This window comes from Micromonospora trifolii, from assembly GCF_022229005.1.
Taxonomy (GTDB): Bacteria; Actinomycetota; Actinomycetes; order Mycobacteriales; family Micromonosporaceae; genus Micromonospora; species Micromonospora trifolii.
Genome location: NZ_JAKKFD010000044.1, coordinates 114576 through 226560 on the forward strand (window position 1 = coordinate 114576; position 111985 = coordinate 226560).

Sequence of the window (111985 nt, forward strand, 5' to 3'; positions counted from 1 at the left end):
CCCGTTCAGGGCTGATACTGACCGCGGGTGCGGGGCAACCACTGCGGATGATGGTCGCGAAGGTAGCTGACCAGCCCTTCGCGCAGATCGCAGCGCAGGTCCCAGGCGCTGGCGCCGTCGGCGGCCGAGGCCTGCACCTGGATGACCGCTGTCTGTGGAGTGGAGTCGACCATCTGGAGCACCCACTGGTCGCGATCCCAGAGCGGTGAGGACTCGACCAGCCGGCGCGCCTCCCGGCGCAGGTCGTCCAGGTCGGCGGTGTGGTCGACATGAATCTGGATCTTGCCGACAACCCGGGACTCGTTCCGGGTCCAGTTCTGGAACGGCCGCTCGGTGAAGTACGTGGTCGGCAGGATGAGCATCCGCTCGTCCCAGAGCCGGATCACCACGTTGGTCAGCTTCACCTCCTCAACTCGGCCCCATTCGCCGTCCACCACCAGCACGTCGCCGACGTGCAGGCCGTCGGCGAAGGCGACTTGGACACCGGCGAACGCGTTGCCGAGCGCGGTACGGGCCGAGAGGCCGATCAACGCGCCGACCACGCCCGCCGACGTCAGCACGGAGACGCCGAAGAGGCGTACCGGCCGGAAGGTGATGAGGATCAGGCCGATCGCGACGATCGTGACCACGGCGACCGTGAGCCGCCGCATGGGCCGAATCTGCGTCCGGGCCCGCCGGACCCGCCGGCTGGCGACCGCGTCACCAGGCAGTCGACTGAACGCGACCGCCTCGGCCACGTGCAACGCCTTGTTCACCAACCATGCCCCGGATATCACCAACGCCACCCGGGCGACGTGCCGCAGATGGGGCTGCCATTCGGCCGGACCCAACGGCAGCGCGTAGTACAGCGCCCCGACCAGCAGCAGCGCCGCCGCCGGGCGGCGGCAGGCATGCCGCAGGGGCTCCAGCAGCCACCGGTAACGGCCGCGGGCTACCCGGCGGACGACCATGCCAGAGACCAGGTCCACGACCACCGCCGTCGCCAGCGCGGCCACTACGATCAACGCGGTACGCATCAGAGGCCGCTCACCGTAGTCCCGATGCCAGCTTCCCCCGGCTCACTGCCCAGTCCACGTGCTCAGGGTGCCACCCCGTCCAGGGGCAGGCGGCCAACATCGGCGAACACCCGCCGACCACACCTGCGTCAGGCGGGCGGTGTGGTGGGCGACCGATCGGCGGCCCCCGTACGAGACGACCAGGGCATCAGCACCGTCGCGGCGCGGGGCGACGCCCGTGACGAATCCCTAGGAGCGAGTGCGGATGATCGTCTTTCCGGTGATGCGCTTGGTCGGGTTGAGGGCGGCGACGGCGTCGTCGAGGTCTGCGACGTTGCCGATGTTTGTCCGCAGTCGTCCGTCCCGTACGCGCTGGACGATTTCAACCAGTTGGGTGCGGTCAGGCATCACGACGAAATCTATCGCCAGGCCGTCGGCGGGCCGCACCTCGGACGGCCCGACAACGGAAACCAGTGTTCCTCCGGCTCGAATCAGGCCTGCCGACCGCTTCCCGATGTCACCGCCGATGACGTCGAAAACCAGATCGACACCGCCGACGTCTTCCAGGGCGTCGCTGCCGAGGTCGACGAAATCGTGCGCGCCGAAGTCGAGCGCGGACTGACGGTCGGCAGCGCGTCCGGTGCCGATGACGTAGCCGCCGAACTCACGGGCGAGCTGCGTCACCATGGAACCGACTGCGCCGGCCGCGCCGTGCACGAGGACGCTCTGTCCCGTCCGAAGGCGGCCGTGCTCGAACAGTCCCTGCCAGGCGGTCAGGCCAGAGATCGGCAGGCTCGCGCCCACCGCGAAGTCGACGTCGCCGGGCAGCGGCGCGAGGTTGCGCGCCTCGACGGCCACATACTCCGCCAGGGTGCCGTCGCGGGTCCAGTCCGTGAGGCCGAACACCCGCTGTCCCACCGACAGCCCCGTCGTGCCATACCCGAGGGCACTGACCACTCCGGCCAACTCGTGCCCGGGGATCGACGGTGTCCGGTCACGGCCGAGGCGATCGGTCCAGGTCGAGGGCCACGCCATCTCGGTCGGGACGAACCCCGACGCATGAACCTGAACGACGACGTCGTTGAGGGCAGGTTCCGGCTCAGGCCGCTCCACCAGCGTCATCCCGGCCGTTCCCGCAGCCTCGTCCGTCACCACGATCGCCTTCATCAGATACCTCCTCGTATCCAGCCCTCGTCTGCACTGGCACGAGGAGCGCATTTCCGTTTCCCGTCATTGGCGATGCCACGCCTCGGCGCCGTGCCGCACCACGCTGACCGGTGGCCCTCGAACCTAGCTACGGTAAAACTGGTCCGTCAAGTCCACTATTGGGCCACGCGGGCGCTGCCGTGGCCAGTGGTAAGTACCAGCTCAGCCTCATCAGCGACGTCATGGCCAGGCATCGCTCAGACAAGCTCTGCCTGGACTATATAGTCCAGGAGCGGTAGAGACTGCGGGAATATCGCCGGCCCGAAGAGTGTCTTCACTTGCGTGTCCAGGTGAGCTGGCACGACGACAGGCAGGGAGACGATGTGAACACCGAAAAGGCAATCCTCGCCGGCGGCTGCTTCTGGGGCATGGAGGAGTTGTTCCGCCGCCAGCCCGGCGTCGTGTCCACGCGCGTCGGCTACAGCGGCGGCGACGTCCCGAACGCCACCTACCGCAACCACGGCACCCACGCGGAGTCCATCGAGGTCGTCTACGACACCGACAAGACCGACTTCCGCGCGCTGCTCGAGTTCTTCTTCCAGGTCCACGACCCGTCGACGAAGAACCGCCAGGGTAACGACATCGGCATCAGCTACCGCTCGGCGATCTTCTACACCACTGACGAGCAGAAGCGGGTCGCCGAGGACACCATCGCCGACGTCGACGCCTCGGGCCTGTGGCCCGGCACTGTCGTCACCGAGGTCACCGCGGCAGGCGACTTCTGGGAAGCCGAGCCTGAGCACCAGAACTACCTGCAGACCTACCCCAACGGATACACCTGCCACTTCCCCCGCCCCGGGTGGAAGCTTCCGAAGCGGGCGACGGCCTGACACCCCCGGCGCGCGGGCCCCGGTCCGCGCGCCGATTCGGGCCGACGGTGGTCCGCCCGAACAATTTTCGGCGTTTGAGGACCAGATAGTCCAGGTATTTGAACGGAACATACGTTTGCCCCTCGTAAATACGTCATCACGCCGGATGGACTCCGAGGTCCCATTTCCCCTAGATCATCTGGCCCGCTGGATAGGCTTGACAGATGAGCGACGAGCAGGTGGCTGCGCCGACGAACAGGCGGAGGATCAGTCAACGGGGCATCGCGACGCGAGACCGGATCCTCGAGGCAGCGAACCGCCTGATGCTCGTGCGCGGAGTGAACGCGACCACTCTTGACGACATCCGCGAGGCAAGCCAGACGAGCAAGTCTCAGCTCTACCACCACTTCGCTGACAAGCAGGAGCTCGTGCGCGCCTTGGTCAAATACCGAGGTGCGCTCGTGCTTCAGCGTGAACGCGCAGGGCTCGAACGACTGAGGTCATTCTCCGGACTGGTCCGGTGGCGCAACGCGCTGGTCCAGGCCAACTCGCTGAACGACGGCAAATACGGGTGCGGCCTCGGGTCGATGGCTCTCGAACTGTCTGATCAGGACGAGCAGGCCCGATCGTCGCTGTCGGAGACGTTCGCGGCATGGGAGAGGCTGATCAGTGATGGCCTGCACCGAATGCGCGACAGCGGCCTGCTGCGCCAGGATGCCGACCCGGAGAAGTTGGCCACGGGGCTGATGGCCGCATTGCAGGGCGGCTACCTGCTGGCGAACGCGGCGCACAACGTCGCACCCATGGAAGTCGCATTGGACATGGCGCTGGAGCACATCAGATCGTTCCTCGTGCAGCCGTCCGGCGAGCCGGTCCGTTAGATGTCCCCCGCCGCGTGCCGGAGGGGCCGGCGACTGATTCACGCCGGCCCCTCCGGGCACTGTCACTTCCCGTACAGCTCGAATTCGTAGAGCGAGAACCCGTACGAGGTGGCCCGTTTGACCCCGTACACCCGCACGTAGCGGGCGGTGACCGGGGCGAAGGTGGCGTTGTCGACGCCGCCGTTGCCGGTGGTGGTGGCGAACACCGGCGTCCAGGAGGTGCCGTCGCCGGAGACCTCGATCCGGTACGAGGTGCCGTGCGCGGCTTCCCAGCGCAGCACTGCCCGGCTGACGCTGCGGGCAGCGCCGAGGTCGACCCGCAGCCACTGGTTGTCGTTGTAACTGCTGGCCCACCGGCTGCCGAGGCTGCCGTCGACCGCCTTGTCCGGCGTGTGGCCGGTCAGGAACTGGGTGCTCGACGCGGTGGTCGGGCGGCCCTGCGCCAGGTTGGTGACGTCGTCGCCCCGGCGCGCCGGGAACGAGACGACCTGCTGGTAGGTGGGGCGGTTCTGCCAGGCGATCACCGGGTGGGTGATGCCGCCGAGCCCGGAGTGGGCGATCGAGTCGGCACACCACTGGTCGCCGGCCCCGCAGGACTTGTCTCCGGGGTAGACGGTGGTGGCCGGCACGGCGGCAGCCTGGCCGAGCGCGTCGAGCACTGCCTGCCGGCACGTGCCGAGGTTGCCGTTGCCGCAGTACGCGCGGCCCAGCCCACCGGCCACCGGGTCGCCGAGGACGGTCCGCAGGTCCTTGTCGACGTAGCCCCACCAGCCGTGCTGGAACGACGAGCCCTTGTGCGCCTGCCCCTGCAACGCCCAGCTCGCGGCGCCGTCGCGCCCGCCGTTCTGGCCGCCGGACGGCGCCTCGTTTACCTCGATGGCGTCGACCAGCGCGGCGTAGAGATCCGGCCCGAGGCCGGGGCGGAACTGCGCCGAGGCCAACAGCGGCCACCAGGCGTCGAAGATCCGGATGGCGTCGGCGTGCTGATAGACCTTGGAGCCGGGGGACGTCTCCACCCGACGGGTCCCGGCCTGCTGCCAGGCGCGCAGCTTGCCCACCGCGTCGGCCAGCGCCGGATCGGTGACCGGCGTGCTGTCCAGTACCCGCAGCAGGTCGCCGAGGACCTGCTGACCGCGCAGGTCGGTCACCGCCGCATCCGCCATGATCTTGACGACGTCGGCGCGGCCGAGCTTGCGCTGGGCGATCGCGGCGCGCACCGGGCCGTCGAGCAGCTGAGCCCGGTGTACGGAGCCGAAGCTGAAGTTGCCGTCGGCGGCCCCGAAGTCCCGCGCCTGCTTGTTGTTCCAGCTGACGTAGTAGTCCTGGTTGACCGACTGCGGATGTGCCGACGCCGGGGTGTAGGTGGCGTCGTTGGTGTCCGGGTTCCAGCCGGCCCACTCGTACGCCGGTTCGGTCTTTGTGGGCAGGTTCGGGTCGGCGGTGGCCGGACGGACCGGGTTCGCGCCGGAGTTGTAGTACGCCGCCTCGGTCGAGTTGACGTAGAACCAGTTGAACGCGTACCCGACGTCGGCCGCGGACGCCTGGAAGGCCGACGCGCTGCCCATTGCGGACGGGTCGTTGAACGCCTGGAAGCCGATCGCCGAGTCGGCCTCGTGTCGGTAGGTCGAGCGCAGTTTGGTGAACGCGGTCGGCTGCCCGTTCACGAGGCCCCGGTGGGCCACCAGCCCGTACCTGGTGCGCAGCGCGCGCAGTGTGTACGAGCCGGCCGGGGTGGAGTCGGCCAGCGTCGGTGACCAGGAGTTGCGTTGTTCCAGCGCCTCCATGGCGAGGCACTGCCCGTGGTAGAGGTAGCGGTTGGTGCGCAGCGTCGGGGCGCTGCCGTCGGTGGTGCACAGTGGCACCGCGTACGTGTCGGTGAGGTCCTGGGAGGCGGAGGTCGCACTCCACGCGTAGTCCTGGCCCCGGCCGAGCAGCACGTAGAGGTTGAGCCCGGCGAACGCGGCGCCGCGAGCGCTGATGCCGGGTCCCTGCAACTCCTGCAGCATCAGCAACTGCGGCGCGAAGTAGCCGGTCTGCGGCCCGAACACGGCCACCGGGTTGCCGGTGGTGGTGTGCCGCCCGGAGACCACTACCGCGTTGGACATGCCGTGCGCGCGCAGGTTGGTCAGGCCGCCGAGCAGCTCCTTGGTGGCGGTGCTGGCGCCGGTGCGGGTGGCAGCCCCGCCGGTGGCGTCGTAGGCGAGGGGCTCGGCGACCACCGAGCCGGCGTCGGGGAGCACCGCGCTGGTCGCGCCGGGCGGCGTCGCCCCGTACGGGAAGCTCTGCCCGTCGTGCAGGGTGAGCACGGTCTCCGGGTCGTTCTGGGAGCGGAACGCCGCCCACACCCGGTCGCCCTCGGTCGCGCCGTACTTGGCGCGGGCGGCCACCCGGACCAGCGCGGACTGGATCTCGCTGCCGCCGCCTCCGCCGAAGAGCCCGCCGATCACGCCGGCGGTGGCGATCAGGTCGGTCATGGTGAAGTGCTTCGGCTTGCCGGCGCCGGCGAGCACGTACTCACCCGGGTAGTTGTCCTCGGCGATCGACTTGTCGATGTAGGCGTTGATGCCGGCGATGTAGTCGACCACGTCGGTGTGGAGCTGCTGGCCGCGGGCGCCCTTGGTGCGCAGCGCGTCCACCTGGGCCTGGAGGTCCGCCTCCGAGTAGGGCGAGTTGGCCCAGACGCTCTGCTCCAGCTCACGGTTGCCGGGGGCGCCGCCGGCGAACGAGGTGACGTTGCCGCGGCCGACGTGCCGCAGCAGGTCCATCACCCAGAGCCGGTCCTGGGCCCCGGCGTAGCCGGCGCCGAACATGGTGCCGGCGCGGGTGGTGCCGGTGACGTGCGGGACGCCGGTGGCCTTGTCCCGCACGATGGTGACGTCCGATCGCGGCGAGACGGTGCTCTCCACCTGCGCGGCCGGGACGCCGAACGAGGCGTCGTTGTAGAAGTGGGCGATCTGCTCGTCGGTCAGCCCGGCGTAGTTGTAGACCAGGTTCGCGTACTCGTCGAGCTGGTCGCTGGAGTGCGCCGGGCGGGTGCCGAGCGCCTGGTGCGCCAGGATGGCGACCAGCGTGGCATTGCCGTTCTGCCCAGGGGGCAGGATGTCGGCGCACTGGCCGAGGCAGTAGTCGTTGGCGGCGAACGTCGTGGCGGCCAGCGCCGGTGACGGCGGGGTCACCGTCAGGACGCTCGCGGTCAGGACGGCGGCGGTGAACGCCGCGAGCCGGTTACGGACAGCGGGACGGGGCATGGCGATCCTCCGGGGACGCGGAGTCGGGCCGTTCGGTCACGCCCGGCTTCCGGTGCCGATGTCTCGCCCTCCGCGCCCGGGCGTTCCGCCAGGAGGTGAGAGTGACTCATATCTATCCTCGGGCAATGATCGACGTAGGACCCCCGCCCGGGATACCCGTCGTTCACCAGGCGCCAATGCCGACGTTTCGCCGCCTTTCGCCATCGGCAACACTGTCACCCCTGCCGGTTCCCGGCGCGATCGCGATGCGGAGGCGTCCAGCGTCGGCGACGACGCGCGAGGCGCGACGCCCCTCAGGCGGACCGCTGCGTGGTGTCGCCGCTGCCGAGGCTGTCCAACTCGGCGAGGTACATCGCCTGCATGCGGTCATAGTGCCGGACCAACAGCGCGACCTCCTCAACGCTGTAGTCCTCGATGAGCCGCTCCGCCCGCTCGGCGAACCGCTCGTACGGTCGCTCCAACTCGGCCATCCGCTCAGGCCGCAGGGCGACGATCACCCGCCGCCGGTCCGCCGGATCGCGCTCGGCCGTCGCGTAGCCCGCCTGCTGGAGTCGGCGGAGCATGCTGGTCACCGCCCCGGTGGTGAGGTTGGTCCGCTCGGCGACCTGCCCCGCGGTGGCGGAACCGACGTCCGCCAGGTAGTCCAGGCACTCCAGGTCGCTCACGGTGAGGCCCAGCCGCTCCGCGATGGCGTACCGGAACACCATGGACAGCCGCGACGTCTCCCGCCCGGCGCGCATGAGGTCGGCGATCGCGGACGCACGGGCCGGCTGGTGGGACATGCCCGCAATCATGCCTCCGGTACGGTGACCCGGTGCAGCCGAGGTAACACGCGGGTCAGCACCCAGTGCGGTGCGGCCGCTCCCCCGGTGAGTCGGCGCATCAGCCCGGCCGCGGTGTCCACGGCGCGGAAGGCGTAGGGCACCATCTCGTCCTGGTAGCGGGCGATCGCCTCCTCCACCGGCGCGCCGCTGGCCCGGGCCTCGACCAGTTTGTGGCCGAGCAGGGCGGCGTCGCGGAGCGCCGTGTTACCACCGTGAGCGCCGAACGGCGGCATGACGTGCACGGCGTCGCCCATCATCGTCGCCCGCGGAACCGCCCACCGGCGCGGGCGTCGGCCGGTGGCGAAGAGGTTGAGCACCGTGGCGTCCAACTCGGCCGTGCCGACCAGCCGCCGGATGACCGGGTGGAAGTCCGCACTCATCCGGGAGGCCAGTCGCCACAGCGCCAGCAGGTCTCCGCGGACGCCGATGGGCACCTCCTCCTGCCGGAGCAACAGCCCCCACATGACGTAGTCGTAGCCGGTGGGCGCATAGCTGCCCGGGGCCAGGCGCGCGAACGCCTCCGGCGGGTTCTCGCCGAACCGCATGGAGGTGAAGAAGAAGGCGCGGCCCGGCTGGTCGGCGATGGCCAGGACCCCGCTGGTACGCAGCGCGTCCGGGATGACGCTCTCGCCGTTGCGCCGCAGGGGCGACCTGCCGTAGATGCCCGCCATCGGGGTGTTCGCCGGGTGCGCGTCCGGCATGATCTGCGCGCGCAGCGCCGAGCCGACGCCGTCCGCGCCCACGACGACGGTTGCCGCGGCGGCCCCACCGTCGGCGAACCGCAGCTGCGGCCGTGCCGGGTCGCCGCTGTCCACCGCGACGGCCGCCTTGCCGTAGTGGATGCGCCCGTCCAGCCCGGACTGCAGGATCGACCGCAGGGTCAGTCGGTCGACCTGGCGGGTCGCGTGCGGCTCGTCCTTGAAGGTGATGGTGAACGCGTCCCGCAGCCGACTGTCGGTGAAGCGTAGGTGCCCGCCGGGCTCGTCGCCGGTGGTCAGCGCCAGGTTGTACAGCGAGCGGGGCAAACTCTCGCGCAACGCCGACAGCCCGTACCGGTCGAGAATGATCCGGTAGCCCTGCCGCCGGACGAAGGGGCCCGGGTCGCGCTCGTAGACGTGCACGTCGATGCCGGCGCGCATCAGGTACTGGGCGAGGCAGAGGCCGGAGAGGCCGGCACCGGCGATCGCCACCGAGAAGTCCGTCGATGTCACCATGCAGTTATCTTAATGACTAAGATGATTTGGGCAAGGCCGCCGGCAGGCCACGGTCCGTCAAGCCTTCCGGCCGAACACTTCGAACCGGTCCTGAGCGCACAACCGCGCTAGACGACAGGATCCGGCTTGCGCTCTACGGCCGAATGTCGACGGCCGGGCACCCGAATCGGGGTGACGTCCCGGCACTGGCAGCTTGACTGGGCGGCAATGTCGTCGCCGGCCACAGGATGGGTCGTGGCAAGTATTTCGACGCCGGCTGCTCCCCGCCGAGAGTTGGAGACGGCGTCCGAAGGCCGCAGCACTGCTGGGCACCGCCGACGACCCGGATCGCGGGTTCGACGCGATCGTGGTCGCCGAGCATGAACGGGCGTTCTCCGCCAACCACCTCCAGCACTTCGGCCCGCGCCGAGCCCGCGCCGATCACCGGTCCCGGCGCCCATCCCCAGCCCGCCTCCAGCCGCTCCAACACCACCTGCCCCCGCGCTGACCCGGTGGCGTCGGGGACCACGGTGCGTTTGCCCGAGGCGCAGGTGGCACAGCAGCTAGGGCTCGTCGGCCCATCCGAGCACAACTGCGGCGATCACGACGGCGATGGTCCAGGTGAGCACAGCCGGCACAATGCGGTCGTGCCAGTCAGCGCTCAGGCCGCCCAGGTAATTGAGCCAGTCGTACAACCAGCCCAGACTCAGCTTGTCGGCAGCCCACCGCGCCAGCACGGACCCCCAGAAAAGGAACGAGACCATTCTGAAGACCGCGAGCGGATTGGGTACGAGCATCTTCCCGCTCAGGGTGCTGAAGATCGCACCAGCGGTAACAGCCACCGCGCCACAGATCCAGAGCCAGTGATACGTGAACGTCAGCCACATTGCCGCGCCGACCGGCAGTATCACGAACACGATGAATGCAAGGTAGCGCAGGACCAACTCGACGCTTAGGCGCTTGCGGATCCTGGTGCCCGATTTGGGCGGGCCGCTCCACGTCAGGAGCGAGACCTTCGCCAAATAGCCGTTCATCTCCCATGCCGTCAGACTTCTCTCCGCCGCTCTTGCCCGGTCGACCACCGTGACGGTGACTCTTCCCCCGCGGCAGGCGAACAGCGCAGTCGGCGGCACCTTGGCAAGGGCAGCCCCGACGCTGCGGACGAAGGCAATTCCCTTTGGGTTGCCGTAAGCAACCCCCGCGAAGACCAGGATCGCGAGCGGCCACACCGCAGCGGTGAAAGCCAGCACCAGCAGGTAGTGAGTCAGGAGCGTAAGCATCGCGGCACCTCCTCTGGCCCGGCGGCCGATCGGTCATCGAAACAGCTGGTCGATGATGTCGTCCACGACGCCCGTGCGGCCGGGCGTCGTGTCGACGGCACCGGAGGGGCGCTTGGGTACGCCACCTTCTGATCCGACCCCTCCGCCGGAGGTGCCGATGTCAGTTGCGTCGTCATTGCCCGACAGAGTCTTTCCTCCGACACCGCTCAGCATGTCGATGATCCACTTGGTACCCGTCTCGGCGGTCGCCGCGCCGGCCACGCCGCCGGCCGTGGCGGCCACCAGCCACGTGAGCAGCGACCTGGCTCCCGGATTGCTGGGGACGGGCAGGCGCGCCGCCATGGCCACGGCCGCCACGACCCCGTATCCCCGCGCGGGATCGCCGAAGTCCTCCAACAGGTTCGACGCTGCACCGGTCAGCTGGAAGGTTGCCAGGGCGCGAGTCAACAGCAGCGGATCATTCGGCCGCCGTTTCGTGGCGGCCTCCCGCGCTTCGATCACCACCTGCGCGATGAGCGGTGAGGTGAGTTCGGCCAGATGCCCATGCCAGCCCTTCGGCAGGCGTGGCGCCTGGATCACCGGCGAGAGCGTGAACACGAACAGATCCAGGAGCATCCGCTCCGACGGCGTCTGCGGCGCCCGGTTCACACTGACGTGGTACTGCACCATCCCGGTGGTCAGCAGGCGGCGGATGCAGTCCTTGCCCTTGGTCTGCCGGCCGGACTCCGCCAGATCACGTCGGATGTCTTCGATCATGGCGGCCCGAACCCGGGCCGAACGCTTGACCGTGCTGTCGGCTGACGCGTCCACTGCGACAGCGCACGCCTGCGCGAGTCGGTCCATCCACGCGCGAAGGCCCGCGAGGTCGAGGGGTTCCCTAGCGGAAAAATTGTTGACGGTGATGTGCTGCGAGCCGGACCCCACCTGGTAGATCGACGAATCGCCAGTCGCTGTCGCGGACATCTGGACCGGTGTCCAGGGATAGATCGGCGAGCTCATCGCTCATTGACGTTGATAGTGCCAGTGCCCACTTGGAAGACACGTGCATCGTCGTAAGCGTGCGCGGTCTGCTGGACGGGACCGACGGATTCTGCGCCCGCCACGACGCCGTGTCGGCCGGTGCGGTGCCGGTCAGGGTCTAGGAGTAGAAGGAACCGTTCCGCCGCTGCGGCAAGGACGAGGACCGTTTCTGGGTCGGCCTCCCGGAGCAATTCTGCCAGTTGCTGCCGGGACTCGTCCGAATCATTCAGGTCGGTCATGTCGTTGCGGTTCGTGCGACGATTCGTCAGCCAGGCCCCTAGCTGAGCGCGTAGATGGGAATACGCATCGCCGACCGCCGAAGCTGTGGCGCCGGTGATGCCCGAAGCGGCCCCCGCCGTCAGAGCTGACACAATTAGTTCCGCTTGATCCATTGAGCTCGCCTGCCTCCGCGTTGGCAACGGGAACCGAGGCTACCCACGGTTGCCGATGACATCGATGGATGTGTCCGATTTTCGATTCGCAGGTGCGCCGACTTTGGATGATCGGCTCGGCCGCCACGCTATCCGGCCAGGTCAGAGTGACTGAGCCTTTCCGCGTAACAGACTGTCGCGTTGGGTGATCAGGTGGTGCGGTCGTGTTCGATGTGTAGGAGTACGACAGCGGCTGCGGCGATCTTGCCGATCTTCCAGGGGCAGAGGCTGATGTTGCGGAGGGCCTTGAACGTGGTCTTGAGCAGGGAGTTCCCACGTTCGCCGATGGCGCGGACACCGTTGTGGGCCTTGTTGAAGGTCCTCTCGGTGTCGGTGAGCTGGCCGCCCTTGGGCTTCTTGAACGCCACCGTGATGGTGTCTGCCTCGCCCTCGTAGCCCAGGTCGCCCAGCGCCCGCAGGTCCTCGCTGGTCCAGGCGGCTAGCAACGGCAGGACCTCGACGTGTTCGCGCAGGGCGGTGGTGTCGTGCTCGCGGCCGGGACGCACGTCTGAGGTCCACAGCGGCCAGCCGTCCGGGGCGGTGATTACCTGGATGTTCCCGCCGTGGTTGTCGCATTTGGCCGACCACCACAGATCCACGCCCACCGTGGGTCCGGGAGTGCGGCACCGGTCGGTCTCAATCACGGTCCCATCGATGTTGACGTGGCTGTAGCCGGCCATCTTCGCAGCTAGCAGCGCTGATTCCAGGTTCGGTGCGTGGGCGGCGAGTACGACGATGCCTTCGTGAAGGTAGTCGTAGGCAGTGGAGCGGCTGATCGCGTTGTCGGTGGCCAACTGCGTGACCGGGTGCCGTCGCAGAACCAGCGGATGACCAGAACCGCCTGCTTGAAGCAGCCCAGAGCGCGGCTACCGGTGCGGGTACCACGGCGCAGCCGTTCGGCGTGAAGCAGGCCGGAGACGAACAGCACGGTCTGCTCACGCACGGACAGGGCGGCGGTGTATGTAACGCTCATGGCGACGCAGAACCCCGGTATGAAGTTGATCTGTGGAAGGACCACTTTCATACCGGGGTTCTGCGTCTTTACGTTGCACCGCAACAGCTTCGGCACGCTCGTCTCAACCACAACCAAGCTGGCAACGTCGTGCGCCATCTGTCACCGTGCAAGGGGTAGTAGCCAGCGCGTGGGGAGGGCCCGTTCCCCTCAGCTGATAGTCCCGTCGTTGTCCACCTCGACACCGCGGCGCAGCAGTCCGACGAGCCGCTGGGCGTGTGCCACGTTGGTGCCGGTGAGAGCGGCACCGCTGCCGATGGCCAGCAGATCAGTCACGGTGAGCTCGGGCCGCACGGCGCCGGCGTCCCGCGCCCGGCGCAGCAGTTTGGTCGCGGTGGAACGCATCGACTCATGCCACTGGTCGAACATCCGGGTCCGGCGGGCGCCGGGGCCTTCAGTGGCGGCAAGGGCGAGCGCGCGTTTCGTCGCGACATGGACGACGAATGCATCCAGCCAGGTGAACAGTGCGTCTACCGGCGACGGGTCGCCGAGCAGGTCGGCGCCCTGGCGGCACAGCGCCGCTACTTCGTCGGCATAGACGGCGACGAGCAAGTCGCCCCGGGTTGGGAAGTGCCGGTAGAGGGTTGCGTTGGCGACGCCGGCCTGTCGCGCCACCTCATCGAGGGCGACCTCAGACCCGGATCTGTCGACTAGTTCCCGCGCCGCAGCGAGCAGCCGCTCTGCGTTGCGTGAGGCGTCCGCCCTGCGCCCACGCCTGGGAATCGTCGGGTTGTCCGCATTCAACGCCATCCAGCACTCCAGGTCTTGCCAAGTGGGGAGTTCCCCGCTTAATGTACCAAGCTTAACCGGGGAACTCCCCGATTAGAGCCAGGGGAGGATGCGATGACACTCACTGCCGAGGACCGCGCGGCTGTCACGGACCTGATCAACCGGCACGGCCACCTGACCGACAGCGGGGAGTTCGACCGGATGCAGGAGCTATTCACCGCCGACGCCGCCTATGACGTCACGGACCTTGGCGGCGGCGTGCTCACCGGGCTCGCAATGCTGAGGGACGCCGCGCTTGCCCTGGGTGAGCGAAACCCCGTCGCTCACCACGTCACTAACATCGTGCTCACCGAAGTAGCCGACGACCGCGTGCACACACTGTCGAAAGGCATCGGCATCAACGCGGACGGCACCATCGGCAGCGTGACCTATGAGGACACCATCGTGCGCGGCGACAGCGGGTGGCGCATCAGCCACCGCACCGTCCGCGCCCGGCGGGCCCCCCTGACCCGCTGATTACCGCCGGACCGGTTCGGGCCTGGTTGGACTGGCGGAGGCCGGTGGCGTTTGTCCAAGCCGGTGGGAACCTCACCCAAATGCGGTCGCGTGCGCTGTGAACGGCGCCCATCCGGTGGATGGTCCTGCCCGCAAACAGCGCAGACGATGATCCACCGCCGGCGGCGCCACTTCCAACGGACAGACACCCGGTTCTACCGGGAGGACGGGACGCACTAACCGGCGGCGGCCTCACGCTGGATCTGCTCGAATTGAGCGGCCATCGCGGCCGCCAGGGCCTGCGCGGCGGACAGCGGACGAACCATGACAGTGAACTCGTCGATCAGGCCGCTTTCGTCGAGGTGCAGGAAGTCGCAGCCCTCGACGGCGACGTCGCCCATCCGCGCCTCGAACACCAGCGCGTGGTCGCGTCCGTCGTCGCCGCTCAGCTCACGGACGTACCGGAAATCCTCGAACACCCGCAGCACGCCGCGCAGGATCGCCGCCGTGATTGCCTTGCCCGGATAGGGCTTGAACGCCACCGGGCTGTGAAACACCACGTTCTCGGCCAGGGCCGCCGCGATGGCATCAGGATCGCGTGCTTCAACCGCCGTGCGAAAGTCGATCACCGCACCAGCGTATGGGATTCTCCCCCGCTGCCGGAGACGTCCATCGCCGATTCGGCGGACCGGAGGTCCGTGCTCCGGCTGCGCGAGGACCGGAAAGTCGTCAGGCCCACTGGGGCGTTTGAGCGCTAGTTTCTTACCGTGGATCCATCGCAGTCGCTGGAAGGGCTTCGGGCCGGCTCTGTCGAAGGAGAGCCGACCGAGGGTGAAGGTGGCACTCCGCCACCTCCACCGACGGTTCCACTGTGGCGCACCCGACCGTTCCGGCTGACCATGAGTCTCATGGCTGGCTCTGTCATCTCGATGAACGTGTCGGCCCCCGTTGGCAGGCAGTCTTTCAAGAGCATGTTGGCTCGATGTTGGCCGAAGGTCAGCGCCAGTTGTGGTCCCGAATTCTTGACCTGGGGCAGCTTGGCTCGCTGAGCTGGGGCCGTCGTGCCACGACCGGGAACCCCGCCGGGTACGTCCGAGGAGGGAATCCATGCGGTTCGAAGTCCTGGGACCCCTGCGAGCCGTCGACGCATCTGGGTCGGGGGTGCCGGCCGGCGGGCGTCAACATCAGGTGGTGCTGGCGTGCCTCCTTGCCGCCGACGGTCGAACGGTTACCGATGGCACGTTGATGGAGACCCTGTGGGGTCACGGCCCGAACGACAGTAAGCGCGTGGCACTGCGGGTACTCGTCCATCACCTGCGTCGCAACCTGGGCACCGAATCGATCGTTCGTGCGACAGGTGGCTACCGAATGGTGCTGGACGGCCACGAGCTCGACGCGAGCGAGTTCGTGGCGCTCGTCGGCAGCGCCGCCCACGACGAGGCGCGGGGCGGGCTCGCTGAGGCACGCCGGAGCTACCGGAAGGCGCTCCGGCTGTGGCGCGCGTCGGAGGCGTACCAGGGCACTGCCGACAACGAGCTTGTACGGGCAGCCGCCGACCACCTGGACGAGCAGCGCATGATCGCTTTTGAAAGCTGCGTGGACATCGAGCTCAGCTTTGGACTGCACCGGGAGTTGTGCGCCGAGCTTTCGGCTCTGGCGACGGAGAACCTGCTGCGCGAGCGTCTCCAGGCACAGCTGATGCTCGCGCTTGTGCGCAGTGACCGCCGGGCGGAGGCGTTGACCACCTACGAACGGACCCGGCGCCTGCTCGCCGACGAGCTTGGTGCGGACCCGGGAGCTCGCCTGCAACAGCTGTACACCGCGATCCTGCGCGGTCCTGCGCCAGCAGGTGCACCGTCCGCCGTTCCCGATGCCGTCCGGCCGATGCAGCTACCCGCCCCACCCAGCAACTTCGTCGCACGCGAGGATGAGCTTTCGGTCCTGGACAGCTTGCACAAGAGGGTCGGTCCCGGCCAACGGCTCCGCGGGTCGATGGTCGTCACCGGCGCCGGTGGGATGGGCAAGACAGCTCTGGTCACCCACTGGGCCCATCAACACCAGCAAGGCTTCCCCGGCGGGCAGGTCTACCTCGACCTCGACGACGACGCTCCGGCGGCGACGGCACTGGCCAGGACCCTCATCGATCTCGGCGTCGCCCCGGACGATGTGCCGAAGCAGGCGGAGGCGCGGGCGGCGAAGCTGCGCTCACTGCTGTCCCGCCGAACGGTTCTGATGGTCTTGGACAACGTGAGCACCGCGGAGCAGGCCCGGCCGTTCCTGCCCGGTAGCGGTGACAGCCTCCTGGTGATCGTCAGTCGGAATCGGCTGGACGGGCTCGTCGCCCGCGAGGGCCTTGATCTGCTGGTCCTCACCCCACTGCCCGTCGAGCCGGCTACCCGTCTGCTTCTGGAGACCGCCGGGATGTCCGAGCCCGCGAGTGGCGACGCCCGTACGTTGGTGGAGCTGTGCCACGGGATGCCGCTGGCCCTGCGGATCGTGGGAGCTCACCTGCGGCTGGGAGCCCAGCCGGACATCCTCGTGGCGGACCTGGAGGATGAGCGGACACGCATCGCCCGGCTCACCACCACCGACGGCGACGTCAGTGTGCACGCGGTCATCGCGGTGTCGTACCGGCGGCTGGCGGCCCCGGACCGTCGGCTCCTGCGCGGCCTCGGACTTTCCAGTGCCGGTGCGACCCCGCTGGGTGCCGTCGCCGCACTGGCCGGTGCCACGTCCGGCACCGTGCTGACCGGGCTGATCGACAGGCTCACCGCGGTCAACCTCGTCGCCCTCGAATCGGGTCGAGTCAGCATCCATCAGCTGACCCGCATCTTCGCCCGCGAACAGGGCCAACGTGAGGACACGTCGGCCGATCGCGCCGACGCGGAACGGCGACTGCTGTCCTGGTACGGGCAGGCGACTGGCGAAGCGCAGCAACTCATCCGGCCGACCGCGGGCGGGACCGACGGTAAGGGCGCCCCCGACCCACTTCACCTTTTCCACCCTGAACTGCCCGATACGGCCGCAGCCGTCCGCTGGGTCGACGCCGAGTCGGACACGATCATCAAGATGATCACCGAGCACGCTCAGAGCCACCCTGATCTCGTCTGGCCCCTCGCCGCCCACATTCGCGGCTGGTTACAACGCCGGGCCAACCGCGACACCTGGATCGCCGTCACCGAGCGGGGGATCCGGGCCGCGGCCATGGCCGGCAGCAGCACCGGCGAGGCCACGCTGCAGGGGAGCCTGGGCGTGGCACACAGCCTCCTGCTGCACCGCGTCGAGGCCCGCGCCGCCTACCAGCGCGCCAGCGCACTGTGTCAACGCAACGGCGACCACGCCGGCCTGGCCGACGTCGAGGCGAGCCTCGGTGGGATGCTGGTCGAAAGCGGGGAACTCGACGAAGCACTCCCCCCACTGCTGCGGGCCCGGCACTCCGCGAACCTGCTGAACGACCCCGATCTCATCTTCAAGGTGGAACACAACCTCGGACTCCTGCATCGCCGGGCTGGCCGCCAGCAGGAGGCGCTGGACTCTTACACGTCCGCGCTGGCCGCCGCCGACCGATCCGGCAACCGGGACTGGCTGTCAGCGAGCGTCCACACCAATCTCGGCCGGCTGCACTTCCTGCGCGACGACGTCGACCTGGCCGAGACCCACTACGACACCGCCGTCCGACTCGCAAGGAGCACCGGCGACCGGATGCGGGAAGCCTGGGCGCTGCACGGCTGCTCCGACGTCGCAGCAGCGCGACGAGACGCTGCCGCCGCCGTCGCGGCCATGCAGGAAGCCGTCACCATCCTCGAAACACTGGGTGATCGTCGCCTCGACGAGATGCGTGCCCGGCTGGCCGAGTTGCTTTCGGGCAGCACCGTGGGACAGACGCCGCCTGATCAGTAGACCCGCGTAGGTGAGACCCGTTCGCCGTTTGATTCAGCCCGGTTTCAATGAGCTCGATCGAGACGACCCAACCAGAATCCAACATCGATTCAGCACGATCGTCCTCAACAGATGCCGCCCGCCCTGGGCTGGCACGGAATCGTCGGCGTCGAGACGGTGCCGCGAAGAGGGAGGACCGAGCCTTGTCTCTGCAGAGGAAGGCCGTCGCTGTAGGCGCCGCTCTGGGCATGACCGCAGCCACACTTGCCGTGGCTGCCCCGGCCAGCGCGGCGTCCAACTACATCTTCAACAGCAGCAAGATCGGCGTGGGGGTGATCCACGTTCGGGACGGCAACTACACGCGCGGAAACTACGACACGGTCCTCGCCGCAGGCCACCGTACGAGCGAGTTCTGGGCGAACGCCGCCGGCTACTACATCGGCCCCGGCTACTGCGGTTACGAATGGACCCTCACCGGCGGCAGCTGGCTCCTGACCGACGACAGCCTGGACCCGGGCCAGCACTACATTCCCACCACGCAAACCATCCAGGTGTCCGCCGCGCGTTGCTGACCGGCCGGTGACCACGGAGAGCGCTCGAACCGCGGTGGGGTGTACTTGAAGGCCCCACCGCGGTGGGCGCCGAACCGACCTGAAGACCAACCGCGTCAGCCAGGCCGGCTCAGCACACCGCTGCGCCTACAGGGCCGCCGTGGTCTTGCCCAGGAAACCGGCGAGTGTGCCGTAGTCGACGTCCTGCCCTTCCGTGATGTCGACGGTCTTGCGCTCACCGTTTCCCATCGACCGCAGGAATCCCTTGACCTCCGGGATGTCCGTCGCGTTGAAGACCATGAACGAGACCTTGGACTTGGCTACCGCGATGACGGCGGCGTAATGGCCGTTCTTCAAGTAGTGCGGCTTGCCGTACAGAAGCCGCTCCTCGACACCTGGAACCGTCTCGTCGATCATCGCACGCAGCTTCTCGCACACGTCGATCTGCCACGGCTGCGTCTTGTTGATGTACTGGGTGACGTCGTCGTTCACAATTGTCCCCTTCATGGTTCGGCAAAAGGCAGGTGCCTAGCGTGCGTGTGGTGGACGAGGGTGGAGTGCCTGCGCTCTCACCCTTCACCGCCTGGGACCCCGGGCTCCTGACCCCACCCGACGAGCTTCTCCCCGGCCGGAGCGTAGGTCAGCACGACCACTCCCGAGTCAAACGCCTGCGTGCCGACCAGTCGGAGGACCGCTGGCTCGTCCGAATCCTCGAAGAGCCGCACGCCACCGCCCATCACGACGGGGTAGGTGACCAGGCGCAGTTCGTCGACGAGCTCGTTGCGCAGCAACCACCTGACCAGTGAGACGCTGCCGTAGATCAGGATGTCGCCGTTCACCTCCGCCTTCAGCTTGGTGATCGTTTCGGCGACGTTGTCGCTGATGACTGTGGTGTTGTTCCACTCGCCCCGGTCCAGCGTCGTGGACACGACGTACTTGGGCATGCTGTTCATCTTGTCAGCGAAGCCCGCCTCGTCGGTCATGCTCGGCCAGGACGCGGCGAACCCTTCGTAGGTCACCCGGCCGAGCAGCAGCGCGTCGGCGGCGTGCAGTTGCGCCAGCCCGGTCCGCATGGAGTCCTCGCTCACGAACTGGAAGGTGAACCGCTGCGGGTCGTCGACGACCCCATCGGCGCTGGTAAAGATGGACAGAACGACACGTCCCATGATGTCTCCCACGTGGCCTCGGTGAACTCGGGTAGAGCCTGTTGCACCGGGGACGGGGCGGGCATCGGTGGCGACCACGCATTGCACCACTCACTGGACCACGCAGCATTGATCAGCGTCGGCCATGATGGGGCGATGGCCGCCCCGCATCCCGCCCGAGCGTCGAAGCGAGAAATCGAGGTGCTCGTCATGCTCGGCGCGCGCCAGTCGAACGCCGACATCGCCGGCAGGTTGCACATCTCCGTACGAACCGTGGAGAACCACGTCTCGTCGCTGCTGCGAAAGTACGGCGTCGCCGACCGGAGGGCGCTCGGCGAGCTCGCCGTACAGGTGCAGGCGGGGGCGCCGGTACCTGGGAGGCTGGCCGGTCTGCCACTGGCGCTCACCACCTTCGTCGGCAGGAGCGCCGAGCGTGCGCACCTGACGGAGACGCTGCGCGACGCCCGGCTCGTGACCCTCGTCGGAACCGGCGGGATGGGGAAGACTCGGCTTGCGGGCCAGATCGCCGAGGCGGCGGGACCATTCTTTCCCTCTGGCGGCGCCTTCGTGGACCTCACCGCGGCCCGTGACGGGTACGTCGCACAGGCAGTGGCCGCCGCGCTCGGCGTCAGCGAGCGACCCCAACAGTCACTAGAGGACGCCGTGGTTGAGCGGCTCGGGGAGAGCCGATCGCTGCTGGTGCTCGACAACTGCGAGCACGTGATCGACGCCGTGGCACCGTTCGCCGAGCGGGTGCTGGCCGACTGTCCAGGCACTCGCATCCTGGTCACCAGCCGGGAACGCCTCGGCATCCGAGGGGAACGTGCGGTGCTGCTGGGCCCGCTGCCGCTGGAGTCCGACGCCGAGCGACTCTTCATCGACCGCGCCACCACCGCGGATCCCAGGTTCGCGGCGGACCCTGCCGTGGTCGCCAAGCTCTGCGCGCGACTGGACGGCATGCCCCTGGCGATCGAGTTGGCGGCCGCGCGCAGTGCCAGCCTGGGCGAGACCGGGTTGCTGGCCGCGCTCGATGACCACCTGCGGCTGGTGGCCGGCGGCAGGGGCAGGAACGAGCGGCACCGCTCGCTGCGCGCGGTCATCGGCTGGAGCCACGACCTGCTCGATGACGAGGAACAGACACTGTTCAGACGGCTCGCCGTCTTCGCCGGCGCGTTCGACCTCGACGCCGTCGCCGCGGTGAGCTCCGCCGGGAGCCCTCGCGGCGCCATCGCCGACGTGCTCGGCAGGCTGGCGGACAAAAGCCTGGTCACTGTGCACCACCGAGGCGCCGCGGCGCTGTGGCGACTGTTGCAGACGGTGCGGGCGTTCGCCATCGAGCGGCTGGACGCGTCGGGAGAGCTGCCGGAGGTCCAGGCCCGGCACCTGCGCTGGGCGGCGAACGTCGCCACCGAGCTCGAGACAAAGCTGGACGGCGACGAGTGGTACGAGGAGTTCGACCGCCTCGCCGACGATCTGAGGGAGGCCCTCGCCGTCGCCCCCGAAGGCCCGGGTGAGCTGCCCCACCGACTGGCCCGGGCACTGGCACATCTCGCCTACACACGGCGGTTTCTGATGGAATCGCTCGGCCACTACCGGACCGCCGCCGAACGGGCACCCGCCCCGGGCGAAGCCGCAGCGGACCTGCACGCGGCCGCCGCCGTCGCCCATGCCATCGGCGACGACGGTCAGCGGCCCTTCGACCTGCTGATCGCCGCCGCGAACCTGGCCCAGTCGGCCGGAGATCGTGCCGCCACGGCCACCGCGCTGGCGCAGGCGGTCACCACTGCGAAGCGGCACCCGGCAGGGTTCGACGGCGAGATTCCGTACGAACGACTGCGTGAACTCCTCGACGCGGCGACGTCGGCGGCCGACGGGTCGAGCAACGCCGTGGTGGCAGCCCGCCTCGCCGAGGCAGCGGCCTGGGCCGCGACCTCCGACCGGCACCAGGCCGACCTGGCACTCCCCGAGGCGGCCGTGGCGGCCGCCCGGGCCACCGATGATCCGGTACTGATCAGCGCGGCTCTGGATGCGGTGGCCACCGCCGACCTCGTGGCCGGGCGGGCCGCGGACCTTCGCCGGATCATGGACGAACGGTTGGCTCTGCTGTCTGCGATGCCCCGGCACGAGCCGAGCGCCGCCCCGGAGATCATCGACACCTACCGGATGGCCCACCTGGCCGCCCTCGGCGTCGGCGACCTGCCGGGCGCTCTGTCGATCGGCCAGCGGACCATGGACGACGACCTCGTCGGCAGCTCCTATCATTCGGCCGCACTCCTGCTGACGCCGCTGGTGCTCAGCGGACGCTTCGACGAGGCACTGCGGATGGCGGGCACCGCATGGGAGGGCTGGCGGCGGGCCGGCCGGCCACGCACCGGCACGATGTCGCCGCCGATGGCCGCTGTCGCCCTCGTCCACGGGCTGCGCGGCGACGACGAGGGGTACGCGCTGTGGCGCTCCCGAGCAATCGACGTCATCGGCGAGCTACCCCCGCACCCCACGTTCTTGACGATGGTCGACGCGCGGCTCGCCCTTCACGCCGGCCGGCTGGAGGACGCCCTCGTGCTCGTTCGCCTGGCCTTCAACGGCACCCGCAGCTGGTCTCCGCCCTACGCACAGGCGGTTGGCGCCGAACTGGCCGTCGTCGCCGGGCTCTCGGACGCTCGGGACCTGCTGTCGGCCGCCGAGCGGCACGAGAGCGCGTGGGTCTCCGCCTGCACCGCCCGCGCCCGAGGCCGCCTTGACGGCGACACCACAGCTCTCACCGACGCCGTAGCGGGGTGGGAACGCATCGGTGCCCGGTTCGAACGAGCCTGCACGCTCCTGCTGTTGCCCGATCGTGTCGCCGAGGGCCAGCGAGACCTCGCCGCCCTGGGTGTCGGGGGCCCTGCTCACTGAAGGCGAGGCTGGCTCGCGACCCTCGACACTCCGGTTGGTGTTGTTCGCGAGGAACCAGATCCTGACCCCGGCGCACCGTCTACGCCGGCGGCCAACCCGCGAGGCACGACAAGAGCAAGGATGGCGACCGCCGTCGCCACCATCAGTGGCCGGTCTGCGCACGGACCTCTGCGACCGCGTCGGCAAGGGTTGCCACTCCGTCGGTGATGGAGCGTTCGGTGAGGGTGGCGTAGCCGAAGATCAGCCCACCCGGTCCGGCGGGGCTCAGTCGGTACCGGGAGACGCCTTGCACGACCAGTCCGCGCCGGGCGGCGGCGGCCACGACCGAGGCCTCGTCGAGGTCGTGCGGGAGCCAGGTCACGACGTGTTGGCCCGCCGCGACACCGACCGGTTCCAGTTCGGGCAGCCGTGCGCGCAGCGCGGCCAGGAGGGCGTCGCGACGACGGCGGTAGACCGGGCGCATGCGCCGTAGGTGACGGTCGAACTCGCCGCGGGTGAGGAAGTCGGCGAAGGTGAGTTGGTCGATGACCGGAGAGCCCCGGTCTGCCCGTAGCTTCGCCGCCGTGATGTCGTCGACCAGGCGTGGCGGCGCAAGCAGCCACCCGAGGCGCAGCCCTGGCGCCAGGGTCTTGCTCGCGGTGCCGCAGTAGACGACGGTGTCGGGCGCCAGCCCCTGCATGGCGCCGAGGGGCGAGCGGTCGTAGCGGTACTCCGCGTCGTAGTCGTCCTCGATCACCACGGCGCCGCGACGCTGCGCCCAGCCGATGACCCGGGCCCGCGCGGTGGCCGACAGGACGCCGCCGGTGGGCCACTGGTGCGAGGGCGTCAGCACGACGGCGTCCGCGTCGGCCTGTTCGAGCTCCTCGACGAGAATGCCGTCTGGGCCGACCGGAACCCCGATCACGTCCAGGCCGACGGCGGCCGCGACGAGGCGGGCGTCGTCGTCCGCGGACGGGTCCTCGACGGCCACCCTGCGGGCGCCGCGCGCCGCGAGCACCTGGAGCAGCAGCGCGACGCCTTGACCGTAGCCACTGCAGATCACGACGTTCTCCGGGCGGGCCGATGTGCCGCGGACCCGGCTGAGGTAGTCGATCAGGGCTGCGTGCAGTTCGGGTACGCCACGCCCGTCGAGGTAGGCGAAGCGTTCGTTCGGCGTGGTGGTGAGGACCGTTCGCACTGAGCGCAGCCAGGCGGCCCGGGGGAATGACGACACGTCGGTGCGGCCGTACCCGAAATCGATCCGGGCCGCCGGCCGGTCCCCGCCGCGCCGACCAGTCAACGGCGGAACCGGCTCGACCGCGACCTGGGTGTAACCGCCCGCCCGACTGGTGAGGTAGCCCTCGGCGACGAGTTGCTGGTAGGCCTCGACCACCACGCCGCGGGAGACTCCCAGATCGGCTGCGATGGTGCGGGTGGGCGGCAGGGACGTCCCCAGACGCCACCGGCCGGCCCGGATGCTGTCCCGGATCGAGGCGGCAATCTGCCGGTGCAGCGGTTCGGCAGCGGACCGGTCGACCTGGATGAGCAGGTCCTCCGCAGTGCTCGAATTGGTCCTGATTCGGCCCATGGAATCGGACCTTACCGGGTGTACCGATTTCCGTCAGGCTCCGAGGTATGACAACTACCAGTCCCCACTTCGACGGCCGCCTCCTCACCCCGGGTAGTCCGGGTTACGACGCGGCCCGCACCGTCTGGAACGCCATGATCGACCGGCGCCCGCGGATGATCGTCCAGGCCGCGAGCGTCACCGACGTGGCGGTCGCGGTGCGCCTGGCCCGCGAACTCGACCTGGAGATCGGGGTGCGCAGCGGCGGGCACAACGTGGCCGGCCTCGCCGTCCCCGCGGACGGCCTGATGATCGACCTGACCCCGTTGAACGGCGTTCGGGTCGACCCGGTCCGGCGACGCGCCCGGGTCCAGGGCGGCGCGCTGCTCGGCGCACTCGACCGGGCGTCGCAGCCGTACGGCCTCGCCACGACCGCGGGCAACGTCTCGCACACCGGCGTCGGCGGCCTGACCCTCGGCGGCGGCATGGGCTGGCTCGCCCGCCAACACGGGTTGGCCTGCGACAACGTCATCTCCTACACGATGGTCACCGCGGACGGGCAGGTGGTGACCGCGAGCCGAAGCGAGAACCCCGACCTCCACTGGGGCCTGCGCGGCGGGGGCGGCAACTTCGGCATCGTCACCGACTTCGAATTCCACCTGCACCACACCGGGACGCAGACCCTGGTCGCCGAGTTCGACTTCCGCGCCGAGGACGCCGTACCGGTGCTCGAAGGCTGGCGGGACCTCAACGCCGTCGCGCCGCGGCAGGCGACCTTCACCGCCGATGTCCAGAGCACGGCCAGGGGCCCTGTCGCCACAGTCGGCTTCGTATGGGTCGGCGAGCCGGCGCAGGGTCACCGGTTGCTGCCGGCGATGCGCGCGCTCGGGCGCCCGGTCGCTGAACGGGTCACCACCCCGTCATACCTGGAACTGCAGCAACGCGACGACACCGTCGGCGGCCACGCTTACCGCCGGTACTCCAGCGCGCACTACCTACGGCGGTTCCCCACCGCCGCGATCGAGGCGTTCCTGCTGCGCGGCGCGTCGGACCTGCACACCGGCGCTCACCTGGCCAACGTCGGCCTGCAGGCGCACGGCGGCGCCATCGCCGACGTCGCGGACGCCGACGCGGCGTTCAGCTACCGCGGCACCATGTTCGAGTTCGGCGCCGGCTCCCGCTGGACCGAGCCATCCGAAGACGACGTGCGGATGGCGGCGGCTCGCAGTGCGGGAGCTGCGCTCGACCCGTACGCCGACGGTGTCTACGTCAACTCGCTCGCCGCCGACGAGGGGCAACACGGGGTACGCCGCGCATACCCGGCCGCCAAGCTCGCCAGGCTCACCGCACTCAAGACGATCTGGGACCCGCACAACGTGTTCCACCTCAACCACAACATCCGACCCCACAGTCAGTAGTCGCAGCGATCCCGGTCGGCACTGGCGTCCGGAGGCCCGATCGTGTGTCAGGGTTCGCGGTGGAATTCTTCGCGTACCCGATCAGATCCGTCATCGGCGCACCCGATAGCGCAGGTGAAGCACCCGGCTGCCCTGAATCACCACGTCCGGGTCCTCCAGCAGGTGTTGCGCGTGGACCGATCCGAAGTAGCGCTTGCCGGACCCGAACACGACGGGTACGACGTCCATGCGCACCTCGTCGACCAGGCCCGCGGCAAGCACCTGGCCACCGACGTCGCCAGCGGCGACCTCCACGATGCGGTCACCCGCGAGCTCCTGCGCCTTGGCCACGGCTGCCTCGACGCCGTCGACGAAGTGAAACGGCGCCTCGCTGTCCCACCCCTCGGGCTGCGGCCGGTGCGTCACGACGACCGCGTGGTCGACCCCGCCCGGAGGCTTCCCGTCCCAGCCGTCCGTCATGTCGAAGACGTGGCGGCCGGCGATCGTGACGCCGATCTGGTCCCAGTAGGCCCGGGTGTAGTCGTAGGACGTCTGCGACACCGTCAACTCGCCGCTCTCGTCCAACGGCACGTCCCCGCTGAGCAACCAGTCGAACAGCGGTCCGGGTTGGTCATTCTCGTCCGCGATGAAGCCGTCCACCGACACCGAGCCGTACATGACCACCTTGCCCACGGGGCTCTCCTCTGCTTGGGGGAGCCCCCAAATTAGCGTGTCGGGTGCTGTCGCTCTTGTACGAAATCAATCGGCCGGCAGCGGCCAACTGTCCAGCACGTGGCCGGGATGTTCGCGCAGGAACCGCCGGCGGACTTCGAGGTACCGGGTTGGCGTGAGCCCGGTGAACGCCCGGAACTCGTGGCCGAAGTGGGCCTGGTCGAAGTAGCCTGCGCCAGCGGCGAGGTCGCCCCAGTCGATCGGTCCGGCGGGGTCGATCGAGAGCACGGTGGCCGCGAAGCGGTAGGTGCGAGCCAGCCGCTTCGGCGTGACGCCGATGAGCTCCTTGAACCGCTGTGCCAGGTGAGTGCTGCTGACACCGGCTGAAGCCCTCAAGTCGCCGATCGCGAGCGCTCCGCTGGTCGCCGCGATGACGCTGCCCGCATGGCGGACCAGGCCCAGACCCGCGGTCTCGCGCAGCCGTCGCGTCAGCTCCTCCTCGAGCAGCGTCAGCATCTCGTACGGCCCGGCCGCCGTCGCCAGCCGGTCCCGCAGCTCAGCGATCGCGGGCCGACCCCAAACCTGCTCCACCGTCACCGGCCGGTCACACAGCTCCGCCGCGGGCATCGGCAGGAACGGCGCCAGCCCCCACGGCTTGAAGTGCACGCCGACGGACCGGGTCCAGAGTGGGTAGCCGAACTCCCACGCGCGGGTGGGCATGGTGACCACGCAGCCGTCGGCGTACTCGGCCGCCTCGATGTCGGTGCCGGCGCGGATGCGGAACGGCGCACCGAGGTTGACGATGAGCAACGCCGACGGCGGCGGCAGCGTCAACCGGGCGTACGGCGGCGCACCCTCCAGGTAGTAGAGGTCGTCGATCAGCCCGTCCAGCGGCGGTCGCGGCACTCTGGACACGTACTCCACGGCCACAGTATCGCCGGCTCCACGACCGGGATGGTCCAGCCACGCTGCTCCGCCCGCACCGGGGAATTGAGCCGCACTCCTGTCGTCCCGGCAGACATGGTCAAGCTCAGGGCAGCGCGGTGACGAGTGCTGCTGGCGGAGTGCGGAGTTGGGTGTCCTTGCTGGGTGGTGTGCCGAACATGCGGCGGTATTCACGGCTGAACTGGGAGGGACTGTCGTAGCCGACGCTGAGGCCAACACCGGTGATGTCGGAGGGGCGGCTGGCGAGCAGGAGCCGGGCTTCTTGCAGACGGATGCGTTTCTGGAACTGGATGGGGCTCATCCCTGTGACGGTCTGGAAGTTGCGGTGGAACGCGGAAACGCTCATGCCGGCGATTTCCGCCAGGTCCTCCACGCGGAAGGCGGTGGCGTAGTTCTGCCGGATCTGACGCACGGCACGGTTGATATGGGCCAGTCCGCTGTCGGCGAGACCGAGCTGGCGGACGGCGACTCCCTGCTCGCCGCGAAGGAGATGCCAGAGGATCTCTCGCTTGACCATGGGAGCGAGGATCTTGCGGTCCGCAGGCTGCTCCAGCAGCCGCAGCAGCCGCACGATGGCGTCCAGCAGTGACGGCGAGGCCGTGGAGACGGCAATGCCGGGTGATGCGGCGCGTGGGGTGGCCGGCAGGTCTCGAGGGTCGGCTTCCAGGAGGAGCTCGGCAAGGGCTGAGGGAGCGAGAGTCATGCCGAAGCCGAGGGTGGGCTGCCCGGTGTCCAGGACATGGCCGGTGACGGGGAGGTCGGCGGAGGCGATCAGGTATTCGCCGGGCCCATACTCGTAGAGGCGCTCGCCCAGGGCGAGGCGTTTGCCGCCCTGGGCGATGACTGCGAGCACCGTCCCGGACATCCCGGCCGCCGAAGCATTCGGATGGTTGAACTTGCATACCCGGATGCCCTCGATCGCCGTGCTCATGTCGGGCCGCGCGTGCCGGTTGAGGAGCTCACGCATTTCGTCCAGGGCAGACATGGATTAATTCTTGCACAAACCTCCACGCGGGGCCGCTGGCCCAGCAGGATTGGGCACACATTCAGAGGTTCTGACCTCCGGAGACTTCGATGTCCTGCGCGGTGATCCACCGGCCTTCCTCGGACACCAACATGGCGATGACCATGCCGATGTCGTCGGGCTCACCGACGCGGCCGAGAGTGAAGGTCTTCGCCAGTTCCGGAATGATCTCCGGGTTCTTGCTGAACGCGTCGTCGGCGAAGCGGGTGACGGTGGCTCCCGGCGCGACCGAGTTCACGCGGATGCCGCGGGGACCGAACTCCTTGGCCATGTAGCGGGTGAGCACCGCCACGGCGCCCTTGAGAGCCGCGTAGACGGAGTATCCCGGTGCGGTCACCTGGGGCAGCGTGGAGTTGCTGGTCAGGTTGACGATGGCCCCGTTGTCGGCGAGGAGCGGCAGCAGGGACTGGGTGAGGAAGAAGGGCCCCTTGAACAGGCCGTCCGTGAGCCGGTCGAATTCCTCCTCTCGGGTGTCCTCGATCATCGCCATGCCGGCGAATCCGGCGTTGTTGACCAGGTGGTCGAAGGAGTCCCGCTGGAAGGTCTCGCGCAGCACCTGGGCAACGGCCTCCCGGAAGATGGTGAATCCCGACGTATCGCCGAGATCCAGGTGCAGCGCCACGGCAGTGCCACCCTGCTGCTCGATCCGCGCGACGGTGTCCTTGGCGCCCTGTTCGTTGGAGCTGTAGGTCAGGATGACGCCGGTTCCGCGCCGGGCGATCTGCAGGGCGGCGCTCTGGCCGATGCCGGAACTCGCACCGGTGACGACGGCTACCTTCATGGTGTGCCTCCTAGGGCGTGAGGATTCGTCGGAATCCGTGGGGAATGTGTCCCTTCCAGGAGACCGCTGCGCCGGGCCCGCGAAAAGAACGATCCTCTTCGCCTCTTGCCCAATCCTCTTGGGCAGACGGGGCATGGGCCGTGTCCGCCGCGCCCCCGCCGCTGCGCGCCCGCGCAGGGGTGCGTTGGCCCTTGCGTGGCTGCCTGGCTCGTCGCCGTGCTGCGCCTGCGCGTGCGCAGGATCGTGCAAGGATCCGCCAGGATGCCCCTAGCAGCCCTCCCAACGCGACGGTTGACTTGCACCAAAAGCCACTTCCGCCAGTTACGAGTGAGGCAGCCGACCATGACCGACATCGCGGACAGAAGCCACGACGTGGGCGCGGTCAGGCGCGCTCTGGCCATCGGCCCGGGCTCGCCGCGCGAGGCACGCACCATCGACATCACCACTCTGGGCCGGCGTACCGGCCGCCCGAGGCGCATCGAGATCTGGTTCCACCATGTCGACGGCCGCTGGTACCTCAGCGGAATGCCAGTGCCCCGAAGCTGGCACGCCAACCTGTCGGCGCACCCGCACTTCATCTTCCACCTCAAGAACGGCGTCCGGGCGGACCTGCCGGCCACCGCAGTGCCGGTCAAGGATCCCTCGGTGCGCCATCGCGTACTGTCCGCGGTCGTCGCCCTGCAGGACGACCCCGGTTTGCGCATTCGCGTCACCCAACGCCAGCGCCTGGAGGACTGGCTCAAGCACAGCCCGCTGATCGAGATCGTCTTCGACGACGAACGGCTGCGCCCTCCGCTGAGCTGACCACCTGGGCCGGCTCTGGCAGAGCCGGCGCGCCCGACGGCAGACCCAGGCAGATCAAGCAGGGTGAATCGGTGATTCCGCCCTGCGGATAGCTTCGCGACCGATACATTGCCGGCGTGGACACACCGCTGAGGGAACCCACCTTCCTGATCCTGACCGCGCTGGCCGGCGAGCCGCTGCACGGCTACGCCATCATCGGCGAGGTCACCACCCTCTCCCAAGGCCGGCTGTCACTGCGCCCGGGCACCCTCTACGGCGCGCTGGACCGCCTCGTCGACGCCGGCATGGTCGAGGTCCACCGGGTGGAGGTCGTGGACGGCCGGCTGCGCCGCTACTACCGCCTCTCCCCCGCCGGCGACACCACGCTCAGCGAGGAAACCGACCGACTGCGCCGCAACGTCGAAGCCGCCACGGCCCGACTCCGCGACCGCTCCCGCTCCCCTCGGGCTGTGCCCCGGACTGTCGGTGGGGTGGCATGAGGGACCTCGAACGCCGCTATCGACGGCTACTCCACGCGTACCCCCTGGGCTACCGACGGGCCCGCGGCGCAGAAATCGTCGGGACGTACCTCGACCTGGCCGAACCTGGTCGCCGCTGGCCGTCACCGGCCGACGCCATTGACGTCGTGACCGGAGGCGTCCGCGAGCGGCTGCGGGCCGCCGGCGCGGCCGACCTCATCCCCGGGGTACGCCTCGCCGCCACCCTCGCGTTCACCACCGCGACCGCCCTCGCCGGCATCTGGACGGCAGCCGAGACCACCGCCGGCCAGGTGCCCTGGGTGGTGCCGACCTTCGGACCATTCGCCACCACCGGGATCATCGTCTGGACAGTCTGGCTGCTGGCCGCCGTCGTCCGCTGCCTTGCTCCAATCCGGTGGACTCGGATGACCATCGGCTTGGCGCTGCTGCTAAGTGCCGCCGCGCTGCCGGTCGGCGCCCTGGCCGGCCTACCGCGACCGCCGTTGTTCGTCCTGGTGCCCCAGGCCACGCTCGGCCTTCTGGCACTGGCCATGCCCGCCGACCCGCCACGGTGGCACCGGCTCGTGCCGCTGGTTGTCGCCCCGCTGGCAACATTGGCCGCAGCTCACGGGATGGTCGAGCGAAATACCCCCTACCGGTCCGGCGAGTGGGGCAACTTCCTGCCCAGGGCCGGCGTCGCGCTGCTGCTGACCGCCATGCTCACCGCCGCGATCCTCGCCCTGCGCCACGACACCCGAGGACTGTGGGCCCTGTTGACACTGCTCCCCCCGATCGGGCTGCTCGGCCTCTACCCGTTGAGCGAGATCACCGCCGACCTCGTCGGCGCCAGCTACCCCGACTTCCAGGTCGCCACCGCAACCGCCGGCATAGTCGTCATCCTCAGCGCGGTGACGTTGACAGCGGCGGTCGCCGCCCGCCGCGGAGCGCGACCAGCCAGGGCAGGCACCGTCACCGCCGCGCCGACGGCGGGAGCCTGTCCCACCTGCGGACGGTGACAGCAGCAGGCGCGTACCGTCGGACATCTTCCGACCTGCGGCGCACACGGTCGGGATGGCAGACGGGGCGGCAGCACGAAAGGGTCACCTGATGGCAACCGGGGACGAGGCGCCGGATTCGCGTCGAGGCAGCGGTGGGTTCCTGCGCTGGGTCGAGTTGACCGATGACGACACGGACGAGTCCGGCTATCCGTTCACGCTGCCCGTCGTCGCCGGCCTACGGGCAGCCGGCCGGTTGGATCTGGACCCAGCGGTGACGTTCCTGGCCGGAGACAACGGCACCGGCAAGTCGACCCTGATCGAGGCGATCGCGGTAGCGGCCGGCTTCAACCCCGAGGGCGGATCCACCAACTTCCGATTCAGCACGAGGGCCACCGAATCGTCTCTCGGCGAACACCTCCGACTGGTACGCGGCACCAGGAAACCGCGCACCGGCTTCTTCCTGCGGGCCGAGTCGTTCTACAACGTGGCCACCGAGATCGACCGCCTTGGTGTCAGCGACGGCTACGGCGGCACCAGCCTGCACGAACGATCCCACGGTGAGTCGTTCCTCGACCTGGCCACCCACCGGTTCAAGCCCCAAGGCCTCTACCTGCTCGACGAGCCCGAAGCCGCCCTGTCCGTGCACGGCTGCCTGGCGCTGCTCACCCACATCCACGACCTCACTCAGGCCGGCGCACAGTTCGTCATCGCCACCCACTCCCCCATCCTGCTGGCCTCCCCCCACGCCCGGATCCTGCAGATCGAAACCGACGGCACCATCGGCCACGTCGACTACAACGACGCACAGCCGGTACTGCTGACCCGATCCTTCCTGGCCAACCCGCAGCGTTACCTGCACCACCTCTTTCACGGCGACAACTGACCCCGGCTCAGCGGCCGCCCAGCACCAGGCGGCGGGACGTGGACTCAACAGGTGATTTCCCGTGGGTCGCGTTCGGCCACCACGTTCGACAGGGTGACCAGACCGGTGGATCCGCGATCGTCGGGGACCGCCACTGCGTCATCTCCGGCCGGCCCGCCGGCAGCACCGGCGCGAGAAGCTCGAAGAGCCGGTTCGCCTGCTCCGGCCCGTACTCGTCCCAGGTTTCCGTCGCCAGGAGCCACCAGCCACCCGCAGCGAGCGGCTCCACATCAACGAACGTCCCGGACGCGCGGAGGCGATCAGCACCGCCGACCCGCTCGGCCATCTCGTCGCTGAGCACGGTCAGCCAACCATAGTTGCGCAGCACCTCACCGGGACGCTCACGGTAGTCAGCCGAGGATTGGCTGAGCGCCGCCTCCAGCGGCGTATCCGTCAGCGAACCCTGCGCCGCGACGGCAACCGCCACCGGAGCCATGCACCGTGCCAGGTGGGGACACTGGCGGATCAAGGTCACCCGTCGGCAGCGCGCGCACAGCAGCGCCGAACGCACCGTGCAGTCGTTGCGGGCACAGCTCGAACCAGCGCCGCATCGCCCGGACCACACGCTCCCGCTCCGGGCCCACCGGCACCGTCAACATCGCCGTGCAACGCTCTCGTCGCCCACCGGCCATGCCGCTCCCGTCCTCCCGCCGCCCGTCAGCGGGCAGGCCCGAAGTCCGCCGCAGCCGACGGCGCCCCTGCCGGAGCGCGGCAGCAGAGCCGCACCCCGGCAGGGACGCCAATCGGGACTCACATCACGACGACAGGTGTCGAGAGCCTCCGAGGCACCCCGCGGCTCCAGATCAGCAACCGAGCCGCTTACTCGAAAGGGCGATGTCGTCAATCCAGAGGTCGAACTCGCCCGGCGTCGTGCCGCCCTGGTAGAGCTGCCAGCCAATCTTCACGGTGTCGACCGTCGGCAGGACGAAGGGAACATCGTTGCCACCGTGGTCGCTCGTGGACGCGGTCAGCTCCGGATTCGCCACGCCATTGATCCACACGGAGACCCGGTTGTCCGCCGCGTCCATCTTCCACTCGAAGCACTGCCAGGTGTCCTCAGCGACCGGGGCGGACTCCCGCCAGTTGGTCCAGTCGCCGGTCGGACCGCCGTCGGCACCGACCCCCCAGAAGGTTCCGGGGACCGTGGGCGCGTACTGGCCACCGACCGGACGGACGACCTCCGCACTGCCGGTGCCGGTCGCTTCCACCAGCGTGAAGTGCGCCCAGTCCGGGGCAGTGGGGAAGGCATCGACGCGCAGACGCATCCGGCCGTAGAAACGGTTGCCCGGCGCGGCGAAGTCGTCGACGCGCAGGAAGGCCCGTCCGTTGTCAACAGTGTGGACGTGCAGCACCTGGTTGCCACGGCGGGCACGTTCGACAGTGAGCGTGCCGTGGCGGGTGTCGACGCCCCAGTTCAACGTGCTGGGCCCCCCGGGAGGCAGTCGCTCGAAGTCCTCGCAGAAAAGCAGGCCACGGGGGCACGAGGGCGGGGAGGCCCCCGACGCACCGGCCGGAGCGCTGCCGGCTGTGGCGCCCAGGATCAGGGCGGCGCTGAACACCGCGAGAAAACTGCGCATTGTCATCCTCCAAGACGGCTGGCTCCCCACCACAGGGGCCGGGCCAGCAGGAACGTTCGGGCCATGCGACGCTGAGATGCTTCCGCGCACGACCGCATCAGCCGTATCCATCGATGCTCGTCACTATATGCGAAGAGGTTGGCTTCGGTCGGCCCGCAGCCGGCCGACAGTCGAGTCCGACCTGACGTTGCCCGGGTGCAACCACGAGCAGCGGCGCGACTCGCTGCACCGACTCCCTGCACAGGTCCAATCGAACCGACGCGATCGACAAGAGTCTTCGGCGTTGACTCAGAGCCAGGAAAGCGCAACGCTGTGGAAGCGCTCCCATCGTCGAGCTCCTATTCGAAAGGAATGCTCGTGCGACCCACAACAGCTCTACTCCCGGTCGTGCTCGCCACGGCCCTCGGCGGTCTGGCCCTGCCGGAACCCGCCCTGGCCGCGGCCGGCCCGGCACTGGCCGTGGACACCACCGCAGCCCGGCACCAGATCAGCCCGTACATCTACGGCATGAACTTCGCCGACGAGGCCCTCGCCCGCGACCTGCGGCTGCCGGTGCACCGCTACGGCGGCAACGCCACCACCCGCTACAACTTCCGAGCCGACACCACCAACCGCGCGGCGGACTGGTACTTCGAGAACATCCCCAACGACAACCCCAGCCCCGATGACCTCCCGGAGGGCTCGGAGACCGACCGGTTCGTGCAGCAGAACAAGGCCACCGGCGCCGCCACTGTCATGACAATGCCGATGCTCGGCTGGATCGCCAAGGACCGGTCGCGGGCGTGCGGCTTCAGCGTCGCCAAGTACGGCCCCCAGCAGTCCACCGACCCCTGGGCACCGGACTGCGGCAACGGCACGAAGCCGGACGGATCACCGGTCACCGGCAACGATCCGGAGGACACCAGCGTCGCCGTCGGTCCGGAGTACGCCACCGACTTCGTCAACCACCTCAAGGGGCAGTTCGGCGGCGCCGCCGACGGCGGGGTCCAGTTCTACAACCTGGACAACGAGCCGGACCTGTGGCACTCCACCCACCGCGACGTCCGCCCGACCGGACTGGGCTACGACGAGCTCCGCGACCGCACCTACGAGTACGCCGCCGCGATCAAGGCCGCCGACCCCGGCGCGAAGACACTCGGTCCCGTCGGCTGGGGCCTGAACTCGATCCTCTACTCGGGCCTCGACCAGGACACCTGCTCGCGCACCGGCTGCTGGTCGAACCCACCGGACAAGGCCGCGCACGGCGGCCAGGACCTCGGCCCGTGGTACCTGGACCGGATGCGCGAGTACGAGCAGCAGCACGGCACACGCATCCTCGACTACTTCGACGTACACCTCTACCCACAGCAGTCCGGCGTGTTGGGCGACGCGGCCGGCGACGCCGACACCCAGGCGCTACGACTGCGCTCGACCCGCCAACTCTGGGACCCGACCTACGTGGACGAGAGCTGGATCAACAGTCCGGTCCGGTACATCCCGCGCCTGCGCGAGCTGGTCGACCAGCACTACCCGGGCACGAAGATCGCGATGACCGAGTACAACTGGGGCGCCCACGGGTCGCTCAACGGCGCGCTCGCCCAGGCTGACGTACTCGGCATCTTCGGCCGCGAAGGACTCGACCTGGCCACCCTCTGGACCGCACCCACGGCCGAGCAGCCAGTGGCCAACGCGTTCCGCGTCTACCGCAACTACGACGGCAAAGGCGGCGCGTTCGGCGAAACCTCCGTCCAGGCAACCAGCGCCGACCAGGGCAAGCTGGCCGTGTACGCCGCCGAACGGAACGCCGACAAGGCACTCACAGTGGTCGTCGTCAACAAGACCGGCGACGACCTGACCAGCCCTGTCGCCCTCACCGGCGCCTCCGCCAGCACCGCCCAGGTCTACCGTTACAGCGAGGCGAACCTCACCGGCGTCGTCCGAGAGGCCGACCAGCCGGTCACCGCCAGCGGCCTCACAGCCACCTTCCCGGCCAACTCGATCACCCACCTGGTGCTGCCGCGCGACACCACACCAGGCGACACCCAGGCACCGACCACCCCGGGCAAGCCCACCGCCGGCACGATCACCGGCGACAGCGTCGCGCTGACCTGGACGCCGTCCACCGACGACACCGCCGTCACCGGCTACGACGTGCACCGGGTCGACACCACCGGCACCGTGAAGGTGGGCAGCGCCACCGGCACCACGTACACCGTCACCGGGCTGACGCCGGACACCCCGTACACCTTCGTGGTCACCGCCCGCGACGCGGCGGGCAACGTCTCGGCGGCCTCACCTGGCCTGACCGTGCGGACCGCGCCCACCGCCCCGACCGTCGGCTGCACTGTCGGCTACACGGCGAACAGTTGGCCGGGCGGCTTCACCGCGACCGTGACGATCAAGAACACCGGCACCACCGCGATCGACGGCTGGAAACTCGGCTTCGACTTCCCCACCACCGGCCAGAAGGTCGGCCAGGGCTGGTCGGCCACCTGGAAACAGACCGGAACGAAGGTCACCGCAGACAGCATGAGCTGGAATGGCAAACTCGCCCCCGGCGCATCCACCAGCACCGGCTTCAACGGCACGTGGAGCGGCACCAACCCGTCGCCAACCGCCTTCAACCTCAACGGTCAACGCTGCGGATGACCTGAGAGACACCACTCCCCTACGGACAGGGCGGAGGGGTCCGGGGCGCAGCAGCGCCCCGGACCCCTCGCTCTCGAGCGACGGCCCGGGCCAATCCCGCGACAGGAGAACAACCGTGAGTACGCCGACTCATGCTCGGCCGAGTTGAGCCATCCACGCTGAACCGCATGACGTCTGAAGCGGTCGGCGCAGGTCGACGGGGTGTCCCGATCGTTGGCCTCCTGGCCCTGCTCTGGCTCTGCGGACTGATCGCGGCCGCCATGTGGTGGCTAGGCGTCGGCCTGAAGCAGTGGAGCGTCAGCTACGGCGACCAACCCGGCGAGTTCGAGGACCTCAAACGTCAGGCGAGCGTTGCCCTACTGGTCGCCGCGGTGGTGGCGGGCGCCGGGCCGGTCCTCATCGCGCTCGTCGCGTACCAACTGCGACAGGTACGCACCGCAGTCGTCTTCCTGGTGCTGGCCGCCGTGATCGCCGTGCCCGCCGTACCGTTCGCTGTCCTCGCCGGCCGGGACCTGAATCCGGCGCCGGCAGCGACGACGCCCGGCCCGCCGGGGCACTGCGTGGAACACAGCGGCGGCGACACCCGCTGCCCGGGCGGCTGACCGAACCGCTCGGCCTCCACAGTAAATGGCATGCATTCGAGATCGTGACCGGAATCGAACCGGCGTGCGCGGCTTTGCAGACCGCTCCCTGACCACTCGGGCACACGACCAGGCAGAAACGCCCGCGGAGGGAATCGAACCCCCGACACCCAGCTCCGGAAGCTGCTCTGTCCCCTGAGCTACGCGGGCATGCGTGGGAGTGGAGAGATTCGAACTCCCTGAGCGCGAACGCACCGGGGCTACAACCCGGCCCACCTCACCATCGGTGGCGCACTCCCTTGGGGTGACTGGAGGGTGCTGACCCCTCGTCCTCCGGTGCCACAAACCGGCGCTCTACCGCTGAGCTACAGCCACAACTACGGCCCGAAGGCCAGTGCCCGTGCCTGGACTCGAACCAGGGCGACCCGGTGTGTGGGACCGGCGCTCTGCCGCTGAGCTACACGGGCGTTACCAGGGTCGATCACTGCCAGCTCTCCCGGAAGGATTCGAACCTTCACCTGTACGCATTAACAGTGCGCTGCCCTACCGATTGGGCGACGGGAGAATGAGTAGAGCCGACGGGGTTCGAACCCGCACACACCGGATTGAAAGCCCGGGGACCTGGCCATTTAGTCGACGGCTCCATGCGTGCCCCGAGAGGGTGTCGAACCCCCGACCTCCGTCGCGTCAGGACGGCGCTCTCCCGCTGAGCTACCAGGGCGCGAGTTAGGGGGCTGGTCGCGGAGTGTATGCCGCGCTTACGCCTGGCACTCCCTGTGCCAGGGCCAACCCGAACGGACAGGACCGTTGGGAGCGGGACCGGGATTCGAACCCGGACCCGCGTTGAGGTCCATCCTGGACTCATAAGTAGGATGAACTTATGAGCCCGTTGAAGGACCCGGAAGCGCGGCGCGCGTACCACCGCGATTACATGCGCAAGCGCCACGCCAGCAATCCAGAGGCGCGTCAGAAGCAGCTCGACCGGGTTCGGCGCAACGACGCGCGATACAAGCTTGAAAAGCACGCCTGGGTGGACGCGTACCTGGCGGAGCATCCGTGCGTCGACTGCGGCGAGGCGGACCCTGACGTTCTCGACTTCGACCACGTACGTGGGGAGAAGAACGCGAACGTCTCGGACCTGCTCTGGGAGAAGTCCTCACTCAAGCGGCTTCAGGCCGAAGTCGCCCTTTGCGAGGTCCGCTGCGCGAACTGCCATCGCCGGATCACCCGCCGGAGGCAGCGCGAGTTGGTGACGAGGTTGGTGGCGGGATCGGGAGTTGAACCCGAGACCTCTGGGTTATGAGCCCAGCGCGCTTCCATGACTGCGCCATCCCGCAAGTGGGCCGCCGGGGACTCGAACCCCGAACCTACTGATTAAAAGTCAGCAGCTCTACGCCATTGAGCTAGCGGCCCGTGTGGTGCCCCGAGCTGGAATCGAACCAGCGACACGCAGTTTAGGAAACTGCTGCTCTATCCCCTGAGCTATCGGGGCGAAGTGCGCCGGGAGGGAATCGAACCCCCGTCTTCGGATTAAGAGTCCGTAGCTAAGCCACTCAGCTACCGGCGCATGGCGGTGAGGGCCGGGATCGAACCGACACGGGCTTTCACCCCAACTGTTTTCGAGACAGCGGCCGTCGCCTGCCCTCGGCTGGCCTCACCATGCGTCGGGTAGACAGGATTTGAACCTGCGGCCTCTCGCTCCCGAAGCGAGCGCGCTACCAAACTGCGCCACAACCCGTTGAGTCGGGACGGCCGGATTCGAACCGACGGCCCTCCGGCCCCCAGCCGGATGCGCTACCAAACTGCGCCACGTCCCGAAAGAGCCCTCGGCGCGAATCGAACGTGCGACACCGAGATCCGTAATCTCGTGCTCTATCCACTGAGCTACGGGGGCAGGACTTGCTGCGTGCCGACGCCCGGGATTTGAACCGGGGGCCCCCGACTTATCAGGTCGGTGCTCTAACCAGGCTGAGCTACGACGGCTTGGCGAAGGGTGAGAGATTCGAACTCCCGGCGGTGTGACCCGCTCCGCGCTAGCAACGCGGCGCCATCGACCAGACTCGGCCAACCCTTCATGCGCGCTGACGACGGGACTCGAACCCGCGATCCCCTCGCTGACAACGAGGTGCCTTAGCCGCTTGGCCACGCCAGCATGGTCCCGGCCGAGGCCGAGGGAGTGGAGACGAGGGGAGTCGAACCCCTGACCTTCTGAGTGCGAAACAGATGCCCTACCACCTGGGCCACGTCCCCAAGATGTTGCTGCGTGCGCTCGGGGAGAGTCGAACTCCCATGCCTTTCGGCACACGGGCCTGAGCCGTGCGTGTCTACCAAGTTCCACCACGAGCGCGTGATGTGCGTGCCGACGGCGGGAGTCGAGCCCGCGGCCTTCCCGTTATGAGCGGGACGCTCTGACCACCTGAGCTACGTCGGCGAGAGAGCCACCGGTCGGTCTCGAACCGACTGCCTTCCGCTTACGAGACGGACGCTCTACCAGGTGAGCTACGGCGGCAAGGTGTGGAGCCGGCGGCCGGGATCGAACCGGCGCGCGTCGCCTTACAAGGGCGGTGCTCTGGCCTCTGAGCTACGCCGGCTTGGTGCCCTCGGTGCGATTCGAACGCACACTGTGCGGTCCCTCGAACCGCTGCCTCCTGCCGTTGGGCTACGAGGGCATCGAGCTGGGAGCGGAGGATTCGAACCTCCAACCTTCCGATCCAGAATCGGACGTGCTGCCAGATTGCACCAGCTCCCATCGCGCCCGGCGGGGTGATGGCCCGCCGGCCGGTGTCAGCGCTGCGCCAGCGATCCCCACGCGGGCACGACCGGGTTGATGCGGAGCACCATGCCGGCCTCGGCCGGGGTCCGGTCGCCCTTCGCCTGGTTGCAGGGCGCGCCCGCGCTGACGGTGTTCCGCCAGGTGTTCTGCCCGCCCCGGGAGCGGGGCAGGATGTGGTCGACCGTCGCGGCCCGACCCGAGCAGTAGCCGCACTTCCGGTTGTCGCGGGCCAGGACGCCACCCTTGGACCAGGCGGGGCCCTTGGTGTACCGCCACCGGGTGACGACGTACCGGACGAGCCGCACGACCCGGGGCATCGGGAACACGCCGAGGTGGCGGTCCGGTTCGGCTTCGTGGATCTCGGCGACCCGGCGGCACAGCATCCGGATCGCGTGGGCGACCGTGACCCGGTGGAGGGGCCCGAGGTCGGCGTTGATGACGAGTACCGCGTCCACCGGAACCCTCCCTTTATGATCATTGCAAGCGAATCGATGGTGTCGTTGGCATGACACGTTGTCGGGCCAACAGGACTTGGCATTGACAGATGACCTGTCAATCTCGCGATATCGCTATGTCCCTTTCCCAGAGACATGGAGCGGCTACCGGGACTCGAACCCGGGACCTCGACGTTGGCAACGTCGCGCTCTACCAGCTGAGCTACAACCGCGTGGAGCCACCGGCGCGAATTGAACGCGCGGCCTTCCCCGTACCAGGGGGACGCTCTCCCAATCTGAGCTACGGCGGCATGGGGTGCCTCTCCCACTGGGCGGGAACGTACCTCTCACCCCGAAGGCGATTCAGTCCCGCTGGTGCCGGGTCGGCCGGCCGTACGGTTTCACTGTGGTCAAAGCGAGGCGTTGGGTGTGCCGAGAGCGGGACTCGAACCCGCAACGACGAAGGTTTGAGCTTCGCGCCTCGTGCCGGTTGGGCTACCTCGGCGTGGCTCCGGGTGCAGGAATCGAACCTGCGTCCTCTCGATCCAAAGTCGAGGCGCCCAGCCAGCAGGGCAACCCGGACCGATGTTGTGCCGGGGCAGGTACTCGGGGGCGGTGACCCTCTGCGCTGACTCGGGGAGCTGCCCCGCGCCGGCCGTTGACCAGGCTGCGCAACCTGGCCTCTGGTTTCGCGGCGTCCGCCGCCCCTGTTTCCCTGCCCCGTCGAGCGGTACCGGGGACTCGAACCCCGCACGTCCTGCTTGGAAGGCAGGGGCTCTACCAGATGAGCTAGTACCGCGAGATCGTGCGTAGGCCATGTCGGGCTCGAACCGACGATCTCCTGGCTGAGAACCAGGTGAGCTTTGCCGACAGCTCCAATGGCCCATGGAGCCGGCAGGGGGCCGTGAGCCTCACCCGGGAGGGTTCCCCTGCCGACGTGCCCTCTCCCCTGACTCGAACGGAGTCCTCGGGGACTTCACTCCCGTGGGCTACCGGTTACGGCAGGAGGGCTTGAATGCGTGGAGAAGAAGGATTCGAACCCTCGACCTCCGGTCTGCCCCGTGGTCCGGGACCGGGGTGTCGAACCCCGTGTCTCTCGCTCCCAAAGCGAGCGGGTCAGCCGTCTCCCTCGTCCCGGAGGTGGTGCCCCCGGCCGGCCCATGCAGGCGCCGGCCGGGGTCTTGCTCATACCATCCACTGTGAAGTTGAGAATTTGCGACGCCGCCGGCCGCAGCCGGGACGAAAAGCAGGGGCGGCAGGACTCGAACCTGCGACCTTCGGTTTTGGAGACCGGTGCTCTACCAGTTGAGCTACGCCCCTATGAAGTTGTTCCAGTAACGAGAAAGCCGCCCTATCCCTGTCGGGGTGGGCGGCTTCGCAGCTTGCGCTGGCGCTATTCGCGCCGCCACCCCGACTTCCAGTTCAACTCACTCGCGCACAGATCTTGGGCTCGCCCAATCGGGAGCAGCACGACACCGCCGCGCGGCATGAACCGCGTGGTTTCGGTGTAGGCGTACTGCGACACGGGGAACTCCTTGGGTTGGTCGGAACGGCCTTGCTCATTCAAGGTAGGCGTTGTGCCGTTCGGATGGCAACGGATATTCCGAGCCACCTTCATGTGACTCGCCGCCAGCCATAGCGGGTGTTCGGGTCACTCCTGGGGCGCGATCAGCCGGTCGTCTGTGGCGTCGTGGACCGTGATTGCCTCCACCGGGCACGAGTCGGCGGCGTCGAGGATGACCTCGGCCGGGGCGACGACGTGGGCCAGCGGCGCGGACAGGCCGTCGACCAGGCGGAAGTGCTCGGGCGCGGTACCGGCGCAGATGCTCGTGCCGATGCAGCGACGCGTGTCCACCCCGATCCGCCAGGCGGTGCTCACCAGGCGACCGGCATGCCGAGCAGGCCCCGCACCAGCATGCCCCGCTTCCACTGCAGATCGGCTTCGGGTACGGCGAGCCGCAATCCGGGCAGACGGGTCACGAGGGTGGCGACGGCGACCTGCAACTCCATGCGGGCCAGCTGCGCGCCGACGCAGTGGTGGACGCCGTGCCCGAAGCCCAGGTGCGGGTTCTGCTCGCGGTCGAGATCCAGCCGGTCCGGGTCGGCGAAGACGGTACCGTCCCGGTTCGCCGATGACAGTGAGCCGAGAACCGGCTCACCTGCCCGGATCAGCACGCCGCCGACCTCGACGTCCTCCTTGGCGTAGCGGGCGAAGGAGGAGCCGACGCCGAGCGGCACGTAGCGCAACAGTTCCTCGATCGCGGCCGGCACCAGCGACAGGTCGGCTTGCAGCCGCGCGAGCTGGTCGGGGTTGTGCAGTAGGACGTAGATGAAGTTGGGGATCTGGGTCACAGTGGTCTCGTGGCCGGCCGCGAGCAGCCCTCCGGCCAGCTCCACCAGCTCGGTTTCGCTGAGTCGATCCTGATTCTCGTCGCGGGCCCGCACCAACGCGCCGAGCAGGTCGTCGATCCCCGGCTCGCGGCGGCGCTCGGCGACCAGATCACCGATGTAGCCCCAGAGATTGTTCAGGTACTCCTGGACCGTTTCCACGGGTAGAGAGGTGGTCGAGACGATCGCCTCGGACCAGATGTGGAAGCGGTCACGGTCGGCGTACGGGACCCCGAGCAGTTCGCAGATCACCTGGATGGGCAGCGGCGTGGCGACGTGCTCCACCAGGTCGGCCGGAGGACCGAGCTCGACCATGTTGTCGACAAGTGCGTTGGCGATCTCCTGGGTCCGGGGTCGCAGCGCCTCTACCCGACGTGCCGTGAACGCCTTCGCCACCAGCCGGCGCAGCCGAGTGTGATCGGGCGGGTCCAGGGTCAGCATGCCGCTGTACTGCTGGCGCGGGGTGAGTCTGGGCTCGTCGCGCTGAACGGCGGGGGCGCGGCCGAACCGCACGTCGCCGAGGACGGTACGGACGTCTTCGTAGCGGGTGGCGAGCCACGCCTCCTCGCCGTAGGGGAGTTTGACCCGGGTCATCGGTTCGTTCTCGCGCAGCTCGCCGTAGGTCGGATCGACGACGAGGCGGTCGGGCACGCTGAACGGGTACGGCCGCGCGGGCGGGACGGTTCGGCTCTCGGTGGTCTGCGCGCTCTCCGTCATCCGGATTCCCTTCGTCGAGGGGGCGTGATCCTCAGGGCGGCACCACGTTCGTGGCGGTGCCGGATTGCCAGCGTCCAGGGCTTGCGAACAGCACGCATTGACGCTCAGTAATCTTACGACATCGGATCGTAGCGGGAGACGTCGATGATCGCCATGGAGGCGGGTCCGCGTCCGTAGGCGACGGCGGTCAGGAAGTGCAGAACGATGCCGGCTCGGTCAGGCCGAGGTCCTTGCAGTCCCATCCGGTGCCCTGGTCCTGGAATCGCCAGCCCGTGCCGGTCGTGTAGTGGAACAGGTAGATGACGCCGCTGGCGTCCGGACGCCGCACGTCGGCCGCCGCCCACGTCTCGACGCACTCCACGGCCCTGGAATCGAACGACCAGCCCGCCGGCAGCTCGACCAGGGTCCCGAGGGTCCGCGTCGACGGGCAGGTGGGATTCTGGGGTCCGTCACTGGTGCGGGTGGATGCGGGTGGCGTCGGAGGGTCGGGCCGGTGGCGGGTGGCGAGGGCGACCGTACCGCCGATGGCGAACATGACCGCCACCGCCGCGGCACCGGTGGTGACCGCTCTCTGTCGTTGCACCTGCCGGGATCTGCGCAGGGCGCGCTCGTACATGTCGGTGGTGCCGCCGTGCTCGCTCAGATCGGACATGGCCTGACGCAGCGGCCCGAGGTCGTCGGTCATCAGGCCTCCTCCATCACGGCCGAGAGCAGCTCGGGCGCTATCTCCCGCATGCGCGCCAGTGCCTTGCTGGTCTGGCTCTTGATTGTGCCGACCGAGCACTGCAACAGTTCCGCGGCCTCGGCCTCGCTGCGGTCCTCGAAGAACCGCACCACCAGCACGGCCCGTTGCCGCTGGGTGAGTTGGGCGAGGGCCTGGTACAGGGCGAGCTTGAGATCGGTACGGCGAGCGTGGTCACTGCCGGGCTGGACCACGTCGGCCATTTCCCCTGGCAGGGACTCGGCTACCCGGCGGCGCCGCCGCCACCAGCTCACATGCTGGTGGTACATGGCGGTGCGGGTGTACGCCTCGAAGTGTCCGGGATCATTGAGCCGGCGCCGGCCCCGATGGGTGCGGGCCAGCGCATCCTGCACCAGGTCCTCGGCGAGGTGCCGGTCGCCGGTCAGCAGGAACGCCGTCCGCAGCAACGCCGACGAGCGGGTCCGTACGAACTCACAGAAAAGATCGTCTATGGAGTCCGCCATGCCCCGCTCGTCCCCCCACGTACCCCAAAGTCTTTCAGGCAGCGGCGGCGTCGATGCGGCCGGTTGACTGTGGCGCACACCTTAGCTGGTGTGCGTCACAGTCAAGCCGGCCGCGTCTCCCCGGTCAGGAGATGCAGAATGGCGCTGGTTCGGTGAGGCCGAGATCCTTGCAGTCATAACCGCTGCCATCGCCGTAGTACTTCCAGCCCGTACCGGTCACGTAGTGGAACAGATAGACGCCGTCACCGGCGGTCGGGCCCTGCGGATCGGCTCCCGCCCAGTCCTTGACGCACTGGACACCGCCGAACGTCCAGCCCTTCGGGAGCTCGACCAACGTCTGGAGGGTCGCCACCGAGGGGCAGTCGGCGACCCCGGCCGCAGGGGTGGCCCCAGCGGGCGACGCACTGGGGGTGCCAGTCGCCGCAGCAGCCGACGACGGAGCAGACGTGGTCGGGCCAGGACCGGATGGCGCACCGGAGTCGCAGGCGGACAGTCCAATAAGGACAGTCGCGAAGGGCAGCAGCAGAAGGTGGCGTGCAGACATTTCCGGACCCCTATGGATCGTGGCGATCATCGCTGACATCCGGGTACATGCGATCCATCGCCCGCAGGTTGCCGCCGACCGGAACTTTTTTCAAGATCTTTAGGCGACCCGACTCAGACGGTGTTCACCGCAGGTGATGCCCGATGGCATCACACGCCCCGTCGGCCACGGCCAGCCGCGGTGATGAGCTTCGTGGTGCTCACCGCCGCGCTGCCGGCCCTCAACACGGCCAGCACACCGCCGACGAGGCGCGCCGGCCGCCCCTGTCGCTGCCCGGCGGTTGGCACACCAGTGCCGTGGCGGTGGTCGTGAGCGTCGGCGGGGGCATCGGAGGTCGGGCTGGTGTCGCGCCCGTTCGCGGACGGATCTATGCAGGCTCGCGTACACCGCCGGCGTTGCCACCATCGTCCGGCATGGGTTCGGCCGGGGCTTCGGGCAGTTCGTCCGGCGCGCCCGGCAGAAGGTCGCCCGCGTCGTCGGGCACCGGTTCACGCGGGTCGATGGGCGGATACTGTTCGGGGTCGAGATCCGGTTCAGTCATCAGGCGAGTATCCGTCGTCTTGCGCACTGCCGCTCGCCGGGCCGGCACGGGAGCTGGGCGGCGAGCACGAGCCGGCCGCGGGGTAGTTACGGCAGCGACGGCCTGGTGGACGTTCTCTTCACGGCTGCGGCCAGGGCGGCGTCGATGAAGCGGACACGAGACCACTGCCGCTCACCTCAACAGGGTCGGCGGCGGATCATGTGCTACGGTTGCCGTGTTGCAGTTTTGATTTCCGTAGACGTTTTCTAGCGCCTGATGGGGCATCTGAAACCCCTCCAGGCGCTTTTCGTTTTTCGTGTCGTTTCGACGCGGGTGATCAACGCGGCGGCGTAAGGGTCCGCACAGTGCGGTCTCTAACAGCCTGCGAGGAGCAGACATGACTACAGGTACCGTGAAGTGGTTCAACGCCGACAAGGGCTTCGGCTTCATCAGCCCGGACGACGGCGGCGCTGACGTCTTCGCCCACTTCTCCGCGATCTCGGCGAGCGGCTTCCGCAGCCTCGACGAGAACCAGAAGGTGGAGTTCGACGTCACCCAGGGCCAGAAGGGCCCGCAGGCGGAGAACATCCGCCCGCTCTGATCCACACTCTGCGAACGGCGGCCCGACTGATTCAGCGGGCCGCCGTTCGGCGTTTCATGCGCTCACCGCGCCATCTCAAAATCGTCTGATCGGCCATCTCGTGCAGCGAATGGACGCAGATGCGCATGGCTAGCCCTCCTCCACCGCTTGCCGGCATTCCACTGTGGAAGTCGAACGCGACCGGCCGGATACGATTTCCGCCGTGGCAGCAGTACCGGCACCGACAGGACCGTTCCGCTGGGACCTTGTCCCTTCGGCCCAGCTCGGCGCTCTCCTCGACGCTGCCCCCGAGCCCGATCTATGGTTCCTACCCGAGCTGCTCGAGTGTGCCGGCAAGGTCCTCGCCCGCAGCGCCGATGCGGACCTCTACTTCGTCGGCCGCTCCCCCGACAGCATCTTCGACCTGCTCAGCGGCGCGCTGGCCGCCACCACGTGGCGCGACCGCTGCCACCGACTTCCCCTGTCACTGTGGAGCGATCCGGATGCGCTGACCCCGGCGCAGGTCACCCAGTTCCGCAGCAACCTCAGCCACCTGGGAATCACCCCGCACGGGTTGGCCCACCGCCAGCGTCCGGTGGCATTCGTTGACCTCGTTCACGGCGGTCGCACCTACGAGAACCTGTTCTATCTGCTCCGACGCTGGATCAGCGAGGAGAGGGCCGCCTGGTCGGTGATCCGTACGAAGGTGCGGTTCATCGGCATCACTGCCCGAACGAAGACCAGCCCGAACACCTGGCGCTGGTACCAGGCCGCCCCATGGGCCACCCACCTTCCGCGTACCGCTCTGGTCGGCGTGTCCCTGCGCAGATGGCTGTGGGAGTACTTCGGCGACCACCAGCACAAGATCACACGCTCGTTCCCCGTCGTACGGTGGCTCGACCAGGACACGCACGTCCCGGCACGCGATCCCAAGGCGTTGGCCGCCCTCGCCGAGGCCGTGGCCCTCGTCGCCTACGGCCGCTCGGCCGAAGGGCGAACGGGGCTTGCCGCCGCGATAACCGGCGAACCCACCATGCGCCAGCCGTGGGTACGGTCGCTGGTAACCGAGCTACACCGGCCAATCAGCACCCGTCGGACCTGACCACCCAAGTGAACGACGTGCGCCTACCCATCGTGACTCGCCTACCGCAGGGATGGGGTTCGCGGACCAGGGCCCGTCATGGATCACGCTGTGGAGGGGCGGGTCTGTACGGGAATCTTGGCGGGCCCATCGAGAGCACCGTCCAGACCGGCCCGGTTGTGCAGGAGGGGCAGGAAGAGTTCGTCGACGATCGACTGGATGCGTGCGGGCTTCAGAGGCTTGAGGTCCATGAGCATGTCATGTCGCACACGTTCGAACGGCATGGCGAGCACGGCTGAGGGAATGCGCTCGAGGTCGATCTCGCCGCGGTCGTGGGCGCGTTGGTAGACGATCCGGATATCGGGGAGCTGCTGGGCATTCATGATCCGGTCGCGGGCCTGCTTTGGAGTGAGGCCGGTGTCAGCCAGCAGCCCTGAGAATGCGGCGGCTGCGGCGATGGCGAAGAAGCCGGCGAGGGCGCCAGTTCACACTGCTGAGTTTCGGAACGGGACCTGTGCTCGCAGCTCCTCACTCTGGCCTCAGGACTCTCCGCGTGGTCGGACGACCGACCGGCCCCGACGACATCGCCGGCACCGAAGGTCATCTTGCCAGCGCCAACTGCGCGGCCGACCGTACCCTCGTGCTGATCCGCCCCGACGGCTATATCGCGCTGATCTCCGATGCCGGTGATGTCGGGGCGGTGTCGCACTATCTCCACGCATTTGGCTGAGCCGCAGGTCCGGGGACCCGGGAGGCGCCACAGTGACGCACCGCGGTCTCGGTCCGGGACCTCATCCTGGCGGTAGTGGCGGTGTTCACCGACTGCGGCGGGCCTCGACGATCCAAGCACGAGAGTCGAAGTACACGCCGCCGTCGGTGTGATGGGCGTCGAGGGTGGCGCGTAGCCGCGTGCGTGCCTGCTCGGCGGCCGCGGCGTCGAGATCGGCAAGCAGGTTCCTGGACTCCCACAGGCTGAGCACGGCATCGAAGGCGGTGGCGCTGTCCGGGCCGTAGTAGACGGGCTTGTTCACGTCCGTGAACCTGACGTCCGTGAAGCCGGCCGACGTCAGGATGTCTTCCGTGACGGTCGGGTCAGCCAGCGAGAACGGGTTCGGGCCGCGCGGTGTGGCGGATGCGGTGCCGAGGGCCTGGCCGATCGCGTTGGCCCACTCATTGCGGTCGCGCTCTTGCCAGACCAGCAGCACCAAGCGCGCCCCTGGGCGCAGGGCGCGCCCGATATTGGTGAACGCGGCGATCGGATCGGCGAAGAACATCGTTCCGAATCTGCTGATGCAGACGTCGTACCGCGTCGATCGAAAGCGGTGGACCTGGGCGTCGGCCTGCTCGAAAGTGATGTTGGCCAGTCCCTCGTCGTTGCTGAGCTGACGAGCCCGTTCGAGCATTGGCGCGGAGATATCAACGCCTACCGCGCTTCCGGCGGCGGCGGCACGGGCGGCCTCGCGCGTGGACTGGCCTGTGCCACAACCGATGTCGAGCACACGGTCGCGAGAGCCGACGTGGGCAGCGGCGCGGAAGAATTCGTTGTGCAGGCGCAATTCTGCGTCGTAATCGAACAAAGCGGGCATCCTCGTCACCGGCCAAGTCTCGTCATCAAGTCACCTCGCGCCAGCAGCTGCCCAGGACTCCACCGAAGCTCGGCGTCCTGGGAGCCGTTGGCCCACCGTCGAAGGGCTGGACCCCCTCAGCTCGTGCGGCGGGTGGCGGCCACCTCCTTCACCCGGCCGATCTTGCCCGAACGCGTGAGGAGGAGCGCGCCACCGACAACGAAGACGCCGCCGAGCACCAGCCCGATGATGTCACCCCGGGACAGCGCGGAAGTGGTGAGCCCGACGAGGGCACGTCCGGGCCGCATTGAATCAGCCTACGGGCTATTACCATGCGAGCGTGGCTCACGTTGCCCAGGTTCGTCGGCCGTACCCGCTGCTCATCGCCGCGGCGGTCCTGTTGGCGCTCGGCGCGGCCGCGGCCTGGGGGGTCGGCGACACGCTGGGGCTCAGCCACGCCCCCTCCGCCGTGCCACGGGAGGACGCTGTCGCCGCACCGGCGCGGACGCCCGCACCGGCCCCGCCGTTGGCGTCCCTCGTCGTACCCGACGAGCCACGCGTCAGGAAGGCCGCTGCCGCCATCGCCGACGCGGTCGTCTTCCGCGGCCTGCCCCGGCCGGCGCTCGTCCCGGCCGCGTCGAGCCCGGCCAGGTCCGCAACGGCCGCGCCGGGCACCGGCACAGGGCGCGTCGCGGCCCCGGACCTGTCGGCGGTGAGGACGCTGCGGGCGGGCGTGCTGGCCACCCTCAGCGCTAGGCCCGAGTCGTACCGGCTCGACGTGCGCGGCGCCGAGCTCGCCGTCCAGGGCGGCGACGTCGCGGGCGTGGCAGCCGGGATGTACCGGCTGGCCGACCGGATCCGCTCCGGTGCGGAGGTGCTCCCCGCGGCGGACGCGGGTCGGGTGGTCATCCCCCGGCTCGGGCTGCGGTTGACCGACGCGGGTTCGGTGGGCCGCGAGCCCGACCCGGCCGTCTTCGCCGCCGGCGACGACTATGGCCTGAACACCGACGTGGTCGGGTCGGCGGTGCTGCCTCGCGCGCCGTGGGTGGACGCTGGCGCGGTGGCCCGCATCGACGCGCAGTTCCGGCAGTTCGTCGACCACTCGGTGGCGCAGGGATTCAACGGAATCGTCGTGCCCGGCTTCCTGGAGTACGTCACGTTCGTGAAGGTCGGCGACGGGCGCGCGGTCTACCCGCCCGGCGACCCGCACGTCGAGCGTGCACGGGCGATGGTCGCGGCGTTCGGCCCCGTCTTCCGTTACGCCGAGGACATGGGCGTGCGGGTCTTCCTGCTGACCGACATGCTCGCGGTGTCGCCCCCGCTGGAGGCGTACCTCACGCGGACCGTCGGCGGCCTCGACGTGGCCGACCCTCGGCTGTGGGCGGTTTACCAGGCCGGTCTGGCCGAGCTGTTCGAGAGCATGCCGTTCGTCGACGGCCTGATGGTCCGCGTCGGCGAGGGCGGCGAGGTGTACGCCGCAACCGGCTGGGACTACTCGTCACGGCTCGCGGTCACCACGGAGACGTCGGTGCGCGCGATGCTGCGGGCGCTGCTGGACACCGCGGGCCCAGCCGGAAAGGAGATCATCTTCCGCACGTGGACGGTGGGCGTCGGCGCCGTCGGCGACCTGCACACCAACCCGGTGTCGTACGCGCAGGTCCTCGGCGGGCTCGACGATCCGCATCTGATCGTGTCCACCAAGTACACACTGGGCGACTTCTACAGCCACCTACCGCTGAACACCACACTGCTGGGCGGTAGGCACCGCCGCATCGTGGAGTTCCAGGCCCGGCGTGAGTTCGAGGCGTTCGGGTCGCTGCCCAACGACCTCGGCCCGCTGCACCGCCAGGCGCTGCGCGCGTTCCTTGCCGCCAACCCGAACGTCGAGGGTGTCTGGAACTGGACCCAGGACGGCGGTCCGTTGCGCGCCGGGCCGATGTCGCTGTACCTGCGCGCGGGGTTCTGGCAGCTCTACGACCTCAACACGTACGCCGTCGGCCGCCTGGCCTGGGACCCGCACGCCGACCCGGCGCAGGTCACTGCGGACTGGGCGTACCGCACCTTCTCCGGCGACCCGGGCACCGTCGCCGCGATCGGGCAGGCCATGGCGCTGTCCCGGCAGGCGGTCACCAAGGGCCTCTACATCGGTCCGTACGCCGACCGGTCGGTGCGGGCGCTCGGGCTGGAACCGCCACCCATGATGTGGATCTTCGAGTGGGACATCGCGACCGGCGACTCCGCGGCGCTGGACAGCATCTACGCGGTGACCGGCGGCCGCGTCGACGAGGCGATCGAGGAGGGCACGCAGGCCGTCGTGCTGGCCCGGCGCATGCGCGACCTGGTCGCCGCGACCGAGCCGGCGACCTGGCGGGACGCCGAACTGCGTGGGCGCTTCACCGCCACCCTCGACTACCAGGTCGATCTGTTCGAGACGCTGAGCGCGTACCGGGCCATGGTGCTGCGGCACGCGCAGTGGCTCGACACGGGTGCCCCGGCCGCCCGCCACGACTGGCGGCTGGCCGCTGCGGCGTACCACGACGCGCGCGACGCGCACCGGCAGCGCTACGGCGCCGACCTGGACCTGCCCGCGTACAACTTCACCGCCGCCGACCTCGGGGCGCGGCGTGCCGACCGGGACCCGGCGATGGCCTGGGCGGCCCGGGCGATGCTCGGGTTGATCCTGCTGGTGGTGCTGCTCGGCCTGTACGGGCGCGGGTTCGGCGCAGCCGCCGCGCGCGGGCTGCTGCTCGGCGCGCTCCGGCCGTGGCGGGTCGCCGCGCTGCCGACGCCCACGACACGGGCGGACCGGGTGTTGGTGTGGCTGGTCCCGGCCGTGGTGCTGGTGGCGAGCCGGCTCGTGTTGACCTGGTTCGCCGCGCCGGCGCACCTGCTGGTCACCCTCGGTGGGTGGGCGCTGTTCGCCCTCGTCGTACGCCTCGTCGTCGGTCGCCGGGATCCGTTCCACCTGTGGGCAGTGGTCGGCGGCGTCGCGCTGCTGCGCAGCGTGCTGCTGCTGGCGGCGCTCGCCGGGCGCGGACCGGGCGGTTACTGGTTCGCCTTCTGGACTGCGCCGAGTCTGCGCGCGGCGTACGTCACCGTCGCTTTCGCGGCGTTCGGCTGGCTGTTCGTGGCCGTCGCCGTGGTCCTTCGGGACCGGTACGGCCTGCGCCGCCGAAGCGCTGTCGGGCTGACCCTCACCGCCGCTGGTGTGCCCCTCGGCGTGCTGTCCGCAGTGGTCTCGGTAGTGGGCCTGGAACGCGCGCTGACGGTGTGGAACGACCAGCTCGCGCTGCTGCCCTGGGGTCTGTCCCGCATCCTCGGCATCACCGTCCACCTCGGCATCCCCACCCAACTCCCCGCATACACCGCCGCCGCCGGAATCGCCTTGGCCGCCGCCGGCCTGCTCCTGTCACTCGGCCGCCACCGGCAAGCTGTCACGTCCGTCCGTTCGGCCTGGGATGGCGCAGAGCCGGGAGGTCAAGGCGGTACGGGCCCACTCTTCCCACGTGTCCGGTGACAGTCCCGGGCGCAACCGAGCCTGGCCTCGACGCAGCGAGACCCGGAGGAGGACGCCGTCCACCGCGCGCTTGAGGGCTACTACCGCTCCGGCAAGCCACCGTGGGACAGCGGCGTGACTCCAGGTGACGATCGAGGCTGTATCGGTTGCGGTGTGCCGCCGCGCCACGCCACAAAGCCATCGGCACCCGGCTCCGCTCGCCGTCAGGAGACCGTCAACTCGAGGAATGGCCGCTGGAAGTTGGCCTCCCTGCTGTTGAGGCCGACCCACGGGCCGTAACCAGCCGCCAGTTGGGCGACGCCGATGCTGATGGGCTTGCCGGTGGCCAGTTGGTCCTTGACATAGCTGGTGAGGTCGACGCGACGCCACCTCTTCTGCTCGTCCATGCCGGTCACGCCGAGTATCGCGCCCAACGCCGGACGGCCGTCGCACTTGATATTGGCCTCGGCCCACGAGTCCTTCACGCTGAGGACAGCGGACGTGGTGAAGTCCGCGTCGGGGTCGGCAGCCATCCCGCCGTAGAGCCACAGGGTGGCGCTGCGGACCGTGCCCGGGACGGAGGTCGGCTCGAACCGGAGGTAGCTCAACCGCCGGACCGAGTCAATGACCGTCGGGTCGTTCGGATGGTTGCGGATCTCCAGTTGTTTTTCCTCGCCGAAGTTGGTGCCGGCGTCGCGGCCGCAGCGGACGAAGGCGTCGGCTGCCGGCGTCATCCGGCGGGCCGGCACGTCCGCGTACGCGTCGGTGGTGTCGGCGTAGATCCGGACCTCGGCGACCACCGTGGAACTGGTGGAAGAGTTGCCCTGCCCGACGAGGCGAACATAGCGGGCGGTGGCCGGTGTGATCGGGTACACCTCGGCGTTGTCCGTGGCGGCGGAGGAGACAGATCTCGTTGCGGCGGTCTGCCAGTTGGTGCCGTCGGTGGAGGTCAGCACGTCGAAAGCGAAGCTTCGCTGCGAACCGAAGGCGAATGCGACGTTCACCGCACCGACGGTGCGCTGCGCACCGAGGTCGACGTCGAGGGTCGAGCCTGCCCAGGTGGTGCCCAGGTCGGCGTCGATGGTGGCCACGGCCCGGTTGGCCGACTCACCGGCGGTCACCGAGGCGATGGGCAGTGAGTTGCGGGTCTTCCCCGGCACCCGGAAGTGGACCTTGTAGCTCGGACCGGCGGCCCCGTCCTGGCGGTAGGTGGCCACGGTGGCGGTGCCGGGCAGCTCGGCGGCTTGGCTCACCTGGGCGTACCCGCCACTCTGGCTCACCGGCGTGACCTGCGGTGGATCGGTGGTGCCGGGTGCGACCACCACCTCGTACCGGAAGCGGTTCGGCGTGAAACCGGCCACCGGCGCGCCGTTGACGTGCAGCCCGGCCAGCTGAGTCGTCGGTGGCGCCGGCAGGGACCAGTTGGCGAGCGGCGTCAGGGACGGCGCCGCTGGCGGCTGCTCGCCGCCGAACAACGGGGACAGGCGCAGCGCCAGGGTGGCGTTTGTGACACCGGGCAGGTCCACGACGAGCTTCCGGAGCCCCGGCTGCGAGTTCTGCCCTGGCGGGTTGGGGCTGCCCGGCATCGGGGCGGGAAGTCCGAGGGACATCTTCGCACCGGCTGGGCCGACGAGTTGCACCGCGAGGCGCTCGTCCCCCCGGTGCAGGGTCGCGGACCTCCCGTCCGGGGCCAACACGACGTCGGCGCGGGTGTGCAGGAAGGACCGGTAGTCGATCGCCGTGGTGGACCGCACCTCGTCCTGGACGAGCACCTGACGACGGTCGTCGAAGAGTTGAATGCCGCGTCGGGCCTGCTGCACCCGGCCGCCGTACATGGCGGTCAGGTCGGTGATGGCATGCCACTGCTGGGAGGAGGAGCCGGTCGACACGATCCGCGCGCCCTGGGTCAGGGCGGTTGTCGGCGTCGGGCCCGCACCCAGCAGCATGGTGTTCTGCCCCTGCGGGTGGTTCACGTAATGGTCCCACCGGCCGCCGGTGTTGTTCTGCCACGTGAAGTAGTTGGCCAGGTCGTAGTCGTCCGCGCCGAGCTCCTCGAACCAGCGTGTCCCGCCTGCGTCAAGGACGAACGAACCGGCGTCCAGGTTCTCGTGGCCGGCGACCGGGTCGGACCCGGCTCGCAGTCCCTTCGTCGCGACGTGGACGCCGTTCGGATCGTCCCAGTCGCTGCGCGCCGTGGCCACCTCCACGTGCCGAAAGTAGGCATCGGTGGCGGCGGGATGGGTGGCTCCGGTCGCGGTTGCCGGGTCGTACCAGAGGATGTCCAGTGGTGTGGCCCCCTCGTCGGCCCGGGCGGCTGCCCAGGCGGCCCATTCGGGCCGCTGGTACCGCTGGGCCAGCCACATCAGATAGGGCACCTGCCGGCCCCCGGCCGTGAGTGAGTTGTAGAAGCCAGTACCGCCGTCGCCGTAGTTGAAGAGCGTTCCCTTTGGTCCGCTGACGTGGATGGCGAAGTCACCGGTCTTCGCCAGACCGGGTAGGCCGGAGACGCCGAAGTCGGTGCCCGTCGCGGTGGTGAAGGCGGCCAGCCAGGTGACGAGGTATTCGGTGGCGAAGAGCCAGTAGGCCGGACCTTCGGCGTAGGCGCCGTCGGGGCCGTACTCCGCGATGCCGTACTGGATGGAGCGGACGCTGCCGACGAGCAGATCGTTGACCTTGGTGCGGGCCGTGTCGCCGGCATCGGTGCCGATGGCCAGCGCTCCCAGTGCGACGCCGTTGCAGACGATGTTCCAGTTGTGCGGTGCGGTGAAGTTTCCTCCGCCCAGCAGGGGCAGTGTCGCATCGATGCCGTGCCTGATGATCGCGTCGCGGATCGTCGTCCTGTCGCTTGCGGACAGGGATTGGTAGAACCAGTCGTAGCCGATCGCGAGGGCGTGTGTCATGTGCGCGACGTCGAGGAACTTGCTGTGCGGATTCCAGGTCTGCAGGCTGGCGGCGGCGAGGAGTTCCGCCCTCGCGCGTTGGGCGTACTCCTGCGGGTTGGTTCCTCCGCCGGGGGCGATGTTCCAGACCAGACCCAGCGCGTAGATCCGGCGCTTCACGTCGTCGGCGGTGACCTCGCCGCTCGTCAACCGCTCGTTGGTCGGCAACTTCTCCGCGTTGGTGTCGAGGACCCGGTCGGCGCGTTCCCGTACCGCGGTGAACCACCGTTGTGCCCGGCTGTCGGTCGCGAGCCGGTTCCGCGCGTTGGCGAAGGTTTCCTCGGTGGCGAGCAGCCGAGGATGCGGCCGGCCGGCGATCCGGGACACGATGTCGGCTGGTGGTTCGATGGCGGCCAGTTGGCTGGCCGCCGATCGGCTGACAGCTGGTCCGGCACCCGCGGCCGGCCCGGGAGCGGAGACGGCGACGAGGCAGGACGCGCCGAGCACCAGGACGGTCAGCCGAGCACGCCAGCGGGCAGCCGCAGGCCTGATGACAGTCGACACAGACAACCCCCGTTGTAGCGTGACGAGCGCGTTGACAGTATCCGACCAGCCCCACCATCACTGTCCGCGCGTAACTCCGACCCCGGCCCAATTGTTGAGGTAGAACGCCAGCGGTCACCGGAGCACAAGGACGACTACATGAACGCTCCGGCGGTCGGGTGGTTCCGGGACGCGTAGCGCTTCAGCCGCGCCGGGCACTTTGCGGCAGGTGCGGACGCTGTCGGTGCGGTCAGTGGTCTTCGGCGTAGTGGGAGTGCACGGCGGGTTGTCCGGTGTAGTTGGGACCAGCGCGATCGTCGGCACCGAGGTAGCTGTACGGGAGGCGGGCGTCACGGCGGCCGGTGCAACTGATCCGGCGGCGACGGGAGTCGTAGGAGAACCCGGCGGCGCGGAGTCGAGCGGTGAGGCGCTGCCCAGCGGGTCGCCCGTCGGGAAGCCGAATGCTGGACAGGTCCAGGTCGGCCACGAGCCGGCCGGTGGGAGTCAGCCAGCCGGCCGCACGGGTCAGGACGGCGAGCTTGTCTCCGACGTAGTGCAGTCCGTGCAGACAGGTGATCAAGTTGAACATCCGCGTTGGCGCCCAGTTGGACACGGAGGCGCAGATCAGCTCCAGGTTCAGCGGTGGTGCCGGTACGGGATCGAAGGCGTCAACCAGGTCCACCCCGACGAGGACTGTCCGCTCGGTCAACCCTGCCAGCCGCAGCTGCTCGCTAGCTTGGATCAGCGCTCGACCGGTGCCGCAGCACAGATCCAACCAGCCAGCGGCTGCCAAAGGCTCGGCCCGGTCGGCGCCAACAGGGCCGGCGGCAAGAACGTCAAGAGGGTTGAACCCCAGCTCCCTGGTGTAGCTGTTGACCCCGGACAGCTGCCGCTCGCGGTTCATGGCGCAGTTCGCCACCACCGCGGACTGCTCCAGGGCGTCGTTGCCAAGCAACTCGGAACTGGCGCGTTGGTCGACCACACCAACATCATCCCAGGGACGGCTTTTCAGGCCGAACCCTCGACCGGCGGCAGGCACGTGCGTTGTGTCCTGAGTGTGGTGGTCGGCCTGAGCGCGCCTGCGATGATCGTTTGGTGGCGCAGGATTTCTCCGCGATGTGGCGGGCGAGGTGCTCGCCAGCGCTGGTGTGCATGGCCACGGCTCGGTCAGTTGGGAGCGTTCGCGCTTCCGTAACGACCTCGTCGTGGCAGATCCTGGGGCGCTCCACCTGTTTCTAGCGGGGCTCGGCGTACCGGATCAGCTGGCGTCGTTTCTGGCGCCCTTGGCCGACCTGCTGACCCTGCAGGAGGGCCGACCGCAGTTCCGGCCCAACGGGAGAGAGGGCAGGAGGTACCTGATCGAGCGTGGGGTTTCTGACGCGCTGCATCCCGTGTTGCTCGCCGCCACCGGTCAGCAATGCGGCGAGCTGTCCGATACGCAGGTCGACGATGTCCGGCGACGGCTAACCGCCGCCGCACCCTCAGCCACCGGCAGGGCGGCGGTCCTCCTGTCGTGGCTGGGCCGGCTCTCCATTCCGGCAGAGGCATTCTGGGGCGAAGGTGTTCTGGTGCGGCAGTTGCTCGCCGATCTCGCGCTGCCCGACATCGCGGCCGCAGCTGCCGAAACTCGCACCGGCGACGTTGCAATGGGGGTGGTCGACCTGGTCATGCATTCCGGCGACGACGGCACGCTGGCCACGGCCATCGGTCCGACACTGCGTCAACTGTTCCCACCGGCACCAGCGCCGAAGACCACACGCTAGCCGTCGGCCGTCAGGTCGGCGAACTGCTCGCGGACGCAGGCTGCCCGCAGTGGTCCGCGAAACCCGCACCCGGGTCGGCGGAGGTCGGCCGCGACGCGCCTCGCATCCACACCAGACCCAGGGATCGGTGCTCGTCGCCCAATAACTGATCCCACCCGTTGGACCGGGGCTGGTAGCGTGCGCCGAACATGAAGATCATGGGGGAACATCGATGAACCGAACTCGACTCGTCCTGAGTGGCTTGGCCGTTGCGGCGGCGATCGCAATGTCCGGCTGCGATCCGCAGCCCAAATCTGAGGGCACCACAACCTCGCCGTCCCCGGCGGCCTTGAGCGCCACCCCGACCGGCGGTGCGGCCACCACCGCGCCCAGCACCGCAGGCAACGACGCGGCCACAGTGAAGGCCTGCGCCGACATCAAGAAGGACATCAAGGACAACGCGGCCAAGGTCACCAAGGCCGAGAAGATCGGTCCGCCAGCCGGGCACTTCGCGGTGAGTGCCCAGTGGGCCGCCGGCTCGGTCGCGATCCTGGCGCACGCGATCGGGGCCAACGAGGCAGTCACCGCGGCCTCCGAAAAGATCCAGAACGAGATGATGGCCCTGAGCGACGCGTACAACAAGTCCGCCGACGCCAAGCCCAGCAAGAAGGCCCTGGAAGCCGCCATCAAGGAGCTGGACAGCACCTGCTCGGCCGCCTGACCGGTTCGACCACGCAATCGGCGGTGACCGTCACCCGGACGGTCACCGCCGATTCACATGTCCGTGCGGCCTTGCGGCACCTGGGTCAGCGCCCCCTGAGCAACTTACGGTCAGCCTGCGTGACACCGCGAAGAGCGGCGCGCTGTTCTCAGCAGGCCGCACATCCCTCCAGTTGCGTGGCTACTGCTGACGGAACCGGTTCCGTACGGCAGTGAGCTCTCCCGGAAACATCAGGTCCGGCCGACCGAACGGTAGGGCCGAAAGAATTCGCGCAGCTCCTGCGCGTACAGCTGGGGCTCCTCGAAGGGCGCGAAGTGGCCACCCCTGTCGAGCTCGGTGATGCGCACGACGTTGGCCGTGCGCTCGAGCCAGGCGCGCGGCGGGTGGAGTGTGTCGCCGGGGAAGAGCGCGAAGCCGGACGGCACTTCGACCCTGCGGGCGTGTTGTTCCGGCGGGATCGCGGCGTTGGCGACATACATGCGCATCGACGAACCGATCGTTCCGGTTAGCCATTGACATCCTCTCCGCCCTAAAGGACGGAGATTCCCTCCACGCTGCGCGTTCGTTCAGCAGATCCTCGGCTACTCGCCGCTGCGAACCGGCGTCGCCTTCCTGCCGTTCGCGCTGGGGATCGTGGTGGCGGCGACCATGGCAGGCAAGGCGATGGCACGCGTCCAGCCACGGATCATCGCCGGCATCGGCAGCCTGCTGGCCGCCTTCTCGATGGTGATGTTCTCGCGGCTCTCGGTGGACGACAGCCCAGCCGCCGCCGTACTGGCCGCCACCGGCGGCCCCACGGTCGGCGAGGATGTCAGCTACTGGGGTCAGGTGTTCCCGTACCTGATCACCATGGCCGTCGGTATGGGCATGGTGCTGGCCGGCCTCACCCCGGCCTCGCTGCACCGGGTGGCACCGGAGGACACCGGCGTCGGCTCCGGCCTGTTCAACGCCGCACAACAACTCGGCGGATCAGTCGGCCTCGCCGTGCTCAGCACTGTGTCTCTGCACTTCGCCGGGCAGCGCACCGAGCAGGTGATCGAACCGATCACCACAGCGCTTCCTGGCGACCCCGTGGGCGTACAGCGGGCGCTGTTGGAGGCCACCTTCACCGAAGGAGTCACCCACGCCTTCCTGGTCGGCTCGTTCCTCCTGCTGATCGCGTCGCTGATCGTCTGGACGAACACCCGAATGGAACCGCATGAGACAGGCACCGACGAGACTCACCTGGGCTGAATCTGCACCGACGCTCCGGAAGGACGATCCGAACCACTACCTGACTTGAGGAGATCAACGTGATCCACGACGAACAGCCGATTGAACCCGTCGAGCCGGCAAAAGCCGTCGTTCCCGACGATCTGCGTCATGATCGCGCCAGCTGAGCGTGCTCCGCTTTGTTGCAGCGCGCGCCGTGCTGGCTGTCAGTTCGCCGGGATGCCGGCCCGATGCGCCAGCAGGCCCGCCTGGGTGCGGTTGTCGCAGCCGAGCTTCTCCAACAGTCGGGAGACGTACCCCTTGACCGTCGCCTCGGAGAGGTGCAGTCGTCGGGCGATCTGCTGGTTGGAGCGGCCGGCGCCGAGGCAGCCGAGAACCTCGACCTCCCGGGCGGTGAGCGTGGTGAGCAGCTCGCGGACCCGTTCTCCGTCATGCCGGCTCGCCACCAGCCGCTGGGTCGCCGTCGGGGACAGCACCGTGTGCCCGGCGGCGGCGACCCGTACCAGGTTGACGAGATCCTCCGGCGCCGTCGACTTGAGCAGGAAGCCGACGGCACCCGCCCGCATCGCCCGCAGCACGTACTCGTCGAGGTCGAACGTGGTCAGCGCGACGATCCTCGGCGGCGCCGAGGACCGGGCTAGGTGCTCGATGGCGGTGAGCCCGTCGACGCCCGGCATCCGCAGGTCCATCAGGACCAGGTCCGGACGGTACCGGGTCACCGCCTCCACGGCCTCCGCGCCGTCGTACGCCTCGCCGACGACCTCGATGTCGGGGGCTGCTCCGAGAATCGTCCGCAGATAGGCGCAGACCATCCGTTCGTCGTCGACAAGGAGGATCCGGATCATCGCGTCGCGGTCGTCGGCAGGTACCCGGGCAGGGTGGCCCGCACCGCGAACCCGCCCTCCGGGGTCGCCGCCGCGGCCAGGGTGCCGCCCAGCACGTCGACCCGACTCCGCAGGCCGGCCAGGCCGGAGCCCCCGCCGGCGGCGGCGAGGTCCGGGTCGGGGGCACGGTCGGGCCGGTCGTTGGTCACTGTCGCGCGGACCAGATCCGGCTGGTAGCGGACCGACACGGTCACCTGCGAGCCCGGCGCGTGCTTGTGGACATTCGTCAGGGATTCCTGCACCACCCGGAAGAGGGTGCGCCGCACGGCCGGTGCCAGCACCGACAGGTCACCCTCCTCGTCGAGACGGACCGGCAGACCGACCGCGCGCGAGTCGGTCACGAGATCGTTCAGGTCACCCTCCGCAGCCGGGTCCTCCGCTGCGACGCGAGTCGTCGATGGGTCGCCGTGCCGCAGCACGCCGACCAGGTCGCGCAGCTCGGCCAGCGCCTGGCAGCCTGTCGTCCGCAGCTCCTCGGCGGCGCCGCGAACGGCGGGATCCGTGGTGCTGGTGCCCAGCGCCCCGGCGTGCAGCACCATGAGGTTGATCCGGTGGGTAACCACGTCGTGCATCTCGCCGGCGATCCGGAGCCGCTCGTCGCTACGGGCCTGCTCGGCAAGGAGCAGCCGCTCCCGCTCGGCGCGTTCGGCGCGGTCGAGCAGCTCCGCGACGAGCCGGCGGCGGGCACTCACGTAGAGGCCGAGCAGGGCCGAGATGGCCAGCAGTGCGGGCCCGCTGAACGGGTCGTCGACCGTCCAGAGCCGCGCGCCGAGCAGCCAGCACACCCCGAGCACCGCGATCACCGCCCAGGACCGCCGGCGGTCGCGACCGAGGACGATCACCGCGTACGGCACGAAGAAGACCGCCGACGCCGGCACCAGCAGGCTGACGCCGGCGATGACCAGAGCCATCGGGTACGGCCGGCGCTGGCGCAGCAGCAGGGTGGCCGCCGCGCCGACCTGCACCGCCGCGTAGAACCAGACGGGGGCCGGGAGATGCCTCGACCCGGCGCTCGGGAAGGCGACCTCACGGGCCACACCGGCCGCGGCCGCGACGACGACCAGCAGCACGTCGACGGCGAGTGGCGGCACCTTTCGGCGGTCCACCGCGCTCATGCGTTGCAGGTTAGCCCGGCCGGCCCGGATCAGCGCGGCGAGCGGCAGGAGTGCCGACGAAGGGACCGGGGGACGCGACGAAGGTAGGTTGCGGAGGCGACCTCCGGGCCTGTCCCGACCGGGTACGACTGCTGTGGCATTGCCGGATGGCACACTTGACCGATCCCGTGGCGCAACCGGCTGGGCCCCGCCGCATCGACGAACTTGACGCCCTGCGTGGGCTCGCGCTCCTCGGCATCGTCATGTTCAACATCGTTCAGATGACCCACCTGACCCGGGTCTCCGGACCGGCCGGTGAGCACCTCGGCGCGTACGTGTGGGAGCTGCTTTTCGTACAGCGGCCGTTCCCTATCTTCTCGCTGCTCTTCGGGATCAGCTTCTCGCTCTTCCTGCGTGCGGCGGCGCGGCGCACCGACCGTCCCCGGCTGGTGCTGCTGCGCCGGCTGCTCTGGCTGGGCCTCTTCGGTGCGCTGCACACCCTGATCCAGCCCGGCGAGGTGCTGAAGTTCTACGCCGTGTTCGGGCTGGTCGTGCTGCTGCCGGCGTCGTACCTGTCCCGCCGCTGGGCGCTCGGGCTGTGCATCGTGACGACCCTCGCCGCCGCGCTGACCTTCAACGGTCTCTTCATCATCCCGGGCCTCTTCCTGCTCGGCCTGGCGATCGCGGAGTACGGCATCCCGGACACGCTGCCGTCGCGCGGCCGGCAACTCGCCCTCGCCCTCGCCGTCGCGGTGCCGGTCGCCGCGGTGATGGGCTGGTTGCAGTTCCGGGCTGGAGTCGGTCCGATCGCCAACTACCGCATCCTGCCGGCCGGCCTCGCCTTCGCCTTCCTCTTCACCGTCGGGTTCCTGCTGCTGATGCGAACCGCCCTGCGACGCCCACTCGGCGCGCTGCTGTCGCCGCTCGGTCGGGTGGCGCTCACCAACTACGTCGCCGCGTCGTTCCTGATCGTGGCCGGTGATGGGCTTCTCGACATCGGCTCCCGGTCCTCCTACGGCGCCGTGGTCGGACTGGGCCTGGCGATCGGGGTCGTGCAGGCGATCTTCAGCGTGCTCTGGTTGCGCTCCTTCCGGTACGGCCCGCTCGAATGGCTCTGGCGGTGCCTTACCTGGTGGCAGCGGGTGCCGATCAGCCGCGCCCGATGAGCCGTCAGCCGTCAGCCCTCTCTGGCGATGCAGGCAAGTCAGTGGATGTCGTGCCAGCCGTCCGCATGGCGGGCCTCGCTGCGCTTCGTACCCTCGGCGGTGAAGCCGGCGTGCCGAAGCAGGACCACCCGTGCGGGGCCGGCCGACGCACGTCCGCCTCAGCGCAGGTAGCCCTGCCGACGCCCGAAGGTTGAGCCGGTCACCTATCGGAACCGAACTCGCTTGGCGGCGGATCAAGAGGAGTCATGACGAGCGCAACTGTGCTGAGGAATCCGCATCCAAGCGCCAGCAGCAGCGACGGGACGAATGCGGATGGCGGCGGGATCTATCCGCCGAGGACCCAGGGTGTCGCGACGATAAAGAGCACAGCTGTGCCCGACACGACCTCGTTTACGGCGAGCGCGACCGACATGCCTGAGCTGCGATTCCGCAGAATCCGAAATATCGGATCCGCCGACGCAGCGACCAGCAGGGCACTCAGGCACTCATACCGGCAACGCACACCTGCCGAGCGGGGCACCGGCCGTCCACGCGCCCGATCAGCGGCAGACCCGTACGCCGGTAGGAGCCGTCGCGCTGATGCCGCGGCGAGGTTGAATAATCCCCGCGTGGATGTTGTCGAACTGCTCGCTCGAGCTGCGGCCATGGTCCCGGCTGATGTCGTCAGCCAGGCCGGCGTGACGGCGGTGGACGTACGCGAGTACCTCGACCACGACGAGTGGGAAGTCGCCCTCGACCTCCTTGCAGACCTCGAGACGGGTTGGCGACCGCCGACCGCTTGGTGGGATCTGCTAATCGACAGCGCCGAGCTGATGTGGCTTCCCGACGCTGCCGCGTGGTGCCGGTGGGGTCGGTGGGAGAGCATCCACGGAATCGTCCGCGCCGAGTTGCGGCTCCTGCCGGCCGCCGAGGGTGGCCGGCAAACACCGATGCCGGGCAAGGGCATCCTCCGACCGCTGTGGGACCTCGGCCGGCGTACGGCCGCGGACGAGCCTGATCTGCTCGTGGCACGCGTCTGGGTGGAGTCCGCGCCAGCGTTGCCACCAGGCGCCACCGGTTCGGTACGCCTGGGCCCACTGTCCCCAGAGCTTTGGCGTCACCTGCAGCCGGGCATGACGATCACCATGCACGAGGGCCGGCCTGCGGTAGGAACGGCCACCATTATCGAGGCGTCGAATGCGCGCTGACTTCGACAAGTGAGGACACCACCGGCTGGCAGCGCGACCCACGGACGCTGACGCCTTCGTAACCACTGAGGTCACGCCGTCCTGCGTCGGTGAGCACGTCGGGCGCGGCGTCTCGGCGCTCGGGTCGTACTCCCGGCCGCCTGAAGGGCCTGCTCAGGACGCAGCCCGTGGAATCGGTGTCTCAGATGACGGAACCGCGACGGACCTCAGCCCGCTGAGTCACGACGCTGGCTGGGGAGCCCACGCAGTCGGGTGCGCACCACCAGGTCGTGCAGGGCGCCCACGGCTGCCGGGTCCGCGCGCTCGGGCAGCACCGAGATGTCCCGGGCCGTCTCCAACTCGGCGCGCAGCCGCGACACGTCGGTAGCAAGCCGCCCCGCAACGCCCGCGGGGAGAGGGCCATGCTCGGCCTCCCGTTTGGCGGCAATGAGATCCGGTACGTACGACAACCTCGTTCCGAGCACGCCAAGGTTCGTCTCAACACAGCCGGTCCGCATGAGGTGGATCCCGGTGAGCAGGACCCGCAGCGTGTACAGCGCAGGCTTGAGCTGCCCGGTTTTGGCGTACAACTTCTCCTGGGTGGCCGCGAACCCGAGGTAGTGGTGCGCATGGTGACGGGTGACCAGCCGCGGGGCCAAGGAGATAAGTTCGGCGTGCACCGCAGTGGTCACCACCACCAGCGGTGACAGCAGCTGCTCCAGAACGTACCCGTTGCGGCTGTTCAGCAGCTTGACGAACTTCAGCAGATCGTGGCTGACCACGTCCAACTCGACACCGTCGCGCACGCCCATGTGCTGCAACGTCTGCGGACCGGTGCGCAACCCGACAACCTCCTCGGCCGGGAGCAGGTGCACGGCCCGCAGATCCAGATCGGAGTCGATGGACGCGAATCCGTACAGATGCGCACCGCTGACGGTGGCGAACAGCAGCGGACGGGGCAGGGTGCAGGCTGCCTCAGCGGCCCACGGCGGCACCTCGGTGGTCACTGCAGGTTCCTCTCCCGCACAGCCGTGAGCAGCCGATCCACATCAACTCGGTCGGGCTGGTCCGGCAGCTCGGTGGCTGCTGCTGCCTCACCGAGCTCACCGAGTAGGTCCGCCGCCCAGGCGGCGACCTCATCCCAGGGCACCTCGCCGCGCCGAACCGCGAGCAGCCGATCACGCAAGTGACGAACGTCGACCAGCACCTCCCCGGTACGCAGCACGTGCGCTCCGGCGACCAGCAGCCGGATCATGTGCATGGCCTGCTTGTGATTCGTCTCGCCGGTGCGCTCGCGGCGGGCCGCCACTCGATTGAGCTGATCCCGGGCATAGTTGCCATAGGTTTCAGCCACCCGCCTCGACAGGAACGCCTGCCGTGCCGCCAGCAACCATTCCCCGTCGACGGTGATCGACTCAACCAGCGGGGACCAGAGCACCTCCAGGACTGTCGGGTTGCCCTGCAGGGCCAGAAGGCAGAAGCGTTCGAACTCCCAGGAGAACTGCTCCACCGCTGGGCCGTCGAGATGGGTGGGCGGCTTGTCGAGATGCCAGAACGACCGGGTGGGTGCCGCGTACACACCACGCCGGTCGTAGTCGGAGTCGGAGTCATGCAGCCCGTACGCCCGCGACCCGACCACAACGGCGAGAACCGTATGCCGCTCGACAAGCTTGATCACGCCCGGGACGCTACCCAATCACCGCCCTGCACGCGCCACCCTTTTCAAGCACTCCGCGTCCGTGAGGTTCGGCTCTTCGAGAGCAGGCCGACGGGGTCGACCAGCTTCTCCCAAGGCGCCATCGGGGTGGTTCATCGCTCGCCACTTTCAGCCACGTCGGAAAACGCGCCGAGACGCAGCCGCGCCGCGACGTGGTCGGCGAACCAGGTGAAGAAGTCGCTGGTCGGGTCGAGGCCTGCGCGGACCACGTTGCGCCACGATCATTCGTACCACCACCCTCGTACGGCGACAGACCGGATCGGATCGCCACCGAGTCGCCTACTCGTCAGCCCGGCATGCGACGCTCAAGCTCCCCGACCAACGGGCCACGCCGCGTGGCCCTCCCCCAGCCCCACACCTCTTGTGCCCGGAGGAACGCAGACCATGGACCACGCATCTCAGCTCATCCAGGAGCGGAGTGCCCCGCCGGCCACGCTGGTGATCTTCGGTGCCTCCGGTGATCTGACCCGGCGTAAGCTGCTGCCCGCGATCGAGAGCCTGGCTCGGCACGAGCGGCTCCCGGACCAGTTCGCGCTGGTCGGCGTCGCGCGCACGTCGATGACGGACGAGCAGTTCGCCGAGAGCGCCCTCGGCGAACGCACCCTCGCCAGCAAGCGCCAGCTCCAGGGCGGCGTGCGGTACGTGGCCGGCGGCTACGACGACCCGGAGACCTACAAGCAGCTCGTGGAGACCCTCGACGAGCTGGACGCACAGCGGGGCACGTCCGGCAACCGGCTCTTCTACCTGTCCACCCCCGCCGGGGCCTTCGAGCCGGTGATCAAAGGACTGGCCGGTGTCGGGCTCAACCAGCCACAAGAAGGCAGCTTCTCCCGACTGGTCATCGAGAAGCCGTACGGGCGCGACCTGGTCACGGCCCGCGAGCTCGACGGCGTCGTGCACAGCGCGTTCGACGAGCACCAGGTCTTTCGTATCGATCACTATCTGGGCAAGGACACCGTCCAGAACGTGCTGGCGCTGCGCTTCGCGAACTCGATCTTCCAGCCCATCTGGGATCGCTCCTGGGTCGACCACGTGCAGATCACCGTCGCCGAGACCCTCGGCGTCGGCAGCCGCGGCGGCTTCTACGAGGACGCCGGCGCGATGCGGGACATCGTGCAGAACCACGTGCTCCAGGTTCTCGCGCTGGCGCTGATGGAGCCACCGGCCTCATTCGAGGCTGAGGGCCTGCGCAACGAGAAGGTGAAGCTACTGCAGGCGATCCGGCTCCCCACCGACCGGGACATCGCCGAGGCCGCGGTCCGGGGACAGTACACCCGGGGCGGCACTCGCGAGGAGCTGATGGCCGGCTACCGCGACGAGGCCGGCGTCGATCCCCTGTCGCGGACCGAGACCTACGCCGCCATGCGGCTCAACGTGGACAACTGGCGCTGGGCCGGGGTGCCGTTCTACGTACGCACCGGCAAGCGCCTGCCAGCCCGGCTCACCGAGGTGGCACTGCAGTTCCAGCGGCCGCCGCACCTGCCGATCCCGACCGACCAGCTCACCGGCCTCGATGCTGACGCCCTGATTCTGCGGATCCAGCCGAACGAGGGCATTTCGCTGCGCTTCGGTGCCAAAGTGCCGGGCCACTCCTTCCGGGTCCGCACCGCAACTATGGAGTTCTCCTACGACCAGACGTTCGTCGAGGAGTCCCCAGAGGCGTACGAGCGTCTGCTCCTGGACGCGCTGATCGGTGACGCGTCGCTGTTCATCCGCAGCGACGAGGTGCAGCAGTGCTGGCGAATCGTCGACCCGATCATCGACAACTGGGAGAAGGACAACTCGCCGATCCCCACCTACGAGGCCGCCTCCTGGGGCCCGACCGACGCCGACCGGCTCATCGGCCGGCACGGCCGCAAGTGGCGCAACTCCGCGTGACCCTGCCACACCGGTTGTGACCGCGCTGCCGAGCCCGATCGCTTGGTCGCACCATTGACGCGCAGCGGTGGGTGGGAGCCGGCTCCCACCCACCGCTGCGCCGAACCCCGGCGTCGCGCCTGCATCGACAGTGCCGGCATGTCGCCGCCAGCCTCCGCGGCAGCCGGCCCCGTCCATCCGCGTCCGTAGATCATCTGCCCGCAACGGGCACGGCAGCCCAGACACGTCGGGCAGCCGTCCGCGACCGGAATGCTGCCCGCCCCGGGGGCGGCATTCGAAGTCCTCCAGGTCACGCGGGCCGCAGGCTGTGCATAACGCGGCATCGTCCGCCGCGGGCTCAGCCACACGTCTGGACTGCCCGCACCGGGTTCGCGGCTGCGACCTGCTCGAGGTGTTTCGAGCCTGGCTTGCGGCGGTCGACCGGCCTCGGAGCGGTTTTTTTGGGGCGCCCCTGACGGCCCGGATGTGGTTTCCGTCGATCACCGCCCGGGACATGTCGAGTTGGTCGGCGGCTCAAGGACAGCTGAGTACGCGCACGGATGCGCCGCAACAAACTCGATGATTCTCTGGCCTCATGCCACGACACATCGGCACCCCTCGCCGGCCATTCACCTCGGCTTGCCACGGGGCGACAAGCATCAGTGGACTACTGCCCTGCCTTGTTGTGCTGTCATCCGCGGGATGCGGCAACTCGCACAACGTTGCCGAGGACCAGGTGATGGAGCGGGCTGAGCAGGTCGCCCACGAGACCGGGCAACGGGCGACCGACTCGCACAACCTGGAGGGCTGGGCGAGCAACCAGGCGGTGCTCAACCGACTCGTCTCCCAGACTGAGGGCGAGCGGCTCGCCTCTGTGGTCCACAACCCTGACGAGGATGGGGTGGGTCTGCTGGCAACGGTCGAGGTCGTGATGGCGGGCCAGGCAGCTGAGCACTGGTTGGGTGGGGAGGAGGTGAACTACAACATCTGCGTGCGCTTCGAGGTCCACAGGGAAACCACCGGACCTCGCGAGATCACGCCGGAGGCCTTCAACTGCCCGCGCGATGTCCCAGCCACCCGGGCATCCTGGTGACGTCGACGGCGACCGGTGTCCGCGTCCGGCCATTCAGGTGACGTCCGGGTGGCTGTCGAGGTGGTTGGCGCCGGCACAGCAGCTCAAAGCCCTCGTCTCTGTCCGGCGTCGGTGAGCACTTCGGTCGCGGTGACCTCTTCGCCAACCTGCACCCCAATCTGCTCCCAGTTGCAAGGCCAGGTCAACTACGCTATGTGACGACGTGACGTTACGGGCATCGATGGCGTGCTCCGCATCATTGCCGGTTCTGTACGGTCGTGCGGTCTGCTGATCGGCTGACCGCTGGCACAGCTGTTGGGCGGTTGGCGGCGTTAAGCTCCGTCCGTGCCGCAGCCGACGCGGCTCCCTTCAACGAGGAGACGCCGTGTCCAGCGAAACAACTCGTTCGCCGCTCGTCCTGTCGATCTCGTGGGGTCGGATGGACGTTGAGGAAATTGGGGTTGGCAAAGACTTCAAGCTCTACCCCGGCGGTGGCCGCCCGTGGGACTGGTCCGAGACCGGTACCCGCCACAGCCCCGGCATCCAGCCGGAGGATGTCCAAGAACTTCTATCTCATGGTGCTACGACCATCGTCCTGTCGCGTGGCATGGAACTGCAACTGCAGGTCGACCCGCGTACCCTTGGGCTGCTCGAGGAGCGCGGGGTGACCGTCCACGTGGCCCAGACCACCGAGGCAGTCCAGATTTACAACGACCTCGCCGCCGGTGGCACCGCCGTCGCAGGGCTGTTCCACTCGACCTGCTAGACGACATCCTGAGGGGCCGCTCACCCAATCTTCCGGTCACGTTCGTCTCCGGATCTGCCGTCGAGCGGGCGCGCGAGCCGCGTCACCGGAGTCACGCTCCGTAGCGAAGCCTTCGAGGTTGCCTGGCCCCGATACGGCACGATGGCGGTCATGGCTCGGCGGTTGAGCCGAAGACCTGCAACGGGCTACCCGCAGGAGGCACGGTGACTCAACGCTCGGGGCCACAGCGAGGCCACTGCCCAGTCTGTAAACGAATCGTCGCCCTCACCACCGACGGGAAGGTCCCGCGGCACAACGGCACCATCCGTGCCTACGCCCCGCCTGAGGACTGCCCAGGCGGGGGACAGCGAGCGGAAGCCGCGGGTCCTGAGTGATAGCGAGGCCGTGCCGGCTGTGGCTGGTCGTGTTCCGCCCATCCCACGCGACGCCAGAAGCCGTCCGACGCCAACCCGTCCGGTAAGACGATCCGTAACCGGACACGGTGTGCGGGTCACGACGCAGCTCGGAGGGTATCGAGCCGGCGCAGGTCGTCGTCGGGCAGGCGTAGGTCGGCCGCGGCGACGTTGGAACGCAGGTGGCGGACGCTGGTGGTCCCCGGGATCGGGATGACCGGCACACCGTGTACCTGCTGCCGGTGGTGCACCCAGGCCAGTGCGACCTGCCCACTCGTAGTGTCGTGTCTACTGGCGATCTCGCCCAGCGCGGCGCGTAGGCCGCTCGCTATCTGCTCGTCGGCTGTGCTCGGAGGCTGGTGGAGGAGTCCATGACCGTTTGGGGAGTGGGCGACGACGGCCACTCCGAGATCGGCCACGGTAGGCAGCAGCTCCTGCTCGATGTCGCTCTGCACCAGTGACCACTGCTCCTGGAGCGCCGCGATCGGGTGAACGGCGTGTGCGCGGCGTAGGTCGTCCGCCGTCACGTTGGACAGGCCAAGGGCGCGTATCTTCCCCTGGTTGACCAGTTCGGCCATGGCTTCGACGGTTTCCTCGATCGGGACCCTTTCACTGCGATGGTGCAGGTAGTAGAGGTCGATCACGTCGACACCGAGCCGTCGCAGGCTCGCCTCGCTCGCCTGCCGCACGTACGCCCGGTCAGCCCGTACATCGAAGCCGCCGGCGAGCTCACCTCGCCATACCAACCCGAACTTGCTGGCCAGCAGCACCTCATCACGGCGCCCTCGGATTGCCCGGCCGACCAGCTCTTCATTCTGGTAGGCATCTGCGGTGTCCACCATCGTGACGCCCGCATCAAGGGCGGCGTGGACCACCGCCACCGGGTCACGGTCGGTGCCGTCGCCGGTTCCATCGCGCAACCTCATCGCGCCGAATCCCTGACGGCCGAAGGTATCGCGACCCATGGATAAACGCGTTCCCATCTCGGCACTTGGCATGACCCACACCCTAAAACCTCAACCGCAATTGAGGTCCAGTCCGTTAGCGGTGCCCAGTCTGCGCCATCGGGACCGAGCAACCTCATACGGGACGCCACAGCTCAGATGGCCTCTGCACGGCAGGACCCGTCCGGTGAGCATTCCCGCACAGGGCCGCCATCCGGGACCCCTACGCTCGTTGACGGCCAGGGGTGCCGACCGTTCGCGTGGCGTGAGGGTCGACGTCCAGCCTCGACGACATGCCTCGGGCCGACGCGCCACCAGGTCGAGTGACATCGGTTCCATCAAGGCCAGTGCATCGACATGCAGGACAGTGATCGCACGCTCATCGGCAGATCCGTGCGTCCACACCCGATGGCCTACTGCGTTAGTTCGCTGGAGCCTGTCGCAGGTCAACTGGGGAAAATCTGTCCCGCAGCTCCTGTCGCACGACAACTGCCCTTCGTCGACTGATGTACGACAGGGCGTCCGCCGACTGATCTGCGAAACCCAGCGCGCTGATCGGGGCAGATCCGGTTACTCGGCGACGACTTGGAGGATCCAGGGCAGCATGGGCCCATGGCCGAGCGCGTGAACCCCACCGGGCCGATCGAGCAGCCCGGTCAGTGGCTGCTACCGGTCGGCAGCGGCGTCGTGACACAGCTGCGGATCGACTTTGCCTTCACGCTCATAGTTGAGGCGTGGATCGAGATCCGCATCGAAACCGAGTTCTCCTACGGCGCACCCGGCGCCGAAAGCCGGTTCGACCCCTCGACGTCAACGGGTCTGGCACCGTTGCTCGACCGGCACCAAGCGCAGATCACGGCCGCCGAGATCCGCAAGGACGGCCGGTTGACTCTGACCTTCGCCGACGACGCAGTCCTCGTCGTCGAGCCGGACGATCAGTACGAGGCGTTCACAGTCACGAGTATGCCGCCGCCGGGATTGCGGGGATTCGGCTTCGTCGCTGTTCCCGGCGGCGGCCTCGCACACTGGTAGCCGAAACATACACAGTGATGCACACGCCTTCACGACCAGCGGCAGGTCCATGCGCCCGATCTTGACAATGGCCCGTTACTCCCCCCAACGCCGCCGTTGGACTGAACAGCGCCGTTCGGGCAGACGGGCCCCTCCGTAACATGTTCGGCCATGCACCGCATCGTCATCCGGCCACGCGTCCAGATTCCGGTCCTAGTTGTGATCTTCGCGGTATGGACCCTGCTGGGCGTCACGTACTTCACCTCCGGTGACGTACTGGCCGAGCGCGACTGGTTTGGCATCGGGCTGGGATGCCTGCTCGTCACGAGCGGCATGGCCGGGATCTGGCGTGCCCTTCGACTCGGCGTGGTAATCGGCGGCGAGGGTGTCCGTGTCCGCGGCTTCGACAGCCGTGACCAGGTCACAGCGTGGAACGCGATCCAGTCGGTCGACTGCGTGCAGATCGACGTACGGGGAGGCTTGCCGCTCTATGCTCCCGTCCTCCGTCTCGGCGACAACGCCATGCCGCTGTCGGCGCTCGGCTCATACTCACGGCAGGACGCCGAGCGCAAGGTCGAGCAGCTGCGGAGCCTCAAGGCCAGCGCCGCGCGATCCTGACCGAGACGCAGAGGCGGGCGCCCGACCAGCGGCATGAGCGAGCACCTTCACACGGTCCCATGCGTACAGCCGGAAACGCGTTTCTCCGATCGGCGCTCGCTGCGTAGGATTTCGGCGATCAAGGAGGACGAACGGTGGGCGATTTCCAGCAGTTCGTGACGGACGTGACTTCGCGTCTGTCCACGATGTCCACGGGTGAGTTGTACGCCGTCGGCGACGGTCTCGACCGTGATTCACTCTGGCTCACCTTTCTCGAATCCTTCCCCGCCGGCACCAATCTGCGGTTCCGTGAGCGATCCGAGTACGACTGCTCGACCTGCCGCGGTTTCATCAAGCACTTCGGCAACGTCGTCGAGATCCACGACGGGAAGGTCCGTACCGTCTGGTCCGGGGTGTCGGCATCCGACCCGGTCTTCTCCGTCGTCGCCGCCGCTCTGGACGAGTTCGTTCTTTCGCTGCCGTTGTCCACCATCTTCCGGTCCAGTCAGGCGCAGTACGGGACGAAGACCACCCGAACGCTGCGCGACGGCCAGGTCGAGGTGTGGCACCACCTGCACGGCCGGGTGGAAGAGCGGCATCGCATCGACGACGTCGGCGCGGCACAGGGCAACTTCGACGCCGCTGTGCAGGTCTTCCAGCGTGGCCTGGCCGAGCTGACCCGGCACGCTCTGGACACCGTCGTCGGCCTCATCGACGACAACGCCCTCTACCGGGGCGCGGAGCATCGCCGGGCGGTGACCGAGTTCCGCTCGCTGCAGAATTTGTGGACCCAGGCGCCCGACCGGCGTGCCTTCGTCTTCGCCAACGCCATGAACCCGGTGGCCCGGTTGCGCAACACGGTGATCGGCACCCTCGTCCAGGATCTCTCCGCGGGCGTCGACCTGGAGCAGGCGGTCCGGTCGTTCGAGGCTAAGGTGGCGCCGCAGAATTACCAGCGCCCCACGGCGTTGATCACGCCGGGCATGGTCAAGGCCGCCATGAGGACCATTGCCGAGCTGGGCATCGAGGAGTCGTTGCAGCGACGGTTCGCCCGGTTGTCCGACGTGTCGGTCACCAACGTGCTGTGGGTCGACAACGACGCCCAGGCACGGATGAAGGACGGCATCGAAGGGCTGCTCATGCAGGCGGCCACCACCCGGTCGTCAGGTGCGCTCCTTCGCGACGCCAAGCCGGAGGAGACTCCCGTGGTCTCCTTCATGAAGGACATCCTGCCCGGCGCCGCCACCATCGACCTGTGGGTCGCCAACACCTACGAGCCGCACCTCGTCAGCCTCACCACCGGCCGGCGCGCGGCTGCTCCGCGGTTGTTCAAGTGGGACAACGATTTCGGCTGGTCGTACGGCGGCAACGTCACCGACTCGATCAGGGAGAAGGTCAAGCGGGCCGGCGGCAACGTCACCGGCAAGCTGCGGGTGAGCCTGTCCTGGTTCAACCACGACGACCTGGACCTGCACGTGTACGAACCCAACGGCGACCACATCTGGTACCAGGACAAGCGCAACAAGCTGGACGTCGACATGAACGCCAGCGGGACGCTCTCCCGCGAGCCGGTGGAGAACGTCACCTGGACCGACCGTGTCCCCGACGGTGAGTACCGGATCGAGGTGAACCAGTACCGCAAGCGGGACAGCAACCAGGTCGGCTTCGTGATCGAGACCGAGAGCAACGGAAAGATCGAGCATTACAGCCACGAGCGCGCTGTCGGCCACAAGGAGACCGTCGAGGTGGGCCGGATGACGGTTGCCGGCGGGGTGATCACCGCTTTCCGCCCGGGTAAGGACGTGCAGCCGGGCAGCGCGGGCAAGGAGTTGTGGGGCATCACCACCGAACAGTTCGTACCGGTGTCCACCATCATGTACTCGCCGAACTACTTCGACGACAACGAGGTCGGCAACCGGCACTACTTCTTCATCCTGAAGGGGTGCGTGAACGACCAGCCGACGCGGGGGATCTACAACGAGTTCCTCCGCAGCGACCTGCAACCGCACCGCAAGGTGTTCGAGGTTCTCGGCGACCGCACCAAGTGCGAGCCGTCTCCGGATCAGCTGTCCGGCCTCGGCTTCAGCTCCACGGTCCGCAGCTCTGTGGTCGCCAAGGTGACCATGACCGGCGGCCGGCGCCGCCTCATCAGCATCCAGTTCTGATTCCCCACCCAGCTATTCCAGAGAGGTTACCGTGAGTATTTTCGAGAAGGCCACACGGGAGAAGTTCCGCTATCCGTCGGCCAAGGGACTGCTGACCACGGAACAGCTGTGGGAGCTTCCGTTGACCGCCAGGTCCGGCTTCAGCCTCGATGATGTGGCCAAGGCGGTCAACGCCGAGCTCAAGGCCGTCGACACCGAGTCGTTCGTGGCCACCGAGGCCAATCCGGCCAAGGCAACCTTGGAAGCCAAGCTGGAGGTCGTCAAGCACGTCATCGCCGTCCGCCTCGCGGAGGACCAGGCGGCGAAGGCGGCGGCGGCCAAGAAGCTGGAGAAGGAGAAGCTGCTGGCGGTCCTGGGCCGCAAGCAGGACGCGGTCCTGGAGAACCTGACCGAGGCGGACCTACTGGCCCGAATCAACAACCTGTAGCCCGCCGACAATCAGCGTCTGCCAGCGGGCCCGCACATCGCCGAGAAGTACGGTCGCCATGCAAGACCTGTGGCGGCCAGGCCGGCGCTCATGGCCACTTCTCGGTGAACTACTGTGCGGTGCGGTTGGACGCAGTTCGAGGCCGTTCAGGGCACCCTGTTGCCTTCACCCTGCTTCCCCATACCGGGCTCGCACCGGGCCGCCGACCACCGACCGATCGTGAGCTGCCGACCCAGTGCTTTGGTTGGCACCAGCGCTGGCTCCCGCAGCCGCATGGGTCGATCGGGGAGCACGCTCACGGCCGCCGCGCCTGTCAGCGGCAGAACAGCGTGCCGCCAGGTTGCCGGAGACGTCCGCCCGCTGTCGACGAAACTGTCGTAACCAGCACTTAGGCTCGCGCGGTGAGCATGAACGGCAACTGGCTGCGCGTTTCGCCGGACGAACTGGAACAGGCGCGAACTGACCTCGACTGGGCCTACGAACTCGCCATGACGGAACGCGACGACAACTCCAAACGCTGGGCGGCCACCGACAAGGCATGGAACGGGTTGGACTTCCTACTCGATCGGCTGGGCTTCGAAATTCCGCTGGTCCTAGGCGCGGAGAGGTTCGTGGAGCTGCCAGACGTCGAGCCTGACAGCGACGAGATGTTCGACTTCCTAGAAGACCTCGAAGACGACTGGGGCTACGGGCCACCCTCTTATCTGACACCAATCCACGTAGCGACAGCGGCCTCGCGACTGGCCGCGCTCACCGAAGACGGCCTCATTCGGGGCGTCGACCCACAGGAGTTGAAACGGGCCGACATCTACCCCGGCCCCTGGGAAGGACCCAGCGAACTTGCGTGGGTGGCCCACTATCTACCAGGCGTCCAGACCTTCTTCGCCGCAGCCGCTAAGGATGGTGCCGCGGTGATCTGCTGGCTTGACTGATCGGCGGCTCAGCCGCTGCGTTCAGGGCACACCGCTGCTTACAACCTGCTCCCCCGATCCATGGTGTGCTCCGAGCGCAGACGCGTGGAGTGGACTGCCAGCCCTTGGCTTTGACTGGCGCCAACGCCAGTTCTGATCTGGATCGATCGGTTGGAGAGCATCCCTTTCCGCATCGCGAAGATCGTGGATTTTGGTACTGCTGTGCAGGGCCGGCGGCTTGGGCCGCTCGGCTCACCGTGTCAGAAGGGACCAGATGGCGTCGGCCGGTGGTAGCCATCGCTCGCACGGCTCACTGCCGGGGACATCGTCGGCGCGACACCCAGCGCGTCGGCCAGTGCCCGGAAGCTGCGGTCGCAGAGCTCACCGCCAGCCCCAGCAGTACGTCGATCTGCCTCACATTCCCTGGCCGGCTGCGCAGGAGTTGGTGGTGTCAGCCGAAGAGGGCGCCGGGGATGTCGGCGTAGAAGAGGGCGGGGTCGCGGGAGAGCGAGGCCTTGACGTTGGCGGTGGGACTGTCGGCGATCACTTCGAGCTTGCCCGCTTCCAGGCCGTCCAGTGCCATGGTGACCACCTCGTGGGGTGGAAGTTTGGGGATGTCGTAGGCGGCCATCATGTCGGTGTCGGCTATGGCCAGGGCCAAGGCGGTGACCTGGGTTTGCTGGTCGGCCAGCTCGAGTCTGATGCCGTTGGTGAGGGACCATTCCGCAGCTTTGGAGGCGGCGTAGCCGTTGCTGGCGGGGGCGAAGGCGTACCAGCTCAGTGCTGAAATGACGTTGAGGATGGCGCCGCCGGCAAGCCTGGGGGCGAAGGCGCGGGTGACGTTGAGGGTGCCCCAGAAGTTGGTGTCGAACTCGCGGCGGACGTTTTCCGTAGAGGGTCCGAGCAGGGGCGCGTTTGTGGAGATGCCAGCATTGTTGATGAGGACATCAAGGTCGCCCACCTCGGCTGCCGCGGCGTCGACGGATGCCGGGTCCGTGATGTCCAGTTGGAGGGGGACGACGCCAGGGATGTTGATGCGGTCGGGGCGGCGGGCGGTGGCGTAGACGGTGGTGGCGCCGCGGGCGAGGAGAGCCTCGGCAAAGGCCTTGCCGAGCCCACGGTTGGCGCCTGTTACGAGGGCTTTCTTGCCGTTGATCTGCATGCCGCCAGGCTAAAACCTCACGTTGGCGTGAGGGGCAAGTATTGCGAAGTAGGTCACTGTGCGGATCGAGGACTCGGCGACCCAGACGCGGGTCAGTGTTCGCGCGCTGCGGTACTACCAGGAGCAAGGCTTGCTGGCCTCGACACGGACTGACAGCGGGCAGCGGTTCTGTGGGAACCTGGCCGTCAACCGGATGCGGCTGATTCAGCATTTGTCCAGCGCGGGGCTGTCCAGCAAAACGATCTCGGAGCTCTTGCCACGCACAACGCGTCAGGGCGGGCGTGGGACTCAGCGAGCCGGTAGCGGCGGCCTCCAGACCCACGCCGCCTGCGGCAAGGAGTGCGCGACGCTGCGTACGCGAGCGCTCCTTGACCCGACCAGCGTGCCAGAGCGGCTCGCCTCTAAGGGGTAGATGAGCCGCCTGATCTTGATTTAGGTGGCGGTGAAGATTACTGAGCGGGCCGCCGCGGCGGCCCGCTCGTAGAACGTCTGAACATCAACGAAGTTGTTCCAGGTGTACTCAAAATCTTCGTCGTCCCGGGCACCGTCATAGTCGCGTCTATCGATCGCATCGAAGCGGCGGCGTAGCCAGGTCCGGTCGACAGTTCGCAGTGCCCCGGCCACATCCCGCACCTCGGCGGCGCTGACGTACACGACGTACCAGTCAACGGATAGGTGCCGGCCACCGAGCACCGCGTGGGACCACGGGTACGCGCCGCCGTCTGGGTCGAGCGTGCCATCGGTCAGGCAGCGGTGGATCGCGTCCCAGGCTTTGTCGGTGTCAACAGTCAAAGCGTCGTTTTCCCGAGACTCCTCCAGCTCCTCAAGGAACTCGCCCACCTTGTCGCCGTCCGCCGCTAGCAGCGAGCGCTCCTGCTCGGATGTGATGGCGAAGTGCACCCCTAGCATGCCGGCGATCGTACGGGGCGTGCACTGGACAGCGCGGCAGGCAGGGGTAGGTGCAGTTGAAGGCCGTTCGATGCCGTTGGACGCAGTTCAAGGCCGTTCCGGGCTCCCTGCTGCTCCCAACCTGCTCCCCCGGACCGGGCTCGCGCCGAGTTGCCGACCGCCGGCCGATCGTGAGCTGCCGGCCCAGTTTCTTAATTGACAGACACTTGCTGGCTCCCGCAGCCGCACCGGTTCAGGGAAAGGACGCTCACGATCGCCGCGCCCCCTGGACAGCGGCAGATCCGGATGCAGCCCAGAACCTGAACCAGTTTGTACGAACTATCATGCCTACCGTGAACGTCGAGGTGGAACTCATCGAGACTCTCGATGCGGAGAGCATTGAAGCGTTCTGCCGAGATGAGCCGGAGTTGTCGAGCCGGCCGAGTCGCCTGAGCCCGGAAGCACTGGCCCGCATGATCGCGTTGCCTGAGTTCCAGCTACTCGTCGCCCGACGAAACGGGGGCATCTGCGGAACGCTCACGCTCGCGGTCTACCAGATGCCCGGCGAAGTGAAGGCCCGTGTCGATGATCTGGTCGCTGAGCAGACCGAAGGCGGGCAGGCAATTGCCCTAACGCTGATCCGAGAGGCCGCACGGCGCGCAGTGGCGGCCGGCGCTGCTGCCATCCAAGTGGTGTCCAAACCGGCACTACTGGTAGCGAACAGCACCTTTGAACGGATTGGCTTCAGGCAGGAGCGCCCTGGGATCTACCGCCGGACATTCCATACCTAACCCCCGGCTCCCGCTCCGCGGCGTACCGCCACTACGGCGTACGGCGGTGGCATTCCCCGGACGACGGGCTTCGAGGCGGTGGAACTGGACTACCGCGCCCAGATCGACGTGCCCGCCGACCCCATCGGGGACTGGGAAGAACTCAAGCGCGTGGCGCCCAACCCCTTGGTCCCCACGTACGGCGAAGTGATCGCCGCCGCCCTGAGCGACGACGAACGCGGGCGTCTCGACACGTACATGACCGCCCTGGCCGCGGCCGGCACGCCAACTCGGCGCACGATGGCCACGGCCTTCCTTCGCGCACGGCGTCCGCACAGGAACCGCTGAGGACCTACCGCGGCACCCCGCACTCACCGACGCACCGGACACCCGTGTCCGCAAGGCCCAGAGGCGCCCTGCCCGAACCGTGATCGTGGGCTCGATGACTTCGCGGTCATGTCGATGAGCGAGGGTCGCAAGAGTCATGACGTTCTCGACCGTCGGCCCGCCGACCCACTCAGGTCACTCGGAACACCGGCCACCCGATCTCGGTGCGCCACATTGCTGGATCGCTTGTGTCCTTAGGTCCGACGAGGTAGACCTCCCGCACGGGCCCCGCCACCGACATCGCGTTCTTCACGACCCAGGTACCGAGCTCGCCGTAGGTGACCTCGATGCCATCGTGCTCGCCAACGTGGGTGGCCACCGCCACTTCCGCGGCGGGTAGGGTCGCGGCGTGGACCCGCCCGGTATGAGGTGGAGCGGCCGTCGGTAGGTAGACCAACGCGTGACCGCGGCCCTGCTCGAACAGGGAGTTGTCGTAGGTGCCACCCGGTGGACCGGTCACCGCGTCGCCTACGGCCACCTCCAACTCGGCCATCGCGCCCGCGAACCAGGCTTCGACCTCGCCCTCGTCGACCACGGCCGCCACCGCCGCGACCGTGCGGGCGGGCTCGGCGCGGAGCTCCACCTTGATCGGCGCGGGGTCGGGCTGGAGCAGGCGGCGCAGCGACGCGACAGCGGCTCGGGTGCGGTCGAGTTCGGCCTCCAGGCGTTGGAGGTGGTCGGCGATCAGGGTCGCGCGGACACCGGGGTCCGGGGACCGCAGGATCCGCTGCACGTCGCTCAGGGGGACGTCGAGTTCGCGGAGCCGGTTGATGACCTGGGCGGTCGGGATCTGCTCGATGGCGTAGTAGCGGTAGCCGGAGGTCTCGTCCACCACGGCGGGTTGCAGCAGGTCGCTCTCGTGGTACCGACGCAGGGTCCGCACGCTCAGGTGGGTCAGGCGCGAGAACTCCCCGATTGTCAGCATCCCCGCAGTATGAAGGCTCCCCCAGGGGGAGAGTCCAGCGCTTGACCTTCCTGCATCGCGAGGCCACAAGGTGGGCTCATGACACACCACGGCGACCTCCGGTCCGATCCACTCCCAATCACCGTCCGCGGTTTCCTCGCCGCTCACGTCGTTCGCGACGCCGACACCGCATCCTCGTTCTTCGCCGAGGACGCGGTGGCCGTCGATCAGGGCGAGTCCTTCCGCGGCCGAGAGCAGATTTACGCGTTCCTGCGGGACGCCGGCTCCGAGTTCGAGTACACGACCGAGCAGATCGGTGCCGCCCGCATCGACGACGACCACTGGGTGGTGACCCTGCGGCTCGAGGGAACCTTCCCAGGCGGCGTCGCCGAACTCGACTACCGGTTCACGATCCGTGAGGAAGCCGTCACGGAACTCGTCATCGCCAACCACAAATCCTGACAAGACCCGCACCACGTCAATCTTCAGAGGTGAGAGAGTGCCTACTTCAGATCGCGATCGTCTCGATGGACGCCGTGCGTTGGTCACGGGCGGGTCGAAGGGCTCAGGCAAGGCCGTCGTCGAGAGACTGCGGGAGATGGGCGCCGACGTCTACGTGACGGCCCGGACGATGCCCGAGGGGTACGAGCACCCCGACCGGTTCATTGAGGCCGACACCTCGACGGTCGAGGGCGCGAAGGCGGTGGCCGACCGGATCGCCGAGGCCGGCGGCGCACTGGACATCCTGGTGCACGTCGTCGGAGGTGCCTCGACGCCGTCCGGCGGGTTCGCGGTCATCACCGACGATCAGTGGATGATCGAGCTGAACTTGAACCTCCTCGGAGCGGTGCGGCTCGATCGAGCCCTCCTCCCGGCGATGATCGAGTCCGGGTCGGCGGTCGTGCTGCACTTCACCTCGATCCAGCGCGAACTTCCTCAGTACGACGCGTCCCTGGCCTACGCGGCAGCGAAAGCCGCGTTGCGCACCTACAGCAAGGGGCTCGCCAACGAGCTCGCCCCGCGCGGTGTCCGCGTCAACGCGATCAGCCCCGGCGGAATCGAGACGGAGGCCTACGAGAGGTTCGTGGACCGAATCGCCGAGGGCAACGGGATCAGCCGCGAACAAGCCAAGCAGAGCATCTACGACTCCCTCGGAGGCGTACCCCTGGGACGGTTTGCCAACACTGAGGAGATCGCCGACCTGGTCGGGTTCCTGGTCTCGGACCGCGCCTCGGCCATCGTCGGCGCCGAGTACGTGATCGATGGCGGAACAGTCCCGACCGTCTGAGCCCGCAAACGGTTTCGAGCAGCCACGTGTGAATACTCCTGTGACGTGGTTGGGCAGGCTAGTCGGCGAGCTCTGGGCAGTGATCCTCGCGACCTGGGAAATCACACCCGACTGGCGACGCCACCTCATCGACGGGCTACGGGTCTGAGATCGTGCTCGTCGGAGGCCGGGCGGGGTCAGGCGCCAAACGTCTCGGCCGGCAAAGCAGCAGCCACCGCGGGCCTGGCGTTGTTATCGGCATGAGGGATAGGTATACCCATGGACGCTGACCTCGATCGGGAGTTCAGCGATTTCATCACGGCCCGCTCGCACGTACTGTTCCGGACCGCGCTCGCCCTGACTGGGCACCGTCAGCAGGCCGAGGATCTACTCCAGACGGTCCTGACCAAGGGCGCCCGACACTGGGGGCGGATCCGCACCGGAAACCCCGAGGCGTACCTGCGCACCGCGCTGTACCGCCAGCAGACGAGTTGGTGGCGCAGCCTCCGGCGGGGGCGCGAGGTGAGCGCTGAACAGTTGCCGGAGGTCGCGACGACGGCCGACGCCACCGCCACCGTCGACCTCAACCTGGCGCTCAGACAGGCGTTGGCGCAGCTCGCGCCCAAACACCGGGCGGTGCTTGTGCTGCGCTACTTCGAAGACCGGCCGGACAGCGAGATCGCGGAGATTCTGGGCTGCACCCAATCCACGGTACGCAGCCAAGCCGCACGGGCTCTCGCCCGGCTACGCGAACTCTGTCCCAGGCTCGACATCCTCACCACGAAGGAGGCGGCAGACCGATGAACCCGCACCTCACCACAGCGCTCCGGACCGCCTTCGAGGAGCTGGCCGACACGGCGCCCGCGCCGGTCGGGCTGGCCCAGGCCGCACTGGTCAGCGCCCGCCGGCAACGGGTCACCCGGCTGGCCGTCGGCGGTGGCTTCGCCGCGGCGATCTGCGCCGCGCTGATCGGCGTGGTCGCCGTCATCGCCCCGATCAGCGGTACGGCCGGCGACCAGTTCGCCGATAATGGGCTGAGGCCACTCGTGGTGACCGCGTACAGCGGCATCCGCGATCCGAAAATCGAGGATCCAAGCCCGAACTTTCTGTACTCGCTCCTCCTGAACGCGAAGACCGGCCGGTACGACCGGGTGCCGTACCGGTATGCCATGCCGTCCCCGGACGGCAGCCAGGTGCTGGTCGCGACGGGTGACAACAGTCTGCGCTATCCAACCCGGGCGGGCGTACTGGACCGGGCCAGCGGGAACGTACGGTGGATCGCCGACTTCGGCAGCACCAGCGACGCCCGCTTCCCCGGCTATTCGAGCGACGGGCGCTGGTCGCCGGACGGGCAGCGCATCCTCTTCACCCACATGCCGCGCACGGGTACGCCCGGCTTCGTGCTGGTGGATCCGGAGACGCTCACGACAACGTTCGTCCCACTGCCCGACCTGGCCGCGCAGAACGACCAGGTCACCGGCCTGATCTGGACGCCAGACAGCAGCGGGCTCGCGCTGACGCTCTCCAAGTCCGTCGATGACTCCACGGTGACCGGGATCCGCTTCTACGACCTGGCTGGCAGAGTGGTGCGTACCGTTCCCGCCAGCGGCGGGCCGCCGGACGACGTCAGCTTCTCCCCGGACGGCGGGCACCTGGCGCTAGCGCCGTACCTCGATGGGGTGCAGCAGACCTCCGTCACCGTGGTCGATCCGGTCACCGGGGCGGTCCAGCACAGCTTCAAGGTGCCCATTTCCGGCGGCCTGATCGGCTGGGCGGACGACCAGCACCTGCTGATCCGCGTCTTCCACGACCAGGGCGGGATACCGGCATCCGACCAACCCGCCCCAGTCCTCGGACCAGGTGATGACGAGTACGACCGCCTGCTCGTGGTCGACCTGACCGGTCGGGTGACCCACTCGATGCACCTACCGGCCGAGTACGCCGACCACCTCTTCATCGGCTCCTCCACCGGCCTGCCGAGCAGCGCCGCGAAGATCACCTTCTGAGCCGTGATGCATCTCGCCATCGTCAACGAAGTCGGCCAGACCAGCTGACACCGGTACGGGGCGGGTCGGGTCACCGAGACGCGGCCCGCCCCCGTACCGCCCATCTGCAACACGTACCCCCTTGGCCCCTCCCCCGGGAGCCCGCCTTCTGTGCGCCCTCGCGCTGGTGCGCCCGACCCGGACCGGGCACCTGCCTGACGGGTTCTGATGTGCCCCGGCGAGGGTAGGGGTAACTCCCAACGCGACTGGGGTGTAGCAGGATCGAGCAAGATCTAGAAACCGTGGAAGCTCATTTTCATGACCACGCAGAAGATCTCCCGGTTCCATCGGGCCGCCCTGGCCCTCGTCCTTCCCGTCGCCGTGATAGCGGCAGTCGCCGGGTGTGATGACTCGGCGGCGCCGAAGGCCGCGCCCGTGGCCAGTTCGGTAGCCGCGCCCTCGACCTCGACAGGCGCGGCCGGCCCGGCAAGTGCGGCCCCCGCAGCGGGCTTGCACATGATCGCCAACAACGGACATCAGCTTGCCTTCCACGTCACGCCCGGAGGTTCTCCCACCATCGTGCTGGACGCCGGCGGTGGCGAAGACTCCTCGTACTGGGATGCCCTGGTGCCGCAGCTGTCGCAGGCCACCGGATCGCAGATCATCACCTACGACCGGGCCGGTCTGGGCGCCAGCGAGGAGGTGAAGGGCCCATGGGACCCGAAGGCCGCCGCTTCCGACCTGCAAGCCGGTTTGCGTGAACTCGGCGTCACCCAGAACGTGGTCCTCGCGGGCCACTCGCAGGCAGGAGAGGTGGCCCACTACTTCGTCCTCGCGAACCCCGGCGTTGTCTGCGGGACGGTGCTCATCGATGCCAACGTGCCGCAATTCTTCACCGACACCCAGACCCAACGCCTCGTCGCGCTAACCACGCCGCAGATCGAAGAGCTCAAGAAAGCGCCGTCGACCAAGGCGAACCGCCAGCTCATCGCCACGGCCGACAACTTCGGTCCCACGCACCAGGCGTTCCACAAGGTCTCCTGGCCCGACGGCGTTCCCGTCATCTATATCGTGTCGGACAAGACGCCCTTCGATGGATCTCCGCAGGACGCTCAGGCGTGGCGCGACGCGGCAGCGGCGTTCACCAAGGCGGGGCCCGACCGCACACTCGTCATCGCCGAAGGAAGCTCGCACGACGTTCCCCAGGACAAGCCCGCCCTGGTGCTCAAGGAAATCGAACAGATGACCGCCACCGTCAAATAAGGGCCATCGCGCCGACGGCTGACAGGACCGGCGAGCCTGGTTGACCGGCGCTGCCCCGGCGTTCTCGGTCAACCAGTCTTGCGCAGACGACCTCACCGCGTGCGGTCACCGGTGGGGCGAGCACGGAGTTCCGGCCGACGCGGAATTCGTTGTGGCGCAGCTGCCGATGGCCGAGGCGGCGCCGTGGGCGAGCGCGACAAGCCACACGGTCCGGATCCCGGTAACGGCGAGGTGGTGGTCGAGATTCGGGGAGCGGGCCGGAACTGCTTACACGATGGGTAGCGTGTGTGCGGGTGTCGATCGATCGAGCCGTCGATCGGCGATGCGAGCCTCCGTGGACCACGGACGGACACCATGGTCGCTGGATCCAACGCGACGTGGGGACACACCGACCGTGGGCAAGTGCGGATCGCCGGCCAACATGAATCACCAGCCCGGCGGTTCGGCACGATGCGCAGTGATGGAGTGAGATGACCGATAACAGCGGAACCGCCCTGTCCGGCGGCTCCTCGCCCTCGCGGGAGGGCTCCGGGCCGGATCGCGTCGCTCGCAGCGGTCCAATTCCGCGCTTCGCGTTGGCCCAGCGGATGAGCCTGCTGGGCTGGTCGCTGGTGCTGCTGTCGGGCGCGGTCCTCGGTGCCGTGCTGGCCACATTCTGGATCACCTCGTTATCGGTCGCCGCGCTTGGCGTCGGAATCCCACTGACCCTGCTCGCGACCGTACTGGTGCGCTGGTTTGCCGACCTGCATCGCCAGTGGGCCGCCGACCGGCTCGGCGAACCGGTGCCCGCCCGGCCCTATCAGCCGATGCCGGACGCCGGTTGGCCGGTGCGGCTCTGGATGATCCTGCGCGACCCGGCGACGTGGCGGGACTGGATCTGGTTGGTGGTCAACTCGATCACCATGTGGTTGAGTTCCGGACTGTCGCTGCTGTTCTTCGTCTTCGGAGTCCTATACCTGACCTATCCCCTCATCTATCAGCTGACGCCTTCTCAGGTATTCCGCACTCCGCTAGGGGAGGGCTTCCGGCTGCACAGCGTCGCGCAGTCGTTCTGGCTGGTACCGCTCGGACCGGTTCTCCTTCTGCTCTGGTACGTCACTGCGGTGCGCCTCGCGAACCTCAACGCTCGGGTGATCCGCGCTCTGCTCGGCCCCACCGAACAGGCGCGCCTGCGGGCCCGCGTCCAACAGTTGGCGACCTCACGAGCTGAGACCGTCGACACCCAGGCCGGTGAACTGCGCCGAATCGAACGCGACCTGCACGACGGCGCGCAGGCCCGGCTGGTGTCGCTGGGTATGAGCCTGGGCTTGGCCGAACAGTTACTGCCCAAGGATCCGCAGGCCGTCCAGCAGTTGCTGGCCGAGGCCCGCGAGTCGACCTCCGCCGCCCTGACCGAGCTGCGTGACCTGGTACGAGGCATCCATCCGCCGGTACTGGCCGACCGTGGCCTGGACGGCGCACTCAAGGCCTTGGCCCTGGTCAATCCGATCCCGACCACTGTGGTGACCCGCCTACCCAAACGGCTGCCGGCCCCGATCGAGTCCGCGGCCTACTTCGCCGTCGCCGAGGCCTTGTCGAACGCCGTCAAGCACGCCCAGGCCCAGCAGATCCGGATCACCGTGGAGTTCGCACCCCACCGGGGCGGCGCTGCCGGGGAACTGACGATGCTGGTGTCCGACGACGGCCGTGGGGGTGCTTCGATCGAATCCGGCACGGGCCTGCGTGGCATCGTCCGTCGGCTGGCGGCCTTCGACGGCACGCTGACCGTTGACAGCCCACCGGGCGGACCTACCGAGGTGAGGATGTCGCTGCCGTGCGTATCGTGATAGCCGAGGACCTCGCCCTGCTCCGCGAGGGCCTGATCAGGATCTTGCGGGCCAATTCATTCGAGGTCGTGGAGGCCGTTGACAACGGCCCCGCGCTGATCCGGTCGCTGACGACGCACCGCCCCGACGTCGCCATCGTCGACGTGCGGTTGCCACCGACGTTCACCGACGAGGGGTTGCGTTCCGCGATCGAGGCCCGCCGGCAGATACCAGGGCTGCCCATCATGGTGCTCTCGCAGTATGTCGAGCAGATCTACGCCAGGGAGCTGATGTCAGATCGCGCGGGCGCGGTGGGCTACCTGTTGAAGGACCGGGTTACGGACGTCGACCAGTTCGTCGCCAGTGTCCGGCAGGTCGCTACCGGCAGCACCGTCATGGACCCCGACGTGGTGAGTGCGCTACTCACCCACCGCTCCACCGACCCTAAGCTCCTGGAGCTGAGCCCACGCGAGCATGAGGTCCTCACCCTGATGGCCGAGGGCCGCTCGAACGCTGCGATCGCCGCCCGGATGTTCGTCACCGAGAAAACCGTCAGCAAACACAGCAACAACATCTTCACCAAGCTCGGCCTCAAGCCCTCCGAGGACGACAACCGCCGCATCCTGGCGGTCCTCGCCTACCTGGAAGGCTGAGTCCTTGGCCTCTGCCCCACCATGCCCGAGAAACAACTCAGCGGGAGCACCCGGTAGGCGCGGGCGAGGTCCACCACGTCCAGCGCGTCAGGCGTGATCTCCACAAGCAGGCCGTCCTCCAGGAACTCCGCGACGATCCGGTTCGGGTCGGCCACACCGAGCCGCCGGGCGGCCTCGGTCACCGCGGCCCGGTCCCAGGTCCCGTCGGGGAGGTCGACGGGACGGTGCGCCGCCGCCCACACCGCGAACGCCTGCGGATCCTCCAGGGTCACCGAGAGACGGCCGATGCTCAGCGAGTGGTATTTCACCGGCGCGCCGACGGCCGGGTGGAATTCCCCGGTGTAGCGCCCCACCGGCAGGACCAGCGGATCGGCCATCCCGGGGTTCCTCGTCGTGTCGACGCCGGACAGTTGGCCGGCCGCCGCGTCGCGTGCCCTCGGCACGGTCCAGAGCTCCTCGGCCGGCCGGTCGCCGGTGCCGTGCGCCAGCGCCCACACGGTGAAGCGCTGGTCGTCCAGCTCCCACACCTCGTCGCCGAGGCGGACCCGGTGGTACCGCTCGGTCGAAGCGGCCGCCGGGTGGAAGGTGCCGAAGAACTGCCCGACCGGCAGCAGCAGGGCCTGCGCGATCTGCGTCGTGGTCATCGCTGTTGATCCTCAGGTCGCTGGCCCATCACGGCTGGTCCTGGTGCTGGGAGCCGATCTGGGCCTGCGCGTCGCCTCGTCGACGCCCATCCACTCAACACCGAACTGAGCCTCGAGTTGACGGAACACGACGCCATTTCCGCAGCGATCCAGGCCACCGCGTACCGAGTGGTATCCGAGGCGCTCACGAATGTGGCTCGACACGCTCACCCCACCGCACCGGTGCGGGTATGGGCGACACAGCGGGACGGACAGCTCGACATCGTCGTCGCCAACGACCTGTCGATCCCGGCGACGCCAACCCGTGCCACGGGCTCCGGCGCTGGCCTGGCCTCTCTTCGAGCCCGTGTGGAGGCGCTCGATGGCACCATGCGCGCCGGCGCCGAGGACGGATCGTGGCGGGTGCATGTCACGCTGCCCATAAACTGACTCGATGCCGACGCTCACATATCTGCAGTTGGGTGGCCGGCAGGCGGTTCCATGACCACCGTCGTGATCGCCGACGACCACGACATGGTCCGCCACGGTTTCCGCATGGTGTTGTCGGCGCAACCCGACCTCACGATCGCGGGCGAGGCCAGCAACGGTAACGCGGCCTGGGACCTGGTCCGCCGCCTGCACCCGGCGGTACTGCTGGCTGACATCAGGATGCCTGGAATCGACGGCCTCGAACTCGTCCGCCGCACAGCCACATCCGGGCTAACGACCAAGGTGATCGTGGTGACCACCTTCAACGACGATGAGTACATCACCCGGGCGTTGCGCGACGGCGCGAGTGGCTTCCTCCTGAAAACTTCCGCTCCGGGGCTTCTCGTCGAGGCCGTCCGAGCCGCGCTCGTCGGCAACGCCTTGATCAGCCCCGAAGTCACCGTCCGCCTTCTGGCAAGGCTCGGAGCCGGCCGCGAACCACTCCAACCCGACCCGCCGCTGACCCCACGCGAGCGTGATGTCGCCAAGCTCGTGGCACGTGGGCTGAGCAACGACGAGATCGGAGCGAAACTCCACGTCTCCCCGGGCACCATCAAGACCCACGTCACCCACATCTCAACGAAGCTCGGCAATGTCACCCGCGTCCGCATAGCCGCATGGGCATGGGAATCCGGCCTGGTGTCACGTTTTTGAGTGAGCGACAACCTTCAAGAGAAGGACTGGCCGGCCCCAATCCGTGGCCACCACCGCTGTGAGCGCCGAGCGCAACCGAACGGCCAGGAGATCACCTACACCGCTCACCGCGAGACGACCGATGCCAATCCTGGTGTCACCACCAGAGCCACTGGGCGTTATGCCGGTGCTGCCGGGTGGTGGGGATGGTGTCGACGACCCCGTCACCGCGATACTCCTGCGCGACCTTTCGACACTCATCTCGTGCTGCTCGGCGCTCTCTGCTAGTCCAGACGTGACTGATGAACCAGCGGGTTGGCCCACCGCCACCGACGAGAGATCGCAGGCCGGTCCGCGGATGATGCGGACCATCTTTGTCCGTACGAGACATGGTTGACCCCTTTCGGGGCCGCGAATGCGGCCACCTAAAGGGGGTGGAACGCGGCGCTCATTCGTACGCACAGGTCGACAACCACGATTAGCAGGATAGACCAAACCATCCGCCTGTCGGCATGAGCTCTACCCGCTCCTGGAACGGAGCTGCCACGCGGTTTCTCGACAGCTCCCTGGGACCGTCAGCTCTTGGGTGGCTGGCCATCCCCCGGGGGCTGGCCCGAGACCTCCCGATCCGGTGCTGCCAGAGCGGCCAGGGCCTCGGCACTGCGGCTGCCCGGCTCAGGCGTGCCGACCAGCAGTTGCTGACCGGGAGCATCCCGGACGTCAAAGGTCTGGTAGGTCAGCTCGACTCGCCCTGCCTCGGGGTGGTGTATGACCTTGAACATGCGAGTCAGGCCCTGCACGGTCTGGTCCGCCCAGAGGGCGCCGAACTCCGGCGACTCCCGTCGCATGTCAGTTACGAGCGCCCGGATCTGGAGATCTTCCGGGAAGAGGTCGGCATTGAGTCGTAGGGCGTGTACGACGTTCTCGGTCAGGGCCGGCCAGTCGGGGAAGACGGTGTGGGCCTGCGGATGCTCGAACAGCACCCGGGCCATGTTGGTTGGGCCCGTGAACGGGGACAGCAGGGCAGCCGCCACGCTGTTGGTGGCCAGCACTTGGAACGCTGGACTGAGCACGTAGGCGGCGGAGGTGGGAAAGGCGTCCAGCAGCCGCAGCAGGGCGGGGTGGACGGAGTCCCGGGTGTTGTCCGGGCCGAGGCGAGGGTGGAGCCGGGCGAGTCGGAAGAGATGGCCGCGCGCGTCCGGGTCGAGGCGCAGGGCCCGGCCGATCGCGTCGAGCACCTGCGCCGAGGGGTTGCGCTCCCGACCCTGCTCAAGGCGGGCATAGTAGTCGGCGCTCACCCCGGCAAGGACTGCGATCTCCTCGCGGCGCAGTCCCGGTACCCGGCGGTCGCCGCCCCCGTGCAGTCCGGCCTCTTTCGGGTCCACTCGGGCGCGGTTGGCCCGAAGGAATTCCCCGAGCCGGTTTGAATCGGGCATGTCGACCAGCCTAAGACTCCTGGCTGTGATCCCCGGCCAGCTGCCGGCTTCGCCGACCCGTGCGCTGAAATCGCCCAGGTCGAGGCGTACGGGACGGAGCACCCTGAATCGAATGACACGTACGTGGTGCCAGGGTGTCGCGCACCCAGGAAATCTCACCCTTCCCGGGCCCGCTTACCAGCCGGATGGTTGAGCAGCGGCGCTTGGCCGCAGGCCCGAAGCACAACAGGAGGATCAATGGGAGACAGTTCCGGCTCGAAGATCATTCTCATCACCGGTGCGAGCAGTGGTATTGGTGCGGCAACCGCCCGTCGGCTGGCCACCGACGGCCATCACGTCGTGCTGGGTGCCCGGCGCGTCGACCGGCTCGCCGCACTCGTCGACGAAGTGCGCGCCGCCGGTGGCACCGCCGAGCACCATGAGCTCGACGTCACGAGCCGTGACAGCGTGCTCTCCTTCGTCGAAGGCGCCCACAACCGGCACGGCCGCATCGACGTACTGGTCAACAACGCCGGCGTGATGGCCCTGTCGACCCTCGACGCGCTGCGGGTCGACGAGTGGGACCAGATGGTCGAGGTGAACCTGCGCCGCACCCTGAACGGCATCGCCGCCGCACTGCCGCTGATGCGGGCCCGCGGCGCAGGGCACATCATCAACATCGGCTCCACCGCCGGGTACCGCGTCGACCCGACGGCCGCGGTCTACTGCGCCACCAAGTACGCGGTCCGGGCGCTTACCGAAGGGCTGCGCCAGGAGAGCCGGGACGTCCGGGTAACCCTGGTGAGCCCCGGCTACACCCACTCGGAACTCACCGAGCGGGGAGGCGACCCTCAGGTGCGTGCTGCCGCCCACGCGGCGACCGAGGAGCTGGGAATGCCTGCCTCGGCAGTCGCCGACGCGATCGCCTACGCCATCACCCAGCCCGACAGCGTCGACGTCAACGAGATCATCATGCGGTCCACCGTGCAGGGCTGATCGCACACCACGAGGAGGGCACCCATGAATGAAGCACTTGAGATGACGACGTTCCGGCTCGTCTCCGGCCTCAGCGGCGCCGACTTCGTCAACGCCAACGACGACATCAACGAATACCTGCGACGGCAGCCCGGCTTCCGGTGGCGTCGGATCGTGCAGGACGACGACGGCACGATCACCGACATCGTCGCGTGGGACTCCGCCGCCGACGGCCGGCGCAGCGCCTCGGGGATCATGACCGAGATGGCCGGCTCCCCGGTGCACGCCACCATCGACCACGCCACGGTCGACTTCCGGATCGTCCCGGTGCTGCAATACACCAGCTGGCCCCGGCGCCCATACGTTCGCCGCACCTGGTCACCCCGATCGTGACCAACGCGAAAAGGCGGCCGACTTGCTGAACTGTGTCGTGCGCCGCACCCGGTCTGATCTGACGCATTAGACAACTTTCGAAAATATGTCTAGGCTGTCTAGCGTGAGCAACGTGGAGTTCAGCGACGACCCGAAGCGCGCCAGCATCCTGGCCGCAGCGGTCGGGGTGTTCGGCCGCTACGGATTCCAGAAGACGTCCATGGAGGCGGTCGCCAAGGCGGCTGGCATCTCCCGGCCGGGCCTGTACCTGATGTTCCCCAACAAGGAGCAGCTGTACCGGGCCACCATGCAGGGCGTCATGGAACGCGCCCAGCAGGCCATGGAGGAGCGCTTCGCCGACCAGGCGCTGAGCTTCGACGAGCGGATCGTGGCGGGCCTGGACGCGCTGATGGGTACGTACATCGACACCCAAGTGGCACGCGACCTCAACGAGCTGCTGGAGAACAGCCGGCCCCAACTGGGCTCGATGTTCCATGACTACCAGGAGCGGGCCCGCACCACGCTGAGCGCCCACATCGGCGCTCTCGCCCCGCCCGGCCTGCTTGACGCCGAACTGACCGCGGACGACCTGATGGACCTGCTCTTCTCCGCCGCGCTGACCTGGAAGTCGACAGCGGCCACCCGGGACGAATTCCGCGACCGGATCCGTCGGGCGCTGCGACTGATCCGCCGCGCCGCGGTCTGACCCCATCCCATCCCACCTCCCCATCGCAGGGTTTTCTGCGCCATAGGAGTTCCGAAATGTCACGAATCATCACCCCTTTCTCGGCCCAGTCGACCGCCGCCGAGGTGATCGCCGGCGTCGACCTCACCGGCCGTCGGGCGGTGGTCACCGGCGGCGCGTCCGGCATCGGCCTGGAGACCGTCCGCGCGCTGGCCAACGCCGGAGCCGACGTGACGGTGGCCGTCCGCGACACCGCCGCCGGAGAGCGCGCCGCCGCCGACCTCACAGCCGGCGGCACGCCGGGCACCGTCCGGGTCGCCCACCTCGACCTGGCCGACCGCGCCTCCATCGACGCCTTCGTCACCGGCTGGACGGGCCCGCTGCACATCCTGGTCAACAACGCCGGTGTCATGGCCCTGCCCGAGCTGACCAGGACCGCCGAGGGCTGGGAGACGCAGTTCGCCATCAACCACCTCGGTCACGCCGAGCTGACCCTGGGGCTGCACGACGCACTCGCCGCCGCCCACGGCGCCCGGATCGTCGTCGTCAGCTCCGCGGCGCACCAGCAGTCCCCGGTCGTCTTCGACGACATCCACTTCACCGCCCGGCCCTACGAGGCATGGTCGGCCTACGGCCAGTCGAAGACCGCGACGATCCTGTTCACCGTCGCCCTGGCCCACAGGTGGGCCGCCGACGGCATCACCGCCAACGCTCTACACCCCGGCGGCATCATGACCAACCTGCAGCGACACCTCGACGATGCGCAGCTGCGCTGGGTCGGCGCGGTGGACGAGCAGGGCAACCGCCTGCAGGTGCCGCCGGGCTGGAAGACCCCGCAGCAGGGCGCGGCCACCTCGGTCCTGCTCGCCGCCTCCCCCGAGGTCAACGGCGTCACCGGCCGCTACTTCGAGGACGCCAACGAGGCCCTGGTCATCGCCGAGCGCTCCGACGGCATGAGCGGCGTGCTGCCCTACGCCCTGGACGACAAGGACGCCGACATCCTCTGGAAGGAGACGCTGCGGCTCCTGCGGCGCTGAACACGGGGCCGACGAAAGTAGCCGGCACGTCACCCGCGGTCCACCGGGGCAAGGGTACTGGCAGTACACCGATGGGCAGAGATTCGCAGCGTCGCCGCACCTGTGGTGAGGTTGAGGTAGGTCAGCATCACGTAACCGGAGGCCATCATCTTCACCGTCAACGCCATCGCCGCGCCTTCTGCCACCGAACCGCTCGTGCGTACCACGATCGAGCGGCGGGACCTGGGCCCGCACGATGTTCTCATCGAGATCCGCTACGCCGGTATCTGCCACTCCGACATCCACACCGTGCGCGGCGACTGGGGCAGCGTTCCCTACCCGCTCACCGTCGGCCACGAAATCGTCGGCCGGATCACCGAGGTCGGCGCCGACGTCACCCGCCACGCCGTCGGCGACCGCGCCGGTGTGGGCTGCATGGTCAACTCGTGTCGCGAGTGCGAGAACTGCCGCACCGGAAACGAGCAGTACTGCCTCAAGGGCAACACCCAGACGTACGCGGGCGTCGACCGGGACGGCACCGTGACCCAGGGCGGATACTCGACCCACGTCGTCGTGAACGAGGACTTCGTCCTGCGGGTGCCGGAAAGCATCCCTTACGAGGCGGCCGCGCCGATGCTGTGCGCGGGCATCACCACGTACTCTCCGTTGGCGCACTGGAACGCCGGTCCCGGCAAGAAGGTCGCCGTAGTGGGCCTGGGCGGTCTGGGCCACATGGCTGTCAAGATCGCAGCGGCGATGGGCGCCGAGGTGACAGTGCTGTCACAGACGCTGTCCAAGAAGGACGACGGTCTGCGCTTCGGCGCCGAGCACTACCACGCCACCAAGGACCCGGCGACGTTCGAGGTGCTCAAGAACAGCTTCGACCTGATCATCAACACGGTCAGCGCACCGATCGACATGGCCAGCTACCTCGGTCTGCTGCGTCTGGACGGCACGCTTGTCAGCGTCGGTGCCCCGCCGGAGCCGCTGCCGGTGCCCGTCTTCGCGTTGTTCGGCAACCGACGCTCGTTCGCCGGCTCCAGCATCGGCAGCATCGCCGAGACGCAGGAGATGCTGGATTTCTGCGCCGAGCGCGGCATCGCTCCCGAGGTCGAGGTCATCGGCGCCGAGGCGGTCAACGACGCGTACGAGCGGGTGCTCGCCTCGGACGTGCGCTACCGGTTCGTCATCGACATCGACACCCTGCACTGACCTTCCCCGTTGTGCGCCAGGGCCCGCCGAACGGCGGGCCCTGACCGCAGTACCGGCAGACAGCATCGATCGCAGAAATATGACCCTGTCGAATTGGCGGCGAAGGTCAGGATCGGTGCCACTGCCCTGGCCGCACTCCGCTCCACCCTCAGCCGACGTGCCCAACGCGGACCGGACGCTCGTCGCCGACGGGTTCGCCTCGCTGACCACGATTGTCGCCTACGTGCTGTGCCGCGGGTGGTACACCTGGCGGCGCGGCGCGCTGGGACCGGACGACAACCGGTGACCCGCACGGGCCCGGACCGGCCCGTCTCGACTCCCGTCGTTCACAGCAGCTTGTCCTGATCGAAGGCCTGGTCGCGCATGCGCCGCCCGATGGCGTCGAAGACAGCGCTGCCGATGGCCACGGCCACGTGTCATTCATGCCGAAGCCGAGCATCAGCACGGCAAGGAGTCCCGAGATGGTCCATAGCAGCACCGCTGCGACTCGACGAAACCCTGTCGGGCTGAGGCCGGTAACAGGCACGGAGGTAAGGATCTTCACCGTCGCCGGCCCACGTACCGCGACCTAGGTAGTTCTTGCCGATGTGCAGCGGTTGCCGTCTTGGCACGATCGCATCTGCCGGGTGTGGATCTGGCGGCTCGCTCTCATGCCCGGCGATCCGATGGTCAGTGACCGCAGAGAGGCTTCACGATGGAGAACATTACGGACACCGACGAAGCCGGCATTGACGTGTCGGCCCCGGTGGTCAGCCGCCACAGCGTCACAGTGAACGTGTCGGCGGAAGCCGTGTGGCGGATCCTCACCGACATCGATGCGTGGACAACCTGGCTGCCAGAAATCCCTTACGCACGCGTGGAAACACCCGGTCCGCTCGCCCCGGGCTCCGTGTTCCGCTGGTCGGCCGCGGGCATGGAGATCGAGTCGACGATCGTTCAGGTACGGCCGCGGGAACGCCTCGTGTGGCGGGGATACGGTGACGGACCGGACGGGGTCCTCGGTGTCCACGTCTGGGCGCTCACTCCGGCCGGCGACGGTGTGGAGGTGTCGACCGAGGAGTCCTTCGCGGGCCCGCCCGTCGATGCCGACCCCGCGCCGTTCCAGGAGGGCCTCGACACGACCCTCGCCATGTGGCTGGAACGACTCAAGGGCGCCGCCGAGGCGGTGACCACCTCGTGAACAGTCGTGTGCTCGCCGCTGCGGCGGCAGTGGTCGTGGCCGGCCTCGTGGGCACCGCAGGTGCGCCGGCTCGGGCGGAGGTGAGGCCCGATGTCGGCTCCGACCAGGCGGCGGTGCGCTGTGCGGGAAGGACCGTCGACACCGCGGCGAAGATTCGCTATCGGACGGAGACGACGATCAACGCTCCGCTACGGACCATCTGGAAGCTGCAGACCGACGTGGAACGTTGGCCGTCGTGGCAGAAGCCGGTTTCCTCCAGCAAGCGGCTCGATCGTGGCCCACTGCGTCCCGGTTCATCGTTCCGATGGAAGACACCAGTCCGCGAGACCCCGCTGAATCCCGCCACCACCCTCGTCGTCACGTCCACCGTTCGCCAGCTTCTGCACCAGAAGTGCCTTCGATGGAACGGCCCGGCGGTCGGAGCGGGGCTGCGCATCGACGAGGGGGTGCACGTCTGGACGTTCACCGAGATCGACGGTCGGGTTCTCGTGCGTACCGAGGAGACCTGGCGCGGCGACCAGGTGGAGCAGGACGTCGAATTCTCCACCGTGGCTCTCGGGGCGGGCCTGGAAACGTGGCTGACGGAGCTGAAGACGCGTGCCGAACGGGGGTGTGATCGGGGCCCGGCGCTGACGTGACCCAAGGGCCCCGCCGGTCTCATACCGGCGGGGCCCTTTCGTCGCTCGGTCGGCCCGGCTCCGTCAGCGGAGTAGTTCTCGTAGCTGCCGGCGTGAGGTGATGCCCAGTTTGCGGTAGAGGTTGCGCAGGTGGGCGTCGATCGTTCGCGGGCTGACGAACAGCAGCGCGGCGACTTCCCTGGTGCCTGCGCCGGAGGCGACCTTGCGGGCGACGAGTAGTTCGCGGGCGGTCAGCCCTGCGAGCGGATCGGCGTCGTCGGCCAGGGTCGGCTCGCCGATGGCATCCAGTTCGCGGGCGGCGCGGCCGGCGAACCCGCGCGCGCCGATCGTGGAGAGCAGTTCGTGCGCGGCGCGCAGCTCCACCCGCGCCTCGGCGCGACGGCCGACCCGTCGCAGCCACTGTCCGTAGAGCAGTCGGGCACGCGCGTAGTGGACCCGCATCCTGCTCCCGGCGAAATGGCCGATCGCCGCACGGTAGTGGTCCTGCGCGCCGAGCCCCGGGTCGAGCAGCGCACACGCCAGCAGATGTGCGCCCGTCGTCCACGCGTTCGGGTTGACCCGTGCGACATCCCCGATCCAGTCAGCTGATTCCTTGGCTTCTTCGGGACGTCCGGCGTACGCGGCGGCTTCAACCAGCTCATGGTGGAAGCCGGTGACCGCGTACGCGCCGCGCCGGTGGTGGTCCCGTACGAGCAGCAACGCGTCGAGCGCGGCCTCATGATCGCCGCTGCCGTTGCACAGCACGCTCTCCGCGTAGTGCAGCGCGGTGAAATTCACCCCCACCCAGCCGCGCAGCTTCTCCCGGATCTCGCGGAACCGGTCGACGTCCCCGCTCCATGCGGCAAGCATCAGGTCGGACCCGACGAGGTTGGACGTCCCGGCGGCCTCATCGACCGCACGGGCCTCGATGATGCAGACCTACGCGTCGGCGAAGCGGCCCACGATCGTCCGCGCTGCCGCCTGGAAGCGCAACGCATGGGGAAGGATCGCGTAGGCGCCCTGTGCCCGGGCGAGTTCCACCTGACGGTCGGCGATCTCCTCCATGGCGTCGCTGTCGCCGAGGTCGACGCTCAGCACGCAGGCGCGTTCCATCCACCACGGATCCGCGCCGGACGTGCGGGCGTGGTCCCGGAAGGCGTCGACCGTGCGGCGCATCAGGGGCATCGCCAAGTCCACCGGGCGGAGGTGCTGCTCGACCAACGCCTGCAGCAGCAGATCGACCGGACGTGGCGGCTGACGCTGGGGTACCCGTTCCCGGATGTGCAGGGCGAGCCGCCGTAACCTCCCCGGCTCGTCGACGCTGAACATGAGCGACGCGAACGCCTCCAGGTAGGTCTCGCGGACCTCATCGGGCCCCACGCCGTCGGCCGCCTCGATGAGCGCGATCGTCGCCGGGATACTGCGCGCCACGTGATAGTCGATCGTCGCGCGTAGCAGTCGCACGGCGCGGCGGTCGACGGGGTCCGGCTGGAGACGCTCGGCCTCGTCCACCAACTCCCGGGCGGCAGAAGGTTCCCCCGAACTCATCCGCGCCCGGGCCGCGGTCAACAACCGGCGGGCCTGGCGCGACCGACCGGGCGTCAGTCGGGCCGCGCGCTCGAGAAAAGCGGCCACGGCAGCGAATCCGCCTCGGCGCTGTGCCCGTCCGGCCGAACGCTCCAGCTCGGCCGCAGTCTCCTCATCCGGGCCGGTGATCGCGTTCGCCCGGTGCCAGACGCGACGGTCGGGATCGACGTCGGCGTCCGTACCGGCGGCGAGCGCCGCGTGTGCCTGCCGTCGCGCCCCGGCGCCAGTCGATCGGTACACCGCGGAACGCGCCAACGGGTGCCGGAAGTGCACCCGGGGCCCGGTCACCAACAGGCCGCTGTCCTCGGCCGCGGTCAGGTCCGCGGCGTCCAGCCCCTGGATCGCCATCGCACGGCGCAGCAGAACGGGGTCACCTGTCGGCTCCGCCGCGGCCAGCGCCAGAACCGCGCGCGTGGGTGCCGGCAGCCGCAGGAACCGGCTCACGAACCGGTGCTCCACGGCGCGGTGCCCGGCGTCCCCGGGTAGCCCGAACGGTCCGGCGTCGCGTGCGAACTCCACCAGGGCGAGAGGGTTGCCGGCTGCTTCGGCGAGGATCCGTTGCACGATCGCTGCCTCGTGGCCGAATGGTGCCCGATACCGCAGCAGGGTGAGGGCTTCCGAATCGGAGAGCCCGGTGAGAGTGAGGGCGGGCAGGCGACCGAGCCCCGCCACCGAGGCGGCGTCGCGGGCAGCGAACACCATGGCGACCCGCTCCGCCGCCACGCGTGCCGCGACGAAGGCCAGTACCTGCCGCGAGCCGGCGTCGACCCACTGCACGTCGTCGACCACGCAGAACACCGGCCTGCGCCGGCCTACCGCACTCAGCAGGCCCAGAACGGCCAGGCCGACCAGGATCGGAGTCGGCGTGGCCCCGGCCTGCAGCCCGAAGACCGCGTCGAGCGCGCTCCGCTGCGGTACGGGAAGCCCAGCGCGGTGCTCGAACACGGGCGCGCACAACTGGTGCAGAGCCGAGTAGGGCAGTTCGCTCTCGAACTCGACACCACCGGCCCGCAGCACCTGCCATCCGTCGAGCCGCGAAGCGGCCGCAGCGATGAGCGTCGACTTGCCGATCCCCGCGTCACCGAGAACGAGCATCGCCCCGCCACGGCCCCGCGCCGCAGCAGCCGTCACCGAGACGATCTCGCCCAGCTCCGCCTCGCGAGCGACGAACAATCCCGACCTGATATCTGTCATCAGCTTCTGCGTGTCGCCGGACGAATGGTGCCCTCCGGTTGTTCGGCCCCACCGATGGTATCCAGAGCAGCGCACCGACCGGGACGGGCGCCGGGTCCGGAGTCGGCGCTCCTACGAGGGCAACTCGAACAGTTCCAGCTGGATGCCGTCGGGGTCACGGAGATAGAGAATCTTCGTCCCAGCCAGCGCCCCCGCTTCGACGCCATCGCCGTCCTGAAGCACGACCGGGTCGGCGTTGACGTGCACGCCCCGCTCCACCAGGTCGCGGTGCGCCGAGTCGAGGTCGTCGACCTCAAAACACAGGTGCATCACCCCAACGTCAGAGTTGCGCCCGGTGAAGGGCCTCGGCTGCGGGCTGTCGTACTGGATGAGTTCCAGCAGGACGTTGTCACCGGCCAGCGCGAACGACGCCCGCATCGACGCGTTCTCGACCTCGACAACCGCACCGATCGCCGGGTTCGTCGCCGCGATCGTCACGCCGTTCGGCACGATGCCGAGGACGTCCTCGTACCACCTCACCGACCGCGTCAAATCGCTGACCGGCACTCCGATGTGATGCATCCTGGTCACTCTGCTCATGATCCCCATCCTGAGGGGCCGAGCCACCACTGTGGAAGGCACAGATGTTCCGCGTATCGCTGGTACCACCCAGCGATGGCGGATCATGGGGTTCATGAATGACCTCGGAGCCGCGCTGCGGGCCTGGCGGGATCGCATGGATCCGGCCGCGGTCGGTCTCACTCACGCATCACCTCGCCGCGTCGCCGGGCTACGGCGCGGTGAGCTGGCAGCACTGGCCGGCATCTCCCCCGAATACGTGGCACGCCTCGAACAGGGTCGGGCCGCCACACCATCGGCGCAGGTGTGCACCTCCCTGGCCCGCGCGCTACGACTCTCCGACGACGAGGAGGCGCACCTGATGCGCCTTGCCGGCTTCGCCGCGGCCCCGGACCGGATACCCCACCTGATCCCCACCAGCCTGCACCGCGTCATCGACCACCTCGACGACACCCCGGTGGCCGTCTACGACGCCGTGTGGCGGCTGCTGCATTGGAACCGGCTGTTCGCAGCCGTCTTCGGCGACCCCGCCGGCGCCGCCGCCGACGAGCGCAACGCCTTGATCGTCCAGTTCGAATCCCGAAACCCCCGAGTCCGCCAGACCGACACCGAGCGCGCCTACTTCGAGCATTCGTTGGTGGCCGACCTGCGCGCGACCAGCGCCCGTTATCCGAACGATCCCGACGTGGCGGCACTGATCTCGCGGATGGCCGGGAACGACAGGTTCTGCCACCTCTGGGCCCTCCGCGCGGTGGCCCATCACGAGAGCGCGCACAAGACCGCCGTACACCCGGACGTGGGCGCCATCCCGCTGGACGCCAACGTCCTGACCACCCAGAACACCGACCTGCGCCTCGTGGTCCTCACGCCTCGGCCCGACACCACCGCTCGCGAGAAGCTGGATCGGCTGGGTTGACGAGACCGGATCCGGGCCTCGATGCCGCTCAGGCAATAGGCGGCGTCCGAACTCGCCCGTCACCGCGTCCGCGTTGACCCCGTCCGCATGTCAATCCCGAAAGGTAGCGGCGGATGGGACGCCGGCCAGCCAACCCCGGCCCGAATAGGCTATTTCTGCCGATGCGGGGCTCCGTTGCCGCTCGTCTCCGTGGTCGAGGTCTCAGCACCGCACACGTGGCACATCGAGCCGGCGCTCGGTCTTGGAAGGGGGCCTATGCGTCGTGTAAGAGGAAGTCGGTCACAAAACAGGTGACGTCTCCGCTCCGCGTGCGGCCGACCCAGGTCCGATAGGTCCGGTCGCCCTCTCCAGCGGGAAACGCAACCAGGACGTTCTCTTCACCCTCGTCGCCGGAACAACCATCCACCTCCGAGCGCGACCTCGGCATCGCCGCCGTCACGGAGGCTGCCCGGCAACGCCTTCTCCCAGCTCGCCGCCAGCTCATCCCGGACACAAAGCCGTGCCGCAGCGATGAGTCCCTCCATCACTGGCCCACAGGGGACCTGACGCAGACCACCGAGGAAGAGGTCCTCGAAGGTCTCGAAGGTGCCCGCGCGTACAACGTCGTGTCGTTGTCCACCCCTGTGGGCGACGGCGAGCGCGGCACCGAACTGGGCGAGATGTTGGGCGGCGAAGACGCCGAGTTCGCCCACGCCGAGCTGCGGGTGGCCCTCGGCCCCGCGCTGACCACACTCGACGAGCGGGAACAGAAAATCCTCACCCTGCGCTTCTACGGCTACAAAACCCAGAGCGAGATCGCCGACCAGATCGGCGTCTCGCAGATGCACGTCTCGCGCCTGCTGGCCCGCGCGCTGGTCAAGCTACGCGCACACCTGGCCGACGTCGCCTACTGATCGCCCGACCTACTGCGAAATTCAGCCGCACGCTCGCACGGCAGGAGGCGCGCAGCTCCTATTGACAGCACCTGGACGCCACAGGCCCATGGTCGACACGGCCAGCCACGAGGAAGACTGGTCAATCATCGTGGCTGGCCGCCTACGGTCGTAGGCTCGTGCATGTGAACACCGCCGCCGACGCCACCGGCACCCAGTCCTCCGCACTGCGCATCCTGCTGGTCGAGGACGACCCGGCCGACGTCGCACTGATCGAAAACGCTGTCGCGGCGCGTGGTCTGCCCACCGAGCTGCACCAGGTCGGCGACGGCGAGGAAGCCATGGCATTCCTTAACCGCACGGGCGCCCACACTGACGCGCCACGCCCCGATCTGGTCATCCTCGACTTGAACATGCCCCGGATGAACGGTCGCGAGGTCCTGTCGGCGGTCAAGTCCGACGACCGGCTGAAGGCGATCCCCATCGTGGTGTTCACGACCTCCGGCATCGACGCGGATGTTCTGGCCAGCTACTTCGCCCACGCCAACGCGTACGTCACCAAACCCCTCGACCTTCCTACCTTCGAGCGCGTCGTCAGCGACATCCACCGCTTCTACAGCAACGTCGCCTCACTTCCTCCCGCACCGCCGGACCTCGGCTAGGTCACGGGGCTGGCATTGCCGCAGACGATTCCAGCCTTCCGCAGTTAGCACCCGCCGGCTCTGGTCATCGATGAGCCCGATCAGGTGTTCCAGCGCGATTGATGCCTCAGGTGGATTGCGCTGTGCAGAAGGTGCGAAAGTTGAAGGAAAGACCGAATGCCGCTGGCCCTGACCTCACGTTGGGTTGGCCGCGCCAGAGCTGTCCGCGGCCAGCTCGCCGAACCAGCGGTGATCGCGGCGGAACACCTCGCAGATCGTGAGCCCAGCTGCCGATGCCACCCCGGCGACCGCCATCGTGTCGAGCCGCGCCCACCGGAAAGGTGGCCCGAGGCGCGATCCACCGCCGGCGGACTGAAGGGCCAGGTGGGCCTGACCGCGCCACAGTCCCGGACCTGGTGCTTCGAGTTCGACGAGCACGGTGCCGCCGGGACGCAGCAGGTCGTGGCAGCGGGCGAGCAGGGTGAGGGGATCACCGCCGATGCCGATGTTTCCGTCGATCAGTAGCACGTGCGCCCAACGTCCCTCGGCGGGCAGCGGGGCGAAGACATCCCGCTGGAGGGCGATCGCGCCTCGGGCCCGGGTCAGGCGGACCGCTTGCGCGGAGATGTCGACTCCGACCGCTGTCAGTCCGGCCCGGGTGAGGGCCAGTGTGAGTCGGCCTGGACCGCAGCCCAGGTCGAGGGTCGGCCCGGTGCACCGGGCGACGAGTGCGGCCACCGCCGGCTCGGCGTGGCCGTGCCACCGGCGTACCGGTAGGCGGCTGCGCCAGCCGTTGTCGCCGTGCATCAGCCAGGGGTCGTCGGTGCGGCACCGTAGAACGCTGCCGAATGCGTCGGTCGGTCTGGCCCGGATCCTGCGGCTCATCGTGGGATCCCGGACGTCAGGCTGCGCCGGACCGCCGTGACCTGGCGCGCGAAGCGGCTGCCGGTACCGGGCCGCGCCGGGCGGTCCTCCGGGTGGGCCGCGTCCTGGCCCCCGGGCTGCCCGGGCAAGCCGGCCGCGGCCCGCTCAGGACGACCGTCCGCAATCACGTCGGTCGACCACCCCGACGCGCCGCCGGAAGTCGACGCGGCCACCGCCAGCGCGTCAGCCCACTCGTCGACGTCTTGGAGCAGGGGTAGGGATTCGTCGACGCGCACACCCCCCTGGCGTAAGGCCGCGATGGTGTGGTGTCCGGTCAGTGCGGTGGACATCGGCACCGTACGAAGCACGGCGGCGTGCCGCGGGTTCTGCAGACCCAGCGCCCACCACCCACCGTCGATGGCGGGGCCGAGCACGGCGTCGCTCAGGGTGAGGCGGTGGACGGCCGCGTCGAGCTGCGCCGGCGTCAGCTGTGGCGTGTCCATGCCGATCTGGAGCACCGGTCGACCCGAGTAGGCGTCAGCCACGTCGGCATGGGCGTTGGCGAGACGGTTGCCGAGGTCGGTGCCGCGCTGCGGCAGGATCTGCCAGCCGACGATCGCGGCGGTCAGCTCGGCGGCATCTTCGGCGTCGGCGAGCCGACCATGAAGGGCGAGGACGGGTGTGACACCGGGTGTGGCGCGTACGGTGTCCAGACTGTCCAGCAGTGCCGCGGCGGCGATCCGGGCCGCCTGGAGATGGCTGGCCGGTGGACAGAGACGGGTCTTGACCGCCCCCGGCACGGGTGCCTTCGCCATCACCAGCAGGACGGTCACCGCGACCGCTCCACCGCGCGCAGTACCCCGGCGAAGTCCCGGGTCGCGCGGAGCGTGCCGCGTACCGAGCCGGAGACCTTCGACCGGGTGCCGGCGGCGCGGTGCGAGTACCGCACGTCGAGTTCCCGGATCCGCCAGCCCGCGGCGGCGGCGCGGATAAGGAGTTCCAACGGGTATCCGAACGCGCGGTCGGTGACTCCGAGGCCGAGCAGCGCTTCGCGGCGTGCCACCCGAATCGGACTGAGGTCACGCAGCGGTACGCCCCGGTGCCGCAGCAGCGCCGCGACAAGCGCGGTGCCGGCGCGGGCATGCCACGGCCAGACACCGGCGGCGACGGGCCGACGACGACCGACCACCAGATCGGCCGCGCCGCTGGCCAGCGGCGCGACCAGCGCTGGGAGTTCGGTGGGATCGAAGGAGCCGTCGGCGTCGAGCACACAGACCAGTTCGGCCTGCGCCGCCTCCAGGCCGGTGTGTACGGCGGCGCCGTAGCCCCGGCGCGCTTCGTGGACGACCCGGGCGCCGTGTCGGGCCGCGATCTCCGGTGAGCCGTCCCGGGAGCCGTTGTCCACCACGATCGCCCGGTAGCCGGGCGGCAGGGCGGCCAGGACGCCGGGTAGTGCCGCGGCTTCGTCGAGACACGGCAGTACCACGTCGATCGGTGATGGCATACCGGAAACGCTAGGACGCCAACCCGCCCGACATGGGCTAAATCGGACCATCAGCATCCTTGCCGGCGTCGCTCCCATATCGAACGGTGATGTCCTGCCCGTTCCCGCACCACCGGGCCGGCGATGGCCGTACCGTCCGGTCGTCATGAATGTGCTCGCGCCCCTACGGCGGGGACCGGAAGTGCCCGCCCGACGCGTCCACGCCGACCTGGTGGTGCTCGGCGTCGAGGTCGCGTTGGTCGCCGCCGCAGTGGCGGTGGGGCTGCTGCTCAACGCGCGCGGTGTCGGTCTGCACGCCGACGCCGCGCCGCTCTACGCCACCTGGCGTCCGCACCTGGGCTGGGGTACCCCGGCCGCGTTGCTGGTCGCCGCCGGGGTGCTCGGCTGGGGCGTACGGTGGGCCCGGACCGCCGGGTGGGGGCGGCTGCTGGTCGCGGCCTACCTCGCGGCGGTCGCGTGGACGATGTCATTGGCGCTGGTGGACGGCTGGTCGGCCGGCTTCACCCGGCGACTCACCCCGCAGGCCGAATACCTGCACGAGGTGCCCCGGGTCACCGACATCACGACCATGCTGGCCGGCTTCAGCGCTCGGATTCTCGACTTCCAGCCGGAGGCGTGGTCCACGCACACCGCCGGCCATCCACCGGGGGCGCTGCTGGTCTTCGTCGGGTTGGACCGGATCGGCCTCGGCGGCCCCACAGCCGCCGCCCTGGCATGCGTGCTGGTGGGAGCGACGGCGACCGTGTCGGTGCCGGTGACGCTGCGGGCACTCGGTGCGGAGGAAGCGGCCCGCCGAGTGCTGCCGTTCCTGGTGCTGCTGCCCGGCGCGATCTGGGTGGGAGTCTCGGCCGACGGCATCTTCACCGGGGTGGTCGCGGCCGGGCTGGCCCTGCTGGCGGTGCGCGGACTGGCTGCCGCCGCAGTCGGGGGCCTGTTCCTCGGCTTCGCCCTCTACCTGTCGTACGGCTTCGTACTCGTCGGCGTCCTGGCCCTGGCAGTGGTGGCGCTGCGGCCGCGGGACCGCTGGCCGGCGTTGCTCGCGGCCCTGGCCGGGGCCGGCACGGTGGTGGCCACGTTCACCCTGGCCGGCTTCTGGTGGCTGGACGGCTACCACCTGGTGGTCGAGCGGTATCACCAGGGCTGGGCCGCGGATCGCCCGTACGGCTACTGGGTGTGGGCGAATCTGGTGGCGCTTCTGCTCTGTGCGGGCCCGGTGCTCGGGCCCGCGCTGCGCCGGACCGTGCTCGCGTCGGCCTGTTCGGCGCGGACCCTTGCCACGCGATGGCGCGGGCCGGACCGAGCTGCGGGTGTCACCCGGCTTGACGCCCTGCGGGGCGCCGGGCCCACGGTGCTGATGCCGCTGGCCGCCGTGCTGGCGGTCGGCGCGGCCGATCTTTCCGGACTGAGCAAGGCGGAGGTGGAACGGATCTGGCTACCGTTCGTGGTCTGGCTGCTGGTGGCCGCCGCCCACCTGCCACCGCCCGCCCAACGGTTCTGGCTGGCCGGGCAGGCGGTCACCGCTCTCGCGGTCAGCCACCTGCTCTGGACGGTGTCCTGAACCGGCGACGGCCTCAGGCGGTGAGAGCGGCGGGTTCCCGCAGAGGATCGGTGGCGAAGGCGGCCACCCCCTCGGCGAACCCGACCCGGGCGGTGTAGCCGAGCAGCTCCGCCGCCCGCCGGGGGTCGGCGACCACGTGTCGGACGTCGGCCGCCCGGCCACCGCCGACGATCAACGGCGCCGGTCCGACCATCGCCTCGGCGAGGGCGACGGCTAGTTCGCCAACCGTGTGCGGGTCGCCGGAGCAGACGTTGACCGGTACGAGGCCCCGCGGCGGCGAGGCGGTCAACGCCAGCAGGTTGGCTCGGGCGACGTCGGTGACGTGGACGAAGTCGCGGCGCTGCCGGCCGTCCTCCAGCACCCTCGGCGGCAGACCCGCCGCCAGCGCGGACCGAAAGATCGAGGCCACACCCGCGTACGGCGTGTCCCGGGGCATCCGGGGACCGTAGACGTTGTGGTAGCGCAGCGCCCAGGCGCTCCCGCCGGTCTGCCGCGCCCACGCGGCAGCAAGGTGTTCCTGGGCAAGCTTGGTGGCCGCGTACGTGCTGCTCGGCGCGAGCAACGCGTCCTCGGGCACCAGAGCGGGCGAAAGGGTGCCCCCGCAGTCCGGGCAGGCTGGCTCGTACCGACCGGCGGCCAGGTCGGCGACGCTGCGGGAGGCGGGCCGCACGGCGCCGTGCGTCGCGCAGACGTATCGACCCTCGCCGTAGACGACCATCGAGCTGGCCAGCACCAGCCGGGTCACACCGGCCCGGTGCATCGCGGCGAGCAGCACCGCCGTGCCGTAGTCGTTGTGGCTGACGTAGTCGGGTGCGTCGGAGGGATCCAGCCCATGCCCCACCATTGCCGCCTGGTGACACACCGCGTCCACACCGGCCAGTAGCCGGTCCAGTAGGCGGGCGTCCCGGACGTCACCGACCACCGGGTCGTGCCGCCGGGACCACTCCGGGAGTTCCCCGCCGTGCGCCTGAGGCAGCAGCGCGTCGAGCGCGACCAGGTCGTGGCCGTCGGCGACGAGGAGGTCGGCGATCTGCGATCCGATGAAACCGGCGGCGCCGGTGAGCAGTACCCGCATCCCGGTGACCGTAGAGGGCATTCGGCCGGGGCGGGGCCGGTTCGCACGCCTGCCAGGCGATCGGTATCGAGGTATGCACCAAATCGGGCACCCGGGGCGTCTAGCGTCCCGGGGTATGGGTGTGACGGACCGGCAGACGGGTTTCCCGCAGCGGTGGTGGCGTGCCCTGGAACGGCACCCTCCACCGGTCCCCGGTCTGACCGGGGATCGGTGGCGCAGCCCGCTGCGGGGTCCGTGGCTCACCGCCGTTTACGGCGCCGTGCTCCTCGTCGGGCTGCCGCTGGTGATCATCACCGGGCTGCTCGACTACGCCGCCTACGGCCCTCAGTTCGGTCAGGCCCTCCCCCGCGAGGTGGGTTGGCTACGACTGCCGCCGTTCGACTGGCCGACTCGGCCGTCCTGGCTGTTCCGGGTCACCCAGGGGCTGCACGTCACGCTCGGCATCATCCTGATCCCCGTGGTGCTGGCGAAGCTCTGGTCGGTGATCCCGAAACTCTTCATCTGGCCACCGGCCCGCTCCCTGGCCCAGGTGCTCGAACGGCTGTCCCTGCTGCTGCTGGTCGGCGGCATCCTCTTCGAGATCGCGACCGGCCTGCTCAACATCCAGTACGCGTACCTGTTCGGCTTCGACTTCTACACCGCGCACTACTTCGGGGCCTGGGTCTTCATCGCAGCCTTCGTGGCACACGTGACGCTGAAACTGCCCCGGATGGTCAGCGCACTCCGATCCCGACCGGCCCTGCGGGACCGCCGCCTACCGGGGCAGCACGAGTCGCTGCGGGCCGAGCTGCGTACCCCGCTGGCGGCGACCCGACCCGAGCCGCCCGATCCGGACGACCTGGTGGCCATCGCACCGGGCGCGCCGACGATGAGCCGACGGGGCGCGATAGCAGTGGTCGGTGGCCTGTCCCTGCTGCTCGGCGCCCTCACGATCGGGCAGACCCTCGACGGTGGCTGGCGTCGCACCGCGCTGCTGCTGCCCCGCGGACGTCAGCCCGGCACCGGACCGAACGGCTTCCCGATCAACCGCACCGCAGCCGCGGCAGGCATTGAACCGGACGAGACCGGGCAACGCTGGCGGTTGACCGTGCGCGGCGGCAACCGCATGGTGACCCTCGACCGTCCCCGCCTGCTCGCGATGGGCCAGCACACCGCCCGCCTCCCGATCTCCTGCGTGGAGGGGTGGTCGACGCGACAAACCTGGTCAGGCGTACGACTGCGCGACCTCGCCGCCCTGGTCGGTGTGGACGATCCGGCGTCGGCGCAGGTGCGGTCACTGGAGAAGGCCGGGTTGTTCAACCAGGCGATCCTCCAGGCCAACCAGGTGCTCGACGCCGACTCACTGCTCGCTCTGCGGGTCAACGGTGCCGACCTCTCGGCCGACCACGGCTTCCCGGCGAGGGTGATCGTCCCCGCCCTGCCCGGCGTGCACTGCACGAAATGGGTCGCCGAGATCACCTTCCGGACCGGCGCCGATGGCTGAGCCCCTCTCCCGGTTCCGAGCGACCTACGGATCGTCCCTCCAGCACCTGGTCGTCATGATCGCCTGCTTCGCCCTTACCGGCTGGGTCGCGCTCCGTATCGCCGAAGAGGCCACAGCTGGCCGAATGCTGCTCTGGTTCGTCGGCGCGGCCATCGCCCACGACCTCATCCTCTTTCCGATCTACGCGTCGGCCGACCGGGTGCTGCGCGGCGCACTCGGGCGCCCCGGCCACGCTGGTACTGAGGGCCAGTCACCCGTCGCACACCACTCGATGCCGCGCCGCGCCGGGCAGGCGCCGTACCGGCCCTCACCGCTGAACCACATCCGGGTGCCGGCACTCGCCACCGGGCTGCTGTTCCTGGTGTATCTCCCCGGCATCCTGCGCCAGGGCCGGGAAACCTACCTCGCGGCCACCGGTCAGAACCAGCATCCGTACCTGGTCCGATGGCTGGCGATCACCGCCATGCTGTTCCTGGTCAGCGGCGTCTGGTACCTCCTGCGGCAGATCCGCTGGCGACGGGTCGACGGGTCGACGCGTTGAACAGGTGACTCCCGTCGCTGTTCCCAGGAAGGCACGAGCATGACCAGGTACGCCGAACTGCCCCAGGCCGAGGTGGGGGTGATCGGTGGCAGTGGCCTCTACCAACTGGTGGACGGTGGCACGGCGGTCGAGGTCTCCACCCCGTACGGCCACCCGTCCGACCCGGTCACCGTCGGCCAGGTCGATGGCCGCACCGTGGCGTTCCTGCCGCGGCACGGCGCCGACCACCGGTTCCCCCCGCACCGCATCAACTACCGGGCCAACCTCTGGGCGCTGCGTGCGCTCGGGGTACGCCAGATCCTCGCACCCTGCGCCGTCGGATCGCTCACCACGGAACTGACGCCCGGGGCGCTCGTCCTCCCCGACCAGATGGTCGACCGGACCAGCGGACGGGCCTGCACCTACTTCGACGACGGCGCGGTTCACACGTCGTTCGCCGACCCGTACTGCCCGAACGGTCGCGCGACCGTCGTCGCCGCCGCCCGCGAGGTCGGGTTCGAAGCCGTCGTCGGCGCGACGATGGTGGTGGTGGAAGGGCCGCGCTTCTCCACCCGAGCGGAATCGCAGTGGTACGCCCGCCAGGGCTGGCAGCTGATCAACATGACCGGGCACCCAGAGGCGATCCTCGCCCGTGAACTGGAGCTGTGCTACACCCCCATCGCCCTGGTCACCGACCTTGACGCCGGAGTCGACGCGGCCGACGCGGTCAGTCACGCAGAGGTGCTGCGCATCTTCGCCGCGAACGTCGAGCGACTACGTGAGGTGCTCTACCAGGCCATTCCGGCACTGCCGCCCGACCCGTCCACCTGCGCCTGCGGGCGAGGCCACGAGGGCGTCCCGCTCCCGATCGCCCTGCCCTGACACACGGTGAAGGACGGGTGGAGGACAAACAGCTCGCAGCCTGTCGTCAGCGCGGTGGCTGGCTGAAGCGCTGACGAGGAACAATGGCCGGCTGGTCGCGGAGCCGGGCTACGTCATCGGTGTCAGGAGGGGCCAGACGGCTCGCAGGGTGAGCACGGCGCCGACGACGAGGACGAGGGTGGCGGTGAGGATGGGTGTGAGGACGGCGAGTCGGGTGGTCCAGTGTCCGATCCGTGCGGGGATTTGGCGGTGCAGCCGCTGGTGTAGTCCGACGAGGAGGAGCCCGGCGAGGGTGAGGGTGGCGGCCATGCCGAGGCCGTAGGCCAGGACCAGGAGGACACCGAACCAGGTTCGGCCCAGTGCGACCGCGCCGAGCAGGACGATGAGCGCGGAGGGACTGGGCACGATTCCGCCGGCGATGCCCATACCGAACAGGCCTGCCCTGCCAGGGCCACCGTGGTGGCCGTGGTGGCCGTGACCGCGGGCGTGGTGGTGGCCGTGGCCGTGGTCGTGGTGCCCGTGGTCGTGGTGGTGGTGGCCGTGGCTGACGCTGTGATGGTGGGACGTCGCGACGTCGGCCCCGCCGGTGGTCAGGGCAGCGGGTGCAGCCGCGGCGAGGACGAGCGTTTGCGGGCGTGCGACCTGCTGCTTCCTGCGCGCGGGGATCGCCGAGCGGAGCAGACTCACGCCGATGCCGGTGATGAGCAGGCCGCTGAGAACGCCGAGCCAGCCGAGGAGGGATTCGCCGGCCAGGCTCGACGCGGTGGTGAGCAGCAGTCCCGCGGTCAGGACACCGGCGGTGTGGGTGGCGGTGACGGTGGCGCCGACGGTGAAGGCATCGCGGTAGGTGCCACGCCGGCCAGCGATGTAGGCGGCCATCACCGTCTTGCCGTGCCCGGGCAGCATCGCGTGAGCTCCGCCGAGCAACAGGGCCAAAAGAATCGCCAGTACGCCGGCCAGCGGCGTGAGCCGGTCGGCGCCGGTGATCGTGTTGAGTTGGGCGCCGAGGGCGGTCATCGATCGGCTGATCGGGCCGGCGGCGGGTATCGCGAACTCGCGTTCGCCGCTCGAGGTGGTGCCTGCGCCCAGGGTCTCGATCCGTGCCGAGCGGTGGTTCAGGGGTGACGACAGCAGGTCGTCGGGGTAGGCGCGCAGCTCGTCGGTGATGCTGGTGCGCGGCAGCGGGGAGTCGCGTAGGCCGATGCCGTGCCCGATGGCAGTGGCCTCGTGCCAGCCGACACGGTCGGTGCGGAAGGTGTCCTCGAAGGTGATCGTGGCGGCTCGACCCAGGTCGACCTGGGCGCTGAGGTGACATTCGGTGCGGCCGGTGACCAGGCTCGCCGCGCCGGGGCTGTAGGTGAGGTTGCTGGTACGAACTGTCCATGCCAGGGCGTGTCCGGCTGTTTCGGCGTGGAGGGCTTCTGCCATCGCCGCGCAGGTGGTGGCAGCGTGGTCTGCCGCCTCGGCCGCCTCGACGGTGCCGTTCGCGTCCCGGTCGACGGCGGTTTTCTGCTGCGCGGTGGGTATCTCCGCTTCGTCGAGGACCGCCAGGTCCTCGATCCGATCGGGATAGAGCTGCAGGCCGTGGTAGTGGTTGACGGAGAAGTTTCCCAACGGGTGCGCGGCCGCCGGACTCGCCGGCGCCAGAGCGCACCCGAGGGCGATGAACGCCACCGCCACTGCGGCGAGGGTCTTGCGCCGCGTCATCCGCCGCCGCCGAGGCTGTCGATCAGGCGACGTGCGATCGGTGCTTGCACGGCGTCGAAGTGCGGGTTGATCGTCATCGCGAGGCTGAGGTCGTCGCGAGCCTGTTGCCGGTCGCCGAGGGCGTGGCGGATCACGCCGCGGTGGTAGTAGAAGGTGGCATTGCGCCAGCCGAGGCGGGTGGCCTGCAGGGAGTAGTCCAACGCCTCGGCGTCGCGTCCGTTGCGGTGCAGGGCCCACGCCAGGGCGTCGGCGGTCAGGACGGTGCGGCGGGCGGACCACTCCGCGCGCGCCTCGGTCAGCGCTTCGGCGGGTTGTCCGTGGTCGGCTAGGTAGATCGCCGCGGTGAGGTGATCGGAGATGCCGTTGGCGGCGGAGAGTTGCCGGGCGGTGGCGACCAGGTCGTACTGCTGGCTTGCCTGCTCGGATTTGCCGACCACTGTGAGAAGGTCGCCGTACTCGATCAGCAGTTCAGGTAGCGGGAGTGCCTGCACGGCGCGGGCGTATTCGGCCAGGGCGTCGGCGCTCTGGCCGAGCGCAGCGCGGGCCTTCCCGCGCCCGGCGTAGAGCTGCTGGTAGGTCGGATCGGCGGTCAGGCCGGCGTCGTACTCCCGCAGGGCTGCCCGCGGGTCGCCATTGTGGAACGCCAACTCGCCGAGGTAGTAGCGGCAGAAGGCCCGGTCGGCGGGGCTGCTCGCCTGCGCCAGCGCCCGGTTGAGCGCGTCGCGGGCGGCCGCGACCAGCCCGCGCTGTTCGAAGTCGTAGGAGGCGCGGGTGAACGCCGCGACTCCTGGCTCGACGTCCAACATGCGCTGCAGCTGGGTGCGCGC

Annotated in this window: 105 protein-coding genes, 34 tRNA genes and 4 pseudogenes (1 of these 143 running past the window's edge); 57 read left to right on the plus strand and 86 right to left on the minus strand. The window is 68.9% G+C overall.

Going from position 1 to position 111985, the window contains the following annotated elements; all coding sequences use genetic code 11:
• Positions 1-5 precede the first annotated feature (5 nt).
• Entirely contained in the window at positions 6-1016 is a 1011-nt protein-coding gene (locus tag NIE79_RS25095) for a mechanosensitive ion channel family protein (RefSeq protein ID WP_238680915.1), read from the minus strand.
• A 228-nt stretch (positions 1017-1244) separates the two neighbouring features.
• Entirely contained in the window at positions 1245-2162 is a 918-nt protein-coding gene (locus tag NIE79_RS25100; RefSeq protein ID WP_238680916.1) for an NADP-dependent oxidoreductase, read from the minus strand.
• A gap of 362 nt (positions 2163-2524) precedes the next feature.
• Between NIE79_RS25100 and msrA the strand changes: the two genes are divergently transcribed.
• Complete coding sequence (msrA, locus tag NIE79_RS25105) at positions 2525-3031, plus strand: peptide-methionine (S)-S-oxide reductase MsrA (RefSeq protein ID WP_238680917.1); 507 nt, start codon at positions 2525-2527, stop codon at positions 3029-3031.
• A 203-nt stretch (positions 3032-3234) separates the two neighbouring features.
• Positions 3235-3891, plus strand: a complete 657-nt coding sequence (locus NIE79_RS25110) for a TetR/AcrR family transcriptional regulator (RefSeq protein ID WP_238680918.1) — start codon at positions 3235-3237, stop codon at positions 3889-3891.
• 62 nt (positions 3892-3953) lie between these two features.
• On the opposite strand, the gene NIE79_RS25115 is transcribed toward NIE79_RS25110, so the two are convergent.
• The 8 genes and pseudogenes from NIE79_RS25115 to NIE79_RS25150 form a co-directional block, all read right to left on the minus strand.
• The gene (locus tag NIE79_RS25115) at positions 3954-7139 is read right to left on the minus strand and encodes a penicillin acylase family protein (protein WP_238680919.1); all 3186 of its coding nucleotides are present in this window, start codon (positions 7137-7139) and stop codon (positions 3954-3956) included.
• A 293-nt stretch (positions 7140-7432) separates the two neighbouring features.
• Entirely contained in the window at positions 7433-7921 is a 489-nt protein-coding gene (locus tag NIE79_RS25120) for a MarR family winged helix-turn-helix transcriptional regulator (protein WP_238680920.1), read from the minus strand.
• Positions 7922-7929: 8 nt separating this feature from the next.
• A complete protein-coding gene (locus NIE79_RS25125; protein ID WP_238680921.1) occupies positions 7930-9177 on the minus strand; it encodes an FAD-dependent oxidoreductase in 1248 nt (415 codons plus the stop codon).
• Positions 9178-9719: 542 nt separating this feature from the next.
• Complete coding sequence (locus NIE79_RS25130; protein ID WP_238680922.1) at positions 9720-10436, minus strand: hypothetical protein; 717 nt, start codon at positions 10434-10436, stop codon at positions 9720-9722.
• Between the two features lie 33 nt (positions 10437-10469).
• Positions 10470-11435 (minus strand): hypothetical protein, encoded by a 966-nt coding sequence (locus NIE79_RS25135; protein ID WP_238680923.1) that lies wholly within the window; start codon positions 11433-11435, stop codon positions 10470-10472.
• The gene (locus NIE79_RS25140) at positions 11432-11848 is read right to left on the minus strand and encodes a hypothetical protein (protein ID WP_238680924.1); all 417 of its coding nucleotides are present in this window, start codon (positions 11846-11848) and stop codon (positions 11432-11434) included. The genes NIE79_RS25135 and NIE79_RS25140 overlap by 4 nt, the downstream gene beginning before the upstream one ends.
• 188 nt (positions 11849-12036) lie before the next feature.
• Positions 12037-12860 (minus strand): annotated as a pseudogene (locus NIE79_RS25145) (HARBI1 family protein).
• 189 nt (positions 12861-13049) lie between these two features.
• Positions 13050-13649 (minus strand): TetR/AcrR family transcriptional regulator, encoded by a 600-nt coding sequence (locus tag NIE79_RS25150; protein WP_238680925.1) that lies wholly within the window; start codon positions 13647-13649, stop codon positions 13050-13052.
• Positions 13650-13742: 93 nt separating this feature from the next.
• Between NIE79_RS25150 and NIE79_RS25155 the strand changes: the two genes are divergently transcribed.
• Positions 13743-14144, plus strand: a complete 402-nt coding sequence (locus NIE79_RS25155) for a nuclear transport factor 2 family protein (protein ID WP_238680926.1) — start codon at positions 13743-13745, stop codon at positions 14142-14144.
• Positions 14145-14359: 215 nt separating this feature from the next.
• Here NIE79_RS25155 and NIE79_RS34080 read toward each other — a convergent pair whose 3' ends face one another.
• On the minus strand, positions 14360-14752 hold the full coding sequence (locus NIE79_RS34080) for a nuclear transport factor 2 family protein (RefSeq protein ID WP_238680927.1): 393 nt from the start codon (positions 14750-14752) through the stop codon (positions 14360-14362).
• 478 nt (positions 14753-15230) lie between these two features.
• On the opposite strand from NIE79_RS34080, the gene NIE79_RS25165 reads away from it, so the two are divergent.
• Together NIE79_RS25165 and NIE79_RS25170 are read left to right on the plus strand one after the other, a co-directional pair.
• Entirely contained in the window at positions 15231-18023 is a 2793-nt protein-coding gene (locus NIE79_RS25165; RefSeq protein WP_274524619.1) for an AfsR/SARP family transcriptional regulator, read from the plus strand.
• Between the two features lie 227 nt (positions 18024-18250).
• Complete coding sequence (locus NIE79_RS25170) at positions 18251-18574, plus strand: hypothetical protein (protein ID WP_238680929.1); 324 nt, start codon at positions 18251-18253, stop codon at positions 18572-18574.
• Between the two features lie 126 nt (positions 18575-18700).
• Here the strand turns inward: NIE79_RS25170 and NIE79_RS25175 are convergent, their stop codons facing one another.
• Both NIE79_RS25175 and NIE79_RS25180 read right to left on the minus strand, forming a co-directional pair.
• A complete protein-coding gene (locus tag NIE79_RS25175; protein WP_238680930.1) occupies positions 18701-19045 on the minus strand; it encodes a DUF1801 domain-containing protein in 345 nt (114 codons plus the stop codon).
• Positions 19046-19122: 77 nt separating this feature from the next.
• Positions 19123-19719, minus strand: a complete 597-nt coding sequence (locus NIE79_RS25180; protein ID WP_238680931.1) for a dihydrofolate reductase family protein — start codon at positions 19717-19719, stop codon at positions 19123-19125.
• Between the two features lie 135 nt (positions 19720-19854).
• On the opposite strand from NIE79_RS25180, the gene NIE79_RS25185 reads away from it, so the two are divergent.
• A complete protein-coding gene (locus tag NIE79_RS25185; RefSeq protein WP_238680932.1) occupies positions 19855-22593 on the plus strand; it encodes an ATP-binding protein in 2739 nt (912 codons plus the stop codon).
• Positions 22594-22735: 142 nt separating this feature from the next.
• Here NIE79_RS25185 and pdxR read toward each other — a convergent pair whose 3' ends face one another.
• Positions 22736-24160 carry a MocR-like pyridoxine biosynthesis transcription factor PdxR gene (gene pdxR, locus NIE79_RS25190; protein WP_238680933.1) on the minus strand — a complete coding sequence of 475 codons (1425 nt, stop codon included), beginning with the start codon at positions 24158-24160 and terminating at the stop codon, positions 22736-22738.
• Between the two features lie 47 nt (positions 24161-24207).
• Here pdxR and NIE79_RS25195 point away from each other — a divergent pair, with 47 nt between their 5' ends.
• Positions 24208-25557: an FAD-binding oxidoreductase gene (locus tag NIE79_RS25195; protein WP_238680934.1), complete on the plus strand. Its 1350-nt coding sequence runs from the start codon at positions 24208-24210 to the stop codon at positions 25555-25557.
• Positions 25558-25647: 90 nt separating this feature from the next.
• Here the strand turns inward: NIE79_RS25195 and NIE79_RS25200 are convergent, their stop codons facing one another.
• From NIE79_RS25200 to NIE79_RS25215, 4 genes are all read right to left on the minus strand, one after another.
• Positions 25648-26229 (minus strand): dihydrofolate reductase family protein, encoded by a 582-nt coding sequence (locus NIE79_RS25200; protein WP_238680935.1) that lies wholly within the window; start codon positions 26227-26229, stop codon positions 25648-25650.
• A 66-nt stretch (positions 26230-26295) separates the two neighbouring features.
• Entirely contained in the window at positions 26296-27132 is an 837-nt protein-coding gene (locus NIE79_RS25205) for a helix-turn-helix domain-containing protein (protein ID WP_238680936.1), read from the minus strand.
• Positions 27133-27238: 106 nt separating this feature from the next.
• Entirely contained in the window at positions 27239-28138 is a 900-nt protein-coding gene (locus NIE79_RS25210) for an AraC family transcriptional regulator (RefSeq protein WP_238680937.1), read from the minus strand.
• Between the two features lie 61 nt (positions 28139-28199).
• The gene (locus NIE79_RS25215; protein WP_238680938.1) at positions 28200-28958 is read right to left on the minus strand and encodes an SDR family NAD(P)-dependent oxidoreductase; all 759 of its coding nucleotides are present in this window, start codon (positions 28956-28958) and stop codon (positions 28200-28202) included.
• 342 nt (positions 28959-29300) lie between these two features.
• On the opposite strand from NIE79_RS25215, the gene NIE79_RS25220 reads away from it, so the two are divergent.
• The 4 genes from NIE79_RS25220 (at position 29301) to NIE79_RS25235 (ending at position 32101) form a co-directional block, all read left to right on the plus strand.
• Positions 29301-29762, plus strand: coding sequence for a nitroreductase/quinone reductase family protein (locus tag NIE79_RS25220; RefSeq protein WP_238680939.1), 462 nt, complete (start codon positions 29301-29303; stop codon positions 29760-29762).
• Positions 29763-29878: 116 nt separating this feature from the next.
• Positions 29879-30241 (plus strand): PadR family transcriptional regulator, encoded by a 363-nt coding sequence (locus NIE79_RS25225; RefSeq protein WP_238680940.1) that lies wholly within the window; start codon positions 29879-29881, stop codon positions 30239-30241.
• Complete coding sequence (locus NIE79_RS25230; RefSeq protein WP_238680941.1) at positions 30238-31236, plus strand: hypothetical protein; 999 nt, start codon at positions 30238-30240, stop codon at positions 31234-31236. The genes NIE79_RS25225 and NIE79_RS25230 overlap by 4 nt, the downstream gene beginning before the upstream one ends.
• Positions 31237-31327: 91 nt before the next feature.
• Positions 31328-32101: an AAA family ATPase gene (locus NIE79_RS25235; protein ID WP_238680942.1), complete on the plus strand. Its 774-nt coding sequence runs from the start codon at positions 31328-31330 to the stop codon at positions 32099-32101.
• Positions 32102-32108: 7 nt separating this feature from the next.
• Here NIE79_RS25235 and NIE79_RS25240 read toward each other — a convergent pair whose 3' ends face one another.
• Entirely contained in the window at positions 32109-32651 is a 543-nt protein-coding gene (locus NIE79_RS25240) for a hypothetical protein (protein WP_238680943.1), read from the minus strand.
• 292 nt (positions 32652-32943) lie between these two features.
• Positions 32944-33717: a hypothetical protein gene (locus NIE79_RS25245; RefSeq protein WP_238680944.1), complete on the minus strand. Its 774-nt coding sequence runs from the start codon at positions 33715-33717 to the stop codon at positions 32944-32946.
• A gap of 351 nt (positions 33718-34068) precedes the next feature.
• Here NIE79_RS25245 and NIE79_RS25250 point away from each other — a divergent pair, with 351 nt between their 5' ends.
• Both NIE79_RS25250 and NIE79_RS25255 read left to right on the plus strand, forming a co-directional pair.
• Positions 34069-36345 (plus strand): glycoside hydrolase family 44 protein, encoded by a 2277-nt coding sequence (locus NIE79_RS25250; RefSeq protein WP_238680945.1) that lies wholly within the window; start codon positions 34069-34071, stop codon positions 36343-36345.
• A 167-nt stretch (positions 36346-36512) separates the two neighbouring features.
• Positions 36513-36947: a hypothetical protein gene (locus tag NIE79_RS25255; protein ID WP_238680946.1), complete on the plus strand. Its 435-nt coding sequence runs from the start codon at positions 36513-36515 to the stop codon at positions 36945-36947.
• A gap of 39 nt (positions 36948-36986) precedes the next feature.
• On the opposite strand, the gene NIE79_RS25260 is transcribed toward NIE79_RS25255, so the two are convergent.
• From NIE79_RS25260 to NIE79_RS25460, 41 genes are all read right to left on the minus strand, one after another.
• Positions 36987-37057 (minus strand) — tRNA-Cys (locus NIE79_RS25260).
• Between the two features lie 9 nt (positions 37058-37066).
• Positions 37067-37136: transfer RNA gene (locus NIE79_RS25265), tRNA-Arg, on the minus strand.
• Positions 37137-37141: 5 nt separating this feature from the next.
• Positions 37142-37225: transfer RNA gene (locus NIE79_RS25270), tRNA-Tyr, on the minus strand.
• Position 37226: 1 nt separating this feature from the next.
• Positions 37227-37301 (minus strand) — tRNA-His (locus NIE79_RS25275).
• Between the two features lie 20 nt (positions 37302-37321).
• Positions 37322-37393 (minus strand) — tRNA-Val (locus NIE79_RS25280).
• 24 nt (positions 37394-37417) lie between these two features.
• A tRNA-Asn gene (locus tag NIE79_RS25285) sits at positions 37418-37491 on the minus strand.
• Between the two features lie 5 nt (positions 37492-37496).
• Positions 37497-37570: transfer RNA gene (locus tag NIE79_RS25290), tRNA-Glu, on the minus strand.
• Between the two features lie 5 nt (positions 37571-37575).
• Positions 37576-37647 (minus strand) — tRNA-Val (locus tag NIE79_RS25295).
• Between the two features lie 538 nt (positions 37648-38185).
• Positions 38186-38263: transfer RNA gene (locus NIE79_RS25300), tRNA-Met, on the minus strand.
• A 2-nt stretch (positions 38264-38265) separates the two neighbouring features.
• Positions 38266-38339 (minus strand) — tRNA-Lys (locus NIE79_RS25305).
• 3 nt (positions 38340-38342) lie between these two features.
• Positions 38343-38418 (minus strand) — tRNA-Arg (locus NIE79_RS25310).
• Between the two features lie 4 nt (positions 38419-38422).
• Positions 38423-38493 (minus strand) — tRNA-Lys (locus NIE79_RS25315).
• 1 nt (position 38494) lies between these two features.
• Positions 38495-38585 (minus strand) — tRNA-Ser (locus NIE79_RS25320).
• 5 nt (positions 38586-38590) lie between these two features.
• Positions 38591-38664 (minus strand) — tRNA-Pro (locus NIE79_RS25325).
• A 5-nt stretch (positions 38665-38669) separates the two neighbouring features.
• Positions 38670-38743, minus strand: a tRNA-Pro gene (locus NIE79_RS25330).
• A gap of 4 nt (positions 38744-38747) precedes the next feature.
• Positions 38748-38820 (minus strand) — tRNA-Arg (locus NIE79_RS25335).
• A gap of 13 nt (positions 38821-38833) precedes the next feature.
• Positions 38834-38909: transfer RNA gene (locus NIE79_RS25340), tRNA-Ile, on the minus strand.
• Between the two features lies 1 nt (position 38910).
• Positions 38911-39000, minus strand: a tRNA-Ser gene (locus NIE79_RS25345).
• Between the two features lie 5 nt (positions 39001-39005).
• Positions 39006-39078: transfer RNA gene (locus NIE79_RS25350), tRNA-Asp, on the minus strand.
• Positions 39079-39103: 25 nt separating this feature from the next.
• Positions 39104-39176 (minus strand) — tRNA-Ala (locus NIE79_RS25355).
• A 14-nt stretch (positions 39177-39190) separates the two neighbouring features.
• Positions 39191-39273, minus strand: a tRNA-Leu gene (locus NIE79_RS25360).
• A 10-nt stretch (positions 39274-39283) separates the two neighbouring features.
• Positions 39284-39357 (minus strand) — tRNA-Met (locus tag NIE79_RS25365).
• A 5-nt stretch (positions 39358-39362) separates the two neighbouring features.
• A tRNA-Thr gene (locus NIE79_RS25370) sits at positions 39363-39435 on the minus strand.
• Between the two features lie 6 nt (positions 39436-39441).
• Positions 39442-39517 (minus strand) — tRNA-Thr (locus NIE79_RS25375).
• A 1-nt stretch (position 39518) separates the two neighbouring features.
• A tRNA-Leu gene (locus tag NIE79_RS25380) sits at positions 39519-39595 on the minus strand.
• A gap of 6 nt (positions 39596-39601) precedes the next feature.
• Positions 39602-39675, minus strand: a tRNA-Gln gene (locus NIE79_RS25385).
• Positions 39676-39710: 35 nt separating this feature from the next.
• Positions 39711-40154, minus strand: a complete 444-nt coding sequence (locus NIE79_RS25390; RefSeq protein ID WP_238680947.1) for an HNH endonuclease — start codon at positions 40152-40154, stop codon at positions 39711-39713.
• 136 nt (positions 40155-40290) lie between these two features.
• A tRNA-Gly gene (locus NIE79_RS25395) sits at positions 40291-40366 on the minus strand.
• A 1-nt stretch (position 40367) separates the two neighbouring features.
• Positions 40368-40444 (minus strand) — tRNA-Thr (locus tag NIE79_RS25400).
• A 119-nt stretch (positions 40445-40563) separates the two neighbouring features.
• A tRNA-Leu gene (locus NIE79_RS25405) sits at positions 40564-40638 on the minus strand.
• A gap of 1 nt (position 40639) precedes the next feature.
• Positions 40640-40715, minus strand: a tRNA-Gln gene (locus tag NIE79_RS25410).
• A gap of 144 nt (positions 40716-40859) precedes the next feature.
• Positions 40860-40932, minus strand: a tRNA-Gly gene (locus tag NIE79_RS25415).
• Positions 40933-40943: 11 nt separating this feature from the next.
• Positions 40944-41018: transfer RNA gene (locus NIE79_RS25420), tRNA-Glu, on the minus strand.
• Positions 41019-41195: 177 nt separating this feature from the next.
• A tRNA-Pro gene (locus tag NIE79_RS25425) sits at positions 41196-41271 on the minus strand.
• A gap of 109 nt (positions 41272-41380) precedes the next feature.
• Positions 41381-41453, minus strand: a tRNA-Trp gene (locus NIE79_RS25430).
• 331 nt (positions 41454-41784) lie between these two features.
• Positions 41785-42012 (minus strand): ferredoxin, encoded by a 228-nt coding sequence (locus tag NIE79_RS25435; protein ID WP_238680948.1) that lies wholly within the window; start codon positions 42010-42012, stop codon positions 41785-41787.
• The gene (locus tag NIE79_RS25440; protein WP_238680949.1) at positions 42009-43238 is read right to left on the minus strand and encodes a cytochrome P450; all 1230 of its coding nucleotides are present in this window, start codon (positions 43236-43238) and stop codon (positions 42009-42011) included. The genes NIE79_RS25435 and NIE79_RS25440 overlap by 4 nt, the downstream gene beginning before the upstream one ends.
• Positions 43239-43425: 187 nt before the next feature.
• Positions 43426-43923, minus strand: coding sequence for a hypothetical protein (locus NIE79_RS25445; RefSeq protein ID WP_238680950.1), 498 nt, complete (start codon positions 43921-43923; stop codon positions 43426-43428).
• Positions 43923-44444, minus strand: coding sequence for a SigE family RNA polymerase sigma factor (locus NIE79_RS25450; RefSeq protein ID WP_238680951.1), 522 nt, complete (start codon positions 44442-44444; stop codon positions 43923-43925). The genes NIE79_RS25445 and NIE79_RS25450 overlap by 1 nt, the downstream gene beginning before the upstream one ends.
• Positions 44445-44568: 124 nt before the next feature.
• Positions 44569-44778, minus strand: coding sequence for a hypothetical protein (locus tag NIE79_RS25455; protein ID WP_238680952.1), 210 nt, complete (start codon positions 44776-44778; stop codon positions 44569-44571).
• Positions 44779-45355: 577 nt separating this feature from the next.
• Positions 45356-45529: a hypothetical protein gene (locus NIE79_RS25460; protein WP_238680953.1), complete on the minus strand. Its 174-nt coding sequence runs from the start codon at positions 45527-45529 to the stop codon at positions 45356-45358.
• 376 nt (positions 45530-45905) lie between these two features.
• Between NIE79_RS25460 and cspE the strand changes: the two genes are divergently transcribed.
• On the plus strand, positions 45906-46109 hold the full coding sequence (gene cspE, locus NIE79_RS25465; protein WP_043326981.1) for a transcription antiterminator/RNA stability regulator CspE: 204 nt from the start codon (positions 45906-45908) through the stop codon (positions 46107-46109).
• Between the two features lie 202 nt (positions 46110-46311).
• A complete protein-coding gene (locus NIE79_RS25470) occupies positions 46312-47190 on the plus strand; it encodes a hypothetical protein (RefSeq protein ID WP_238680954.1) in 879 nt (292 codons plus the stop codon).
• An 83-nt stretch (positions 47191-47273) separates the two neighbouring features.
• Here the strand turns inward: NIE79_RS25470 and NIE79_RS25475 are convergent.
• Positions 47274-47633 (minus strand): annotated as a pseudogene (locus NIE79_RS25475) (TetR-like C-terminal domain-containing protein); the annotation flags it as partial.
• Positions 47634-47722: 89 nt separating this feature from the next.
• On the opposite strand from NIE79_RS25475, the gene NIE79_RS25480 reads away from it, so the two are divergent.
• Positions 47723-47899: a hypothetical protein gene (locus NIE79_RS25480; RefSeq protein WP_238680955.1), complete on the plus strand. Its 177-nt coding sequence runs from the start codon at positions 47723-47725 to the stop codon at positions 47897-47899.
• An 85-nt stretch (positions 47900-47984) separates the two neighbouring features.
• Here NIE79_RS25480 and NIE79_RS25485 read toward each other — a convergent pair whose 3' ends face one another.
• Positions 47985-48746 (minus strand): class I SAM-dependent methyltransferase, encoded by a 762-nt coding sequence (locus NIE79_RS25485; RefSeq protein WP_238680956.1) that lies wholly within the window; start codon positions 48744-48746, stop codon positions 47985-47987.
• Between the two features lie 125 nt (positions 48747-48871).
• Complete coding sequence (locus tag NIE79_RS25490) at positions 48872-49042, minus strand: hypothetical protein (protein ID WP_238680957.1); 171 nt, start codon at positions 49040-49042, stop codon at positions 48872-48874.
• Positions 49043-49074: 32 nt separating this feature from the next.
• Here NIE79_RS25490 and NIE79_RS34085 point away from each other — a divergent pair, with 32 nt between their 5' ends.
• Positions 49075-52251, plus strand: coding sequence for a hypothetical protein (locus tag NIE79_RS34085; protein WP_238680958.1), 3177 nt, complete (start codon positions 49075-49077; stop codon positions 52249-52251).
• Positions 52252-52454: 203 nt separating this feature from the next.
• On the opposite strand, the gene NIE79_RS25500 is transcribed toward NIE79_RS34085, so the two are convergent.
• Together NIE79_RS25500 and NIE79_RS25505 are read right to left on the minus strand one after the other, a co-directional pair.
• On the minus strand, positions 52455-55673 hold the full coding sequence (locus NIE79_RS25500) for a CBM96 family carbohydrate-binding protein (protein ID WP_238680959.1): 3219 nt from the start codon (positions 55671-55673) through the stop codon (positions 52455-52457).
• Positions 55674-55902: 229 nt separating this feature from the next.
• A complete protein-coding gene (locus NIE79_RS25505; RefSeq protein ID WP_238680960.1) occupies positions 55903-56634 on the minus strand; it encodes a class I SAM-dependent methyltransferase in 732 nt (243 codons plus the stop codon).
• A gap of 136 nt (positions 56635-56770) precedes the next feature.
• Between NIE79_RS25505 and NIE79_RS25510 the strand changes: the two genes are divergently transcribed.
• Together NIE79_RS25510 and NIE79_RS25515 are read left to right on the plus strand one after the other, a co-directional pair.
• Positions 56771-57415: a hypothetical protein gene (locus NIE79_RS25510; protein ID WP_238680961.1), complete on the plus strand. Its 645-nt coding sequence runs from the start codon at positions 56771-56773 to the stop codon at positions 57413-57415.
• 328 nt (positions 57416-57743) lie between these two features.
• Entirely contained in the window at positions 57744-58115 is a 372-nt protein-coding gene (locus NIE79_RS25515) for a hypothetical protein (RefSeq protein ID WP_238680962.1), read from the plus strand.
• Positions 58116-58345: 230 nt separating this feature from the next.
• Here NIE79_RS25515 and NIE79_RS25520 read toward each other — a convergent pair whose 3' ends face one another.
• Complete coding sequence (locus NIE79_RS25520) at positions 58346-58600, minus strand: alpha/beta fold hydrolase (RefSeq protein ID WP_238680963.1); 255 nt, start codon at positions 58598-58600, stop codon at positions 58346-58348.
• A 178-nt stretch (positions 58601-58778) separates the two neighbouring features.
• Between NIE79_RS25520 and NIE79_RS25525 the strand changes: the two genes are divergently transcribed.
• Entirely contained in the window at positions 58779-59348 is a 570-nt protein-coding gene (locus tag NIE79_RS25525) for an MFS transporter (protein ID WP_372471803.1), read from the plus strand.
• A gap of 185 nt (positions 59349-59533) precedes the next feature.
• Here NIE79_RS25525 and NIE79_RS25530 read toward each other — a convergent pair whose 3' ends face one another.
• Together NIE79_RS25530 and NIE79_RS25535 are read right to left on the minus strand one after the other, a co-directional pair.
• Positions 59534-60172 carry a response regulator gene (locus NIE79_RS25530; protein WP_238680964.1) on the minus strand — a complete coding sequence of 213 codons (639 nt, stop codon included), beginning with the start codon at positions 60170-60172 and terminating at the stop codon, positions 59534-59536.
• Positions 60169-61326: a sensor histidine kinase gene (locus NIE79_RS25535; protein ID WP_238680965.1), complete on the minus strand. Its 1158-nt coding sequence runs from the start codon at positions 61324-61326 to the stop codon at positions 60169-60171. The genes NIE79_RS25530 and NIE79_RS25535 overlap by 4 nt, the downstream gene beginning before the upstream one ends.
• 146 nt (positions 61327-61472) lie before the next feature.
• Between NIE79_RS25535 and NIE79_RS25540 the strand changes: the two genes are divergently transcribed.
• Positions 61473-62471, plus strand: a complete 999-nt coding sequence (locus NIE79_RS25540) for a DUF418 domain-containing protein (RefSeq protein ID WP_238680966.1) — start codon at positions 61473-61475, stop codon at positions 62469-62471.
• 608 nt (positions 62472-63079) lie between these two features.
• Positions 63080-63658, plus strand: a complete 579-nt coding sequence (locus NIE79_RS25545) for a hypothetical protein (RefSeq protein WP_238680967.1) — start codon at positions 63080-63082, stop codon at positions 63656-63658.
• A gap of 206 nt (positions 63659-63864) precedes the next feature.
• Here NIE79_RS25545 and NIE79_RS25550 read toward each other — a convergent pair whose 3' ends face one another.
• Positions 63865-64644 (minus strand): nucleotidyltransferase domain-containing protein, encoded by a 780-nt coding sequence (locus tag NIE79_RS25550; RefSeq protein WP_238680968.1) that lies wholly within the window; start codon positions 64642-64644, stop codon positions 63865-63867.
• On the minus strand, positions 64641-65315 hold the full coding sequence (locus tag NIE79_RS25555) for a nucleotidyltransferase domain-containing protein (RefSeq protein ID WP_238680969.1): 675 nt from the start codon (positions 65313-65315) through the stop codon (positions 64641-64643). Before NIE79_RS25555 ends, NIE79_RS25550 begins: the two co-directional genes overlap by 4 nt.
• A 423-nt stretch (positions 65316-65738) precedes the next feature.
• On the opposite strand from NIE79_RS25555, the gene zwf reads away from it, so the two are divergent.
• From zwf to NIE79_RS25570, 3 genes are all read left to right on the plus strand, one after another.
• The gene (gene zwf / locus NIE79_RS25560) at positions 65739-67232 is read left to right on the plus strand and encodes a glucose-6-phosphate dehydrogenase (RefSeq protein ID WP_238680970.1); all 1494 of its coding nucleotides are present in this window, start codon (positions 65739-65741) and stop codon (positions 67230-67232) included.
• 718 nt (positions 67233-67950) lie between these two features.
• Positions 67951-68304, plus strand: coding sequence for a hypothetical protein (locus NIE79_RS25565; protein ID WP_238680971.1), 354 nt, complete (start codon positions 67951-67953; stop codon positions 68302-68304).
• Between the two features lie 364 nt (positions 68305-68668).
• Entirely contained in the window at positions 68669-69049 is a 381-nt protein-coding gene (locus tag NIE79_RS25570; protein ID WP_238680972.1) for an Mth938-like domain-containing protein, read from the plus strand.
• A 490-nt stretch (positions 69050-69539) separates the two neighbouring features.
• Here the strand turns inward: NIE79_RS25570 and NIE79_RS25575 are convergent, their stop codons facing one another.
• Positions 69540-70439 carry an aldo/keto reductase gene (locus NIE79_RS25575; protein WP_238680973.1) on the minus strand — a complete coding sequence of 300 codons (900 nt, stop codon included), beginning with the start codon at positions 70437-70439 and terminating at the stop codon, positions 69540-69542.
• Between the two features lie 558 nt (positions 70440-70997).
• Here NIE79_RS25575 and NIE79_RS25580 point away from each other — a divergent pair.
• The 5 genes from NIE79_RS25580 (at position 70998) to NIE79_RS25600 (ending at position 75517) form a co-directional block, all read left to right on the plus strand.
• Entirely contained in the window at positions 70998-71417 is a 420-nt protein-coding gene (locus tag NIE79_RS25580; protein ID WP_238680974.1) for a DUF6188 family protein, read from the plus strand.
• Positions 71418-71567: 150 nt separating this feature from the next.
• Positions 71568-72014 carry a hypothetical protein gene (locus NIE79_RS25585; RefSeq protein ID WP_238680975.1) on the plus strand — a complete coding sequence of 149 codons (447 nt, stop codon included), beginning with the start codon at positions 71568-71570 and terminating at the stop codon, positions 72012-72014.
• A gap of 134 nt (positions 72015-72148) precedes the next feature.
• A complete protein-coding gene (locus NIE79_RS25590; RefSeq protein ID WP_238680976.1) occupies positions 72149-74158 on the plus strand; it encodes a DUF8224 domain-containing phage-derived protein in 2010 nt (669 codons plus the stop codon).
• A gap of 31 nt (positions 74159-74189) precedes the next feature.
• Positions 74190-74585: a hypothetical protein gene (locus NIE79_RS25595; RefSeq protein ID WP_238680977.1), complete on the plus strand. Its 396-nt coding sequence runs from the start codon at positions 74190-74192 to the stop codon at positions 74583-74585.
• A 407-nt stretch (positions 74586-74992) separates the two neighbouring features.
• Positions 74993-75517 carry a DUF1877 family protein gene (locus tag NIE79_RS25600; RefSeq protein WP_238681171.1) on the plus strand — a complete coding sequence of 175 codons (525 nt, stop codon included), beginning with the start codon at positions 74993-74995 and terminating at the stop codon, positions 75515-75517.
• A gap of 430 nt (positions 75518-75947) precedes the next feature.
• On the opposite strand, the gene NIE79_RS25605 is transcribed toward NIE79_RS25600, so the two are convergent.
• Positions 75948-76658 carry an SDR family oxidoreductase gene (locus tag NIE79_RS25605; RefSeq protein WP_238680978.1) on the minus strand — a complete coding sequence of 237 codons (711 nt, stop codon included), beginning with the start codon at positions 76656-76658 and terminating at the stop codon, positions 75948-75950.
• Between the two features lie 58 nt (positions 76659-76716).
• Between NIE79_RS25605 and NIE79_RS25610 the strand changes: the two genes are divergently transcribed.
• On the plus strand, positions 76717-77070 hold the full coding sequence (locus NIE79_RS25610; protein ID WP_238680979.1) for a MerR family transcriptional regulator: 354 nt from the start codon (positions 76717-76719) through the stop codon (positions 77068-77070).
• Between the two features lie 20 nt (positions 77071-77090).
• Here the strand turns inward: NIE79_RS25610 and NIE79_RS25615 are convergent, their stop codons facing one another.
• On the minus strand, positions 77091-77558 hold the full coding sequence (locus NIE79_RS25615; RefSeq protein ID WP_238680980.1) for a YfbM family protein: 468 nt from the start codon (positions 77556-77558) through the stop codon (positions 77091-77093).
• 341 nt (positions 77559-77899) lie between these two features.
• On the opposite strand from NIE79_RS25615, the gene NIE79_RS25620 reads away from it, so the two are divergent.
• Both NIE79_RS25620 and NIE79_RS25625 read left to right on the plus strand, forming a co-directional pair.
• A complete protein-coding gene (locus NIE79_RS25620; RefSeq protein ID WP_238680981.1) occupies positions 77900-78337 on the plus strand; it encodes a GNAT family N-acetyltransferase in 438 nt (145 codons plus the stop codon).
• A 78-nt stretch (positions 78338-78415) separates the two neighbouring features.
• Positions 78416-78664, plus strand: coding sequence for a hypothetical protein (locus tag NIE79_RS25625; RefSeq protein WP_238680982.1), 249 nt, complete (start codon positions 78416-78418; stop codon positions 78662-78664).
• A 169-nt stretch (positions 78665-78833) separates the two neighbouring features.
• Here the strand turns inward: NIE79_RS25625 and NIE79_RS25630 are convergent, their stop codons facing one another.
• Positions 78834-79628 (minus strand): MerR family transcriptional regulator, encoded by a 795-nt coding sequence (locus NIE79_RS25630; protein ID WP_238680983.1) that lies wholly within the window; start codon positions 79626-79628, stop codon positions 78834-78836.
• Between the two features lie 78 nt (positions 79629-79706).
• Here NIE79_RS25630 and NIE79_RS25635 point away from each other — a divergent pair, with 78 nt between their 5' ends.
• The 7 genes from NIE79_RS25635 to NIE79_RS25665 all read left to right on the plus strand — a co-directional run bounded on the left by NIE79_RS25635 (position 79707) and on the right by NIE79_RS25665 (position 86580).
• Positions 79707-80069, plus strand: a complete 363-nt coding sequence (locus NIE79_RS25635; RefSeq protein ID WP_238680984.1) for a nuclear transport factor 2 family protein — start codon at positions 79707-79709, stop codon at positions 80067-80069.
• A gap of 37 nt (positions 80070-80106) precedes the next feature.
• Positions 80107-80895 carry an SDR family oxidoreductase gene (locus NIE79_RS25640; protein WP_238680985.1) on the plus strand — a complete coding sequence of 263 codons (789 nt, stop codon included), beginning with the start codon at positions 80107-80109 and terminating at the stop codon, positions 80893-80895.
• A gap of 258 nt (positions 80896-81153) precedes the next feature.
• Complete coding sequence (locus tag NIE79_RS25645) at positions 81154-81678, plus strand: SigE family RNA polymerase sigma factor (RefSeq protein WP_238680986.1); 525 nt, start codon at positions 81154-81156, stop codon at positions 81676-81678.
• Positions 81675-82880, plus strand: a complete 1206-nt coding sequence (locus tag NIE79_RS25650) for a WD40 repeat domain-containing protein (RefSeq protein WP_238680987.1) — start codon at positions 81675-81677, stop codon at positions 82878-82880. Before NIE79_RS25645 ends, NIE79_RS25650 begins: the two co-directional genes overlap by 4 nt.
• Before the next feature lie 297 nt (positions 82881-83177).
• Positions 83178-84122 (plus strand): alpha/beta fold hydrolase, encoded by a 945-nt coding sequence (locus tag NIE79_RS25655; RefSeq protein WP_238680988.1) that lies wholly within the window; start codon positions 83178-83180, stop codon positions 84120-84122.
• 587 nt (positions 84123-84709) lie between these two features.
• Positions 84710-85948 carry a sensor histidine kinase gene (locus NIE79_RS25660; RefSeq protein ID WP_238680989.1) on the plus strand — a complete coding sequence of 413 codons (1239 nt, stop codon included), beginning with the start codon at positions 84710-84712 and terminating at the stop codon, positions 85946-85948.
• A complete protein-coding gene (locus NIE79_RS25665) occupies positions 85936-86580 on the plus strand; it encodes a LuxR C-terminal-related transcriptional regulator (RefSeq protein WP_210781654.1) in 645 nt (214 codons plus the stop codon). The genes NIE79_RS25660 and NIE79_RS25665 overlap by 13 nt, the downstream gene beginning before the upstream one ends.
• Here the strand turns inward: NIE79_RS25665 and NIE79_RS25670 are convergent.
• Positions 86565-87224, minus strand: coding sequence for a hypothetical protein (locus tag NIE79_RS25670; protein ID WP_238680990.1), 660 nt, complete (start codon positions 87222-87224; stop codon positions 86565-86567). The two genes, NIE79_RS25665 and NIE79_RS25670, sit on opposite strands and share 16 nt — an antisense overlap.
• Positions 87225-87341: 117 nt before the next feature.
• On the opposite strand from NIE79_RS25670, the gene NIE79_RS25675 reads away from it, so the two are divergent.
• On the plus strand, positions 87342-87653 hold the full coding sequence (locus NIE79_RS25675) for a sensor histidine kinase (protein WP_238680991.1): 312 nt from the start codon (positions 87342-87344) through the stop codon (positions 87651-87653).
• 51 nt (positions 87654-87704) lie between these two features.
• Entirely contained in the window at positions 87705-88346 is a 642-nt protein-coding gene (locus NIE79_RS25680) for a response regulator (protein WP_238680992.1), read from the plus strand.
• Positions 88347-88900: 554 nt separating this feature from the next.
• Here NIE79_RS25680 and NIE79_RS25685 read toward each other — a convergent pair.
• On the minus strand, positions 88901-89761 hold the full coding sequence (locus NIE79_RS25685) for a helix-turn-helix transcriptional regulator (protein ID WP_238680993.1): 861 nt from the start codon (positions 89759-89761) through the stop codon (positions 88901-88903).
• Positions 89762-89998: 237 nt separating this feature from the next.
• Here NIE79_RS25685 and NIE79_RS25690 point away from each other — a divergent pair, with 237 nt between their 5' ends.
• The 8 genes from NIE79_RS25690 to NIE79_RS25720 all read left to right on the plus strand — a co-directional run bounded on the left by NIE79_RS25690 (position 89999) and on the right by NIE79_RS25720 (position 95818).
• Positions 89999-90736 (plus strand): SDR family oxidoreductase, encoded by a 738-nt coding sequence (locus NIE79_RS25690; RefSeq protein ID WP_238680994.1) that lies wholly within the window; start codon positions 89999-90001, stop codon positions 90734-90736.
• A 24-nt stretch (positions 90737-90760) separates the two neighbouring features.
• Positions 90761-91108, plus strand: a complete 348-nt coding sequence (locus tag NIE79_RS25695; RefSeq protein WP_238680995.1) for a DUF3291 domain-containing protein — start codon at positions 90761-90763, stop codon at positions 91106-91108.
• 103 nt (positions 91109-91211) lie between these two features.
• On the plus strand, positions 91212-91793 hold the full coding sequence (locus NIE79_RS25700; protein WP_238680996.1) for a TetR/AcrR family transcriptional regulator: 582 nt from the start codon (positions 91212-91214) through the stop codon (positions 91791-91793).
• Between the two features lie 56 nt (positions 91794-91849).
• Positions 91850-92809, plus strand: coding sequence for an SDR family NAD(P)-dependent oxidoreductase (locus NIE79_RS25705; RefSeq protein WP_238680997.1), 960 nt, complete (start codon positions 91850-91852; stop codon positions 92807-92809).
• A 147-nt stretch (positions 92810-92956) separates the two neighbouring features.
• On the plus strand, positions 92957-94000 hold the full coding sequence (locus NIE79_RS25710; protein ID WP_238681172.1) for an NAD(P)-dependent alcohol dehydrogenase: 1044 nt from the start codon (positions 92957-92959) through the stop codon (positions 93998-94000).
• Between the two features lie 157 nt (positions 94001-94157).
• Entirely contained in the window at positions 94158-94286 is a 129-nt protein-coding gene (locus tag NIE79_RS33800) for a hypothetical protein (RefSeq protein ID WP_274524623.1), read from the plus strand.
• A gap of 408 nt (positions 94287-94694) precedes the next feature.
• Positions 94695-95180: an SRPBCC family protein gene (locus NIE79_RS25715; RefSeq protein WP_238680998.1), complete on the plus strand. Its 486-nt coding sequence runs from the start codon at positions 94695-94697 to the stop codon at positions 95178-95180.
• On the plus strand, positions 95177-95818 hold the full coding sequence (locus NIE79_RS25720) for an SRPBCC family protein (RefSeq protein ID WP_238680999.1): 642 nt from the start codon (positions 95177-95179) through the stop codon (positions 95816-95818). Before NIE79_RS25715 ends, NIE79_RS25720 begins: the two co-directional genes overlap by 4 nt.
• A 63-nt stretch (positions 95819-95881) precedes the next feature.
• Here the strand turns inward: NIE79_RS25720 and NIE79_RS25725 are convergent, their stop codons facing one another.
• The 3 genes from NIE79_RS25725 to NIE79_RS25735 all read right to left on the minus strand — a co-directional run bounded on the left by NIE79_RS25725 (position 95882) and on the right by NIE79_RS25735 (position 99253).
• Complete coding sequence (locus NIE79_RS25725) at positions 95882-96667, minus strand: helix-turn-helix domain-containing protein (RefSeq protein WP_238681000.1); 786 nt, start codon at positions 96665-96667, stop codon at positions 95882-95884.
• A 69-nt stretch (positions 96668-96736) separates the two neighbouring features.
• Complete coding sequence (locus NIE79_RS25730) at positions 96737-98578, minus strand: AAA family ATPase (protein ID WP_238681001.1); 1842 nt, start codon at positions 98576-98578, stop codon at positions 96737-96739.
• Between the two features lie 111 nt (positions 98579-98689).
• Complete coding sequence (locus NIE79_RS25735; RefSeq protein ID WP_238681002.1) at positions 98690-99253, minus strand: VOC family protein; 564 nt, start codon at positions 99251-99253, stop codon at positions 98690-98692.
• Here NIE79_RS25735 and NIE79_RS25740 point away from each other — a divergent pair.
• From NIE79_RS25740 to NIE79_RS25750, 3 genes and pseudogenes are all read left to right on the plus strand, one after another.
• The gene (locus tag NIE79_RS25740; protein WP_238681003.1) at positions 99252-100052 is read left to right on the plus strand and encodes a helix-turn-helix transcriptional regulator; all 801 of its coding nucleotides are present in this window, start codon (positions 99252-99254) and stop codon (positions 100050-100052) included. The two genes, NIE79_RS25735 and NIE79_RS25740, sit on opposite strands and share 2 nt — an antisense overlap.
• A gap of 554 nt (positions 100053-100606) precedes the next feature.
• Positions 100607-100945: pseudogene (locus NIE79_RS25745) on the plus strand (sigma-70 family RNA polymerase sigma factor); the annotation flags it as partial.
• Positions 100946-101109: 164 nt separating this feature from the next.
• Positions 101110-101586, plus strand: a complete 477-nt coding sequence (locus tag NIE79_RS25750) for a response regulator (protein ID WP_238681004.1) — start codon at positions 101110-101112, stop codon at positions 101584-101586.
• Between the two features lie 174 nt (positions 101587-101760).
• Here NIE79_RS25750 and NIE79_RS25755 read toward each other — a convergent pair whose 3' ends face one another.
• The 3 genes and pseudogenes from NIE79_RS25755 to NIE79_RS25765 form a co-directional block, all read right to left on the minus strand.
• On the minus strand, positions 101761-102372 hold the full coding sequence (locus tag NIE79_RS25755; protein WP_238681173.1) for a class I SAM-dependent methyltransferase: 612 nt from the start codon (positions 102370-102372) through the stop codon (positions 101761-101763).
• A gap of 266 nt (positions 102373-102638) precedes the next feature.
• A pseudogene (locus NIE79_RS25760) lies at positions 102639-103262 on the minus strand (TIGR04282 family arsenosugar biosynthesis glycosyltransferase); the annotation flags it as partial.
• Positions 103259-103933, minus strand: coding sequence for a glycosyltransferase family 2 protein (locus NIE79_RS25765; protein ID WP_238681006.1), 675 nt, complete (start codon positions 103931-103933; stop codon positions 103259-103261). The gene NIE79_RS25765 and the pseudogene NIE79_RS25760, both read right to left, overlap by 4 nt.
• Before the next feature lie 145 nt (positions 103934-104078).
• Between NIE79_RS25765 and NIE79_RS25770 the strand changes: the two genes are divergently transcribed.
• Complete coding sequence (locus tag NIE79_RS25770; protein ID WP_308193228.1) at positions 104079-105491, plus strand: hypothetical protein; 1413 nt, start codon at positions 104079-104081, stop codon at positions 105489-105491.
• Positions 105492-105504: 13 nt separating this feature from the next.
• Here the strand turns inward: NIE79_RS25770 and NIE79_RS25775 are convergent, their stop codons facing one another.
• Positions 105505-106566 (minus strand): NAD-dependent epimerase/dehydratase family protein, encoded by a 1062-nt coding sequence (locus NIE79_RS25775; protein WP_238681008.1) that lies wholly within the window; start codon positions 106564-106566, stop codon positions 105505-105507.
• Positions 106567-106681: 115 nt separating this feature from the next.
• On the opposite strand from NIE79_RS25775, the gene NIE79_RS25780 reads away from it, so the two are divergent.
• The 3 genes from NIE79_RS25780 to NIE79_RS25790 are packed head-to-tail and all read left to right on the plus strand — an operon-like array spanning position 106682 to position 109451.
• Entirely contained in the window at positions 106682-108049 is a 1368-nt protein-coding gene (locus NIE79_RS25780) for a molybdopterin-dependent oxidoreductase (protein ID WP_238681009.1), read from the plus strand.
• Positions 108042-108590, plus strand: coding sequence for a hypothetical protein (locus NIE79_RS25785; protein ID WP_238681010.1), 549 nt, complete (start codon positions 108042-108044; stop codon positions 108588-108590). Before NIE79_RS25780 ends, NIE79_RS25785 begins: the two co-directional genes overlap by 8 nt.
• A gap of 39 nt (positions 108591-108629) precedes the next feature.
• Positions 108630-109451 carry an S-methyl-5'-thioadenosine phosphorylase gene (locus NIE79_RS25790; RefSeq protein ID WP_238681011.1) on the plus strand — a complete coding sequence of 274 codons (822 nt, stop codon included), beginning with the start codon at positions 108630-108632 and terminating at the stop codon, positions 109449-109451.
• Positions 109452-109559: 108 nt separating this feature from the next.
• On the opposite strand, the gene NIE79_RS25795 is transcribed toward NIE79_RS25790, so the two are convergent.
• Both NIE79_RS25795 and NIE79_RS34090 read right to left on the minus strand, forming a co-directional pair.
• Entirely contained in the window at positions 109560-111158 is a 1599-nt protein-coding gene (locus tag NIE79_RS25795) for an urease accessory protein UreH domain-containing protein (protein WP_238681012.1), read from the minus strand.
• On the minus strand, positions 111155-111985 hold the 3' portion of the coding sequence (locus tag NIE79_RS34090; RefSeq protein ID WP_238681013.1) for a tetratricopeptide repeat protein. 498 nt of this gene lie beyond the right edge of the window; the window shows 831 of its 1329 coding nt (coding positions 499-1329); the start codon falls outside the window, past its right edge; it ends in the stop codon at positions 111155-111157. The genes NIE79_RS25795 and NIE79_RS34090 overlap by 4 nt, the downstream gene beginning before the upstream one ends.

Coding starts and splice junctions, on each gene's coding strand:
- NIE79_RS25095 (WP_238680915.1), bottom strand. CDS start 1,016: ATGCGTACCGCGTTGATCGTAGTGGCCGCGCTGGCGACGGCGGTGGTC.
- NIE79_RS25100 (WP_238680916.1), bottom strand. CDS start 2,162: ATGAAGGCGATCGTGGTGACGGACGAGGCTGCGGGAACGGCCGGGATG.
- NIE79_RS25110 (WP_238680918.1), top strand. CDS start 3,235: ATGAGCGACGAGCAGGTGGCTGCGCCGACGAACAGGCGGAGGATCAGT.
- NIE79_RS25115 (WP_238680919.1), bottom strand. CDS start 7,139: ATGCCCCGTCCCGCTGTCCGTAACCGGCTCGCGGCGTTCACCGCCGCC.
- NIE79_RS25120 (WP_238680920.1), bottom strand. CDS start 7,921: ATGTCCCACCAGCCGGCCCGTGCGTCCGCGATCGCCGACCTCATGCGC.
- NIE79_RS25125 (WP_238680921.1), bottom strand. CDS start 9,177: ATGGTGACATCGACGGACTTCTCGGTGGCGATCGCCGGTGCCGGCCTC.
- NIE79_RS25130 (WP_238680922.1), bottom strand. CDS start 10,436: ATGCTTACGCTCCTGACTCACTACCTGCTGGTGCTGGCTTTCACCGCT.
- NIE79_RS25135 (WP_238680923.1), bottom strand. CDS start 11,435: ATGAGCTCGCCGATCTATCCCTGGACACCGGTCCAGATGTCCGCGACA.
- NIE79_RS25140 (WP_238680924.1), bottom strand. CDS start 11,848: ATGGATCAAGCGGAACTAATTGTGTCAGCTCTGACGGCGGGGGCCGCT.
- NIE79_RS25150 (WP_238680925.1), bottom strand. CDS start 13,649: ATGGCGTTGAATGCGGACAACCCGACGATTCCCAGGCGTGGGCGCAGG.
- NIE79_RS25155 (WP_238680926.1), top strand. CDS start 13,743: ATGACACTCACTGCCGAGGACCGCGCGGCTGTCACGGACCTGATCAAC.
- NIE79_RS25165 (WP_274524619.1), top strand. CDS start 15,231: ATGCGGTTCGAAGTCCTGGGACCCCTGCGAGCCGTCGACGCATCTGGG.
- NIE79_RS25170 (WP_238680929.1), top strand. CDS start 18,251: ATGACCGCAGCCACACTTGCCGTGGCTGCCCCGGCCAGCGCGGCGTCC.
- NIE79_RS25180 (WP_238680931.1), bottom strand. CDS start 19,719: ATGGGACGTGTCGTTCTGTCCATCTTTACCAGCGCCGATGGGGTCGTC.
- NIE79_RS25185 (WP_238680932.1), top strand. CDS start 19,855: ATGGCCGCCCCGCATCCCGCCCGAGCGTCGAAGCGAGAAATCGAGGTG.
- pdxR (WP_238680933.1), bottom strand. CDS start 24,160: ATGGGCCGAATCAGGACCAATTCGAGCACTGCGGAGGACCTGCTCATC.
- NIE79_RS25195 (WP_238680934.1), top strand. CDS start 24,208: ATGACAACTACCAGTCCCCACTTCGACGGCCGCCTCCTCACCCCGGGT.
- NIE79_RS25210 (WP_238680937.1), bottom strand. CDS start 28,138: ATGTCTGCCCTGGACGAAATGCGTGAGCTCCTCAACCGGCACGCGCGG.
- NIE79_RS25215 (WP_238680938.1), bottom strand. CDS start 28,958: ATGAAGGTAGCCGTCGTCACCGGTGCGAGTTCCGGCATCGGCCAGAGC.
- NIE79_RS25220 (WP_238680939.1), top strand. CDS start 29,301: ATGACCGACATCGCGGACAGAAGCCACGACGTGGGCGCGGTCAGGCGC.
- NIE79_RS25230 (WP_238680941.1), top strand. CDS start 30,238: ATGAGGGACCTCGAACGCCGCTATCGACGGCTACTCCACGCGTACCCC.
- NIE79_RS25235 (WP_238680942.1), top strand. CDS start 31,328: ATGGCAACCGGGGACGAGGCGCCGGATTCGCGTCGAGGCAGCGGTGGG.
- NIE79_RS25245 (WP_238680944.1), bottom strand. CDS start 33,717: ATGCGCAGTTTTCTCGCGGTGTTCAGCGCCGCCCTGATCCTGGGCGCC.
- NIE79_RS25250 (WP_238680945.1), top strand. CDS start 34,069: ATGCTCGTGCGACCCACAACAGCTCTACTCCCGGTCGTGCTCGCCACG.
- NIE79_RS25255 (WP_238680946.1), top strand. CDS start 36,513: ATGACGTCTGAAGCGGTCGGCGCAGGTCGACGGGGTGTCCCGATCGTT.
- NIE79_RS25440 (WP_238680949.1), bottom strand. CDS start 43,238: ATGACGGAGAGCGCGCAGACCACCGAGAGCCGAACCGTCCCGCCCGCG.
- NIE79_RS25445 (WP_238680950.1), bottom strand. CDS start 43,923: ATGACCGACGACCTCGGGCCGCTGCGTCAGGCCATGTCCGATCTGAGC.
- NIE79_RS25450 (WP_238680951.1), bottom strand. CDS start 44,444: ATGGCGGACTCCATAGACGATCTTTTCTGTGAGTTCGTACGGACCCGC.
- NIE79_RS25460 (WP_238680953.1), bottom strand. CDS start 45,529: ATGACTGAACCGGATCTCGACCCCGAACAGTATCCGCCCATCGACCCG.
- cspE (WP_043326981.1), top strand. CDS start 45,906: ATGACTACAGGTACCGTGAAGTGGTTCAACGCCGACAAGGGCTTCGGC.
- NIE79_RS25490 (WP_238680957.1), bottom strand. CDS start 49,042: ATGCGGCCCGGACGTGCCCTCGTCGGGCTCACCACTTCCGCGCTGTCC.
- NIE79_RS25520 (WP_238680963.1), bottom strand. CDS start 58,600: ATGCGCATGTATGTCGCCAACGCCGCGATCCCGCCGGAACAACACGCC.
- NIE79_RS25525 (WP_372471803.1), top strand. CDS start 58,779: ATGGCACGCGTCCAGCCACGGATCATCGCCGGCATCGGCAGCCTGCTG.
- NIE79_RS25530 (WP_238680964.1), bottom strand. CDS start 60,172: ATGATCCGGATCCTCCTTGTCGACGACGAACGGATGGTCTGCGCCTAT.
- NIE79_RS25535 (WP_238680965.1), bottom strand. CDS start 61,326: ATGAGCGCGGTGGACCGCCGAAAGGTGCCGCCACTCGCCGTCGACGTG.
- NIE79_RS25540 (WP_238680966.1), top strand. CDS start 61,473: ATGGCACACTTGACCGATCCCGTGGCGCAACCGGCTGGGCCCCGCCGC.
- zwf (WP_238680970.1), top strand. CDS start 65,739: ATGGACCACGCATCTCAGCTCATCCAGGAGCGGAGTGCCCCGCCGGCC.
- NIE79_RS25565 (WP_238680971.1), top strand. CDS start 67,951: ATGGAGCGGGCTGAGCAGGTCGCCCACGAGACCGGGCAACGGGCGACC.
- NIE79_RS25575 (WP_238680973.1), bottom strand. CDS start 70,439: ATGCCAAGTGCCGAGATGGGAACGCGTTTATCCATGGGTCGCGATACC.
- NIE79_RS25580 (WP_238680974.1), top strand. CDS start 70,998: ATGGCCGAGCGCGTGAACCCCACCGGGCCGATCGAGCAGCCCGGTCAG.
- NIE79_RS25585 (WP_238680975.1), top strand. CDS start 71,568: ATGCACCGCATCGTCATCCGGCCACGCGTCCAGATTCCGGTCCTAGTT.
- NIE79_RS25600 (WP_238681171.1), top strand. CDS start 74,993: ATGAACGGCAACTGGCTGCGCGTTTCGCCGGACGAACTGGAACAGGCG.
- NIE79_RS25605 (WP_238680978.1), bottom strand. CDS start 76,658: ATGCAGATCAACGGCAAGAAAGCCCTCGTAACAGGCGCCAACCGTGGG.
- NIE79_RS25630 (WP_238680983.1), bottom strand. CDS start 79,628: ATGCTGACAATCGGGGAGTTCTCGCGCCTGACCCACCTGAGCGTGCGG.
- NIE79_RS25635 (WP_238680984.1), top strand. CDS start 79,707: ATGACACACCACGGCGACCTCCGGTCCGATCCACTCCCAATCACCGTC.
- NIE79_RS25645 (WP_238680986.1), top strand. CDS start 81,154: ATGGACGCTGACCTCGATCGGGAGTTCAGCGATTTCATCACGGCCCGC.
- NIE79_RS25650 (WP_238680987.1), top strand. CDS start 81,675: ATGAACCCGCACCTCACCACAGCGCTCCGGACCGCCTTCGAGGAGCTG.
- NIE79_RS25655 (WP_238680988.1), top strand. CDS start 83,178: ATGACCACGCAGAAGATCTCCCGGTTCCATCGGGCCGCCCTGGCCCTC.
- NIE79_RS25660 (WP_238680989.1), top strand. CDS start 84,710: ATGAGCCTGCTGGGCTGGTCGCTGGTGCTGCTGTCGGGCGCGGTCCTC.
- NIE79_RS25670 (WP_238680990.1), bottom strand. CDS start 87,224: ATGACCACGACGCAGATCGCGCAGGCCCTGCTGCTGCCGGTCGGGCAG.
- NIE79_RS25680 (WP_238680992.1), top strand. CDS start 87,705: ATGACCACCGTCGTGATCGCCGACGACCACGACATGGTCCGCCACGGT.
- NIE79_RS25685 (WP_238680993.1), bottom strand. CDS start 89,761: ATGCCCGATTCAAACCGGCTCGGGGAATTCCTTCGGGCCAACCGCGCC.
- NIE79_RS25690 (WP_238680994.1), top strand. CDS start 89,999: ATGGGAGACAGTTCCGGCTCGAAGATCATTCTCATCACCGGTGCGAGC.
- NIE79_RS25695 (WP_238680995.1), top strand. CDS start 90,761: ATGAATGAAGCACTTGAGATGACGACGTTCCGGCTCGTCTCCGGCCTC.
- NIE79_RS25705 (WP_238680997.1), top strand. CDS start 91,850: ATGTCACGAATCATCACCCCTTTCTCGGCCCAGTCGACCGCCGCCGAG.
- NIE79_RS25715 (WP_238680998.1), top strand. CDS start 94,695: ATGGAGAACATTACGGACACCGACGAAGCCGGCATTGACGTGTCGGCC.
- NIE79_RS25725 (WP_238681000.1), bottom strand. CDS start 96,667: ATGCTTGCCGCATGGAGCGGGGACGTCGACCGGTTCCGCGAGATCCGG.
- NIE79_RS25730 (WP_238681001.1), bottom strand. CDS start 98,578: ATGACAGATATCAGGTCGGGATTGTTCGTCGCTCGCGAGGCGGAGCTG.
- NIE79_RS25740 (WP_238681003.1), top strand. CDS start 99,252: ATGAATGACCTCGGAGCCGCGCTGCGGGCCTGGCGGGATCGCATGGAT.
- NIE79_RS25735 (WP_238681002.1), bottom strand. CDS start 99,253: ATGAACCCCATGATCCGCCATCGCTGGGTGGTACCAGCGATACGCGGA.
- NIE79_RS25755 (WP_238681173.1), bottom strand. CDS start 102,372: ATGCACGGCGACAACGGCTGGCGCAGCCGCCTACCGGTACGCCGGTGG.
- NIE79_RS25765 (WP_238681006.1), bottom strand. CDS start 103,933: ATGCCATCACCGATCGACGTGGTACTGCCGTGTCTCGACGAAGCCGCG.
- NIE79_RS25770 (WP_308193228.1), top strand. CDS start 104,079: ATGAATGTGCTCGCGCCCCTACGGCGGGGACCGGAAGTGCCCGCCCGA.
- NIE79_RS25775 (WP_238681008.1), bottom strand. CDS start 106,566: ATGCGGGTACTGCTCACCGGCGCCGCCGGTTTCATCGGATCGCAGATC.
- NIE79_RS25780 (WP_238681009.1), top strand. CDS start 106,682: ATGGGTGTGACGGACCGGCAGACGGGTTTCCCGCAGCGGTGGTGGCGT.
- NIE79_RS25785 (WP_238681010.1), top strand. CDS start 108,042: ATGGCTGAGCCCCTCTCCCGGTTCCGAGCGACCTACGGATCGTCCCTC.
- NIE79_RS25790 (WP_238681011.1), top strand. CDS start 108,630: ATGACCAGGTACGCCGAACTGCCCCAGGCCGAGGTGGGGGTGATCGGT.
- NIE79_RS25795 (WP_238681012.1), bottom strand. CDS start 111,158: ATGACGCGGCGCAAGACCCTCGCCGCAGTGGCGGTGGCGTTCATCGCC.